Annotated in this window: 112 protein-coding genes and 1 pseudogene (1 of these 113 running past the window's edge); 96 read left to right on the plus strand and 17 right to left on the minus strand. The window is 42.5% G+C overall.

What is annotated here, in order from left to right; genetic code table 11:
- The first annotated feature begins 70 nt into the window (after positions 1 to 70).
- The 5 genes from ACYVD3_RS03045 to ACYVD3_RS03065 all read left to right on the plus strand — a co-directional run bounded on the left by ACYVD3_RS03045 (position 71) and on the right by ACYVD3_RS03065 (position 3,594).
- The gene (locus tag ACYVD3_RS03045; RefSeq protein WP_460641039.1) at positions 71 to 460 is read left to right on the plus strand and encodes a helix-turn-helix domain-containing protein; all 390 of its coding nucleotides are present in this window, start codon (positions 71 to 73) and stop codon (positions 458 to 460) included.
- 7 nt (positions 461 to 467) lie between these two features.
- Positions 468 to 1,262 carry an ImmA/IrrE family metallo-endopeptidase gene (locus tag ACYVD3_RS03050; protein ID WP_460641040.1) on the plus strand — a complete coding sequence of 265 codons (795 nt, stop codon included), beginning with the start codon at positions 468 to 470 and terminating at the stop codon, positions 1,260 to 1,262.
- A gap of 111 nt (positions 1,263 to 1,373) precedes the next feature.
- Entirely contained in the window at positions 1,374 to 1,553 is a 180-nt protein-coding gene (locus ACYVD3_RS03055) for a hypothetical protein (protein WP_460641041.1), read from the plus strand.
- A gap of 180 nt (positions 1,554 to 1,733) precedes the next feature.
- A complete protein-coding gene (locus ACYVD3_RS03060; protein ID WP_460641042.1) occupies positions 1,734 to 2,753 on the plus strand; it encodes a PDDEXK nuclease domain-containing protein in 1,020 nt (339 codons plus the stop codon).
- Between the two features lie 139 nt (positions 2,754 to 2,892).
- The gene (locus ACYVD3_RS03065; protein ID WP_460641043.1) at positions 2,893 to 3,594 is read left to right on the plus strand and encodes a phage tail tape measure protein; all 702 of its coding nucleotides are present in this window, start codon (positions 2,893 to 2,895) and stop codon (positions 3,592 to 3,594) included.
- On the opposite strand, the gene tnpA is transcribed toward ACYVD3_RS03065, so the two are convergent.
- Positions 3,566 to 3,853, minus strand: a complete 288-nt coding sequence (gene tnpA, locus ACYVD3_RS03070; RefSeq protein ID WP_460641044.1) for an IS66 family insertion sequence element accessory protein TnpA — start codon at positions 3,851 to 3,853, stop codon at positions 3,566 to 3,568. The two genes, ACYVD3_RS03065 and tnpA, sit on opposite strands and share 29 nt — an antisense overlap.
- Before the next feature lie 365 nt (positions 3,854 to 4,218).
- On the opposite strand from tnpA, the gene ACYVD3_RS03075 reads away from it, so the two are divergent.
- From ACYVD3_RS03075 to ACYVD3_RS03140, 14 genes are all read left to right on the plus strand, one after another.
- Entirely contained in the window at positions 4,219 to 5,448 is a 1,230-nt protein-coding gene (locus ACYVD3_RS03075; protein ID WP_460641045.1) for an efflux RND transporter periplasmic adaptor subunit, read from the plus strand.
- Entirely contained in the window at positions 5,445 to 6,161 is a 717-nt protein-coding gene (locus ACYVD3_RS03080; RefSeq protein WP_460641046.1) for an ABC transporter ATP-binding protein, read from the plus strand. Before ACYVD3_RS03075 ends, ACYVD3_RS03080 begins: the two co-directional genes overlap by 4 nt.
- Positions 6,162 to 6,165: 4 nt before the next feature.
- A complete protein-coding gene (locus ACYVD3_RS03085) occupies positions 6,166 to 7,419 on the plus strand; it encodes an ABC transporter permease (RefSeq protein WP_460641047.1) in 1,254 nt (417 codons plus the stop codon).
- 154 nt (positions 7,420 to 7,573) lie between these two features.
- Entirely contained in the window at positions 7,574 to 8,245 is a 672-nt protein-coding gene (locus ACYVD3_RS03090) for a response regulator transcription factor (RefSeq protein ID WP_460641048.1), read from the plus strand.
- Positions 8,242 to 9,291: a HAMP domain-containing sensor histidine kinase gene (locus tag ACYVD3_RS03095; protein WP_460641049.1), complete on the plus strand. Its 1,050-nt coding sequence runs from the start codon at positions 8,242 to 8,244 to the stop codon at positions 9,289 to 9,291. Before ACYVD3_RS03090 ends, ACYVD3_RS03095 begins: the two co-directional genes overlap by 4 nt.
- A gap of 948 nt (positions 9,292 to 10,239) precedes the next feature.
- The gene (locus ACYVD3_RS03100) at positions 10,240 to 10,419 is read left to right on the plus strand and encodes a GNAT family N-acetyltransferase (protein WP_460641050.1); all 180 of its coding nucleotides are present in this window, start codon (positions 10,240 to 10,242) and stop codon (positions 10,417 to 10,419) included.
- Between the two features lie 828 nt (positions 10,420 to 11,247).
- The gene (locus ACYVD3_RS03105; protein ID WP_460641051.1) at positions 11,248 to 12,252 is read left to right on the plus strand and encodes a LacI family DNA-binding transcriptional regulator; all 1,005 of its coding nucleotides are present in this window, start codon (positions 11,248 to 11,250) and stop codon (positions 12,250 to 12,252) included.
- Positions 12,242 to 13,081 carry a carbohydrate ABC transporter permease gene (locus tag ACYVD3_RS03110; RefSeq protein WP_460641052.1) on the plus strand — a complete coding sequence of 280 codons (840 nt, stop codon included), beginning with the start codon at positions 12,242 to 12,244 and terminating at the stop codon, positions 13,079 to 13,081. The genes ACYVD3_RS03105 and ACYVD3_RS03110 overlap by 11 nt, the downstream gene beginning before the upstream one ends.
- A gap of 119 nt (positions 13,082 to 13,200) precedes the next feature.
- A complete protein-coding gene (locus ACYVD3_RS03115; RefSeq protein ID WP_460641053.1) occupies positions 13,201 to 14,526 on the plus strand; it encodes an ABC transporter substrate-binding protein in 1,326 nt (441 codons plus the stop codon).
- 65 nt (positions 14,527 to 14,591) lie between these two features.
- On the plus strand, positions 14,592 to 15,464 hold the full coding sequence (locus ACYVD3_RS03120) for a carbohydrate ABC transporter permease (protein WP_460641054.1): 873 nt from the start codon (positions 14,592 to 14,594) through the stop codon (positions 15,462 to 15,464).
- 22 nt (positions 15,465 to 15,486) lie between these two features.
- The gene (locus tag ACYVD3_RS03125) at positions 15,487 to 16,854 is read left to right on the plus strand and encodes a family 4 glycosyl hydrolase (RefSeq protein ID WP_460641055.1); all 1,368 of its coding nucleotides are present in this window, start codon (positions 15,487 to 15,489) and stop codon (positions 16,852 to 16,854) included.
- Position 16,855: 1 nt separating this feature from the next.
- The gene (locus tag ACYVD3_RS03130; protein WP_460641056.1) at positions 16,856 to 17,767 is read left to right on the plus strand and encodes a carbohydrate kinase family protein; all 912 of its coding nucleotides are present in this window, start codon (positions 16,856 to 16,858) and stop codon (positions 17,765 to 17,767) included.
- A 121-nt stretch (positions 17,768 to 17,888) separates the two neighbouring features.
- Positions 17,889 to 18,080, plus strand: a complete 192-nt coding sequence (locus ACYVD3_RS03135; protein WP_460641372.1) for a group II intron maturase-specific domain-containing protein — start codon at positions 17,889 to 17,891, stop codon at positions 18,078 to 18,080.
- Positions 18,081 to 18,093: 13 nt separating this feature from the next.
- Positions 18,094 to 18,567 (plus strand): metallophosphoesterase family protein, encoded by a 474-nt coding sequence (locus ACYVD3_RS03140; RefSeq protein ID WP_460641057.1) that lies wholly within the window; start codon positions 18,094 to 18,096, stop codon positions 18,565 to 18,567.
- Between the two features lie 87 nt (positions 18,568 to 18,654).
- Here ACYVD3_RS03140 and ACYVD3_RS03145 read toward each other — a convergent pair whose 3' ends face one another.
- Positions 18,655 to 19,356: a FadR/GntR family transcriptional regulator gene (locus ACYVD3_RS03145; RefSeq protein WP_460641058.1), complete on the minus strand. Its 702-nt coding sequence runs from the start codon at positions 19,354 to 19,356 to the stop codon at positions 18,655 to 18,657.
- Between the two features lie 316 nt (positions 19,357 to 19,672).
- On the opposite strand from ACYVD3_RS03145, the gene hypB reads away from it, so the two are divergent.
- From hypB to ACYVD3_RS03185, 8 genes are all read left to right on the plus strand, one after another.
- Positions 19,673 to 20,341: a hydrogenase nickel incorporation protein HypB gene (gene hypB, locus ACYVD3_RS03150; RefSeq protein ID WP_460641059.1), complete on the plus strand. Its 669-nt coding sequence runs from the start codon at positions 19,673 to 19,675 to the stop codon at positions 20,339 to 20,341.
- 70 nt (positions 20,342 to 20,411) lie between these two features.
- A complete protein-coding gene (locus ACYVD3_RS03155) occupies positions 20,412 to 23,102 on the plus strand; it encodes an FAD-dependent oxidoreductase (protein ID WP_460641060.1) in 2,691 nt (896 codons plus the stop codon).
- Positions 23,103 to 23,122: 20 nt separating this feature from the next.
- Positions 23,123 to 23,464 (plus strand): hydrogenase maturation nickel metallochaperone HypA, encoded by a 342-nt coding sequence (locus tag ACYVD3_RS03160; RefSeq protein ID WP_460641061.1) that lies wholly within the window; start codon positions 23,123 to 23,125, stop codon positions 23,462 to 23,464.
- A gap of 132 nt (positions 23,465 to 23,596) precedes the next feature.
- Positions 23,597 to 24,649: a DUF5692 family protein gene (locus ACYVD3_RS03165; protein ID WP_460641062.1), complete on the plus strand. Its 1,053-nt coding sequence runs from the start codon at positions 23,597 to 23,599 to the stop codon at positions 24,647 to 24,649.
- A gap of 718 nt (positions 24,650 to 25,367) precedes the next feature.
- On the plus strand, positions 25,368 to 26,243 hold the full coding sequence (locus ACYVD3_RS03170) for a MerR family transcriptional regulator (protein WP_460641063.1): 876 nt from the start codon (positions 25,368 to 25,370) through the stop codon (positions 26,241 to 26,243).
- Between the two features lie 342 nt (positions 26,244 to 26,585).
- Entirely contained in the window at positions 26,586 to 27,032 is a 447-nt protein-coding gene (locus ACYVD3_RS03175; RefSeq protein WP_312442954.1) for a hypothetical protein, read from the plus strand.
- Positions 27,033 to 27,541: 509 nt separating this feature from the next.
- Positions 27,542 to 28,564 (plus strand): carbohydrate kinase family protein, encoded by a 1,023-nt coding sequence (locus tag ACYVD3_RS03180; RefSeq protein WP_460641064.1) that lies wholly within the window; start codon positions 27,542 to 27,544, stop codon positions 28,562 to 28,564.
- On the plus strand, positions 28,497 to 29,189 hold the full coding sequence (locus ACYVD3_RS03185; RefSeq protein ID WP_313152582.1) for a phosphoribosylanthranilate isomerase: 693 nt from the start codon (positions 28,497 to 28,499) through the stop codon (positions 29,187 to 29,189). The genes ACYVD3_RS03180 and ACYVD3_RS03185 overlap by 68 nt, the downstream gene beginning before the upstream one ends.
- A gap of 378 nt (positions 29,190 to 29,567) precedes the next feature.
- Here the strand turns inward: ACYVD3_RS03185 and ACYVD3_RS03190 are convergent, their stop codons facing one another.
- A complete protein-coding gene (locus ACYVD3_RS03190) occupies positions 29,568 to 30,671 on the minus strand; it encodes a PfkB family carbohydrate kinase (protein ID WP_460641065.1) in 1,104 nt (367 codons plus the stop codon).
- A 361-nt stretch (positions 30,672 to 31,032) separates the two neighbouring features.
- Between ACYVD3_RS03190 and ACYVD3_RS03195 the strand changes: the two genes are divergently transcribed.
- The 15 genes from ACYVD3_RS03195 (at position 31,033) to ACYVD3_RS03265 (ending at position 46,953) form a co-directional block, all read left to right on the plus strand.
- On the plus strand, positions 31,033 to 31,473 hold the full coding sequence (locus ACYVD3_RS03195) for a MarR family winged helix-turn-helix transcriptional regulator (RefSeq protein WP_460641066.1): 441 nt from the start codon (positions 31,033 to 31,035) through the stop codon (positions 31,471 to 31,473).
- A 213-nt stretch (positions 31,474 to 31,686) separates the two neighbouring features.
- Positions 31,687 to 32,721 (plus strand): epoxyqueuosine reductase, encoded by a 1,035-nt coding sequence (locus ACYVD3_RS03200; protein WP_460641067.1) that lies wholly within the window; start codon positions 31,687 to 31,689, stop codon positions 32,719 to 32,721.
- 434 nt (positions 32,722 to 33,155) lie between these two features.
- Entirely contained in the window at positions 33,156 to 33,905 is a 750-nt protein-coding gene (locus tag ACYVD3_RS03205; protein WP_460641068.1) for an FAD-dependent oxidoreductase, read from the plus strand.
- Positions 33,906 to 34,331: 426 nt separating this feature from the next.
- Entirely contained in the window at positions 34,332 to 35,330 is a 999-nt protein-coding gene (locus ACYVD3_RS03210) for an ROK family protein (protein WP_460641069.1), read from the plus strand.
- A 133-nt stretch (positions 35,331 to 35,463) separates the two neighbouring features.
- The gene (locus tag ACYVD3_RS03215) at positions 35,464 to 36,360 is read left to right on the plus strand and encodes a PHP domain-containing protein (RefSeq protein WP_460641070.1); all 897 of its coding nucleotides are present in this window, start codon (positions 35,464 to 35,466) and stop codon (positions 36,358 to 36,360) included.
- Between the two features lie 426 nt (positions 36,361 to 36,786).
- Entirely contained in the window at positions 36,787 to 37,557 is a 771-nt protein-coding gene (locus ACYVD3_RS03220; protein WP_460641071.1) for a flavodoxin family protein, read from the plus strand.
- 45 nt (positions 37,558 to 37,602) lie between these two features.
- The gene (locus ACYVD3_RS03225; protein WP_460641072.1) at positions 37,603 to 38,196 is read left to right on the plus strand and encodes a TetR/AcrR family transcriptional regulator; all 594 of its coding nucleotides are present in this window, start codon (positions 37,603 to 37,605) and stop codon (positions 38,194 to 38,196) included.
- A 369-nt stretch (positions 38,197 to 38,565) separates the two neighbouring features.
- Positions 38,566 to 38,880, plus strand: coding sequence for a hypothetical protein (locus ACYVD3_RS03230; RefSeq protein WP_460641073.1), 315 nt, complete (start codon positions 38,566 to 38,568; stop codon positions 38,878 to 38,880).
- A 184-nt stretch (positions 38,881 to 39,064) separates the two neighbouring features.
- Positions 39,065 to 40,258, plus strand: a complete 1,194-nt coding sequence (locus tag ACYVD3_RS03235) for an ROK family protein (RefSeq protein ID WP_460641074.1) — start codon at positions 39,065 to 39,067, stop codon at positions 40,256 to 40,258.
- 231 nt (positions 40,259 to 40,489) lie between these two features.
- Positions 40,490 to 41,143 carry a fructose-6-phosphate aldolase gene (gene fsa, locus ACYVD3_RS03240; RefSeq protein ID WP_460641075.1) on the plus strand — a complete coding sequence of 218 codons (654 nt, stop codon included), beginning with the start codon at positions 40,490 to 40,492 and terminating at the stop codon, positions 41,141 to 41,143.
- Between the two features lie 16 nt (positions 41,144 to 41,159).
- A complete protein-coding gene (locus tag ACYVD3_RS03245) occupies positions 41,160 to 41,999 on the plus strand; it encodes a transketolase (RefSeq protein ID WP_460641076.1) in 840 nt (279 codons plus the stop codon).
- On the plus strand, positions 41,987 to 42,949 hold the full coding sequence (locus ACYVD3_RS03250; protein WP_460641077.1) for a transketolase family protein: 963 nt from the start codon (positions 41,987 to 41,989) through the stop codon (positions 42,947 to 42,949). The genes ACYVD3_RS03245 and ACYVD3_RS03250 overlap by 13 nt, the downstream gene beginning before the upstream one ends.
- A 343-nt stretch (positions 42,950 to 43,292) precedes the next feature.
- Positions 43,293 to 45,575 carry a YARHG domain-containing protein gene (locus ACYVD3_RS03255; protein WP_460641078.1) on the plus strand — a complete coding sequence of 761 codons (2,283 nt, stop codon included), beginning with the start codon at positions 43,293 to 43,295 and terminating at the stop codon, positions 45,573 to 45,575.
- A gap of 308 nt (positions 45,576 to 45,883) precedes the next feature.
- Complete coding sequence (locus tag ACYVD3_RS03260) at positions 45,884 to 46,684, plus strand: EcsC family protein (protein WP_460641079.1); 801 nt, start codon at positions 45,884 to 45,886, stop codon at positions 46,682 to 46,684.
- A 113-nt stretch (positions 46,685 to 46,797) separates the two neighbouring features.
- On the plus strand, positions 46,798 to 46,953 hold the full coding sequence (locus tag ACYVD3_RS03265) for a hypothetical protein (protein WP_460641080.1): 156 nt from the start codon (positions 46,798 to 46,800) through the stop codon (positions 46,951 to 46,953).
- A 12-nt stretch (positions 46,954 to 46,965) separates the two neighbouring features.
- Here the strand turns inward: ACYVD3_RS03265 and ACYVD3_RS03270 are convergent, their stop codons facing one another.
- Together ACYVD3_RS03270 and ACYVD3_RS03275 are read right to left on the minus strand one after the other, a co-directional pair.
- Positions 46,966 to 47,268 (minus strand): IS3 family transposase, encoded by a 303-nt coding sequence (locus tag ACYVD3_RS03270; RefSeq protein WP_460641081.1) that lies wholly within the window; start codon positions 47,266 to 47,268, stop codon positions 46,966 to 46,968.
- A gap of 22 nt (positions 47,269 to 47,290) precedes the next feature.
- A pseudogene (locus tag ACYVD3_RS03275) lies at positions 47,291 to 47,335 on the minus strand (hypothetical protein); the annotation flags it as partial.
- Between the two features lie 578 nt (positions 47,336 to 47,913).
- On the opposite strand from ACYVD3_RS03275, the gene ACYVD3_RS03280 reads away from it, so the two are divergent.
- From ACYVD3_RS03280 to ACYVD3_RS03305, 6 genes are read left to right on the plus strand one after another with little or no spacing between them, the layout of a single operon-like run.
- Positions 47,914 to 48,555 carry an ABC transporter permease gene (locus tag ACYVD3_RS03280; RefSeq protein WP_460641082.1) on the plus strand — a complete coding sequence of 214 codons (642 nt, stop codon included), beginning with the start codon at positions 47,914 to 47,916 and terminating at the stop codon, positions 48,553 to 48,555.
- Positions 48,556 to 48,567: 12 nt separating this feature from the next.
- Positions 48,568 to 49,482, plus strand: a complete 915-nt coding sequence (locus ACYVD3_RS03285) for a glycine betaine ABC transporter substrate-binding protein (protein WP_460641083.1) — start codon at positions 48,568 to 48,570, stop codon at positions 49,480 to 49,482.
- Positions 49,483 to 49,499: 17 nt separating this feature from the next.
- Positions 49,500 to 50,402: an ATP-binding protein gene (locus tag ACYVD3_RS03290; RefSeq protein ID WP_460641084.1), complete on the plus strand. Its 903-nt coding sequence runs from the start codon at positions 49,500 to 49,502 to the stop codon at positions 50,400 to 50,402.
- Positions 50,403 to 50,406: 4 nt separating this feature from the next.
- The gene (locus ACYVD3_RS03295; protein WP_460641085.1) at positions 50,407 to 51,177 is read left to right on the plus strand and encodes an ABC transporter ATP-binding protein; all 771 of its coding nucleotides are present in this window, start codon (positions 50,407 to 50,409) and stop codon (positions 51,175 to 51,177) included.
- Positions 51,177 to 51,815 (plus strand): ABC transporter permease, encoded by a 639-nt coding sequence (locus tag ACYVD3_RS03300; protein WP_460641086.1) that lies wholly within the window; start codon positions 51,177 to 51,179, stop codon positions 51,813 to 51,815. The genes ACYVD3_RS03295 and ACYVD3_RS03300 overlap by 1 nt, the downstream gene beginning before the upstream one ends.
- Positions 51,805 to 53,103 carry an O-acetylhomoserine aminocarboxypropyltransferase/cysteine synthase family protein gene (locus ACYVD3_RS03305; protein WP_460641087.1) on the plus strand — a complete coding sequence of 433 codons (1,299 nt, stop codon included), beginning with the start codon at positions 51,805 to 51,807 and terminating at the stop codon, positions 53,101 to 53,103. The genes ACYVD3_RS03300 and ACYVD3_RS03305 overlap by 11 nt, the downstream gene beginning before the upstream one ends.
- A gap of 231 nt (positions 53,104 to 53,334) precedes the next feature.
- On the opposite strand, the gene ACYVD3_RS03310 is transcribed toward ACYVD3_RS03305, so the two are convergent.
- The 5 genes from ACYVD3_RS03310 to ACYVD3_RS03330 all read right to left on the minus strand — a co-directional run bounded on the left by ACYVD3_RS03310 (position 53,335) and on the right by ACYVD3_RS03330 (position 56,515).
- Positions 53,335 to 53,919, minus strand: coding sequence for a GrpB family protein (locus ACYVD3_RS03310; protein WP_460641088.1), 585 nt, complete (start codon positions 53,917 to 53,919; stop codon positions 53,335 to 53,337).
- Positions 53,920 to 53,929: 10 nt separating this feature from the next.
- The gene (locus ACYVD3_RS03315) at positions 53,930 to 54,805 is read right to left on the minus strand and encodes a hypothetical protein (protein WP_460641089.1); all 876 of its coding nucleotides are present in this window, start codon (positions 54,803 to 54,805) and stop codon (positions 53,930 to 53,932) included.
- Between the two features lie 18 nt (positions 54,806 to 54,823).
- Positions 54,824 to 55,219 carry a nuclear transport factor 2 family protein gene (locus ACYVD3_RS03320; protein ID WP_460641090.1) on the minus strand — a complete coding sequence of 132 codons (396 nt, stop codon included), beginning with the start codon at positions 55,217 to 55,219 and terminating at the stop codon, positions 54,824 to 54,826.
- A gap of 47 nt (positions 55,220 to 55,266) precedes the next feature.
- On the minus strand, positions 55,267 to 55,470 hold the full coding sequence (locus ACYVD3_RS03325; RefSeq protein ID WP_460641091.1) for a hypothetical protein: 204 nt from the start codon (positions 55,468 to 55,470) through the stop codon (positions 55,267 to 55,269).
- Positions 55,471 to 55,642: 172 nt separating this feature from the next.
- Complete coding sequence (locus tag ACYVD3_RS03330) at positions 55,643 to 56,515, minus strand: helix-turn-helix transcriptional regulator (protein WP_460641373.1); 873 nt, start codon at positions 56,513 to 56,515, stop codon at positions 55,643 to 55,645.
- 147 nt (positions 56,516 to 56,662) lie between these two features.
- On the opposite strand from ACYVD3_RS03330, the gene ACYVD3_RS03335 reads away from it, so the two are divergent.
- The 11 genes from ACYVD3_RS03335 (at position 56,663) to ACYVD3_RS03385 (ending at position 71,337) form a co-directional block, all read left to right on the plus strand.
- A complete protein-coding gene (locus tag ACYVD3_RS03335) occupies positions 56,663 to 58,456 on the plus strand; it encodes an L-fucose isomerase (RefSeq protein WP_460641092.1) in 1,794 nt (597 codons plus the stop codon).
- Positions 58,457 to 58,468: 12 nt separating this feature from the next.
- Positions 58,469 to 59,941 carry a rhamnulokinase gene (locus ACYVD3_RS03340; protein ID WP_460641093.1) on the plus strand — a complete coding sequence of 491 codons (1,473 nt, stop codon included), beginning with the start codon at positions 58,469 to 58,471 and terminating at the stop codon, positions 59,939 to 59,941.
- Between the two features lie 28 nt (positions 59,942 to 59,969).
- Entirely contained in the window at positions 59,970 to 60,653 is a 684-nt protein-coding gene (locus ACYVD3_RS03345) for a class II aldolase/adducin family protein (RefSeq protein ID WP_460641094.1), read from the plus strand.
- A gap of 18 nt (positions 60,654 to 60,671) precedes the next feature.
- Positions 60,672 to 61,112: an RbsD/FucU family protein gene (locus ACYVD3_RS03350; RefSeq protein ID WP_460641095.1), complete on the plus strand. Its 441-nt coding sequence runs from the start codon at positions 60,672 to 60,674 to the stop codon at positions 61,110 to 61,112.
- 101 nt (positions 61,113 to 61,213) lie between these two features.
- The gene (locus ACYVD3_RS03355) at positions 61,214 to 62,785 is read left to right on the plus strand and encodes a response regulator (protein WP_460641096.1); all 1,572 of its coding nucleotides are present in this window, start codon (positions 61,214 to 61,216) and stop codon (positions 62,783 to 62,785) included.
- Positions 62,786 to 64,582 (plus strand): cache domain-containing sensor histidine kinase, encoded by a 1,797-nt coding sequence (locus ACYVD3_RS03360; RefSeq protein WP_460641097.1) that lies wholly within the window; start codon positions 62,786 to 62,788, stop codon positions 64,580 to 64,582.
- Positions 64,560 to 65,576, plus strand: coding sequence for a substrate-binding domain-containing protein (locus tag ACYVD3_RS03365; RefSeq protein WP_460641098.1), 1,017 nt, complete (start codon positions 64,560 to 64,562; stop codon positions 65,574 to 65,576). The genes ACYVD3_RS03360 and ACYVD3_RS03365 overlap by 23 nt, the downstream gene beginning before the upstream one ends.
- A gap of 154 nt (positions 65,577 to 65,730) precedes the next feature.
- Positions 65,731 to 67,224, plus strand: a complete 1,494-nt coding sequence (locus ACYVD3_RS03370) for a sugar ABC transporter ATP-binding protein (protein ID WP_460641099.1) — start codon at positions 65,731 to 65,733, stop codon at positions 67,222 to 67,224.
- Between the two features lie 18 nt (positions 67,225 to 67,242).
- Entirely contained in the window at positions 67,243 to 68,259 is a 1,017-nt protein-coding gene (locus ACYVD3_RS03375) for an ABC transporter permease (protein ID WP_460641100.1), read from the plus strand.
- A gap of 76 nt (positions 68,260 to 68,335) precedes the next feature.
- Positions 68,336 to 69,493 (plus strand): substrate-binding domain-containing protein, encoded by a 1,158-nt coding sequence (locus tag ACYVD3_RS03380; protein WP_460641101.1) that lies wholly within the window; start codon positions 68,336 to 68,338, stop codon positions 69,491 to 69,493.
- Between the two features lie 413 nt (positions 69,494 to 69,906).
- Positions 69,907 to 71,337 carry a basic amino acid/polyamine antiporter gene (locus tag ACYVD3_RS03385; RefSeq protein WP_460641102.1) on the plus strand — a complete coding sequence of 477 codons (1,431 nt, stop codon included), beginning with the start codon at positions 69,907 to 69,909 and terminating at the stop codon, positions 71,335 to 71,337.
- 45 nt (positions 71,338 to 71,382) lie between these two features.
- On the opposite strand, the gene ACYVD3_RS03390 is transcribed toward ACYVD3_RS03385, so the two are convergent.
- Entirely contained in the window at positions 71,383 to 72,261 is an 879-nt protein-coding gene (locus tag ACYVD3_RS03390; protein WP_460641103.1) for a helix-turn-helix domain-containing protein, read from the minus strand.
- Positions 72,262 to 72,473: 212 nt separating this feature from the next.
- Between ACYVD3_RS03390 and ACYVD3_RS03395 the strand changes: the two genes are divergently transcribed.
- The 26 genes from ACYVD3_RS03395 (at position 72,474) to ACYVD3_RS03520 (ending at position 98,951) form a co-directional block, all read left to right on the plus strand.
- Positions 72,474 to 73,646: a pyridoxal phosphate-dependent aminotransferase gene (locus ACYVD3_RS03395; protein ID WP_460641104.1), complete on the plus strand. Its 1,173-nt coding sequence runs from the start codon at positions 72,474 to 72,476 to the stop codon at positions 73,644 to 73,646.
- A gap of 26 nt (positions 73,647 to 73,672) precedes the next feature.
- The gene (gene buk, locus ACYVD3_RS03400) at positions 73,673 to 74,734 is read left to right on the plus strand and encodes a butyrate kinase (RefSeq protein ID WP_460641105.1); all 1,062 of its coding nucleotides are present in this window, start codon (positions 73,673 to 73,675) and stop codon (positions 74,732 to 74,734) included.
- An 11-nt stretch (positions 74,735 to 74,745) separates the two neighbouring features.
- Complete coding sequence (locus ACYVD3_RS03405) at positions 74,746 to 75,639, plus strand: phosphate acyltransferase (protein WP_460641106.1); 894 nt, start codon at positions 74,746 to 74,748, stop codon at positions 75,637 to 75,639.
- A 9-nt stretch (positions 75,640 to 75,648) separates the two neighbouring features.
- Positions 75,649 to 76,506 carry an alpha/beta hydrolase gene (locus tag ACYVD3_RS03410; protein ID WP_460641107.1) on the plus strand — a complete coding sequence of 286 codons (858 nt, stop codon included), beginning with the start codon at positions 75,649 to 75,651 and terminating at the stop codon, positions 76,504 to 76,506.
- Positions 76,507 to 76,537: 31 nt separating this feature from the next.
- Entirely contained in the window at positions 76,538 to 77,767 is a 1,230-nt protein-coding gene (locus tag ACYVD3_RS03415) for a hypothetical protein (protein WP_460641108.1), read from the plus strand.
- Positions 77,768 to 77,958: 191 nt separating this feature from the next.
- On the plus strand, positions 77,959 to 78,174 hold the full coding sequence (locus ACYVD3_RS03420) for a transposase (protein ID WP_460641374.1): 216 nt from the start codon (positions 77,959 to 77,961) through the stop codon (positions 78,172 to 78,174).
- Between the two features lie 141 nt (positions 78,175 to 78,315).
- Positions 78,316 to 78,927 carry a hypothetical protein gene (locus tag ACYVD3_RS03425; RefSeq protein WP_460641109.1) on the plus strand — a complete coding sequence of 204 codons (612 nt, stop codon included), beginning with the start codon at positions 78,316 to 78,318 and terminating at the stop codon, positions 78,925 to 78,927.
- A 9-nt stretch (positions 78,928 to 78,936) separates the two neighbouring features.
- Entirely contained in the window at positions 78,937 to 79,695 is a 759-nt protein-coding gene (locus ACYVD3_RS03430) for an ABC transporter permease (protein ID WP_460641110.1), read from the plus strand.
- Positions 79,679 to 80,386 (plus strand): ABC transporter ATP-binding protein, encoded by a 708-nt coding sequence (locus ACYVD3_RS03435; RefSeq protein WP_460641111.1) that lies wholly within the window; start codon positions 79,679 to 79,681, stop codon positions 80,384 to 80,386. Before ACYVD3_RS03430 ends, ACYVD3_RS03435 begins: the two co-directional genes overlap by 17 nt.
- A gap of 14 nt (positions 80,387 to 80,400) precedes the next feature.
- Positions 80,401 to 81,447 carry an ABC transporter substrate-binding protein gene (locus tag ACYVD3_RS03440; protein WP_460641112.1) on the plus strand — a complete coding sequence of 349 codons (1,047 nt, stop codon included), beginning with the start codon at positions 80,401 to 80,403 and terminating at the stop codon, positions 81,445 to 81,447.
- Between the two features lie 447 nt (positions 81,448 to 81,894).
- Positions 81,895 to 82,914, plus strand: coding sequence for a LacI family DNA-binding transcriptional regulator (locus ACYVD3_RS03445; RefSeq protein WP_460641113.1), 1,020 nt, complete (start codon positions 81,895 to 81,897; stop codon positions 82,912 to 82,914).
- A 70-nt stretch (positions 82,915 to 82,984) separates the two neighbouring features.
- A complete protein-coding gene (locus tag ACYVD3_RS03450; RefSeq protein WP_460641114.1) occupies positions 82,985 to 83,896 on the plus strand; it encodes a carbohydrate kinase family protein in 912 nt (303 codons plus the stop codon).
- Positions 83,893 to 85,257: a family 4 glycosyl hydrolase gene (locus ACYVD3_RS03455; RefSeq protein WP_460641115.1), complete on the plus strand. Its 1,365-nt coding sequence runs from the start codon at positions 83,893 to 83,895 to the stop codon at positions 85,255 to 85,257. Before ACYVD3_RS03450 ends, ACYVD3_RS03455 begins: the two co-directional genes overlap by 4 nt.
- A gap of 17 nt (positions 85,258 to 85,274) precedes the next feature.
- Complete coding sequence (locus tag ACYVD3_RS03460; RefSeq protein WP_460641116.1) at positions 85,275 to 86,339, plus strand: ABC transporter substrate-binding protein; 1,065 nt, start codon at positions 85,275 to 85,277, stop codon at positions 86,337 to 86,339.
- 21 nt (positions 86,340 to 86,360) lie between these two features.
- Complete coding sequence (locus ACYVD3_RS03465) at positions 86,361 to 88,055, plus strand: ABC transporter permease (RefSeq protein WP_460641117.1); 1,695 nt, start codon at positions 86,361 to 86,363, stop codon at positions 88,053 to 88,055.
- 7 nt (positions 88,056 to 88,062) lie between these two features.
- Positions 88,063 to 89,112, plus strand: a complete 1,050-nt coding sequence (locus tag ACYVD3_RS03470; protein WP_460641118.1) for an ABC transporter ATP-binding protein — start codon at positions 88,063 to 88,065, stop codon at positions 89,110 to 89,112.
- A 68-nt stretch (positions 89,113 to 89,180) separates the two neighbouring features.
- Complete coding sequence (locus ACYVD3_RS03475) at positions 89,181 to 90,071, plus strand: sugar phosphate isomerase/epimerase family protein (protein WP_460641119.1); 891 nt, start codon at positions 89,181 to 89,183, stop codon at positions 90,069 to 90,071.
- A 330-nt stretch (positions 90,072 to 90,401) separates the two neighbouring features.
- Positions 90,402 to 91,496 carry a DUF871 domain-containing protein gene (locus ACYVD3_RS03480; protein WP_460641120.1) on the plus strand — a complete coding sequence of 365 codons (1,095 nt, stop codon included), beginning with the start codon at positions 90,402 to 90,404 and terminating at the stop codon, positions 91,494 to 91,496.
- Between the two features lie 47 nt (positions 91,497 to 91,543).
- Positions 91,544 to 93,463, plus strand: a complete 1,920-nt coding sequence (locus ACYVD3_RS03485; RefSeq protein WP_460641121.1) for a BglG family transcription antiterminator — start codon at positions 91,544 to 91,546, stop codon at positions 93,461 to 93,463.
- Positions 93,464 to 93,613: 150 nt separating this feature from the next.
- Positions 93,614 to 93,952 (plus strand): PTS lactose/cellobiose transporter subunit IIA, encoded by a 339-nt coding sequence (locus tag ACYVD3_RS03490; protein WP_460641122.1) that lies wholly within the window; start codon positions 93,614 to 93,616, stop codon positions 93,950 to 93,952.
- Between the two features lie 39 nt (positions 93,953 to 93,991).
- Positions 93,992 to 94,312, plus strand: coding sequence for a PTS sugar transporter subunit IIB (locus ACYVD3_RS03495; protein WP_460641123.1), 321 nt, complete (start codon positions 93,992 to 93,994; stop codon positions 94,310 to 94,312).
- 65 nt (positions 94,313 to 94,377) lie between these two features.
- On the plus strand, positions 94,378 to 95,709 hold the full coding sequence (gene celB / locus ACYVD3_RS03500) for a PTS cellobiose transporter subunit IIC (protein ID WP_460641124.1): 1,332 nt from the start codon (positions 94,378 to 94,380) through the stop codon (positions 95,707 to 95,709).
- A 15-nt stretch (positions 95,710 to 95,724) separates the two neighbouring features.
- A complete protein-coding gene (locus ACYVD3_RS03505; protein WP_460641125.1) occupies positions 95,725 to 96,249 on the plus strand; it encodes a GrdB-related putative oxidoreductase in 525 nt (174 codons plus the stop codon).
- Between the two features lie 15 nt (positions 96,250 to 96,264).
- Positions 96,265 to 97,233, plus strand: a complete 969-nt coding sequence (locus ACYVD3_RS03510) for a N(4)-(beta-N-acetylglucosaminyl)-L-asparaginase (protein ID WP_460641126.1) — start codon at positions 96,265 to 96,267, stop codon at positions 97,231 to 97,233.
- Between the two features lie 3 nt (positions 97,234 to 97,236).
- The gene (locus tag ACYVD3_RS03515; protein ID WP_460641127.1) at positions 97,237 to 98,394 is read left to right on the plus strand and encodes a Sapep family Mn(2+)-dependent dipeptidase; all 1,158 of its coding nucleotides are present in this window, start codon (positions 97,237 to 97,239) and stop codon (positions 98,392 to 98,394) included.
- Between the two features lie 335 nt (positions 98,395 to 98,729).
- Positions 98,730 to 98,951, plus strand: coding sequence for a sulfurtransferase TusA family protein (locus ACYVD3_RS03520; RefSeq protein ID WP_460641128.1), 222 nt, complete (start codon positions 98,730 to 98,732; stop codon positions 98,949 to 98,951).
- Here the strand turns inward: ACYVD3_RS03520 and ACYVD3_RS03525 are convergent.
- A complete protein-coding gene (locus ACYVD3_RS03525; protein ID WP_460641129.1) occupies positions 98,941 to 99,840 on the minus strand; it encodes a LysR family transcriptional regulator in 900 nt (299 codons plus the stop codon). The two genes, ACYVD3_RS03520 and ACYVD3_RS03525, sit on opposite strands and share 11 nt — an antisense overlap.
- Positions 99,841 to 100,090: 250 nt before the next feature.
- Here ACYVD3_RS03525 and ACYVD3_RS03530 point away from each other — a divergent pair, with 250 nt between their 5' ends.
- The 6 genes from ACYVD3_RS03530 (at position 100,091) to ACYVD3_RS03555 (ending at position 107,947) form a co-directional block, all read left to right on the plus strand.
- Positions 100,091 to 100,777, plus strand: coding sequence for a YeeE/YedE thiosulfate transporter family protein (locus tag ACYVD3_RS03530; RefSeq protein ID WP_460641130.1), 687 nt, complete (start codon positions 100,091 to 100,093; stop codon positions 100,775 to 100,777).
- A 26-nt stretch (positions 100,778 to 100,803) separates the two neighbouring features.
- On the plus strand, positions 100,804 to 101,031 hold the full coding sequence (locus ACYVD3_RS03535) for a sulfurtransferase TusA family protein (protein WP_025232355.1): 228 nt from the start codon (positions 100,804 to 100,806) through the stop codon (positions 101,029 to 101,031).
- Positions 101,032 to 101,060: 29 nt separating this feature from the next.
- Positions 101,061 to 101,537 (plus strand): YeeE/YedE thiosulfate transporter family protein, encoded by a 477-nt coding sequence (locus ACYVD3_RS03540; RefSeq protein WP_460641131.1) that lies wholly within the window; start codon positions 101,061 to 101,063, stop codon positions 101,535 to 101,537.
- Positions 101,538 to 101,656: 119 nt separating this feature from the next.
- Complete coding sequence (locus ACYVD3_RS03545; protein ID WP_460641132.1) at positions 101,657 to 102,877, plus strand: FAD-dependent oxidoreductase; 1,221 nt, start codon at positions 101,657 to 101,659, stop codon at positions 102,875 to 102,877.
- 722 nt (positions 102,878 to 103,599) lie between these two features.
- Positions 103,600 to 105,396, plus strand: a complete 1,797-nt coding sequence (locus ACYVD3_RS03550) for a methyl-accepting chemotaxis protein (RefSeq protein ID WP_460641133.1) — start codon at positions 103,600 to 103,602, stop codon at positions 105,394 to 105,396.
- Positions 105,397 to 105,763: 367 nt separating this feature from the next.
- On the plus strand, positions 105,764 to 107,947 hold the full coding sequence (locus tag ACYVD3_RS03555) for an EAL domain-containing protein (RefSeq protein WP_460641134.1): 2,184 nt from the start codon (positions 105,764 to 105,766) through the stop codon (positions 107,945 to 107,947).
- 173 nt (positions 107,948 to 108,120) lie between these two features.
- Here ACYVD3_RS03555 and ACYVD3_RS03560 read toward each other — a convergent pair whose 3' ends face one another.
- From ACYVD3_RS03560 to ACYVD3_RS03575, 4 genes are all read right to left on the minus strand, one after another.
- Entirely contained in the window at positions 108,121 to 108,576 is a 456-nt protein-coding gene (locus tag ACYVD3_RS03560) for a VOC family protein (protein ID WP_460641135.1), read from the minus strand.
- Positions 108,577 to 108,612: 36 nt separating this feature from the next.
- Positions 108,613 to 109,389 (minus strand): helix-turn-helix domain-containing protein, encoded by a 777-nt coding sequence (locus ACYVD3_RS03565; protein ID WP_460641136.1) that lies wholly within the window; start codon positions 109,387 to 109,389, stop codon positions 108,613 to 108,615.
- An 826-nt stretch (positions 109,390 to 110,215) separates the two neighbouring features.
- Positions 110,216 to 110,647: a hypothetical protein gene (locus tag ACYVD3_RS03570; protein WP_460641137.1), complete on the minus strand. Its 432-nt coding sequence runs from the start codon at positions 110,645 to 110,647 to the stop codon at positions 110,216 to 110,218.
- A gap of 31 nt (positions 110,648 to 110,678) precedes the next feature.
- Positions 110,679 to 111,317 (minus strand): hypothetical protein, encoded by a 639-nt coding sequence (locus tag ACYVD3_RS03575; RefSeq protein WP_460641138.1) that lies wholly within the window; start codon positions 111,315 to 111,317, stop codon positions 110,679 to 110,681.
- A gap of 510 nt (positions 111,318 to 111,827) precedes the next feature.
- Here ACYVD3_RS03575 and ACYVD3_RS03580 point away from each other — a divergent pair.
- The 5 genes from ACYVD3_RS03580 to ACYVD3_RS03600 all read left to right on the plus strand — a co-directional run bounded on the left by ACYVD3_RS03580 (position 111,828) and on the right by ACYVD3_RS03600 (position 115,083).
- On the plus strand, positions 111,828 to 112,217 hold the full coding sequence (locus ACYVD3_RS03580; RefSeq protein ID WP_460641139.1) for a DUF2089 family protein: 390 nt from the start codon (positions 111,828 to 111,830) through the stop codon (positions 112,215 to 112,217).
- Positions 112,218 to 112,236: 19 nt separating this feature from the next.
- Positions 112,237 to 112,680, plus strand: coding sequence for an SHOCT-like domain-containing protein (locus tag ACYVD3_RS03585; protein WP_460641140.1), 444 nt, complete (start codon positions 112,237 to 112,239; stop codon positions 112,678 to 112,680).
- Positions 112,670 to 112,984: a hypothetical protein gene (locus tag ACYVD3_RS03590; RefSeq protein ID WP_460641141.1), complete on the plus strand. Its 315-nt coding sequence runs from the start codon at positions 112,670 to 112,672 to the stop codon at positions 112,982 to 112,984. The genes ACYVD3_RS03585 and ACYVD3_RS03590 overlap by 11 nt, the downstream gene beginning before the upstream one ends.
- A 30-nt stretch (positions 112,985 to 113,014) precedes the next feature.
- Complete coding sequence (locus ACYVD3_RS03595) at positions 113,015 to 113,353, plus strand: phage holin family protein (protein WP_460641142.1); 339 nt, start codon at positions 113,015 to 113,017, stop codon at positions 113,351 to 113,353.
- A gap of 275 nt (positions 113,354 to 113,628) precedes the next feature.
- A complete protein-coding gene (locus tag ACYVD3_RS03600) occupies positions 113,629 to 115,083 on the plus strand; it encodes an NADP-dependent glyceraldehyde-3-phosphate dehydrogenase (protein WP_460641143.1) in 1,455 nt (484 codons plus the stop codon).
- A gap of 90 nt (positions 115,084 to 115,173) precedes the next feature.
- On the opposite strand, the gene ACYVD3_RS03605 is transcribed toward ACYVD3_RS03600, so the two are convergent.
- A protein-coding gene (locus ACYVD3_RS03605) for a helix-turn-helix domain-containing protein (RefSeq protein ID WP_460641144.1) crosses the window boundary here: on the minus strand, positions 115,174 to 115,343 show its 3' end. The gene runs 796 nt beyond the window's last position; the window shows 170 of its 966 coding nt (coding positions 797-966); its start codon lies off the right edge, out of view; it ends in the stop codon at positions 115,174 to 115,176.

Below are 115,343 nucleotides of genomic sequence, written 5' to 3' on the forward strand. Positions count from 1 at the left end.
AAGTTGACGAATAAATGTTTGGATTCATGATAATGCTTACCATATAAAATTATTTATAGGGAGAAATGTCATGAATACAGACCATAGATTAAAATTTGGAAAATATGTAGAGACGCTCCGAAAGAGCAAAGGAAAATCTCTGCGGGAAACAGCAAAAGCCATAAAAGTATCTCCACAATATTATAGTGAGGTAGAAAAAGGAAGAAGCAGTACCTTTACTGCGGAAAGGCTGAAATCATTAGCTTGTTTTTTACTTTTGGACGATAATGAAACCCATAACCTTTATGACATGGCAGCAGAGTCACGGTCGTCAGGTGATATTGCAACACCGCAGGACTGTGCCGATTATATGCTTTGCAATAGCTATGTAATAGAAGCATTGCGGTTATCAATGGAAACCGGAGCCGGAGAAAAAGAGTGGCAAGTCCTGCTGGATGAATTAAAAGCAAGGAAAGGGTGAAATGGTCATGTATCAGCCTAAGTTAAGAAAAAGAAGAAATGGGGTTCCCATCATGAGCAATGCCGAAATTGACAGCCATGCGGAACAGTTTTTGAAAGACTATAACCCTACTGTATTAAAGAATCCCCAGCCAGTGAACATTGAAGCATTTGCTGAAATATATCTGGATTTAACTGTGGACTACACTTACCTTTCCCATTGCGGACTAATTTTAGGCAGGATGGTATTTCAGGATACCGAAAGAGTTCCTGTTTATCTTCCGAAAGAAAAGTGTGCAGATTATCTGTATGTGGAACGAGGGACTATGATGATTGATAATACTGTATTGGAAAATTGGAAGGAGTACCGGCTCCGGTCTACAATTGGTCATGAATGCGGACATTGGATATTTCATTCCGATTACTATACACATGCCAGCCGTCATAACGGTCAAGATATAAAATCACTACCAGGTATCACAGGCTGTAAAAAAACAGATATTGAAGGAGCCATGGAGCCATCCGGCCGGCGGCAACTGATTTCTGATATAGATTGGCTGGAGCATCAGGCAAAATATTTCAGTGCTGCGATATTAATGCCCAAGACACCATTTATTGATGTTGCCTCAGATTTGTTAGGTAGTGGCCAACTTAACAGAACTGATTTAGCAAATGTACTTGCTGAGACATTTCAGGTATCATCCGTATCCGCTAACATCCGTCTATCGCAGTTGGGTTTTAACAGATGCATTGAGGGTGAGGAAATTATTACTAAAGAGAAATATATAACATATACTAGTGGATTTCAGGCACTCTGTGAGTGATAGAGTGCCAATCTTAAAGGAAGTGTGTCAGATACATAGTTGACAATCAAACATCTTATTTTTTTATGCTTTGTGTCAACTAACCAATTGACAGGAAGGAGTTATTCCAACATGAAACAAAAAATTAATTGTCCCCTATGCCGGAAACGGGCATTCGATATCTGTTCATCAGCCAAAGGGGATATCTGGGTGGAACTGAAATGCCCCCATTGCAGGAATATTATACAGGTCCGTTACCGGAACTGTACTGTCCCGAAAGTGAAAAACAAAGAAGAATTTGTAACTGAATAATAGAAATCTACCGAGCAAAGGGTCCATATGCTGAGAGCAGGAATGATGAGTGTAAATATGCTGTATTGGCTTCACAAGAGGATATGAACAGATTCTGAAATACGTTGATAAAGTGCTCTTTTTTTGCTATACTTGCAACAAGTAACAAGAGGTTAAGCTTGGTTGGTTATGGAGGGTAATGTGGCAAAAAAAATTGAAATCGTAATGAGTGATTACTTCAATGTTCTTGAAAAAGTCAAGGAAAGAATTGTTGAAGCACAATATAAAGTGATGACTACTGCAAATGTAGAAAGAAATATTTTATATTGGAGAATTGGTAAAGTGATTGTTGAATATAGTCAGTGGGGAGTCAGGTTTGTTGAGAATCTCTCGAAAGACTTGATGATGGAGTATCCTAATGCGGAAGGATACTCTGTCCGCAATCTGAATTATATGAAGCAGTTTGCACTTCGAATTCCATCAGAGGAAATTTTGCACCAGGTGGGTGCAAAAATTAGTTGGAAAGCGATTAAGCGGCTGATTGATAAAACTGATAATTTAGAGGAACATTTGTGGTATACCAAACAATGCATTGAACATGGTTGGTCGAGTACGGTATTAGTTCATCAAATTGAAAGCAGCTTATATAAAAGACAGGCATTGGCAGATAAGGCAACCAATTTTAAAGAACGGCTAATGGAACCATTGGGTGAGCAGGCCGAGGAAATCATCAAAGACCCTTATATATTTGATTTTATTCCGGCGGCAAAGAAATTGAAGGAAACAGAATTGGAAAATGCTTTGGTTCAGCAAATTACGAAGCTCCTATTGGAGTTTGGTTCTGGATTTGCCTTTATGGGACAACAATACCCAATCACAGTTGGGAGTAAAGATTTTTTTATTGACCTTTTATTTTATAATGTGAAACTTCATTGCTATTTTGTTGTAGAGTTAAAGACAGTCGAATTTGAGCCGGAATTCGCAGGAAAGCTATCATTTTATTTATCAGCAATTGATGGTGAATTGAGAGCGGAACACGATAATCCAACGATTGGATTGCTTCTTTGCAAGGGAAAAGATAAATTGGTTGCAGAATATGCACTGAAGGATGTAAATAAACCCATGGGTATCAGTGAGTATAAACTCTCCAATAAAATTTCGGATGAGTTAAAAGAAAGTCTGCCAGCAATCGAAGATATTGAAAGCAGAATTAACAAATAGAATTTTGCACCCACCGGGAGCAAAATTACAAAATAAAAAATAAGTTTGGCATCTGTCTTTAATGATAGATGCCTTTTGCATATATTTGGGCCTTTTCAGGCTCTTTTTTTATGTCCCAAATTGAGGAGGGGTATCGTATATGGCCAACCGCATACAGGGGATTACGGTGGAGATCGGCGGAGATACCACCAAACTTACAACGGCATTAAGAAGTGTCAACACTGAAATCCGTAACACCCAGTCACAATTAAAGGATGTAGAAAAACTCCTGAAATTGGATCCTCACAATACCGAACTGATGGCACAGAAGCAGAGACTTTTGAAGGATGCTATCGGAGAAACAAAAGATAAACTGGAAGCGTTAAAAACGGCTCAACAACAGGTACAGCAGCAATTTGAGCGTGGTGAGATTACCAGAGACCAGTATGATGCCCTGCAAAGGGAAATCATTGAGACAGAACAGAATCTAAGGGATTTAGAAAGACAGGCTGCACAGTCAGCAGTCGCATTGCAGAAAATCGGAGCAACCGGAGAGAAGCTGCAATCTGTGGGAGCCTCCATTAAATCCGTGGGTAAAAAATTCCTTCCGGTCACGGCAACGGTGACTGCGCTTGGAACATCGGCAGTGAAATCAGCAATCGATTTTGAATCTGCATTTGCCGGTGTGACTAAAACGGTTAATGGTACAGAGCAGCAATTGGAAAGTATCAGACAGGGGATTCTTAGGCTGTCCCAATCGACGGCCTCATCAGCAAATGATATTGCAGCCGTTGCAGAAGCAGCAGGACAGCTTGGGGTTAAGACAGAAGATATCATGCAGTTTCCAGACGGATTGCAATAGAATCCGTTTGTTTTTTAGGAAGAACTACTTTTGTTTCTTGTAGTTCGTTGTAGTGAATTGGTACAATTTCTGTTTTCTCTACAACTTTAGGAACAGAGGCAGGAATCATAGAGGCTTTCTTCCTCAGCCGCTTTATATTGTAATAAAAAGAGCTGGTAGGTATACCATTCTGGTTGCACCAGGCGTAATCAGATAAGCCGCTGACGCGGCACTGCTGTATGCAGTCCATCCAGTATTCATCTTTTTGAGCTTTTGTCATATTTTAAGATCCTCCAAGAAAATATGGAGTAAAATGATACAAAAGTTTGAAGTAAAATAGCAGTGAAATGCTACAACCTTTGTTGTCCAAGAACAGAACTTAGAGTGAATTACTCCAACTGTCCTAATTTTACAGCAAAAAAATCAATTAGCACGACGGTAGATTATGTTGCGCTTACTCCTTGTTGATGTGCTTAGAATGAATCAAGTTCGTCGGGAAACTCCGCTTGCAGCCATGTACACACATTTACATAACCAGTTATCGCTTTAACATTACTTTAACAGTCGTTTAATAGTTGCCATATATTTGCACATTATAATGGGTTCCATAAGATAGTAGAAAAATTAAAAAATGGAGTGAGTAGAATGAACAAGAAAAAGGTACATATCATTGCAGGAATTGCAAGCGTTGTTGTGATAGTGGCCATTGTGGCCATATTCTTTTTGTCAAGGGGAGATAAAGCTGTTACCATGGATTACACGGAGCTTTATAAAACCGATTTAATCAATAGTATTAGTGCTAAAGGCATTGTGGAAAGCCAAGAAAAAAGAAAGGTATATTCCACTGCAACTGCAATAATAAAAACTGTTTATATAAAGGTTGGCGACAAAGTATCTGCAGGGGATCTTCTATGTCAGCTTGACACAGAAGATCTGGGACTGAGCCTCGAACAGCAAAAAGTAGAATTTACCGCCGCACAGCAAAGTGGAATCAAAGGGCAGCAGGACAACCAAAGCAATATCAACAGTGCTAAACTGGATTTGGACACAAAGTCTACGGACTATAACAATACCAAGGTCCTGTATGAAGCCGGGGATATGTCCAAAAGTGAACTGGATCAGGCGAAAACGGCTTATATGCAAGTTCAGAATAAATACCAGGATGCACTGAGAGCATTGGAGGAGGCGAAAACAGCTGCTGGCAAAGAGTTGGAGCAAAAAGCCATTGATATTCAAAAGCTGGAGAAGCAGATTGAGGATGCTTCCATCATAGCCCCCATCTCTGGCACCATAACAGCCGTCTACGCTGTGGAAGGGGCATCAGGTTCTGGATTGTTGTTTGTCATTGAAGATACGGATCAATTGGAAATTTCCACACAATTCAGAGAATACGATATTGGGAGAGTGGCTCCTGGGATTAATGTTGACATCAAAACAGATTATACGGGAGATAGTGAGTATAGAGGCATCATTGCAGAAATCAATCCCACCGCTGTGAAAAACACAAGTGGCGATACTCTCGTCTCTTCGGATGTGGAATTTTTCGCTAAAGTGGCAGTCACGAGCGAAACCTCAGATCTGAGAATCGGTGCAAACGCTGATTTGAGCGTAATTACGGATAAAAAAGAGAATGTATATTGCGTGTCGTACGATGCTCTCACAACTGCGGAAAATGGGGAGACTGTAATTTATGCGGCCCAGGAGAAAGATGGTAAATATCTGGCTCATGCAATAACCGTAAGCACAGGAATGGAAACGGACTTTTATGTTGAAATTACAGGTGATGAGTTAGTGGATGGTATGAAGATACTGAAAGAAGCCTCCGTCATACAAAATGGCATGACAATCAAATTGGGACAGGAGGAACAGATATGAACAGCAGTCAATACGTTATTGAAATGAAAGGCATTGAGAAAAGCTTTTACATTGGTACGCCAAACGAGCTTCGGATATTGAACGGTATTAATATCACCGTAGGCAAAGGAGAATTTGTATCGATCGTTGGGCAATCCGGTTCCGGAAAATCCACTTTAATGAACATAATAGGAGCGCTTGACCGACCTACGGTTGGAACATATTATCTGGATAATGAAGATACGAGTACTATGACCAATAATATCCTTTCCGATATTCGTAACGCAAAAATAGGGTTTGTATTTCAGACATTTAATCTCATTCCAAGAAGCTCGGCGCTTCGGAACGTCGAATTACCCATGTTGTACGCCGGCTTCCCTGCTTTAGAAAGAACCAGGCGGGCCAAGGAGCTTTTAGAACTCGTAGGAATGGGTGAACGTTTATATCATCAGCCAAACGAACTCTCTGGCGGACAGAAACAAAGAGTGGCAATTGCCAGAGCCATGGCAAACGACCCAGCCATTATTCTGGCTGATGAACCAACCGGCGCACTGGACTCTCAAACAGGCCGTACTGTAATGGACTTGTTTCATAAACTCCACAAGCTGGAAGGCAAAACGATTGTTTTGATTACCCACAACGATGAGCTTGCAGAAGAAACAGACAGGGTGCTGACCATCATTGACGGAAAAATTGTGGCCGAAAGAATCCCAAGTAAGTCGAAGGGAGCGTGATTTTATGTATTTAAAGGAAAATATACAACTGGCTCTTGAAGGACTTAAAGCTAATAAAATGCGAGCGCTCCTTACCATGTTGGGCATAATCATCGGCATAAGCTCGGTTATCGCAATTATGACGGTGGGTGATGCTCTGACAGCGTTTGTTTCAGACTCCATGCAGGGGATGGGAGCAAACAACATAACTGTGCGGCTTCAAAACAAGGATTCCGACTCAAGCAATACAACCTTTTCTGAATCTGATTTAATCAGCGATGAAATGCTGGAAAAATACACAAAGATCTATGCAAATCAAGTTCAGGCCATCAGCTTATCCAAGCCTGGAGGTTCTGGAAAAGCACAGAAAGGCCGGAAGTATGCCAATGTTTCTTTGCAGGGTGTCAATGACGGATACAGCCAGGCCAACAACCTGGAAATGATATCCGGGCGTTTTATCAGAGAATCGGATGTTAAATCCAACCGATATACAGCTGTGGTTTCAGATAAGCTAGTAGGAAATATGCTTGATAAAGGTTCAAATCCGATTGGCAAAGAAATCAGAGTATCTTTCGGTAATAATTTTCAGGTCTTTACAATTATAGGCGTTTACAAATATGAAGAATCCGCTTTCATGGCTATGGGAGGCGATGTATCTGAGCAAGACATCAGGACCAACTTGTATATCCCGCTTTCCACCTGCTCGGTGCTAACTGCATCCGGCCAGGGCTATCAAAGCCTGACCGTTATGGCTAAAACAGGCGTTGATACGGAAAAAATGTCAAAACAAACGGAGGATTTCTTCAATATTTACTATGCGAATAACCCTTTTTATGAAGTCAGCGCCAGAAGCATGGAAAGTGTAATGTCATCCGCTACCTCCATTATGAACGTCCTTTCTTTGGCGGTAGCGGTCATAGCCGCTATTTCCCTGGTTGTTGGCGGTGTTGGCGTAATGAATATCATGCTGGTATCCGTAACGGAAAGAACTAGGGAGATCGGAACCAGGAAAGCATTGGGAGCCAGAAGCTCTGCCATACGGATACAATTTATTGTGGAGGCCATTATTATCTGCTGTTTAGGGGGCTTTCTCGGAATTGCTATCGGATTGGGTCTGGGTTATTTAGGTTCCGTTATTCTTGGATTCCCCACATTTCCTTCTCCTTTGATTATCATTGTAGCTTTTATGTTTTCGGCATTGATTGGCGTGTTTTTTGGATATTATCCCGCTAACAAAGCATCTTCGCTTGATCCTATTGAGGCATTGCGCTATGAGTAAATAAAACATCAATACTCGAATTATTGATAAAGCAGGGCCAACGTAGTATAATACCATCGTCTACAAAAATTGCTGTGGACTTTAACACAACTTTAACAATGGTGACTTATAATAAAAACACTATGCCTTAATGGTCGAATCAGGAGTTGATACTATGATAAATATACTGGTTGTTGAAGATGATTTAAAACTGAATCAAATAGTCTGTTCGTATTTGAACAAAAACAATTACCATACCGTTGGCTGTAAAAATCCTACTGAAGCCTATGATCTGCTTTACACTTCAAGGTTTGATATGATTATCTCCGACATAATGATGCCGGGAATTGACGGGTTTGAATTTGCCCAAACAATACGCGATCAAAATAGGATAATTCCTATATTGTTTATGACTTCGCTGGATGATATCTCTTCAAAGCAAAAAGGGTTTCGTATAGGAATTGACGATTATATGGTTAAGCCAATTGATATGGATGAGATTGTCTTGCGTGTTGGTGCGATTTTGCGCCGGGCGAATATCGCCAATGAGAGAAAGGTAACAGTAGGAAGCCTTGTTATGAACGAAGATGAGATGTCTGCAACATTGAGTGGTGAAGAAATACCTCTGTCCGTCAGGGAGTTTAATATTCTCTACAAGATGCTGTCATATCCGAAAAAGACCTTTACCCGCAGCCAGCTCATTGATGAGTTTTGGGGACTGGAAAGTGAATCCGGGTTACGGACAGTAGATGTCTACATTACAAAACTGCGTGAAAAATTTTCCGGTTGCAAGGATTTTGAAATCGTGACCCTCCGTGGTTTTGGATACAAGGTGGTGATCAAATGAAGAAGGAAGACAAACGTATCAATGTCGGATTCTTCTCAGCAAAGCAGTTTTTTCTTCTTCTTTTTATTGTAATGAGCATAAACGCAAGCTATAATACTGTCTATTCCATGCACAGAAGTAATATTGAAGATGCCGCTATTGGTTATATGCTGCTTGGAAACGTGCTGTTTTCAACCGTTATTGTTGCTGCATTGCTCAGTTTTGCAAGAAGATCTATGTATGGCAGACCGATGCGGAAGATAGCCGAAGCAGCAAGGCAGGTAGCTGGCGGCGATTTTACTATCAGGTTGCGGCCGTTTCGGAAAGATGGGAAAAAGGATGAGATTGAAGTTCTTGTGGAAGATTTCAATACGATGACGGAGGAACTTGCCACGATTGAAACCCTAAAAACGGATTTTATTGCCAATGTGTCCCACGAAATTAAATCGCCTCTGTCCGTGATTCAAAGCTATGCCACAGCTATGCAGGATGATTCCCTATCACCGGAGGAACGGCACGATTACAGTAAGACCATTGTCGAGGCGTCAAAGAGGTTGTCAGATTTAATCACCAATATCCTGAAGCTGAATAAATTAGAAAACCAGGAGATCTTTCCTGCGTCTGAACCGTATTCGCTTGATGAACAGCTTCGTGAATGCGCTTTATCATATGAAGAACTTTGGAGTAAGAAAAATATTACGCTGATAGGTGATGATATTAACGAGGTTACGGTGTGTTATGATAGATCCCTGCTTGAGCTTGTCTGGAATAATCTGATCTCCAATGCCATTAAATTCACCAACGAAGGCGGGCAAATCGCCATTTCACTTAAGGACGAGGATGGTTTCGCGGTGGTGATAATCAGCGATACCGGCTGCGGTATGGACGAGGAAACAGCGGCTCATGTCTTTGATAAGTTCTATCAGGGGGACCGTTCGCACTCCACCGAAGGAAATGGATTGGGATTGGCGCTTGCAAAAAAGGTAGTGGATATTTTCGGAGGCAGTATATCTGTAAAAAGCAAACCAAACGAAGGAACATGCTTTACTGTTAAGGTAGCGGTATAATCATACGGGCGACATGGGAAACAGGGATCCATTGGCATACCGCAGAGTGGGCGATTGAAAAAAGCTCAACGCCCTTGTCATCAACCAGATGGAGCCGCTGACCGAGGATCACAGGGGAGTTTCACTAGAGAAACAGCAGGCAGCGACGCGGTGACTGAGATTCTGCATCAGATTTTTGATGGCAGGGCTATTTCACTGGTATGAGAAAACGGCTATCCCTTATGTTGCTTATAAACCGATGTTTTGGCTCGTGCCAGAGGATTTGACCTTACAATATCCGGTGCCCCACGATTTTATTGAATTCAGGCATTTTAACGGCATGAGTGAGGCAAAAGGGTATTACATCATCGGAGGCTACTACGACGCTGTAGCACAACATGATATCCGAGGGTATTAAAGAATATAGTAAGGCAATAGACTGCCGATTACTTCTATATGTGTTGAAATGTAGTATTCCAAGCTATTGTCAGACATCCCGTCCGTGGATATTGGTGTTACAATGGACTGCAATGTGCAGTGTCCATTTCTGCCTTGCAAGCATAATGCTATTGTATATATGCTTAGATTTTCTGCAAACAAGTATAATTAGATAGTTGGTGTTTATCGTCTGAAAGCAAAAAGGCCGAAGGACAGGTCATTGGCACTGTATATTTTAATAATAAATATACAGTAATATATTTTTCTTTCTTGTTTAGATATAATTATAGAAACAGAAATTTGTAGGAAGGATAAGAATGTTAATTAGAATCGCAGATATAAATGATATACAACAGTTAAGAGTCTTATATGAGGAATTAGAACAAGATAGTGTTAAGTATCAACCTGAAGATTTTGTTATTGGATAGAGAGATGATACTTTTTTAACTAATATATTTGATAAGGAAAAGCAAGACATAATAGTAGCTGATGATGACGGTAAAATAGTAGGTTTTTCACATGTTCTGATTTATGAAACTTGAGCGGAAGTCTGTTAGTTGCCTAAAACTTCAATTATTAGTTTATATTCAGGATTTAGATGTTGCCATTAATGAACGCAATAGAGGTATTGGAACACTTCTCATGAATGCAAGTAAAAGATATGGAAAAAAAAGAGGCGTTGATTTTATAAGAACTCAGGTATTTCCATAGAATATTGACGGAATAAGATTTTATGAAAGAAATGGATTTTGTGAAATAATGAAGACGATAGAATGTCAATTTTAATATGAGAGGTTAACCTTTTATCAAAATCAGTATTGTCGTTGTAACCGGAAATACTGATTTTAAATAATATTAAGAAACCAACTGATAAACTGGAGAATCGGAGTGCAAAAATGCACTTTTGTTCTCCGGTTTTTTGTTTTATGAAAAGGGGGAAATTATGGTGATGAATGATAAAAAACAAGAAATTGACCTCTTATGATTCAAATACCCTCGTTCAGAGGAATTAGGCATGACAGTTCTAAAAGAAAGCGATAGTAAAGGGAAGTAATTGTGCAAGTAAGCGGAACATAAAAACCAATCAGGTAAATTTGATCAAGGAGGCAGAGATACTCATTCAACAGCACAGAAAAAACAATGATGTGCTCTTTCATGAAATGATCTTGTAGAGATCTGATGCTGATTCAGATATTTTTCCCGTTTTGTATTTGGAGGATTATTATGAGCTCTGTCAAAAAGGTATAGATGAGCAGAGTGAATATATTGGAACAATCCGCTCTCTCAGCCTCCCTAGCTTCATTAATAATAAAGTGTATGCCGTTGTGGCCCCTCTTTTGAATATTTTATATCAAAAAATCTATGAAACAAATGAAACAATCATGAAACAGATGTAAAACTTATAACTATATTGACAAAGATATTTTATTACATTATGATAAAATTATTAATTATGATATAAATTTTAGATTAAAGATGAAAAATATAGTAATTATATACAATTATTGTTTCTGAAACAAATTGAAAGAGGTGAAAGTATTGCCATTTACAATTAGAGATATTGCAAAAGTTGCATGTGTTTCTCCGGCTACTGTTTCAAGATATTTTTCCGGCAGTGGTGTTGTGAGTAAAGATGCGGCCAGAAAGATTGAAAATGCTTCGAAAGAGTTAGGGTATACACCAAGATTTAAGAAGTGCAAAAATAATGGCGTTATAGCAGTTTTGATTCCTAATTTACAACTGGGATTTTATGGAGAAGTGTTAAAGGAATTGATAGAAGAGATTCCAAAATATAATTACAGAATTGTATTTATACCAACCATACCGGACAGTGAACATTATAAGATATTCTTTAAGGAAATGAACATTGTAGGCGTGATATATTTTGATGAATTCATTGACCGGGATATTATTAACTACATCTCTTCCAAGAAAATTAAAACTGTGATGTTTGCCGGAGGATCTTTTGATAGCAGGTCAGAAATGGTGCATATCAATGATATTGCAGCCGCTTATGAAGGAACTAAATATTTAATTAGTCTGGGGCATGAAAAGATAATAATTCTATCAGACTTTTTGAAAAATATCGGATCTTCTTTTCAGCGGTTTACTGGTTGTAAACGTGCACTTGATGAGATAGGAGTTAATTTAAATGAAAATGAAATGTTAGGATGCGGTACTGTTACTTATGAAACTGGTTATCGGTTAACAAAACAATTCTTAGACAAGAAAACAGACTTTACAGCTATTTTTGCTTTTAGTGATGAGATGGCAATGGGAGGAATATCTGCTTTGCATGATTTTGGGCTTAAGGTACCGGAAGATGTATCGGTTTTGGGATTTGATGATATTGCCCTGGCAAGCAGATTCATACCAAGGCTAACCACGATACATCAGCCAATCAAAGAATTTGTTACGAGAACCTTAGAGGCCTTTCAGGATTTAGACAGTGCAAACGATAAAGTAGAGATTACATTGCCATATAAGATTGTAAAGCGTGACACCTGCGCTGTGAATAAGGGAGTAAATATATATGAAAAATAAAAGAATAGGGACATTAGTATCTGATATATTAAGACAGATTTACCTGATATTCTTTGTGTTTATCTCTATTGGACCATTATTATGGATCATAATGTCTTCATTTAAGACGAACAAAGAAATTTTATCATCTGCATTCGCATTACCTTCAAATTTTAGTTTGGCAGGTTATGAAGCAGCACTTAAACTGGCTCCTATCTTTAAGTTTTATAATAACAGTTTATTGATTTCCATGGCCAGTACAATTCTAAATATTCTTGTAGTATCAATGGCAGCCTATATTTTGGCAAGATGCCGGTTTAAAGGGAAAACATTTTTAACATTATTACTTTCCTCCTCGTTATTAATACCTACTTCCTCTTTATTAATGCCAATCTATATTATTATGACAAAGATTGGTCTGTATGATACGAAAACAGGACTGATCATTGTATACGCAGCATTGGGGCTTCCCTCCTCGCTGTTTATTATAAAGAGTTATTTTCAGAGCATACCGGTAGAATTGGAAGAAGCAGCTTATTTAGACGGAGCGGGTTTTGCGAAAACTTATTTTTTAATTGTATTTCCAATTGCTAAATCGGGGTTGGCAACTGCAGCAATACTCCAATTCTTAACTTCATGGAATGAATTCATGTTCGCATTAATTTTAACAAAAAGTACATTGGCAAGAACATTACCATTAGCACTCAATTATTTTACGTCTCAGTTTTCATTTAATTATACGGCAATGTTTGCAGCGTTAGCCATGGTGATCATTCCAAGTATATTAATTTATACTCTGCTGCAGGAACAAGTTACAGATAGTATGGTAGCCGGTTCAATTAAAGGTTAGGCTGAAAAAACACTTTAATTTAGTGATATCGCTGCTTATAAAAGTAAAATCATAAAAGTTAATGGTGCTTTGGCACGAGGGTGTCTCAAATATAATGTATTAATGAAAGGGGATTTATTATGAAAAAAGGTTTTAGGAAAGTAGTAGGGGTACTATTAGCAGGGGTTATGGCTATAGGCATGTTGTCAGGGTGTGGGGCAAAAAACAAAGAAACCGGAAACAAATCTGATACCGGCAATACACAAGTATCGGATGGCGGTAATGAATCTGGTAAGATAATTGAAATTAATTTTCCTACCTCCTGGGTTGGAGTCAGTACAAGTACAGAATGGTTTAATGATCGTTTAAGCGCATTTAATGAACAATATTCGGATAAATATAAGGTTGTAGTAGAAGAGATTGCCGGTGATCAGGCTTATGTGGATAAATTAAAAGTTTTATACTCCTCCAAATCCTTACCGGATGCAATCAGTGCAGGAGGTTACAACCTAATCGATTCTATGAAAGATCAGTTGGTTGACTTGACGCCTTTTGTGGACGATCAATGGAAAAAATCGATCAGTGAAGTATGCTGGGATGTAAATTCAAGAGACGGAAAAATCTATGGTATTCCGTATTCCAGACAGGTGATTGGATATTTCTATAACAAAGATCTTTTTGAAAAAGCAGGAATCAAAGAACCGGCAAAAACCTGGGATGAATTCTTTGAGCAGTGTGACAAATTATTGGCAGCAGGTATTACGCCAGTATCAATGGATACTGCAGATTCAGGCTGGCTGACGTCATTATTGCTGGGTGCTATGATTGCTTCTGATGACGAAGGCGAAACGTTTATGAATACGTCACTTCCTAAAAATTATAATACCCAGGAATTTATAAATGCAGCCGGAATGATTCAAAAATTGTTTCAGAAATATACGACTCAGGATGCAATTGGCGGAAAATATGAGAATGGTGCAAGTAATTTCTTTATGGAACAGACAGCAATTATAGCAAATGGACCTTGGATGGTTAGTGATTTTTATGATACTTCCATGGTAGAAGAAGGTTTTGCGGACAAGATTGGAACAGCAATGTTCCCGGGAAATGTTATGTATAACAGTGGAAAGATTGGTTTTAATATTGCATCTAAATCAGAAGAACAATTAAAAGCTACTCTTGAATTTGTTAAATTTATGACCTCTGCGGACAGCCAGCAAAAAATGTTGAAAATGACAGGAGAAATTCCGGCTGATGTTAATGTAACTTCCGATAACATTTATCCACTTATAAATGATGTTGTAGAAAATAGTAACCAGGCAGCCAGAAATATTAACGATTTTCAAAGTTTATGGTATGCCAACGTGGTTGATGAGATAAGCATTCAATATCCGCTGCTTGCCCAAGGACAAATAACTCCGGAAGAATTTGCAGCCGCTTTAACCAAAACAGCAGAGAAAAATTAATTGACAATATCAACTCTTTCCTCTGCCTTTACCGGCAGGGGAAAGAAGAATAGAGGTGACGGAAATTGCGAGTTAAAAAAAGAATGATGGTATGTTTCTTATTACCTTGTATCCTGCTGTTTGTTTTAATTTATCTAATACCAATGGGAATTGTATTTGTAACCTCATTCTTTGAGTGGAAATCAGGTGGAGTTTTTCATTTTGTTGGTCTTCATAACTATATTGAGGCCTTTGTAAATGATACAAGAATGCATCAGGCATTAAAAAATACTGGAATATGGGCTTTGCTCCAATCAATGATCCACGTAGGAATAGGTACCATTACTGCATTAATACTATCCCGTAAAAGAAAAGGCTGGAAGATCCTTAGAACTATATTCATGATACCCAATGTTATATCAGCAGCAGCCTTAGGCGTTATCTTTTTAAATGTATTTAACCCCAAATATGGACTGCTTAATTCCATAATCAGTACTTTAACCGGTAATGAGTTTTCTAAAAACTGGTATTTTGATCAGAACTCAGCTTTTCTTACCGTGACCTGGAGCTGGTTGTTATATGCAGGTCTGGTTATGATACTTGTTCTGGCAGGTGTCATGTCTGTTCCTGATGAAGTAATGGAGGCGGCGAGAATAGATGGGGCCTCCGGTTTACAAATTGATTTTAAAATAAGGCTGCCACTGGTACGGACAATTCTTGGAACTTGTGTCATTATATCAGCAACCAGTATGTTAAGAGAATTTGAATTAATTTATCTGACTACCAACGGCGGACCTGGCGATACTACCCTTAACCTGCCTTTATATCTATATAAAACCTCTTTGACAGACAATAATTATGGATATGCCAATATGATGGGGGTTTTATTGATTATCTTAGGAATCTTTGCTGTTTTTGCAATTAATAAATTGTTCCGTATGAATGAGTCTGATTATTAATAAAAAGGATAGGAGAATAGGGATGAAGGTTACAGTAATAGGTGGTGGAGGAGTTCGCTCAATGTTTCTTGCAAAGAGCTTGTCCCAAAATGCGAAAAGATTAGGAATCACGGATCTTGTATTCATGGATAATAATGAAAAAAAGTTAAATATTTATGGAAAAATGGCAAGAGAAGTTGCAAAAAGAATTGATCCTTCTCTTATATTTGCTCTCACAACTGATCCTGTTGAAGCAGTCACAGATGCCGACTATGTCATTACTACCATACGTGTTGGAGAAGATGACATGAGAGTTAAAGATGAAAGAATAGCCCTTTCCTATGATTTGTTAGGGCAGGAGACAACAGGTGCTGCAGGCTTCTCATTTGCAATGCGTTCCGTTCCTGCTTTAGTAAAATACTGTGAGCTAATAAAGGAACATGCAAAAAAAGAAGTAAAAGTATTTAATTTTACTAATCCTGCGGGAGTAGTCTCCCAGACTTTAAGAGATATGGGATTTGATTTTACTTATGGAATCTGTGATGCACCCAGCGGTTTGCTGCATTCCTTTGCTAAACTGTACGGTGTCAGTCAGGATGAAATAACAGGAGAATGTTATGGACTTAATCATCTTTCCTTCTTTAAGAGCATTCAGTTAAATGGCAAAGAGATTATGGCAGATTTGCTGGCAGATGACCGTGTTTATGAGTCTACTGATATGCGGTTTTTTGATAAAGAATTAGCGTTGCATTTGGGTTGTATTTTAAATGAATATTTATATTACTTTTATTATCGTGAGGAAGCCATATCCAATATTCTTGCAGCAAAAGTAACCAGAGGTGAAGTGATTAGAGACATTAATCTGCATATGACAGAGGAATTATCTAAGATGGATATAGAAGGTGACTTTGATCATTGTTTAAAAGTATATGAACAATGGTATGACAAAAGAGAGAGCGCTTATATGGCTAATGAAACGGGGATAAAAAGCCATAAACCTCCTTTTAAGTTTGATATTAATGAGAAAGATAGCGGTGGCTATGCTGGAGTCGCTTTAAAATATATTGAAGCAGAATTATCTGGAGAGCCAAAAGATATGATTCTTTGCGTTCCCAACAATGGGGCTATTGAAGGGTTAAAGGATACGGATGTGGTTGAAATCAGTTGCACCATTACCAGAGATGGTTATATTCCTCACAAGATTGAAGAACCGGGTGAACTTCAAATGGAGCTGATAAGAAGAGTAAAGGCTTATGAAAGACTGGCTTCTTCAGCCATTGGAAACCGGGATAAAAAGGAAGCAGTGGATTGTCTCATGCTGCATCCGCTGGTGAATTCTTATTCCCTGGCTAAGGCCTTAATGGAACAATACCTAAGTATCAATGCAGAATATATTAAGGGGTGGAAGTAGGATGGAGTACGTATCAGGAGTGGGAATGATTAATGTGGATATCCTTTATTCAGGAATTGAGAGAATTCCCAATGAAGGGGAAGAAATATATTCCAAGGAATTTGATGTTCAGTTAGGTGGGGGAATTCCGGCAACTATGATTAACCTGGCGCGCCTTGGAATTCCTACTGAGCTATGTACTTTCTTAGGAGATGATATGTTTTCCAATTATGCAAAAGCCCAGTTAGAACACTATAATACATCGTATCACAATATTTACAATGGAAACGGTATGCCCCTGGCCATAACCTCTATAGTCACAACACAAAGGGATCGTACCTTTATTTCTTACCGTAATCACTTCACACTTAATGAAGAAGATCAGGATAAGATATACAATAAACTAAAAGGTGCAAAAATAGCAGATATGCAGATAGGGTTTCTAGAAGTTTATAAGCGGTTAAAAGAGGATGGAACAATACTGGTTTTTGATGTGGGCTGGGAAGACGGAATGTCTTTAGAAAAATATTCAGAGTATCTTAAACTTGCAGATTATTTTACGCCAAATCAAAAAGAAGCGTTAGAGATTACGGGAACAAAGAATTTGCAGGATGCTGCGGATAAACTGAAAAAATATTTTGATCAGGTTATTATAAAGCTTGATAAGAACGGTTGTATGCTTGTAGAAGGTGATACTACACATATCATTCCGCCCTTAGAGAATATTAAAGCAGTAGATGCTACAGGAGCAGGAGATGCATTTTTAAGCGGTTTTATTTATGGTTTATATCATGACCATAACATTAAAGATGCCATATTGTTTGGTAACATTACCGGCGGATTATGTGTAGAAGGGATTGGGTGTTTAACACGTTATGTAAATGAGAAGGAATTATTGGAGATAGCAGAAAAACATAGTAAAAAAATCAGGTGAAGCAAATCATTAGAAAAACGGATTAAAATAACTGGATAGGAAGGTGGCCCTTGTAATTAGGAAACATGAATCATCTATTACAGGGAGGTCTCCTACAAATGAAGGATAATAGTCCTATATGATGCCGAGCTCTAAATCCTTGGGCAAGGTGAAGGATACAATTAGGGAAGTGACTTGCAGAACGTCAGCATATGAAAGCCAGGATAGTAAAATACAACGCTTAAATCCGTTTATTAGGGGATGGCGCAATTACTTCGGGCATGGAAACGGTATACTGCGCCATTGCTTGACCTGCCCAAGAGTAGATTTTTAAGAAAGAGGAACTCATGAAACAGATTGCAATCTTATCCGATACTCATGGTCTGCTGCGAGAGCGCGTTATGGCTGAACTTGCTGAAGCTGATTGCTCCATTCATGCTGGTGATATCAACACACCACACATTATCGAGTCCATACGACAGCTTGGAGAGACCTATGTGGTACGTGGCAACAATGATAAAGAATGGGCAGAAGCCCTGCCTAAAAGTATTACCGTTACAATTGAAGGTGTGAGATTCTTCATCGTTCATAACAAGAAAGATGTCCCCAAATACTTAACAAATGTGGACGTGGTGGTCTATGGTCACTCCCACAAATATTCTGCTGAAATTATTAAGGGGGTACTGTTTCTCAATCCCGGTAGCTGCGGTAAACGGCGTTTTGATTTGGAAATCACAATGTGCCGTATGACTGTGGATGCAGGGCACTACCAGTACGAAAAAGTGGTGATTCCCTATGATATCTCAAAAGGGCGATTATAATACTTTTACTCTAGAGAGTAATGCCATTTTCACACGATAGAGAGTTTTTGTATCATTCTGCACCGAACCCTTTTGTTTTATCATCACTTAATATATCTGATGCCCACCTTCCAAGGCCTCATCCAGTTGTTTATCAGTACATCTTCTTGCCGCCTCTGCATCACGATCTTTGATGCATTTATATAAACAAAGTACGCTGTCGTACAGTGCCTCTTTCCCGTAACGCATACAAAAACGCTTCCAAAGCTGTGTTACAACAGGTTTAAAAGATATGTAAATTAAAGGTATAATACTGTTTCCGCTGATAACGGAAAGTTTGTGATGAAAAGAAAAGGTGGCTGAGACCGTTTCCTCAATCGATTTTGCATCTGCAACTTCCTCTAATAATCCTTCCAATCCAAGAATATCCTCATTCGAGGAATTCTTTATAATCGAATCCGTTGCAAGATGTTCCAATGCCCGGCGTACTTCAAGTATTGAGTAAATTTCTGCTTGTCCAAGGGTATCTCCGTGATATTCCATAATGGCATTTAAGGTATTGATATTTCCGTTCTTGCCGTAATCTGCTACAAACACCCCCTGCCTTGGATGCACTTCTAAAAAACCCTGTTTTTCAAGTTCTGCAAACCCACTGTTAACCACTGCACGGCTAACCTGCATCTGCCTGGCAATCTCCCTTTCAGCAGGTAATTTGCTTCCAACCGGGATATGCCCTGATAAAATCATGTCACGAATCTGACAAATAAACATTTCTTTTAAGCTCAAAGCGCTAAGTTTCTGAAATTCCATGTTTTCTCCCCCTTGTTCTGGCTCTGGTCATACCAGAAATCAACACTATTTTATCATACATTCTTACAAAAATTCAACAAATAAATATGTAATAATGACGATTATTTTTTACATTATTGCTAGTTTTCATAGAATATTTTATAATAATATTGTTAAAAAATAAACCAGGCAATTCATCTGGCTGAACCAGAACACTTATGGAAAATATTCCTGCATCTTGAAGGTTGAAAGACCTTCGAAGAAAAGGAGAATGCCAAAAAGTGATTTTAAGGCAACAGATGACAGAAAAGAGAATGGAAAGAAAGGAGCGTGACACATGGAAGATTTTAAAGTTCTTGAGATAAAAACAAGTGTCTTTGCTGACAACAACATACAAGCTGGAAAGCTTCGTGAAGAATTAAAGGATAAGAAGGTCTTTCTTCTTAATCTGATGTCCAGTCCCGGTGCCGGTAAGACCACTACCCTGACCCGTACGATTCATGCCCTAAAGAACGACTTTACTATTGGTGTTATGGAAGCGGATATTGATTCTGACGTGGATGCCCGTACCATTCAGCAAACTGGTGCAAAGGCTATCCAGCTTCATACCGGCGGTATGTGCCATCTGGATGCGGAAATGACCCGCCAGGGATTAGAGGGTCTTGATACAGACGGTCTTGACCTTGTAATATTAGAAAATGTGGGCAACCTGGTCTGTCCTGCAGAATTTGACACCGGCGCAGTAAAAAATGCTATGATTCTCTCCGTACCGGAAGGAGACGACAAGCCTCTTAAATATCCGCTGATGTTCTCTATTTGCGATGTGGTACTGATCAACAAGATGGATGTAATGCCGTATTTTAATTTTGATATGGAAAAATGCAAAGCGAATATTCGTCTTCGTAATCCCAACGCTATTATCATTCCCATCAGTGCTCTAAAAGATGAAGGTATAAAGGAATGGACCGACTGGTTAAGCAATGCAGTAAAATCTTGGTGTGAATAACAAACGTATAACTGTCATAAAAAGGTATTCATAAACTTCAAATGCGCAAACAAGCGCGGGAAAGGAAATTATGAGTGAGTTAAGACCTAAAATTGTAAGACTGGCAAAAATGGTAGGCGGTATTGCCGGAGCCATGAACAAAATCGATGAAAATTCTCCCGAATACTATTCTCTAAACTGTGTTGTAACAGATGACATGGCTGATATTGCTATGATAATCGGGCTGCGTAAACCCCGTACCTTCGAGTATGTCGCTAAGCGTTCCGGAAAGAGTGCAGAAGAGACAAAGGCCATCTTAGAGCAGCTAACCTACACAGGTGTCGCCAAAGTATGGAAGGATAAGGAGGATCATAAAGAACGGTTTTTTGTGAATATATTTGCCCCCGGTATGTTAGAAATGATGGTAAATAACCGGGAACAGCTTAACGAACATCCTGAAATCGGTAAAGCCTTTGAAGAATATACCAGACTGCGTCTTGCGCCTATGGCAGCAAAATTCCCTCAAGGCATGGCAATGATGCGTGTCATTCCTGTGGAAGAGGCCATCGAGGATATCCCAGGTACAAAACCCTGGGAACGCCTTTCCTATTACCTGGATAAATATGATACGTTTACGGTATCTGACTGCTCCTGCCGCCAGTCACGGCGTGTACTGGATGAGGGCTGCGGTCATTTGGAAAAAGACATCTGTATCCAGATGGGCGAAGGTGCCGAATATTATATAAGAACAGGCAGAGGCCGCCAGATTTCACGGGAAGAAGCAAAAGAAATTATTAAATTTGCAGAGAATAACGGCCTGATGCATGAAATGCCCCATACCGACGGACTTGGTGAATCAGCGGCAATCTGCAACTGCTGTGGCTGCTCCTGCTTTTCCTTGCGTCTTGCGACACTTTTTAATACTCCAGATTCCATACGTTCCAACTTCACTGCCAAGGTAAAAAAGGAAAACTGTGTAGCCTGCGGACAGTGTGTGGAAAATTGTCCTGTTAATGCTTTAAAACTTGGCCAAAAACTCTGTTCCAAAACACCTGTTGCCATAAAGGCAGAACCTACCGCACGTGACCATGTCTGGAAAGAAAGCAACTGGAATGTGGATTACCGGGAGAACCGTAAAGATGTTACTGAAGAAGGCACATCTCCTTGTAAAACTGCCTGCCCTGCTCATATTTCCGTACAAGGTTACATAAAGCTTGCTGCTTCCGGCCGCTACCATGAAGCATTGGAGCTGATAAAGAAAGAAAATCCTTTCCCTGCTGTCTGCGGACGGATCTGTCCTCATGGCTGTGAAAGCGAATGTACCCGCGGAGATATTGATGAACCGGTTTCCATCGACGAAATCAAAAAGTTTATTGCGGATAAAGAGCTGGATGGTTCGATCCGCTATATCCCGCCCATGCGTTATCACCTTGGAAATAAAATCGCAGTAGTAGGCTCCGGTCCTTCCGGTCTTTCCTGTGCATATTACCTGGCAATTGATGGTTATCAGGTGACAGTATTTGAAAAGGAAGAAAAACTTGGTGGTATGCTAACCCTTGGTATTCCCTCCTTCCGCCTGGAAAAAGAGGTTCTTAATGCTGAAATTGACGTTCTGGGTGAAATGGGGGTTACCTTTAAAACCGGAATGGAAGTCGGAAAAGATATTACTCTTAATGAACTTCGGAAAGAAGGTTATGAAGCCTTTTATCTGGCAATCGGCGCACAGGGCGGCAGAAGCCTTGGCATTGAAGGGGAAGAAGCTGAGGGTGTGATCTCCGGCGTTGATTTCCTTCGCAATGTAAACCTTGGAAGAAAGGCAGAGCTTTCCGGTAATGTAGTTGTGATCGGCGGCGGAAATGTTGCAATTGACGTAGCCCGTACAGGGGTAAGACAGGGCGCTGCTGCTGTTAATCTTTATTGCCTGGAAAGTCTCAGTGAAATGCCGGCATTACCGGATGAGATTGCAGAGGCTGAGGAAGATAAAGTTTCCTTTCATAATGGGTGGGGTCCTAAGCGAATCCTGACAGAAGATGGAAAGGTGACCGGTGTGGAATTTAAGCGCTGCATCAGCGTATTCGATGCAGACCAACGTTTCGCTCCAAAGTATGATGAAAATGATACCATCACTGTGGAAGCTGATACCGTACTGCTTTCCATTGGCCAGACCATTGAGTGGGGCGGACTTCTCTCAGAAAGCAAGGTTGAGCTTGGACGCGGGGGTACTGCCAAAGCTGACAGTCTGACCTTACAGACTTCGGAACCGGACGTTTTTGTCGGCGGTGACTGTTTTACCGGACCTCAATTTGCTATCCATGCCATTGCAGCCGGAAAAGAAGGGGCAATCTCGATTCACCGTTATGTACAGCCGGGACAGTCTCTTGTATTTGGCCGTGACCGCCGGGAATACCATGCTTTTGATAAGAACAACGTTGCTTTCGATGTACAGGATTTTGATAGGACTCCCCGCCAGAAACCAGGCCATTCTCCTGAGAAAAAAGGCAGCTTCTATGATGAACGGCTGACCTTCACTGAGGAACAGTTAAAGAAAGAGACGGAACGCTGTCTTGGCTGCGGTGCGGTAGAAATCGACAGTTATATGTGTATTGGCTGCGGCATGTGTACGACCAAATGTAAATTTGATGCAATTCAACTGGAGCGCACTTATAACACGGTGCCCAATACCTATGAAAAACTTCCTGTCAAGATTGCCGCCAACGCAATTGTACGTACCGGAAAGATTGCTGCAACCACCCTCAAAGAAAGCGTTGGCAGAAGAAGCTGACGGGAAAAGGAGAGGGAACCATGCATGAGCTTGGTGTATTAAACTCTATGGTCCACACCATTGAGCGCATCGTAAAGGAGCAGAATGTAACAAAGGTCCACAAGCTTGTCATCGAAGTTGGCGAGCTTTCCGGTATCGTGCCCAGATACTTAGAGCAAAGCTGGCCCGCTGCCTCCTATAAGACTTTTATGGAAAAAACAGAGCTGGAGCTTATCGTCATTCCCGGTATTGTTAAATGTAAAGGCTGCGGCAGGGTATTTAATGCCGTTTACAGTGATTTAAATTGTCCTGACTGCGGCAATATGGATATGGAAATCCTGGAGGGCGATGACATGATAATAAAGGAGATCGTGTGTAACTAAAGGATTCTAACGATGAATTGGCGGAGGCTGTGGAAGAAGAAATCGTCATTTAAAAGAAAAGGTAAATGCCAGAACGTTCTCATGAATTTAATATTAAAGAAATAGAAGCGTATTAAACAAGGAGGAATGGGTATGTTTGTGTTTTCAGAAAGTGTTCCGACAATATTGGTTTTACTGGTATGGCTTGGGGTGTTTTTATCGCTGTTTGCTGCAAATGAATTGAGCCGTCGTTTTAAATGGGTGGGGTTTGGCTGCTTTGTTGTGCTTCCGGTTGTTTTAACAGTTTTATGGGTGACGACGTTAAAGGATACTTCTTATATGGACTGGTTTCATCTGGCAAAGGTTTACTCTTCTACGGCGGGGTGTATTGGTTTTTGGTGTATCCGCCATATGAAAAAGCTGCAGCATAATAAAATTGCGTTGTGTTTCCCGCCGTTAATACTGGCTATCAATATCCTGGAAGCCTGTTTCCGGGATTTTGAAGTAAGCCAGTATGTGACACCGGTTATGGAGTATATGAACAATCAGGTTCAGTACTATATCGGCGGTTCATGGAATGTCATGAACGGGATTGCAGGTCTTTTAAATATTGTGACCATTACAGGCTGGTTTGGAATCTGTATTCGAAAGAAGACCAGTAAGGATAAAAGCCAGGATATGCTTTGGCCTGATATGATGTGGTTCTGGATTATCGCCTATGATTTATGGAATTTTGCTTATACCTATAACTGCCTGCCGACTCATGCATGGTATTGCGGATTAGCACTTTTACTGGCCCCCACAATTTGTGCATTTACAGTGGGTAAGGGGGCATGGCTGCAGCATCGTGCCCAGACGCTGGCACTGTGGTGTATGTTTGCCCAGACGTTTCCGGTATTTCAGGATGCCAGCAGTTTTCTGGTGCATTCCCGATCCAGTAAGGCTATTGCAGAAGCAGCGATACGGGAAGGAATGCTTTCCCCTGACGGATATACGGTATTGACCGGAACAGGAATCCAACCGGTGGCAGGTGTATCACCGGATACTACTTTTTTATTTGTTATGAGTTTGCTGGCTCTTCTTGCAAATATAGGAGTATTTGTCTATATGATTCACAGAATACATAAGACAAAGAGAAATCCATATACCGGAGAATTATATACGGATCATAAGAAGTATCAGGAAATTAAGGCTTTGGCGGAGTAAATTTAACCTCATCAAGCAGGGGCGCGGATTGCGAATATCCGATTGACTGTATAAATGGACTGTTGTGAAATCTGATATGCTCTCTTCTAGGTTGACAAGTGAAATAATAAAAGCTTGTCACTTAGGAGGGAGCATATTTTTGTGCATGTAGATAATTACACTCACTAAGGCAGGTGCTTTACATATTATAAGATAATTGATATGTTACTACATTACCACTAAATGAAAGGAGTTGTCTTATACATGTTTCCTAATCTCCAAGAAATCCATCAATTCCTCTATTACGATGGCAGGTTTATGCCTTATGATTTTCAATCTTCTTTTATCAGTGAGGAAAAGCCGCTCGGATGCTCCAATTGATTTGCCAGTAGAAAGCAACTATGGTTTTGATTCCATGGTCAGAAACTTCAAGTGAAAAGGATTTAAAAATTTTTCTGCTATAAAAATAGAGGCTGTGTTTTTCGGAATTGAAAAACGCAGCCTTTTTATTGCCTTAAATTCGCAAAAATAGAATTATCTATACTACATAATTATGGAAGTACCGTAAGTATGACATTGAAAATCGTTCCAGGTGCTGTGAACAGAGGACTGTGGGAAAGTAACGCCACCGCTTTTTCGCGGCCAATTTAATGTATAAAATTTCTTTTTCAAAAGTATTGACCATGACACCATGTCATAGTGTATTATAAAACCATACGGACAGGAGGTACATATAGAGATGAGAACAATTAAACAGGTTTCGGATTTAACGGGTATCAGTGTTCGTATGCTGCACTATTACGATAAGATTGGCCTGCTAAAGCCTAGCTCAGTAACAGAAGCGGGCTATAGGTTATACGGCGATAATTCACTTGAAACGTTGCAACAAATACTTTTTTTCAAAGAATTGGACATTCCATTAAAAAATATGAAAGAAATTTTAGAAAGTTCACAGTACGATAAAGTACAGATGCTCCATAAGCAAAAAGAGTTGCTTTCGCTGAAACGAGATAGGCTGAATGAGCTAATCGCACTTATTGAGAAAAAATTGAAAGGCGGCAGCGCAATGAGTTTTAAAGAATTTGATATGAGTGAATATTTTAATGTACTGGAAACATTTAAGCAGGAACATGAGAATGAAGTTGTCAAGTATTATGGCAGTATAGAGGAATTCGGCAAGATTATTGAAACAATGAAATCAAAAGAGCTTGAAGGAGCCAAAATGGCAATTAAGCAGTTTGGCAGTATCGAAAAATACACCGAAGCTATAAAAAACAACCTCAATAATCTGCCGCTGATTATGGAGGGGTTTCAGATAATCAAAGAGAATGCAGATGTTTATATGGCTCAAACGGATCAATTAATGGAACGCTTAACATCTGATTTAAGTAAAAATCATTCTTCGCCAGATATTCAGGAGATCGTAAAAGAAATGGATGATATGGTCAAGGGGCATAGTAAAATTGTCAAGATGGACATGGGAGAAAACTACTGGGGTATGATGGCAGACCTCTATTTAACAAAGTGCACGAAAGTACATGATAAAAAGTATGGTAAGGGCGCGACAAAATTTATAGGGGAAGCTCTCAAGTTCTATAGTGAGAACACTAAATAGAGCAGTCTAATTAAATATCAGGGATAGTTATTATAGATATGAAGAATTAAAAGTAGATCGCATATATTTGTGCGGTACGGAAGTGTTCCTGTAGATCCTAAGAATGACCTTCCGGTTTCAGCCAGGGGGTAATAGGATTTAACGAGTTGAATATAAGTGATTCCAAATACAGACGATATTTTCCACGAACTGATTAGATTGTCTGAGTTTGTGAAAGAGAGACTATTCAGAAAATGGCAATGCACTTAGTAACTACGATAAGCGGGCTTGCTAAATATTTATTTGGGCCTTATTATGTTTTATATCGCAAGCAAAAATTTTGTTTTAGATCGGAGCCAGTATATGAATATTTATAATAATCAAAACTATTTTACCAATAAGCAGTTGCTTAAGATATTAAACAGTCTGGGAGCAGAGTATGAAATTAATAAATTATATATTATTGAAACTAGACACGATTTACTAAAGTATGGAGTGATCCGAATTAATCCATTTGGTTGGATAGAAATTATACGCGGAAAAATTGAAGGCAATTATTTGCCAACTAGTAAAACAGTTATAGTGTATGTATTTGCTCATGATGAATATAACGATTTTCATAGTTCCCAGTTGTATTCTATTCATGCATTATTACATGAATTGCGACACGCTTATCATAATAATAAAAATATTAAAGGAAGCGAAGAAGATTGCGATGAATTTGCAACCAGATATCTTGACGAGAATAGTAATTTCTTTTCAAGAGTAATGAAATGGGAAGACGAATGGGAAGTAGAAGAAGAGGATTAATGTTTCAAGCAAAATCGTAGTGAAACAGTGTGGAGAGACGAAGTGAGGATATCAGTTTACGTTTGAAGATTTCTTCGACCTCCTCTTCCTTCATGCCAATAAGTGATTCTAAGTATTCAAGGCTTTATCTAAACCAATAATTTCTTAAGGCACTTTTGAAAGCTGAAAGTAGTATTTTCTGACTATCTAAGATAGTTCCATCTACATCTAATAAAATAGTATTATACATCAATTTTCCTCCTTAAATAATATATACTTCGGGGATATCATAACCTTAAGTATAATTCGATTAAAGATTAGATGGTAAACTAATGTTTAAAAAATCGGTAGTAATAAAAAGTCATATTTCCCAAATTAGCTATAATAAATAGGAACTTTATTAAAAGAGTATGATAATTGAAAGATAAATAACTCAATAAAAAAATAAACAAAAGTTTAAATTATAAATATTTGTTGTAACGAAAGAAGGCTTGACATATAATACACCTATAAAGTACAGGAGGTGAAAAATGGAAACCAAGAAATATATAGTAGTTATCGGGGGGATGAATTTAGACTTGGCCGGATTATCTGGAGATGTTTATAGACCAAGGGATTCCAATATTGGTGAAATTGAAATGACAGTTGGCGGAGTCGGACAGAACATAGCACAGAATTTAACCAGACTTAATGTACCCACATACCTGATTACAGTATATGGAAATGACCATTTTGGTAATATTCTTACTCAAGAATGCGGAAAAAATAGTATTTATTTGGATTATGCAGAGTGTATTATTGGAAAAAAAAGTTCAACATATCTTTATGTGGCAGATAACAAAGGAGACATGGTAGCTGCGGTCAATGATATGAGTATTACAGAAAATATGACTCCAAAATTCCTGCAGGAAAGAATTGACTTTATTAATGGAGCAACATTGTGTGTAATTGATGGAAATGTATCGGCAAAATCAATAAGATGGTTGGCAGATCATTGTACAGTTCCGATTTTTGCGGATCCGGTATCAACTGCCAAGGCGTCAAGATTTCAAGATATCTTGGAAAAGATAGATACATTTAAACCAAATGAACTGGAAGCAGAACTTCTGACAGGTATTAAGATTACAGACGAAGAAACAGCAAATAGAGCAGCAGGTTTATTAAATAAAATGGGAGTGAAAAATGTTTTTATTTCTCTTGGTGCAAAAGGAATTCTATGTTCCGGTAATGGAGAAACTATTTTAGTTCCTATTTTTCCATCTAATATTACAAGTGTAAATGGTGCAGGTGATTGCAGCATGGCCACAATTGTATGGGCCAGATTCTTCTATAAGGAAAGTGTTTCCTTACGTAGAGTTGGAGAATTGGCACAGGCGGCAGCAAGTTTAACTGTTGAAGTAGCTGAATCTGTATCTACAAAACTCAGTGTAGAAGCTGTGCTCAAGAGAGCAAACACATTTAAAAATCAGAAAGAAGGAGAAAATTATGATAAAACAAATTTATTCTTTAGTAAACTACAACGAGAGTGTGGCAACAATGGATGCGGGTGCTGACCATATTGGTTTAGTACCGATGCAAAGTGGTGGGGTTCCGGCTCATAGAGTCCCGTTTGATGTAGTAGATAAAATTTTTAATGAAGCTAAAAAACGTGGCGTAAAATGTGTTGCAATTATGTTACAGAAAGACCCAGATGAAATGATCTTTATTACAAAGCGTGTAAAGCCGGATATCCTTCATGTAGCAGGAATGGAATATACTGCAGATGCGGCATTCGCAGAGAGGCTACATAAAGAGTGTCCTGGAGTTAAGCTGATGCAGGCGGTACTGGTAGATGGGCCGAAAGCGATTGAAAAGGCAAAAGAATATGCAAAGTTCTGTGATTTTATTTTGACGGATTCCGGACTTGCAGCAGATACTGGAATCGGAGCAAGTGGATTAACACATGATTGGAATATTGATGCAGAAATCGTAAAAGCTGTAGACATCCCAGTAATTATTGCGGGAGGACTTGGCCCGGATAATGTAGAAGCGTGTATTAAGCAGGTAAAACCATATGGTGTAGATTCATTAACAAAGACGAGTTACAAATACAATGATGGTATTATGGAAAAAGATATTCCCAAAGTAGTGGAATTCTGTAAAAGAGCTGATAAGGCAGCCGCCGAACTGACTGTATAGTTGGCTTTGGAGGTGGAAGTGCCATTGACACTTCTGGAGGAATAAATGTAGTCCGGACTTTAGAAGGAAGTATAACTAAACTTCATGAATCGTTGTAAAGGCAAGAGAATTGACCTTTACAGCGATTCATGGAGATTGTAAAATCATGTAGTGATCGATATCATAAATATCCTTTTGACGTTTCTTTACGACTTACGGTTCAAAAGTAGATTTTCGATCCTAAGACCCCAAGCAGGTCTTTAGGACATTGAATGTCCTGGGCCGAATCAATATCATACTTGTCCAGCAGTTGTTAAATGATGCTTCTTTTTCCTTCGGTCATATTCTCTTACCATAATAAAGCCTTGGTGACCAGTCCACTTTTTATGATATAATGCTTTAAAAAGTTATACCTTGTTGAAAATACTGCTGTTTTTTTTCAAATAAAGCATCATTTGATAAATAGGGATTAACTGATTCTTTTTCTTCCATAGTCATGCAAGCAGCAGTATATGCATATTTCAATGTATCTTCTAATTTGATATTCTTTTGCAGTCCCCATACAAGAGCACCAGTAAGAGTGGAACCTGCTCCAACAGGATTGACAATTATATGCTGCCCGGTGTTAAAGATATATTTTGTATTTGAACTTTTGTAAAATAATCCTTTACGCATTGAAAATACAATAATATTTTCCAACCCCTGATTTAATAACGTATCAGCGGCAGCATCTAGATTTGTATAAGGTTTTTTTAGTTCGGAAACCATTTGAGCTAATTCATTTTGAGAAGTAATGAGAAACTTAATTTTATCAAGATTATGGATAAAACGATGATTTTTATTCATGGATACGGTTTTTACAATCAATGGGACAGTTACCTTCTTACAGATGTAATCAATAGTTTCTTTTGGAAGATTTGTGTCAATGATGCAATATTCGGAATGATTAATTCGTTCTAAATTTTTTTCAATAAATGCAGGTGTCATCTGTTGATAAATATCCATGTCATCAATTCCCATGATTCTACTTCCATCAGAATCATCTATATATAGAAAGGAGGATGTTGCGATACCAGTAATCCTTTCACAGTACTGAATATCCATATTATGTTCGATTGAATCCTCCACAAACTTATCTCCATTTATGTCATCTCCAAAAACAGAAATGAAATAATTTGGTACATCAAGTTTAGTCAGTGTTAATGAAATGTTTCTTCCGGCACCGCCCAGCAGATTATAAATTTTGCCCGGATTTGAGTTGTCACGAATGAGACGGCTCTTGGAAACTCCCATAATATCAATATTGATCCCACCTACAACAGTCACAAAGCGAGGTTCACTTAATACATACCCCTTTCCTTTAATATAGCCCTTCTTTATTAAATTGTGGATATGTGCGGCAGCACCTGAACGTGTGATACAGAGTGCATAGGCAAGCTCATTTTGAGAAATCATAGGATTCTGTTTAATTATTTTTAGAATTTCAAGTTCACGTTCTGTCATAATTGACTCCAATCTGAAAAGGATATTGTGTTGATATGTTATTTAATAGAATAAATTCAAGTCTATATTACTAAACATTATAAGGAAAGGAAAAGGAAAAAGTCAATGATAAAGAAATGAGTTTACTGAGGATGATTTTTATAAAAATGGTGATATTAAAAGTTAATACCGTCCATATCCTGCAAACCCAAATCCAAAATCATCATATCCGGCTGTTTTGCAACTTCCTCAAAATATTGGGGATAGTAGCATGATTTGACTGTCTGAATCTATTTGCAACATTGACATTGTAGCAACAATGTTATAATATTAGAGTGTACATACACGATGTGTGCCACATATTCTAGATGACGAGGATAATATGGATAAAATAATTACAGCACAAAAAAGCGATATTATCTGTAATTGCTTAAAATTACGTAGAGCTTCTCAGGCAATTACAAAAGTTTATGATAAATATCTCGAGTCCAGCGGAATCAAAATAAGCCAATACCTCATATTAAAAACAATATCCCGTACGCAGCCGGTAAATGTTAGTGACCTTGCTGCTAATGTTAGATTAGATAGGACTACACTGGTTCGGAGCCTAAAGCCTCTTGAACAAAGGGAGTTGATCTCGGATATTGCAAAAGAAGGTACTCGAAATCGACAGCTTGTATTATCAGAATACGGAAAGGAAACTTTGGCTAAAGCTACCGCTCTATGGATGGAAGCACAAGATTACATTGAGCAGTATCTTGGAAAAGAAGATTTGTCTGAATTAAATCTACTGCTTCGTAAAATTGAGGAACTTGAATCGTAAGTTTTTTACGCATATAGTGTATATACACTATATGTATTGCTGATTCAATTACTGACTTGGATTAGGGCGCAATTACGTCGGTTCATAACGATATTAAGCAATGTTCCCTGTAATTTGCTGAACCGTAGGATAGACGGTGTGGTTCGATCCATTCAAACTAAATACAAATAAGCTCACATTGAAAGAGCCAAAGGAAAGTGAGAAAAATCAATTTTGAATAGTACAGAGAAGATGATTCAAAACAAAGCCTATGAGTTAGGTTATGAAAAGTGTGGTATCATTCCCGTTCAGGCAATGGAGGGTTATGGGGAGAAAGTTGAGGAACGCATTCAGAAAGCGCCAGCGTCTGAACAATTCTATCGAAAAAAACACGGATGGCTTGCCGATCTTAAGGAAGAATATCCGTGGGCCAAATCTATCATTGTAGTAGTATCAAGGTATGGGAAATATAGAATACCTGAATCAATAAAGAATCATATTGGAAAACATTATTTGACTGACACACGCATTGATGTCAATACAAAAGAATATCAGAGCAAATTGGATATGGATCAATATTTACAGGAACTCGGTATTAGAATTGATTCAGATTCAAAATTTGGATTGGTTGGCCTGCGATGGGCAGCTATGCAGGCAGGATTGGGTATTGTCCGGCGAAACAATTTTTTTTATACGGAGTCTGGTTCATGGGTGTACCTCGGAGCGTGGTTAACAGACAGGGAAATGAATTTACGTGAAACAACAAATTTGCCACCATGCCCGAAGAACTGTAACCGCTGTATTGCAGCATGTCCTACCCACTCACTTTCTGAGCCTTACACAATGCTGCCAAATTCATGCGTTTCCTTTTTGACAACATTTGGAGGGCGTGACCTGGTACAAGATCCCCTTTCCAGAAATTTTAAAAGCTTTATTTACGGCTGTGATATTTGTCAGGATGTATGCCCTATGAACAGGGGAAAATGGCAGGAGTACGAGGAATTTCCCGGACTGTCCGAGCTGGCTCCTTCACTTACACTGGAAAACATTTTAAATATGGACGAAAGCTTTTACAAAGAAAAGATACAGCCAAAGTTTTTTTATTTAACGCCAGAAGATAGCTGGAAATGGAAAGTGAATGTACTATGCTTTATGCGCAATAACTATCAGGAAAAATATAAACCAGCTATTCTTGCTGCCTGTAAAAACGAAAATAGCAAAGTCAGAAAAATGGCTCAATCTGTCTGTGATGAGATGGGATTAAGTTAAAATAATTTGAATTTGTTTCAAAAAGTGGCCAGAAATTAACTTCTTGTTAGTTTCTGGCTCACTTTAAAAGTATATTTTGTTCTTGTATCAACATGGCTATAGATAAACCGTAAGTGACAGATTGCAAATGTTATTCTGTGAGATCATATAGCATTCAAATCAGATTTAAGTATGTGGTAGCTTGTCCGGTTCTTCCAGAATGCTCATGAGGATAATGCTGCCCTCAAAAAGGTGTTTTTCTCGCTTGTGCTGCATAAAAAGCGGTCAGAGCTCTTTGATGGTCGTGTTAGATGGATAAAGGTGCTGTCAGTTTGTCCAGGACGAATAACAGATCCTTTTCTGCCTGTTTCATCAGATCGTAGGAATAATCGTTGAGACACCAGTCGATAATCACACCCCGATTGATTCGGATCAGAAAGGATGTGAGCGCAGGAATGGAAGCGGCAAGAGTACTGGCTGAAAGGGGACACCGCGTTACTCTATGTGAAAAGAGCGGCAGCCTTGGAGGAAATTTGATTCCGGGAAGTGTTCCTCATTTCAAACGCTATGACAGAGCCCTGGTCAAGTGGTATCAGAGACAGCTTGAGCTTCTGAATGTGGAAGTCGAGATGAACTGTGAGATCACTGCGGATAATATCTCCAATTACAAGCCGGATGAAATCATTACGGCAACCGGTTCGAAGCCGATTCAGAGCAAGTTTGGATCGGAGACTTTTGTGACTACCGCAGATGATATCCTTCTTGGAAAAGCAGAGGCAGGAAAAAATGTCGTAGTGATCGGCGGTGGACTGGTTGGATGCGAAACTGCTCTATGGCTTGCACAGAACGGTTCCAAGGTTACAGTCATCGAAATGCTGAAAGACATTTTGGGCGGTCACGGCGCACTACCGCATATGAATCATGATATGCTTGTGGATCTGCTGGCATTCCAGAAGGTGGATATCTATACAAGCAGCACTGTAAAGAGTATTGAGGGGGGCAAGGTGACAGCGGAAACTCCGGAAGGAGAATGTTCATTCCCGGCGGATACGGTTATTTCAGCCATCGGCTACCGCGAGAATCATGCATTGTATAATGAACTTAAAGATATGGATATACCTGTCCACAATATTGGAGATTCTCAGAAGGTACATAATATCATGTATTCCATCTGGAATTCATACGAGCTTGCCAGAGAGCTGTAACTCTTAAAATATTTGCAGAAAATTAATGAAGTAAAAGTGTCGCAATGCGAGAGTACGTGACTGATGTTTTTTCGGTTAACATGCACTTAATGTGCTTTGCGGCACTTTTTGTTGAAAAAAGAAGTGGCATTTATATCTTGACAACAGGAGGCCAGGGCCTTGGTGAAAATCAAGGACAAAAAATGAAGGTACATTTTCAATTATGAGGATGTACCTTTATTTATAGTTTCCCTTACATATCTGCTTTGATAGAGCTAAACATTTCTACGAGAAATTTGGTTATAAGCTTCTGTTTAATGCAGAACAGACAAGCGGTTTTATAAAAAAGTGTATGAATAGCATTTCTATGTAATCACCTTGACAGATAGCTGCATGTCTGATATAGTAAAGACGCTTTATAAAGTGTGTTTAATAAAGGAGAGCAGTATGGCTGTAGGGAATGTCAATTTAATGAAACAAATCAATTTAGACACGGTTAGAAGGGTGATAAAAGAAAATAAAAAAGCAACAAAACCGCAGTTGGCAAATTTGACGGGATTAAGCGTGGTAACAATTAATTCACTTGTTGAAGTGCTTTTGGGAAATGGAGAGATTCTTGTTGATGACCTAGAAGTGTCCAGTGGTGGCAGGCCAGCAGCTATCTATTCCTTTAATGAGGAATACAGTATGGCGTTAGTCATTTATACAAATGAGTATGAAATGAAGGATTTAACCCATGTTTCGGTTGTCAATCTATACGGGGAAGTGATTGAAGGTAACGAGATTGTCTTAGATGAAATATCAGAACATAGTTTCGATTTGACAATCGAGAAGATGCTGAAAAAATATCCTAATATTAAATTGATAGGCATTGGTATGCCAGGACAAGAAATCAGAGGAAAGATGGAGCTCAGTGATTATATTTCTCTTGAAGGGAAATCCCTTGTAGAACATTTGAGAAATCAATTTCAAATACCTGTAATCTTTGAAAATGACGTTAACGCAGCGGTATTGGGATATTGTACTTCTAATCAATGCGACGATAAAAGCGTTGTTGGCATTTATATACCAGAGAAATATCCTTTAGGTGCAGGTATTTTTATCAACGGTGATATGTACAAAGGAAAAGATGGCTTTGTAGGTGAAGCTAAATTTCTTCCAGATGGATTTGATTGGAAGAATCCAGCATATGTTTTGGAAAATATTTCAGTGGCACTTAAGAAATTAATCATCACGTTCACCTGTCTTTTAAATCCAGATATCCTCGTCATTTACAGAGAAAATTTTACCGAAGTAGCGATTGATCTCATTATTGAGGATTGTAAAAAAACGATCAAGTCAGAAGTGATGCCTGACATTATTGTATTAAGTGACTTTGGCCAAGATTTTGCAGAGGGTATTAAACAAATCTCATTAAAACCATTGGAACCAAAATGGCAACGATAAGAAAAGAGATGCCATGGCGGCATTATCTATATTGTATTTATCAGGGCAGATCCCATATTCATTATGGAGTTACTCATAGTGATGTGTGTGAGCAGTAAGAAAATTAATAAAATCGTAGCAAGGAGGGATTGAAATGGTTAATCAGTTGGATTTACATATGCATTCAAATATTAGTAACGATGGTGAGTACACGCCCTCACAACTCATGCAGTTATGTAAACAACATGGTTTAAAGACAGTTGCATTAGCTGACCATAATTCCGTACGAGGGATAGCAAAGGCTCAGAAATCGGCAAATGAATTAGGTATTGAATTTATTTGTGCTATTGAGCTTGATTGTCAATTTGAAGGAGTTAATCTGCATCTTTTAGGATATGGGATTGATCCAACATTATCTGAATTTGAAAAAAATGAAATGGATATCTTAAAGAAAGAACAAGATGCTTCTTCAAAACTTATAAACCTAGTACTTGATTTAGGAATTTATTTTGATATAGAGAAAGTTTTAGATTTTGCCATAGAAGGTGTAGTGACGGGTGAAATGATTGCTGAAGCCGCTCTTGAGGATAAAAGAAATCAAAACAATCCCCTTCTGGAACCATATAGAAATAACGGGAAGCGTAGTGATAATCCTTATGTAAATTTTTATTGGGATTTTTGCTCCCAAGGGAAGCCAGCTTATGTACCTGTTCAATTTATTGGACTGAACGAAGCCATACAATTGATTAGAAAAGCAAGAGGCCTAGCTGTTCTTGCTCATCCAGGGATTAATATCGGGCAGAATCAGAAGATTCTGGAAGGCATTGTTGCTTGTGGTGTTGATGGGATGGAAGTATACAGCAGTTATCATGATGAAAACATGGTTGCTTTTTATAATGAGCAGGCGGAAAAATTTCATTTACTGAAAACGATGGGTAGCGATTTTCATGGGAAAACAAAGCCAGCCATCAAACTGGGCAGTATGAGCTGCCTTGAAGAAATGGATATTTATCATCAATTCAAGAAGAAACTTTATGAAGTGGCGCCATGAAATTAATTAGGATGTAAATTTTTAAATTTACATGCGAGCTTGTTCAGGAGTATTAAAATTTGCTTCTTGAATAAGCTCTCTTTTTATGTTCTGTAGAAAGACTCCATGATAGCAAAGTCATAAAGGTTACCTTTCCTTTATGACTTTGGACTACCCCATGTCTTGAACGTTATCTAGTCAGGCCTCCGATGGTTATATAGCGATAAATAATATGCGGCAAAGCAGAAGCCTGTGATTTCCGGATATGCCTTATCCGGCTCGACTCATTCGGTGAGGTTATTATATTATTCTGCATTGAGTGATGTTTTGTTCCTCATGGACAAATTTAATAAGAAATGAAGCTTGACGGTTAAACGAACAGGCGCTAAAATATGAATGAATAATAATTTATTCATTCATATTTTGATGATTAGGAGGAGGTCTCAAATGAAAAGGGTTACCGCGTTTATTGGAAGTGCACGGAAGCAAGCAACTTATGAAGCAGTCCGTGAATTTGAGAGAAATTTGAATTCGTACACGGAAATCGAATTTGAGTATGTTTTCTTAAAGGATCATCAGCTTGAGTTTTGCAGGGGCTGCAAGCTATGTTTCGATAAAGGAGAAGAACTTTGCCCCTTACGGGACGACCGGGACTTACTGCTTGATAAGATAAACCATTCCGACGGTGTTATATTTGCCACTCCTAATTATTCCTTTCATATTTCAGCTCCTATGAAGAATCTATTGGACCGGCTGGCCTTTATTTTTCATCGGCCATGTTTTTTCGGCAAGGCTTTCACCTCCATTGTTACGCAGGGTATTTTCGGAGGAAATTCTATTGTGAGGTACCTTGGCAATATGGGAGAAAATTTCGGATATAGTGTTGCGAAAGGCTGTGTATTAAAGACTCTGGAGCCGATCACAAAAGCCGCACAGGTAAAGAACTCGCGTGAAATCAAAAAGGCCGCTGCAAGATTTTACCGAATACTTATGCGCCCGGCTCCTCCAGACCCTTCTTTTTTCAGATTGATGACGTTCCGTATGTCCCGGACAATGATGAAAGAAATGCTCAGCGATGAATATTGTGACTATCGGCATTTCAAAGCAAAGGGCTGGTTTGAATCGGATTATTATTACGATGTCTCCTTAAACCCAATCAAAAAGCTGGCTGGCCGGATTTTTGATTTTATGGGGCGCCGGATGTCGAGGCAGAGTTAGCGATTCAGCCTTGTTTGATAAACAGAACATACGGGAGGGGTATATATGAAAGATACGAAAACAGATTTATTTAATTGCGGAAAGGAACTGTTCAGCCGGAAAGGCTTTAAGGATACCAATGTATCCGATATCACAAAATTTGTGGGAATAGGGACAGGTACGTTTTATAATTACTATTCCTCAAAAGAGGAACTGTTCATGGCCATATACATGGAAGAAAACGAAAAGCTAAAGAAAAAGATACTGAAATCTATTGATTTGGATCAGGACCCGCGGAGTTTAGTCAAAGAACTGATGTTATTGAATTTAAAAGGCATGAAGTCAAATCCTATTCTTAAAGAGTGGTATAACAAGGACGTGTTCGGCAAAATAGAGCAACATTTCCGTGAAGATAAAGGGATGGAACGTCTTGACTTCATGGTTAACGATTTTTCGGAGATCATAAAAAAATGGCAGGCAGACGGGAAAATGAGGAATGATATTGACAGCGGGATGATCATGGCCATTTTCACGGCAATCGTTACCATCGAGACCCATAAAGAGGAAATTGGGCTTCAGTATTTTCCGCAGATTTTGGATTATCTCACGGAGTTTACGATGAATGGCTTAGCCGGCGGCGAAACAAAAAGCGGTGATTAATAAATCGCAACCCAATACGGATTTACTAAGACATGTTTATGTTCTCCTTTAAATCTAAGGAGAAGGTTGCCTTGCTCATGGACCATGGAAGTGTTCATAGTGAACCATGATGGTGAACCTCTCACTCTAAGAAATTTCAATGATAGAAGAACAAGTTTAAGTTTCAAGTAGAAATCTAGATGCCGGGAAAGAAATCGTTCGTAAGACCACTGTCAATACACATGCATTACTTTTATCACTGTCAGGTATTGATGTGAATCGTAAAGAAGTGAAATGAATCGATATGAATCGAAATGATGGACAATAAATCAAAATGGTGCTATAGTTCAATCCAAAGCCATGAATATGACTGTCATCGGAATTACCAATATGGCATATTCCAAAAAGAATACTTCCCGCCACAGCAGCGGAAAAAGGCTTTTTGAGCTGTGTGACATCTGCATTGACAATGGGGGAGAGTTTGGGGACGGCTGTGTTGAAATCAAAGGAATCCACGAAAAGGCAGGAGCTACCTCCACTGTAATCGGAGCCTCCATTGTCAATGGCATTTCCGTCAGAGCCGCTGAAATTCTGGCTGAAGGAGGAATTCAGCCGCCTGTCCTTCACAGTGCAAATGCGGATGGGGGAGATGAGATCAACAAGAGGATTTTTGAAGAATACAAAGGATGCATTCACTATTTATAAAGGGAGTGATTTCAGATAGGGTGAACTGCTGCGGGATGATTCGTTTATGCCTGCAGCAGTTTTTTATTGGGAAAATGTAAAGGAAAAACGACATATTTGACGTATGTTAAAAAAGCATGATATAATATGAAAAGCTGACAGAAACTATATCTGATGCATATTATAGAGCGGCGAGGATGACGGAATGAATCAGAACCGGGGAATTAACCAGGATGTGACGCAGGAGATGAATCGGTCTCTCCTTTTGAAAAGTTTAAGAAGAGAAGGTGTATGCTCCAGAGCACATCTGGCGGCACTTACAGGGCTCAAACAAGCGACTGTGACCAATATCATGAAGGATTTTCTAAACTGGGGAATCGTAAAGGAGGTTGGTTTCTTAAATGGCAGCAAAGGGCGCCGGTCCATTGGAGTGTCCATCAATCCTGACGGTTACCGGGTCATCGGCGTGCGGCTTGCGAGAAAGCATTACAGTGTGGGGTTGTTTGATCTGAAAGGTAAGCAGATTGTGAAAGAGCGCGTGGATTTTGAGCCGGAAAAGCAGCCCGGTGCGGAAGAAATCTTAAATCAGATTGCGGGGCGGATGCGCCTGTTGATTCAGCAGTATGGAAAGGACTCTGTACTGGCCGCGGGGCTTGCAGTGCCAGGACCATTTATAGCGAAGAAAAGCCGTATTGCGTTGATAACGGGTGCGGATATATGGAAAGATATTGAGTTGAAAGCGTTTTTTGACAGGGAGATGGATATCCCGGTGTTCCTGGAACACAACGCCAATGCCGGAGCCTATGCCCATATGTGGGATTTGAAGGAGGCTTATCATGATGACATTCTGGTTTACATTGCCGCCGGTCAGGGGATTGGCGCAGGAATCGTGATGAATGGCAGAATCTACGAAGGGGCGCTGGGGACGGCAGGTGAGATTGGGCATATGACCATAGACAGAAACGGGAAACCATGTGCTTGCGGAAACAGAGGTTGTCTGGAACGCTACGCTTCCTCCCTGGAACTTGTAAAAGCAGTGTATGGGGAGCGTGCCGGCATGGAAGGCTGTAATTTTGAGGATTTGGAGCAGCGAATCAGAAACGGTGATACAACCGATACAGAGCATTACCGCAGGGCCTGTGAGAGCCTTGGCGTCGGAATCATAAACATTATCAATGTGATTAACCCGGACCGGATTATTATCGGTGATGATATGGCACGCCCGAATCCGGAATTAATGGAGCGGACTGTGCGGGAGACGGTGCAAAAGGGAATCTTGCCGGATGTCTGGGAGGAGCTTACGCTTTCCATCAGTGCGTACCAGGGGGACCCAATCCTGGCCGGGGCGGCGATCGTGGCGATCGACAGAGTCTTTGACAGCCCGGGACAGTTTATATAGAACTGAATATTGAAATTATGCTGAAGCAGCATTAAGGTCATGGAACGTTTACGCGAAAGATGACTTTGGTGCTGTTTTTTTGTTTGCCGATTCAGAAGGAAAAGATATAAAAAAGCAAATAACCTATTGACATTTTTACAAAAAATGTTATTGTTTAATAGGAAGTATTAATTAAATGAATTAATACATAAAATGAAAATATGATTAAGATGAATGAAAGGGGAAAGAAAAATGAAATTTTTTATTGACACAGCGAAGGTAGAGGATATTAAAAAGGCAAATGACATGGGAATTATCTGTGGGGTAACGACGAATCCGTCATTGATTGCAAAAGAAGGCAGAGACTTTGTGGAAGTGATCCGGGAGATTACTTCCATTGTAGACGGACCAATTAGCGGGGAAGTGAAAGCTACGACGACAGATGCCGACGGAATGATTAAAGAGGGGCGTGAAATTGCGGCAATCCATCCCAACATGGTTGTTAAAATTCCCATGACAGTGGAAGGTTTAAAAGCGGTGAAGGTTTTGACTGCTGAGGGAATCAAAACCAATGTGACTCTGATTTTCAGTGCAAACCAGGCGCTGCTTGCAGCACGGGCGGGTGCAACTTATGTATCACCGTTTCTGGGGCGTCTCGATGATATCTCCCAACCAGGAATGGACTTAATCAGGACGATTGCAGATATATTCAGTATCTCAGGGATTGAAACGGAGATCATTGCCGCCAGTGTGAGGAACCCGATTCATGTGATTGACTGTGCCCTTGCAGGGACGGATATTGCCACGGTTCCATACGGTGTATTGGAGCAGATGACGAAACATCCGCTGACTGAGCAGGGGATTGAAAAATTCCAGGCAGATTATCGTGCTGTCTTTGGAGAGTAAGCTGGGAGGAGAGAAGATGGGGAATTATCTGGAATTGGAAAAAGCGGCAAATGAAATCCGCAAAGGGATTGTGACCGCAGTACATAGTGCAAAATCCGGTCATCCCGGCGGCTCGCTGTCAGCGGCAGATTTATTCACATGGCTCTATTTCAGGGAGATGAATATTGACCCGGAACATCCGGCAAAAGAAGACAGGGACCGGTTTGTACTGTCCAAAGGCCATGTGGCGCCGGGATATTATTCAACCTTGGCGAACCGGGGATTTTTTCCGGTGGAGGATTTGAAGACCCTGCGTCATACCGGCTCCTATTTACAGGGGCATCCGGACAGAAAGCATATTCCGGGGGTGGATATGTCCAGCGGATCTTTGGGACAGGGAATCTCGGCAGCGGTGGGGATGGCGCTTTCTGCAAAGATCAGCAAAGAACCATACCGGGTGTATACACTCCTTGGCGACGGGGAGATAGAAGAGGGGCAGGTCTGGGAGGCGGCAATGTTTGCCGGTCACAGAAAGCTGGATAATCTGGTGGTTATCGTGGATAATAATGGGCTTCAGATTGATGGTTCCATTGATGAGGTCTGCTCTCCATATCCCATTGACAAAAAGTTTGAGGCGTTTAATTTCCATGTCATCAATATTGACGGACATGATTTTGCACAGATAGAGCGTGGGTTTGAGGAAGCAAGGCAGACGAAAGGGAGGCCCACAGCCATCGTTGCCAAAACAATAAAGGGCAAGGGTGTTTCTTTCATGGAAGGCTCTGTGGCATGGCATGGGACGGCGCCTGATGACGGGCAGTATGAAATTGCCATGGCAGATTTGGAGAAAGCAGGTGAAGCGCTATGCCGGAGATAAAGGAAATGACTGCAAAGAAGATTGCCACCAGGGAAAGCTATGGCAATGCACTGGTGGAACTGGGGCAGGTAAATGATAAAATCATCGTATTGGATGCAGACTTAGCGGCGGCGACAAAGACCGGAATCTTTAAAAAGGCATTTCCGGAGCGCCATGTGGACTGCGGGATCGCAGAATGCAATATGATGGGAATTGCCGCCGGTCTTGCTGCTACTGGCAAGATACCCTTTGCAAGTACCTTTGCCATGTTTGCGGCTGGCAGGGCGTTTGAACAGGTCAGGAATTCCATCGGTTATCCCCACTTAAATGTGAAAATTGGGGCCACCCATGCAGGGATCTCTGTGGGCGAGGATGGGGCCACCCATCAGTGCAATGAGGATATTGCCTTGATGAGGACGATTCCAGGGATGGTTGTGCTCTGCCCGTCGGATGACATAGAGGCAAAGGCAGCGGTAAAGGCAGCGGCGGAATATGATGGACCGGTTTATATGAGATTTGGACGTCTGGCGGTTCCTGTAATCAACGATAGGCCGGATTATACCTTTGAAATGGGAAAGGGAATTGTGCTGCGTGAGGGAACGGATGTGACCTTGATTGCCACCGGGCTTGAAGTGCCGGAAACCCTTGCTGCAGCAAAACGGCTGGAATCCCATGGGATTTCGGCGAGAGTCATCAATATCCATACCATCAAGCCGCTGGATGTGGAGCTTGTCTGCCGGGCAGCCAGAGAGACCGGGAAGATTGTCACGGTTGAAGAGCATTCGGTTGTGGGCGGACTTGGAAGCGCAGTCTGTGATGCCGTGTGCAGCGAATACCCGGTGCCGGTGATGAAAATAGGAATCCAGGATGTGTTCGGTGAGTCTGGACCGGCAAAGGAATTATTGCAGAAATATCAGTTGGATGAGATGGGAATATACCGGCAGGTGCTGGAATTTGTCAGAAGAGTTTAATAATAAAAGCGGAAGAGAAACCGGATGGTTTTTCTTCCGCTTTACTGTGCTTTTAAAATCCACTTACCCGTGTTATTGAGATGCGGCTCATAAAGGGATATCATCCCTTCATTTGTTCCAAAGGAAGAACCAAATCCGTGAATGTTGTTCTGAATTGACTTAGCAACTTCACTAAGACGGAGGTCTTGACTAGGAGCAAATAAAGTATTTTAAAGTCTGATTTATAAATGAACTAAGGGCAGGTAGTAATTCGTTTTGAGAATATTTATGGTTTCGTTATGCTTTTGATTCATTTTTATGCTATCATTAAATTGATTCAATATGTTTTTGGGGGAGTGGAAGAATGAATAAAAAAGGCTGGGTAAAATTAAGCAAAATGAGGCTTTTGTATTATGGGCTGGGCATCTTGGCAGGCTGCGTGGTACTGTGGATCTCTCTGAGTGAAGGAAAGCGGCTGCATTATTTGGATATGGAAATTATGCCATCAGGGCAGAGCTTTATAATTAATGTTGAGGCAAATGGCGAGGCTGTAGATATTTTTGCTTCGGAAAAAGGCGTTCATGTGACTGTCGGATATACAGGAATATCGGAAGAGCAGCAGACGAGGCTGACAATAGTGGGAAATATCAGGGAAAAAACATCAGATAGCACACCAATCCATCTTTTGCTTCTTGGACTTGATAATACGGAAACGTGGCAATGGGATATATTAAGTTCTGTGGGGCTGTCATCGATTCACTGCAGGAAAGGAGAGATGGCAAATGTCCGGGCGTATCTATACCCGTATGTCGTTCTCACATTTTGGATAATGGGGTTTTTTCTGCTTCTTAAGAATAATCGAAAAAATAGAAACCATGCAAAAGAAAGACTGCTGGAATTTATGGCTGATGCGGAGAATCAGGCAGCATTTGAAGCCGGGAAGCGGTGGTTTTTGGTTCATGACAGGAGACGGTACTGGAACCGATGCCTGATATTAATCTTTGTCTATGGATTAGGACTTTACATTCTTCAGAGATATTTATATAATTGGGTTCTTTTGAATTCATCAGACAACATAGGGTCTGTTTTAATTATAACTCTGGTGATTGTCAGCTTAGGAGTTATTTTAGAAGCTTATTGGGCAATAAAGTATATGGAGGTACTTACAAAAGAGAACCGGCCCCTTACTGCTGCTGCGGCTTTTTTGATGGAGGCAGCATATGGTTCTTATTGGTATCAATCTCACTATAAAAAACAAGTACATAATGCTGCCGTTGGACTTGCCAGGAGCGGAAGATATGTGCAGGCGTTAAAACTGGCAGATTATGGCTGGAAAGGCGATCAGGAAAAGAAACTGATGCAACTGGCTCACAGTAATTTGCGCCAGGTATGTTTTCTGGGGCTGGGAAGGAAAAAAGAGGCAGAAGCAGAATTTGCATACCAGAAGCAGCTTGTAAAGAATCATCCCATATTAAAAAAGATGGGAGAGGCAGCGATTCTGTTAACCGAAATCAGGAAGGCTTATATAGATCAGAAGTTTGGACATGTAGAAGCCTATGTGAATGTATATTGTGAACGTTATCCAGATGCATATCATTGCATTTCGGTTATGCCCATTCAGATGAACGTTTATGAACAAGCAGGTGAAATTGAGAAGGCAAAAAATATCTGCGGTTATCTGCTTTCGTACAGCCCTGAAAATATAGCCGTCAGGGAGGCAATGAGATATGGAGCCTGTACCTATGTGGAATCTCCGGATTTTCTTAAAGATAAGACCGGGCTTGTGTGCCGGATTGTTATGACCGGAGTGCTTGGCATTTACACCGTGCTGTTTGGAAGCGTTATGTTAGTGGGAACACATCATTTGCGAGTAAGTGAAACGAGAGCATATGAAACGAGAGCATATGAAAAGACTGAAGCCAGAAAACTCATACCGCAACCAGATGATACAGAGGAGGCAGAAGATGAGTCAATGGAAACAGTGGTGTCTGAAACGGAGGGGGAGCCGGATTTTCAGGCTTCTGCTTCCCAGGCGCCAGGCTTTGAAATGGCTTTGCCGGAAGCGTGGAATGGCCTGGCAGTTAGAAAAGAGTTTGAGGGAGGGGGCAGCTACCATCAGAAAAAATCCTATGATTTGATGGGGGATGGAGATTTATTCTCTATTCAGGTGTATTCGGACTGCAGCTATGTTAATCTGCCGGATTATAAAGTATGGGGATATGACGGTCCCTATGTATACGTAATGTCGGAGCCTACAGATGTGACGTTTTATATGGAAGACAATGCCATAAGAGAGGAATACAATAAAATGCAAAGTGAAATCAGTCAAATCCGGGATGGGTTCCGGATTCAGTCTGATACGGCAAAATATGACGGATATGAATTTGTATTTCCTAACAGCAGCGATAGCCTGTTGCAGGCGCCTGATTTATGGAATCTTTCAGCCCGCCAGTTGCGGATTGCAAGAAACGAGATTTATGCAAGACATGGCAGGCAATTTGCCGATGAAGAATTGCGGAAATATTTTAATCAATGCAGTTGGTACGAAGGAATCATTGCTCCAAAAGATTTTGAAGAAAATGTACTGAACGAAACAGAGCGGTTCAATATCCGTTTGATTCAGGAACAGCAGCAAAAAATGGAGTGAAAATTTGGAAAAAGTATCCCGTACAAAATAATAAAAGAAGAATGAGCTGGACTTGTAATTATAAGAAGAATTCGTATTATATGATTGTATCGAAGGTTGTACATGATTTTATGACTTGTTCATGAGGCAAATGCAGCGTAGATAAAGGCAAAGAGTATTTACGCCGGTCGGCTGAGGAAAGCAGTTATGTGATTGATCAATTATTGGTTTTGGCTGCAAAATGTATCATTATATGGTATATTGAAATAATAATGTTATTTCAAAGTAATCGAAATCTAAGGACTCACTGAAAGGGGAGGCTGACATATATGAGACGGCAATTCGACAAACAAGTGAAACAGATAAAAAGAGAAGAATATAAATTACTTAATAAAAAGGAAAATCCATTATTAAAAGCTTCCATAGAGCCTGTTGCTGATAAAATTCAAAGTTATATTCCCGGCAAAGTGAAAACCGCCCTGGAGACGGCATTCTATAAAGGTTTCCGGCTGGTATTTGAAAAAGGAAATCTTTATATAGAGAAAACTTATGATAAAGATAAGATACAGTTGGAATATGATTTAAATAATTATGCCATTGGCAAAAGGGCTGAAAGAAAATATTTGAAGCGTTTAGACCGGCATTCCAAACAGTCCCAGATGATTAATTCTTCCATTTCAGTAATAGAAGGAGGAGTTTTGGGAGCATTAGGAATCGGCTTGCCCGATATTCCGCTTTTTTTATCTTTGGTCATGAAATCTGTTTATGAAATTGCTTTAAGCTATGGATATCATTATGAAACAGAGGAAGAAAAAGCATATATCCTGCTTTTGATCTGTACGGCCATGACGAAACGGGAGCAGCAGAAAGAATTCTATCAAAAACTTGAGAAATTAGGCGAAAGCATCGATTATAAGATTATTCCGGAAATTAATTTGGAAGAGCATATAAAAACCACAGCAGGAATACTATCGGAGTCGTTATTAACCGCAAAATTCATACAGGGGATCCCATTGGTAGGAGCGGTGGGTGGCTTTGTAAATTATAGCATCATCCGTAAAATCAGCAAATTTGCCGGTGTGAAGTATAAAAAGAGATATTACATGAATAAAAAAGAACATGAATCTTAATCAATTTAAAATCAAAGGTTTTGTATTCGCCATACCTCTTCTATTGTGTATTTTCTTATGTGAAATTTTTGACGGAAATGGGTTGCCGTGATAAGTTGAAAGCGATCCTCTAAATGGAAAACCCCTCAGATTTGACACAGGCACAGAACCTCTTGGAACAGCTTGATCTTTTCGTTTTTATTCCAGGAATCGCTACCCCGGAGGAATATGGCAGGCACATGATCAAGGAATCCGGTGTGCTGCCGTTAAGCAGGACACTGAATCATTAAAACTTTTTGGGGTCAGATCATAGTGGATTGACCCTCTTTTGTTTTGCAGATACGCAAGATTTGTTTGTCATTCACATCAATATCGTAATTTACATCCAACTCATCCCCGATTCTGCGATACCCTATATCGGGATGGTCTTTATGGATCTGCGGTATTTTTTCTGTAATACGTTTATTCTCAAGTTCGCGGCGGCTTTTGGGCTGCTTCAACCATCTGTAAGTCTCATTTTTCACGTTTAAGCTATGAAATCCTGTCAAGAAACTCTTTTTCCGGAGTGCGGCTCGGTTGCATTCCTGGTCGACGTCCTCGTCCATCTTCCAGACCTGCTGATCCCATCTTATCATATTTTTTGACCCAATTTCTTATTTGCTGATAGAAAATGTTATATTAAGTGCCATGGCACCGTAATTATTATCATTGGGCAAACAGTCCTGTACAATAGAAAGCCGTTCTTCTGGTGTTGTTTGTCTTGCTTTTCTCATGTGACTTCTGACTCCACTTCCGAATTTTAAGTCTTCAGGAGAATTATATCTCTTTATCCATTCCTTGAGTTGGTATTTATTTCGAATTTTGAAGTTGCCGGTGTATTAGAGAACTTAGGAAATGCACTGCACTTTGACCTCCGGGGCTGCCAACCCTGAAAAAACAAAGCCTCTGCAAGCCGGATAGACGTACAGGTGGTGAAGACTTTCTCCCGCATGGGACAGATTTCAGCAAGAAGTTGGCATTTTACCGGAGCTTTATCAAAAGCGTGTTGCGGTATTTTCTCCTCTGAAGAAGGAAATCCGGTTTTCACAGAAAACGGGACCGAAGTCGCCGTTGTATTACAAGAAATATACGTTATTATTAATCTTCGTTTTGATAAAATTTTATTGACAAAGAGGCATGCATAGAATATAATAAACAAAACATATAAAACATACGGAAATACTATGTATTAAAAAGGGGGGAGCAATTCATTGCAACTTAATCTAACATATTTTTCCCAGCATTTCTCTGACTACATCCTATTGGTAAAAGAGCATATCTTAATTAGCCTCAGTACCGTTATTCTTGCGATGCTCATCGCCATTCCTCTTGGAATTTTGTGCACCCCGTTCGATTTCCTTTACAAGGGAGTCAAGGGGCTTTTCGGAACACTGCGCATTATACCAAGCCTGGCTATTCTGGTGCTGTTCATACCTATAGTAGGAACCGGAATGAAGCTTGCCGTCCTGGCATTGACAATTTTAGCGATCCCTCCCATCCTGATCAATACGGCTCTGGCCTTTCGCACACTGCCTGAAGCTGTGCTGGAAACAGCCCTGGGAATGGGTATGGGAGCATGGAGGACCTTTTTTATAGTAAAAATACCACTGGCTTTTCCGCTTATTTTTGCAGGAATTAAAACCGCTGTTGTCGAAGTAATCGCAAGCGCAACCCTTGCTGCTTATATTGGTGCGGGGGGACTGGGAAGCCTGATTTTTACAGGGCTGGGACTGATGAGGACGGACCTGCTGCTGATCGGCGGTGTTTCTGTAGGAATCCTTTCGCTGCTTTCGGGATATCTTCTTAACCGATTGGATCATAGGATCACAAAATATAAAAGGGTAAATGACTAGGAGGAAACAATCATGAAACATTGGATTTTGAAAAAGGTATCTTTATTTTTAATTTTGACATTCGTCATCTCTATGGCTGCAGGCTGTTCGTCCCAGAAATCCGGTGATGCCGGTTCGACTGATCAACAGACGATCAGAATAGGAACAAAGAATTTTACGGAAAATTTAATTTTAGGCGAGATTTATGCACTGGCTTTGGAAGACAAAGGCTTTAAAGTGGAACGGGTATTCGATATTGCAAGTTCTGTCGTGCATACATCTTTGGTAAATGGTGATGTTGATCTCTACCCTGAGTATACGGGGACCGGCTTGTTAGCCGTGTTAAAGCTTCCTCTGGAAACCGATCCTCAAAAAGTATATGACATTGTAAAAGAAGAGTATGGGAAAAAGTTTAATGTAGTTTGGTTGGATTATGCCCAAGCGAATGACGGCCAGGGGTTGGTGATCACCACGGAAGCTTCGGAGAAATATGGGATCAAAACCATTTCGGATCTTCAGAAGAATGCTGCCAAGTTGAGATTCGCTTCTCAGGGGGAATTTGATGTAAGGGAAGACGGCATTCCTGCGCTGGAGGCCACATATGGGAAATTTGACTGGGTTTCCTCCAAGGTGTACGATAACGCGCTGAAGTATGAAGTTCTGGCAGCAGGAGAAGCCGATGTGGCTCCGGCAGCAACAACAGAAGGAAATCTCATCGATCCTAAGTTCACCCTGCTGGAGGATGACAAAGCGGTCTGGCCGCCTTACAACATCGCTCCTGTAGTCAGAAAAGAGGTTCTGGATGCAAATCCTGGTATAGCGGAAATCCTCAATGACATCAATGCTAAAATTGATACCAAGACCATTACAGAACTGAATGCCCAGGTGGATGTGAATAAGAAGGAATATGAAGAAGTAGGAAAGGAATTTTATGATTCCATTAAATAATGGCGGAGGCAGAAGATATGAAGAACCTTGTATTTATAAAGAAATTTCAAATTCCCAAAGCTGCATATTCCAATTTAGATAAAATATTTACACCAGAGGAGATAGAATTTGTAAGCCGGATGGAGCTGGAGGTTTTTTCAGAAGAAGATGTAAGAGCCATGGGCTTTCCCGATCCTAAGGTTTTTTTGGAAAACAGTTATAAAAGAGGTATTGTGTCTCTGGTGGATGAAGAAAAAGGAACATTTCGGATATCGGACTTTTATAACAGACTTGATATCTTTTCCATATCGGAAACGGAAGTCTATCAAAGCTTTTCCAAAGAAGACAGAGAGGCTCTGGACCAGTGGTATTTCCAGGCCTACTACAGCGGATTGGATCCGGACCCGGACCGTCCTCCTACGGCGGATGAAATAATGCCATTGGACGAGGTGCTTGATTTCATCGATAAACAGGAGCGGCCGGTTTACCTCAATTACTGCGATTGCAGAAGCTTGCGGGGAGACTGTGGTTTACCCACAAAGACCTGTATTACCTATAAAAACGGCTTAAACTCCTTCGCTCACCGGGGTCTGTCAGAACAGATTGATAAGGAGAAGGCAAAGGAAATCGTAAGAAAGGCCGATCAGGCAGGGCTGATGCATACGGTAAATCCCAACGGGATCTGCAATTGCTGCGGAGACTGCTGTTACCTGTTTCGAGGCCAGAAGAAAAGAAACAGCCTGGGAATCTGGCCCAAGACCTCCTATATTATTAATTTCGACAGTTCAAAGTGCATCCAATGCGGTAAGTGCGTCAAACGCTGCAGCTTTGAAGTGTTTTATAAAGAAGGGGAAATCCGGAATGACGGGTCAAAATGTGTTGGCTGCGGGGTCTGCGTCCAAGGATGCCCTGGAAAGGCATTGTCGCTGAAAGGAAGATAAGAGTATGGCTATTGCTGTTGAATTTATAAATGTCAATAAACGGTTTCCCAGAGCAAACTACAATGCTTTGGAAAACGTGAGTCTGAGCATTGAGGAAGGAGAGCTTATTACAATACTGGGAACCTCGGGCTGCGGAAAAACCACGCTGTTAAAAATGATGAACCGCATATTTGAGCCCGACAGCGGTGAAATCAGACTGTTTGGCAGCAGTATCAAAGAAATGGACCCTGTCAAGCTAAGAAGAGGGATCGGCTATGTCATTCAGCAGATCGGACTGTTTCCCCACATGACCATTTATAATAATATCGCCACTGTTCCCAAGATTCTCGGATGGGAAAAAAAGCGGATCGACGACAGGATTGAAGAGCTTTTTAGTCTGGTGAATCTGGATGCGAAGGAGTTTAAATCCCGCTATCCCGCACAGCTTTCCGGCGGACAGCAGCAGAGGGTGGGGCTGGCAAGAGCGCTGGCGGGAGATCCGGCGGTAATGCTCTTTGATGAACCCTTTGGTGCCATTGATGCAATCAATCGGGAAAATCTTCAAGATGAACTTCTAAAAATCCATGAGAAATCGAAAAAGACTTTTCTTTTTGTAACCCATGATATCAATGAAGCCTTTAAACTGGGCACACGGGTACTGATCATGGATAGAGGAAAGGTGAAGCAATTCGATTCCCCCGGAGAGATCACAGCTCATCCTGCGGATGAATTTGTTGAGGCTCTGATAAGAACCGCCGGAAAAAACTATATTCTCCAGGATAGGGGAGGGATTTGATGATAGACTACTTGAGCACATATCAGGGAAAATTACTGACTGCTTTGGTACAGCACTTGCAGATTGTAGGAATCACACTGCTTGTTTCCGTCCTGTTAGCCTTTGCCATCACCCTGCTGAGCATTTGGTCGGAAAGGCTGGTAAATGGGGCAATTCAGATTTTCAGTGTCATTTATTCCATTCCCAGCCTTGCGCTCTTTGCAATGCTCATCCCGATTATGGGAATCGGCAGAAATACGGCGATCTTCGTTCTGGTGCTTTACAATCAGTTTCTTTTGCTGAGAAATATCATGGCAGGACTAAAGGGTGTGGATGAGGCGGTTCTGGAGGCAGCTCTGGGGATGGGAATGAACCAGTGGCAGATTTTATACAAGGTGAAGCTGCCCCTTGCATTGCCTGTAATTATGGCTGGAATTCATCTGGCGATCATCTCTACCATCGGTATTGCAACCATTGCCGCCACCATCAATGCCGGCGGTCTGGGTACCATACTGTTTGACGGGCTTCGTACAATGAATACTTATAAAATCCTTTGGGGCACAATCTTTTGCGCCGGCATTGCATGGGTGGCAGATGTATTGCTTCAGATGATTGAATCAATATTATATAAAAAGGTGGGATTTAAGCATGAGCTATGAAGCATACAAAGACAGTTCGCTGGGTTTTACGACCAGGCAGCTCCATGCGGGATATAACCCGGGAGAGCATTACCGTTCCAAAGCGGTACCGATTTATCATACCGCAGCCTTTGAACTGGGTGATTTTGACCGGTGCACCAGGCTTTTCGACTATTCGGAGGAGGGGCATTCCTATGTGAGATTTTCCAATCCCACAAATGATGTACTTGAAAAAAGGATTGCTTCACTAGAAGGCGGAAGCGTAGCCCTTTCCTTAAGTTCAGGCATGGCAGCCATTTCCAATACATTTTTGAATCTTGCAACAGCCGGGGATGAGATTGCGGCGGTTCAGACTTTATACGGCGGGAGCACTACCCTGCTGAATAAAATCCTGCCCGAATACGGGATCAAGGGCCGGTTCATAGAGGATGAAAATGATATTGAATCCTATAAACGGGCAATCAATGAGAAAACAAAAGCCATTTATATTGAAAGCCTTGGAAATCCCGGAATGAACATCGTAGATATTGAGGCCATCGCAAAGCTTGCCCATGAAAACGGCATTCCCCTGGTCATTGACAATACCTTTGCAACTCCTTATCTCATCAAGGCTTTCGACTACGGGGCCGACATTTTATGTTATTCCGCTACCAAATATCTGGCGGGTCATGGCACCATTATCGTGGGTCTTGTGGTGGAAAAGGGAGGTTTTGATTGGCATAACGGGAAATTCCCTCAGTTTGATTCTTTTTATGAAGAGTACAAGGACACAATCGGAGAGGAAGAACTGAGAAAAAACATCTTTACCAAGAGGCTCCGTATCCGGTACCTGACAGACTTCGGATCCCATCTCAGCCCGACCAATGCCTTTTATCTCCTGCAGGGTATGGAAACCCTGTCCCTCCGCATGGAACGCCACGTGGAAAATGCCATGAAGGTGGCACAATTCCTGGAAACCCATCCCCAGATCCTGCAGGTATCCTATCCGGGATTGGAGAGCAGCCCTTACTATAACCTGGCAAAAAAATATTTTCCCAAAGGTCCCGGCGCAATACTGTCCATCCGCCTAAAAGGAGGTCTGGAGGCAGTCAAGAAGGTATTGGAGCGGGTTCGCATCTTCGATTATATGGTAAACGTGGGAGATGCAAAGTCTTTGATCGTACATTCCGCAACCTCCACACATTTTGGCCAGTCAAAAGAGGAAAGGGAAAAAGCAGGAGTTTATGATGATACACTTCGTTTGTCCGTGGGTATTGAAGATGCGGAGGATCTTATCGCAGATTTGAAGCAGGCATTGGATTCGTTATAGGGGAATTCAGAAAAAATGGCAGGAATATATATGAAACCCTCGTCTATCATCCGAACATCGGGCCAATTAGCCCCGTTGTGACCACACCATAGAAAATAGCAGAACAGACGGCAATCCTTAAGGCTGAAATGAACGGCTGCACCGACCTTTGACAATCGCCGCCTGTTCCGCTTGGCAGCAATCAAGGCAGACAATCCCTTTCTGTGATTATCTGCCTTAAACTTATTTGTGCTATAAATTACTTGGCAAATATAGTTCTGCCAATTCTTCACGTGCTTTTTGAGTAAAGTTCATAATAAAATCCGATTTTGCATCTGTATATGCATCACGATTATATTTAAATTGCTTTTTCAATTGTAGCTTTAATTTTTCATATTGCCGGGCTACATTTGGATACTTTTTCAAATAATCCCTAAAATATAATTCCCCCCAATCTCCTGACGGCTTTATATGAAGATGAAAAACTTTTGCTGCAAAGCCGTTTGGGGTATATCCTTTATTTAAGTCAAGAGTGTTTTCCAAAGTATTCCTTGCCATTACAATCCAACCCTCACTTTGGAGTATACTGGCTATGATGTCTATATCGTAATCGTTAGGCAATTCCAACAAAATATCAATAATCGGCTTTGCGATTAGACCATTAACTGATGTGCTTCCAATATGATTGACACGGCAAACTTTGTAGTCATTTAGAATGCCAACAAGGTTCCTTTTCTCATCTTCATACCATACTGCATAATCTGAATTATGCTCTTTGAGAACGATAGGAAATAACTCCCATAGTTCTTCAAGGCTCATATCTTTTAGCTCTTTCATTATCTCACTCCTATCTCCCTACTGACAAACTGGAATTGAATATATAGCCAATCCATTCTGACGCTTTCCTTTTCGTATCAAACGCTTTATACCCTTTGTGGCTGTAAATATAATCAATCTTCCAATTGCCTTTGTCGTAAGCCTTGTGGTCTATCAAATCCTTTAACCCATTGGTTCGGGTGTCGGCCCAAAGATTTGCCCTGCCTACAATATACACTAAATCAGTAAGAGAAAGCATGTATGCCTGTGGAAACATGATGTCTGTAATGTGTGCGCTGATAGGAGCGTAATTTGACAACCGCTGATACATATTGTGCCGGAGCATATATTCAGTGCCTTTTTCAATCAGGGTTTCTACTGTCTTATCAGAGTGATTTGTAAATTCGGCATATGTAATCAATGCCCGCACTGTTTTCCCAATTCCAATGTAACAAGGAGTTGCATTCATACAGCCGCCATGTTTACAAATCCCATCATACTTCCATGAGGTTGATTGGTTACGTTCAAACACTTGATACTGTTTAATCCAATTCAGAGCATTTTGTGCTTCCTGTGAAGCAGCCTTTCCTAATCGGGTATATGCTTCCAATAGCATTGCATTATAGCATGGAACAATATAATTCACACTGCCAGTATAAGAGAATCCCTCTGATAAAGACAAATAATTAGAAATAAAAGAGATTACATTTTTTGTATATGGCAACCATTCAGCATACGGAATTTCAGATAGGCATATTAGGCGAAAAAGATTGAAAAAGGCATTTTCTTCATAGTCACTTGTAAGCTTTTGTGCTACTTTCGACTGCTCTATTAATAATCCAATTTCCTTGTTCGTAAGCGGCTCATTATCATCAAATTTTATTCTTAATTGAAGTGCTGTATCCATCACGATTCACCGCTTTCTTTATCCCTTTTTACCATTTATAATGTCAAAAGGGATTTTACTGTCGCAAATCACCTGCCAATGTAGAATTTTATCATTCTTGACAACCGCTTTCCATGCGGCTGGAAGCTTCCAAAAATTCTTGTCATCCGGTGTTTTTATTCCCTGATAAGTAGCGCTTGCATATCCTACAATAGCCACGGTTTCATCATCAACAAATATATCTGTCGCTTCGATAAGGTAGTCTGGAAACCATTCAAAATAACCTATCCACCCCTTTTTCATAGTGTCTTTTCCGTGAACCTTGGAATCGTAAGTATCTATAAAAATATAATCATCAGCCATAAGCGCATATATTTTCTCAATGTTATGTTCATTGATAGCCTTAACATAAGCTAAAACAGTATCTTTAACCATTCTAATCGCCGCTTTCTATTGTTCTACTATTACATAAACCAATAATGTCATTTCCGTTTCTTCCTGCCCTTGCCTTTAGGAATATTCAAGTGTTTGGATTTTCCAAATACCTGTATCATTACCTCAAATTCAACATCGGTCAGCTTGGTATAGTCAATCTCCAACCTCCGGCAATACAGGGCAACCTGTTTCTTCTGTGCGCTCCCCTCAATGCTGAAAACAAACTCTAAATCCTGCTTTAGCTCCCGCACAAAATTAATTTCCGGTGCGCTGGTGCTGTCCTGTCTATGAGCCTCCTTTGTGCCCTTGATGATACCCTCTGACTTTCTAAAAAACAGACAATGATTACCACGCCATTCTCTGTTTCTACCTTATCATGGATATAATAAGGTAAAGTCAGTTGGCAGTAAAAGAATGAGTTCGTTATCTTTTAAATCCGCCCCCCAATTTCCCTTTTCCATACTGCTTAGGCGTGATTCCCTTATAACGTTTAAACGTTTTAATAAAATAACTGATGTCATTAAAACCGCAGGAATAGGCAGTCTCCGTAACGGATATTTCCGTTGTACTGAGTTTGTGGCAGGCCTGTTCAATTCTGTAATAATTCAAATAGTCCATAGGGGTGTAGTGGATGACGGAATGAAAATACTGGCAGAAGTATTTAGGAGTCATTCCGGCAATCCGCGACAAATCTCCCAGGGAAACGGGAGAGGCATAGGCGGAGTCAATATATTCCAGAACTGGCTTTAGCTGAGCCATTTTTCGGGAGCCGGCGCCCGGATCACCGGAAGCCTCTGTATATAGGTGGTTGAGGAATATTATACCAAAAAACTGAAAAAGAGCTCCCAGAATTATCAGCTCGCTGCCGGGAGCCTGATCCTTCATGGAATGAAAAAGCGGTTCTGCTGCCAGGGGTATAATGGAATCCTTAACCGTAAAATGATTTTGAATTACAATTTTATGAAGTGTGATATTACGGATGTACTGCCTGCAGACGTCTGTATGCATTAAAAGGCTTTGAATATCGAAAACAATACATTCATACTGGCAGTTTTCAGGAGTTCCTCCGTGTATGACTCCTTCATGAATCAGAATCAGATCTCCTGCCTCAGCAGAAATCTCTTCGTCATCCACCTTCATCAGAAAACGGCCCTTCAGTATCCGGATAAGTTCCATCTCCTTATGCCAGTGAAATGGCATGTTGTACCGGGCATGGTTTTCGTCCACATGATAAAATTCAATAGGAAAATCCATGGTCCCATGTTGCTTTTGTTCATTGTAGTTAAAATAGTGCAGGGCTCTTCCTCCATTCTTCGGCAATAACAATTGAAAAATGTGAATATTATTATACTTTTTGCTATTATATCACAAGAAATAAATTAACGGCAATAGTATAATAAAATTATCAAAAAACTATCAAAAAACTGTATAGGAGGAATCAATATGGCGGCAAGCAGATTAATTGGAGAATATCCGGTAATCGGTATCCGGCCTACCATTGACGGAAGGCGGGGGTACTTAAAGGTCCGGGAGTCCTTAGAGGAACAGACTATGAATATGGCGAGAGCGGCGGCCAGGCTGTTTGAGGGGAACATTCGCTATAGTAACGGTGAGCCGGTAAAGGTAGTGATTGCAGATACGACCATCGGAAGAGTGGCGGAGAGTGCGGCTTGTGGGGACCAGTTTAAAAAGGCAGGGGTGGACATCACTCTTACCGTAACTCCCTGTTGGTGCTATGGTGCGGAAACCATGGATATGGATCCCGGAACTATAAAAGGCATATGGGGCTTTAACGGCACAGAGCGCCCGGGAGCCGTGTACTTAGCTTCCGTGCTTGCCACCCACGCCCAGAAGGGGCTGCCGGCTTTTGGCATTTACGGCCAGGATGTTCAGGAGGCAGATGATACAGAGATTCCCGGGGATGTAAAGGAAAAGCTTCTGCGCTTTGGCAGGGCTTCGGTAGCGGCCGCCACCATGCGGGGAAAATCCTATTTACAGATCGGTTCCATTTGCATGGGAATCGGCGGTTCCATCATTGATCCTGATTTTATAGAAGAATATCTGGGAATGAGAGTAGAATCTGTGGATGAGGTGGAACTGATCCGCAGGATTACAGAAGGCATTTACGACCAGGAGGAATATGGGAAGGCTCTTGCCTGGACCAGAGAAAAATGTGCCGAAGGCTTTGACAAAAATCCTCCTGAGGTTCAGAAAACCAGAGAAGAAAAGGAGGCAGACTGGGAGTTTACGGTAAAGATGATGCTGATCATCAAGGATTTGATGAACGGCAATCCCAATCTTCCAAAAGGACGGGAAGAAGAAATGGCAGGGCACAATGCCATTGCGGCCGGATTCCAGGGCCAGAGGCAGTGGACAGATTTTTACCCCAATTGTGACTATCCGGAAGCTCTTTTAAATACCAGCTTTGACTGGAACGGAGCCAGAGAACCCTACATACTGGCAACAGAAAATGATGTGCTAAACGGAATTGGAATGCTGTTTATGAAGCTTCTGACTAACAGAGCCCAGATTTTTGCAGATGTGAGAACCTATTGGAGCCCAAAGGCTGTAAAACATGCGGCAGACTATGAGCTTGAAGGGGCTGCAAAGGAGGCGGGAGGTTTTCTTCATCTTATCAATTCCGGGGCACAGTGTTTGGATGCCTGCGGAAAGGCAAAGGATGAAGCCGGGAATCCGGTTATGAAGCCCTGGTATGAGGTGACAGAGGAGGACCAGGAGGCTATTCTGGGGGCAACTACATGGAATGCGGCAGATTTCGGCTATTTTCGGGGAGGCGGTTTTTCATCCAGGTATTTGACTGATGTCCAAATGCCCTGCACCATGATCCGGCTGAATCTGGTAAAAGGGCTGGGGCCTGTGATCCAGATTGCGGAAGGCTGGACCGTAAACCTTCCTTCAGAGGTTTCCCATATCCTTTGGAAGAGGACCGATTATACCTGGCCCTGTATCTGGTTTGCGCCCAGGACCACAGGAGAAGGGGCTTTTAAGACGGCTTATGATGTGATGAACAACTGGGGAGCCAACCATGGAGCCATCAGCTATGGCCATATAGGTGCGGATATAATTACCATGTGCTCCATGCTCCGCATACCGGTAAGCATGCATAATGTGCCGGAAGAAAAGATATTCCGTCCTGCAGCATGGAATGCCTTTGGCATGGATAAAGAAGGACAGGATTTCCGGGCATGCGCCGCATTTGGCCCTTTGTATGGGTAAGGCGGTGAGGCTATGGCCATAAAAAAGGTGCTGGCAGCAGATTTAGGTGCTTCCGGAGGAAGGGTCATGATGGGGATTTATGACGGAACCAGAATCAGGCTGAAAGAGCTTCACCGGTTTTCCAATGATCCGGTATTCTTAAACGGAACCATGTACTGGGATTTTCTGCGCCAGTTTCATGAGATCAAGCAGGGACTTATAAAGGCAAAGGCTTACGGGCAGATTGACAGTCTGGCCGTGGACACCTGGGGAGTGGATTTCGGTCTGGTGGATGGAAAAGGCTGTCTTTTGGAAAATCCGGTTCACTACAGGGATAAACGGACAAAAGGAATGTTGGAAAAAGCTTTTGAAAAAATAGATCCGGACCGGTTCTATCAGATTACGGGAAGCCAGTTTATGGAGATTAACTCCGTGTTCCAGATTCTGGCCTTAAAGGAACAGAGACCGGAACTTTTAGACCGGGCAGAGAAGCTTCTGCTGATGCCTGATCTGTTCAATTACTTTTTGTCAGGGGTTATGGCCTGGGAGTATTCCATTGCTTCCACCACCCAGCTTCTGGAGGCAAAGGGGCGAACCTGGTCAGAGGAAATTCTGTTGGGCCTGGACATTCCCCGCCGCCTTCTGGGACCTGTGGTTCCCTGCGGAACCGTTCTTGGAAGCCTGAAGACGGAAATTTGTGAGGAGCTTGGAATGGACCCTGTGACTGTCATTGCAGCAGCGGGTCATGATACCCAGAGCGCTCTGGCGGCTGTTCCGGCAGAGGAGGAGTTTGTCTTTATAAGCTGCGGAACCTGGGCTTTGTTTGGAACTGAGCTTTCAGAGCCCCTGATCACGCCCTTGTCCCGGCATTATAACATAACCAATGAAGGGGGAGTTGGGGGCCGTGCCTCCTTTTTAAAGAATATCATAGGCCTCTGGCTCATTCAGGAAAGCAGGAGACAGTGGATCCGGGAAGGACGGGAGTATGACTTCGACCGGCTGGAGAGGATGGCGGCAGAGGCAAAGGGCTTTCAGGCCTTCATCGACCCGGATGATCCTGTCTTTATTCCGGCGGGCAACATTCCTGAACGGATACAGGAGTACTGCCGGAAAACAGGACAGAAGGAGCTTAAGGGAGAAGGGGAGGTCGTCCGCTGCATTGACGAGAGCCTGGCCTTCAAATACCGGGCTGCCTTTGAGGAAATCAGCCGGTGTACGGGAAAGGAATATAAGGTCATCCATATGGTGGGGGGAGGCACCCAAAGCGGTCTTTTATGCCAGATGACTGCCAATGCCTGCGGCTGCCGGGTACTGGCCGGCCCCACGGAGGCTACGGTCCTTGGAAACATGGCAGTCCAGTTGATGGCTTTAGGAGAGCTTACCTCTCTTTCTAAGGCCAGGGAGGTCATAAAAAATTCCGTGGAGGTCAAGGTATATGAACCTCAGGACATGGGAGCCTGGGACCAGGCATATGAAACATTTAAAAAGATGTCTGAAAAGAAATAGGCCCGATTGCGGCAGACAGGAGCAGAATATGGAATTAAGCTATATACAACTGAGAGAACAGATTTGTGATATCTGCTATAAGATGTGGCAGTTAGGCTGGGTAGCGGCCAATGACGGCAATGTGTCCGTCAAGCTGGAGGATGGCACTTTTTTAGCCACGCCTACAGGGATGAGCAAGAGCTTTATTACCCCGGAACGGCTGGTACATATTAATGAAAAAGGAGAGGTGCTGGAAGGTCTTCCAGGATACCGCCCCTCTTCGGAGATTAAAATGCATCTCCGCTGCTATGAGGAGCGGAAGGATGTGGGAGCGGTTCTTCACGCCCATCCGCCTGTGGCTACAGGCTATGCGGTGGCGGGTATTTCCCTTGATGAGTATTCCATGATAGAAACCGTCATTGCCCTTGGCTCCATTCCGGTGACACCTTATGGAACGCCATCCACCTATGAGGTGCCTGAGGCAATCGCTCCCTATTTGAAAGACCATGACGCCGTACTTTTAAAAAATCATGGAGCTCTGACCGTAGGGACTGATGTAATAACTGCCTATTACCGGATGGAGACTCTGGAGCTGTTTGCAAAGATCAGCTTAAATGCCCGGCTGCTGGGAGGGGCTGAGGAGATATCCAGAAAGGATATTGACCGCCTGATCTCCATGCGGGAGGGCTACGGAGTGACCGGCAGGCATCCGGGATATAAAAAGTATCAGTAAAAAAGGAGGGAAAAGCCTATGCTCAAAGGAATTCCTCAGATTTTATCTCCGGAGCTGTTAAAGGTTCTGTGTGAAATGGGGCACAGCGACAGGCTGGTAATTGCCGACGGTAATTTCCCATCAGAAACCATTGGAAAGGGAAAACGGGTAATCCGCATGGATGGTCATGGGACGCCGGAAATCTTAGAGGCAGTTTTAAAGGTATTTCCTCTGGATACCTATACAGAGCATCCGGTAAATCTTATGGAGGTTATGCCTGGAGATCCTGTAGAAACGCCGATCTGGAGTATTTACGAAACAATTGTGACAACATATGACACCCGGGGGAAAGAGGCCATGGGCCAGATCGAGCGGTTTGCCTTTTATGAAGAGGCAAAAAGCGCTTATGCGGTCATTGCAACAGGAGAAAAGGCGCTTTATGCCAATATGATCCTTCAGAAGGGCGTGGTAACAGAATAACAAAAACAAAGGCTTAAGGGGATTCGTCTGCTTAAGTCTTTGTTTTTCTGGGCAAGGGAAGCTTTGTGTATTATAATGAGAGTCAGAAATGGGGAAGGTTTATGTATCGTGTGATTCTTGTTGATGATGAATTTTTAGTCCGGGAGGCAGTAAAAGAAACCATGGACTGGAGCAGTAAGGGATTTGAACTGAAGGGGTGCTTTCAGCAAGGGGAGGAAGCCATAAACTATATCCGCGACAATCCGGTAGAGGTGGTTTTGACGGATATTTGTATGCCATATATGGATGGCCTTGAGTTAAGCCGCCTGATTTCCAGGGAATACCCGCATATCTGCGTGGTCATATTAAGCGGATATGATAATTTTGAATATGCCAAACAGGCCTTAAAATACCGTGTAAGAGAGTATATTCTGAAGCCTTTTTCTCTGGAAGAGCTGGGACAGGCCCTTGACGGCATCCGGGAAAAGCTGGATCAGGAAAGGCTGGAAAGAAGAAAACTGCGGAAGAATCGAGAGGTTTTAAAGTCAAAGCTTCTCATGAGCCTTATCTGCGGGAATAAGTCTGCTGCTGAACTGGAGCCGGAGCTTAAATCCTATGGCATTGCCCTTAGCGATCCCAGGTGCATGATTGCTGTGGGCGATGTGGAAATCAGGGGAGAGGATAAGGAGTCAGCAGAGCTTCTGTGCTTTGCTGTTTATAATATTGCAGCAGAGATTATTGGAAGATCAGGTATGGGGTATGTGATTCAGAAACTGGACCACCAGCTTGTTTTTCTGCTGTTGGGGAACTTTCATACATGGGGGAGAGGAAAGACAGAAAAACTGTTTCAAGAAATCTCAGATAGCGTTAAAAATTGCATGAGAATCAGGCTTACCATAGGAATCGGAAGTCCTGTAGACAGTACGGCGCAGCTTTACCTGTCCTATGAGGAGGCGGAGGATATGCTGGAATACCGCTACAGCCAGGAGGCGGGAGCCATTCTGTACAGGGAAAGAGCAGAGAAAGCGGCTGCTTTCGAAGCGTGGGAAACGCTGCAGGATGAATTACTTAACGCGGTCAGGGAAGGAGAAAAAAAGAAAGCCGGAGAGGCTCTTTTCAGACTCTGCCTGGGGATACAGGAATCCTTTTTAAAAAAGGACCGTGCCAAAAGCATCATCATTCATACCCTCTCTGAGGCTAAGTCCATGCTGGAGGTAATGGGCATGGAGGGCTTTGAGGTGTATGAGCAGGTAAATGAATATATCTCGCAGATAGACGGTAAAAAGTCTCTGGAGGAAGAACGGGCAGCTTTGGAGGAAATTTTCGGAAGACTTGTAGATGTTGTGGCAGAGGTAAAGGATAGAAAGGGGAATGAGCGGGCGGTACTGGCTGTGGATTATATCAGAAACCACTATGGTGAAAGCTCTTTGAATCTTCAGTCCATATGCAGCTACATGGCCATGAGCCCCAGCCGTTTCAGTGCCATGTTCCGGGAATGCATCGGAAAAAGCTTTGTAGAGGTTTTAAGTGATACCCGCATGGAAAAGGCCAGAAAACTTTTGGAAACCACCAGCTTAAAAACCTATGAGATAGCGGAAAGGACTGGGTTCGGAGATCCCCATTATTTCAGTCTTGCCTTTAAAAAGGCAACTGGAAAGACGCCTACAGAATATGCAAAGGAAAAGAGGAAATAAATGAGGTTCCGTTTTCAATTTAAAAGCATCCGCTCCGGTATGCTGATCTGCTTCCTGCCCATCATCCTTTCTGCCCTGCTTCTGATCTACGGCTTTTCCTTCCGGTATACGGAAAAAAATGTTCTGAACAATTCCGTAAATGGCACCATGCAGCTCATTGAGCAGGTGAACCATAACATAGATTCCTATCTTGTTTATATGGAGAATATTTCCTATTTGATGTCAGGCGATAAGGACCTGCTGCGGTATCTGTTTTCAGAAAAGGATCAGAACTCCAGGGCAGAGTTAAGAAGCAGCGTGCTGGAACGGTTCCGGCTGGTCAGGGAAACACGGGATGATATTTACAATATCGGCGCTGTGGCCGGTCCGGACAATATCCTGATCAATGACGGAACCCAGACCCTGAATCCTTATGCGGATATTCTCCGGGAGGCATGGTACCGGGAGGCCTTGGAGGCCAGAAAAGGGATGACGGTTCTTTCCTCCTCCCGGGTGCAGAACATCATTATGGACGAATACCCCTGGGTAGTGACCCTAAGCAGCCCCTTAAGGTATCCGGGCAGAAGGGAAAATCAGGGAGTTTTCTTTATTGATTTAAATTACAAAGCCATTGAGGAGCAATGCGAACGCATTGATCTGGGAGCAAGAGGATATGTATTTATTCTGGACAAAAAGGGAAACATTCTCTACCACCCCAAGCAGCAGTTGATCTACAGCGGCTTAAAGGAGGAACAGATCAAAGAGGTGCTTGACTGCAGGGAGGAATATTTCTTAAGCGGCAAGGGCGTACAACAGAAGCTTTATACCATAAGTGAATCCCAAAAGTCCGGCTGGACGGTAGTGGGAGTGGCCTATACTTCAGATCTTTTAAAGAACCGTTCCCAGACCCGGCTGATTTATACCCTGGTTACCCTGCTGCTGTTTCTGGTTCTGACTGCAGCCGTGACAATTCTTTCCCGCAGAATAACAAGGCCCATGATTTTGCTGCAGGATACCATGAAAAGGGTGGAAAGAGGAACCTTTGAACTGGTGGATCTAACCCGGATTCCTGACCATGAAATCAGAACTCTGGGAAAAGCCTTTAACATGATGGCAGAGGAGATCCAGAAGCTGATGGCGGAAAACATCCGGGAACAGGAGGAAAAACGCAGGAATGAAATGAAGGCTCTGCTGTCTCAGATCAATCCCCATTTTCTCTACAACACCCTGGATTCCATTGTTTGGATGGCTGAAGCCGGAAAGAACCGGGAGGTGGTCCATATGACCATGGCCTTAGCCAGGCTTTTAAGGCGGTCCATCAGCAGCGATCAGGAGTTTTTTACCATTAGGCAGGAAATCGATTATGTAAAGAACTACCTGGATATTCAGCAGATGCGCTATAAGGACAAGCTGGACTATGAAATGGTCATTGATGAATCCATATTGGAAAAGCCGGTGATTAAGCTGGTTTTACAGCCTCTGGCTGAGAATGCCATTTATCACGGCATTAAATATAAAGACGGCAGGGGGCTTATCCGGATTGAGGCCTATCCGGAGGGCGGGGATATGATTCTGAAGGTAACGGATAACGGAAAAGGGATGACCGAAGAACAGATAAAATCCATTTTTCAAAAGCATAAGGTGAACTATGAGAAAAACGGAGTGGGAGTGTATAATGTGCAGACCCGGCTGAAGCTGTATTATGGCAGGGAATATGGACTCTGTTATGAAAGCAGACCTGGCGGGGGAGTGGCGGCTATTGTCCGTATTCCAGACTGGGAGGGAGGCGGTGAAAATGAAAAAGAGGGCAGTGATTAAGCTGGGAGCATATCTGCTTCTGATGGGAGCAGTCCTTGGAATCTGCTATGAGCTTTATGAAACAACCGGAGAGAAGGCCGGGCCAAAGATCATTCTGATTCCCAAAAAGATTGACGAGAGCAACGAATTCTGGTCCTCCGTCATAGCAGGAGCCCAGGTTGCGTCTAAGGAGTATAACGTAGAATTAAGCCTGATGGCTCCGGAAACGGAAACCGATGTGGAAGGGCAGAACCGGCTGATTCTGGAGGCAGCCGCCAAAAGGCCGGATGCGATTTTAGTCAGTCCCTGTTCCTATGAGGGAACGGCTTCCAGCATCAGACAGGCAGTAAATCAGGGAGTTAAGGTTGTTCTCATTGATTCCAATATCAATGAAAGTTTGTCCATTCCTCTGGTGGCCACGGACAATGTGGAGATTGGAAGAAGGCTGGGGGAGTATATGAAAAAACTTCTTCCAAAGAACCCCAGAATCGGTCTGGTAGGGCATGTAAAAGGCAGCTCCACTGCCATAGACCGGGAGAAGGGAATACGGGATGGCCTGGGAAAAGAGGCTGAAGCCATTGAAGAGGTGGTATTTTGTGATTCCATCTATCAGGAAGCATATGATGTAACCCTGCAGCTTTTAAAAAGGCACCCTGAAATCAATGTTATAGCAGGGTTCAATGAGTATTCCTCCCTGGGCGCCGCCAGCGCAGTACGGGATTTAGGGCTGAAAGACAAGGTCAAAACCTTTGGAATTGATAACTCCGTATCTCAGATTCAGCTTCTGGAATCCGGCGTATATCAGGCCCTGGCCATTCAAAACCCGTTTAACATGGGATATCTGGGGATTGAAGAGGCAGTTAAGCGCATAGAAGGAGGAAAAACCGATCTGTTTTTAAATTCCGGTTCCAAGCTGGTGACCGTTGAGGATATCTATACCGAAGAAAATGAAAAGCTGCTGTTTCCGTTTTTGGGAAGCAGGGCAACGAAAAAAGAAGAAATTAACAGCCAATAGAATAAAGAAAGAAAAGAACCTTTCAAAAAGGGTTAAAAGACTTGAAAAAGTAATATTTTAACCTATTTTGGGAGGTTTTTCAATTCTTTTAAAAACCTCATCCTGATATACTGATGCCAGATTCAAAGAGACGGAGAGGAAGGGAGGGAGATCAGTGGGAGAGGTTATTTTGACCATGAAGGATATTGATAAATCCTTTGCAGGGGTTTATGCCCTGAAAAAGTCCGGTCTGGAGCTGAAGCGGGGAGAGGTTCATGCGCTTATGGGAGAGAACGGCGCAGGAAAATCCACGTTAATGAAAATATTGACCGGTATTTACTCCAGAGACGGAGGCATCATTGTCTTTGAAGGGCAGGAGATTCAGTTTAAAAACCCCAGGGAGGCCCAGGACGCAGGAATCGTGATCGTTCATCAGGAATTAAATATGATGAATCATCTGACCATTGCCCAGAACATTTTTATGGGAAAAGAGAGGATGAGCGGAAAGCTGGTAGATGACAAACGGATGGAAGCGGATGCAGCGGAGCTTTTCCGTATGCTGAATATAGAAATAGATCCAAAGGAAACTATGGGGCGTCTGACGGTAGGGCGGCAGCAGATGTGTGAAATAGCAAAGGCTATTTCCACAGAGGCCAAGGTGATCGTATTCGATGAACCGACGGCGGCCCTGACAGAGTCTGAAATCAATGAGCTGTTTAAAATCATCCGGGGCCTGCGTGACAAGGGAATTGGAATTATTTACATATCCCACCGGATGGATGAGATCAATCTGATCACGGACCGGGTTACGGTCATGCGCGACGGCGAATATGTGGGGACCCTGATTACGGAGGACTGCACAAAGGATGATATTATTCGCATGATGGTGGGACGGACCGTTTATGAGGAGCCCAAGAAAAAAAGCAGCGTGCCAGAGGATGCTCCTGTGGTCCTTAAGGTGGAGAACTTAAATGCAGGAAGAGCCGTAAAGGATCTAAGCTTTGAACTTCATAAGGGAGAGATTCTGGGCTTTTCCGGGCTTATGGGAGCAGGGCGAACGGAGGCGGCCAGAGCTATTTTCGGAGCGGATAAAAAGGATGGCGGGGAGATATTCGTCAATGGGGAAAAGGCGGATATCCGCTCTCCTGAGGATGCGGTAAAGGCCGGAATCGGGTATTTATCTGAAGACCGGAAACGGTACGGCGTTATTGTGGAAAAGACGGTGGCGGTAAACACCACCATGTCTTCTATAAAGCAGTTTACCAAAGGACTCTTTCTTGACAGCAAGGCGGAGGTAAGGACAGCAGAGAAATATGTGGAGGCCTTAAAAACCAAGACTCCTTCCGTACACCAGCAGGTGAGAAATTTATCCGGAGGCAACCAGCAGAAGGTGGTCATTGCCAAATGGCTTACCAGAGACTGTGAAATTCTGATCTTTGACGAACCGACCAGAGGGATCGATGTGGGAGCGAAAAGTGAAATCTACACGCTGATGAACGAACTGGTCAAACAGGGAAAATCAATTATCATGATTTCCTCAGAGCTGAACGAGGTTCTTCGGATGAGCGACCGCATTCTGGTAATGTGCGAGGGGCGTAAGACAGGAGAAATAAGCATTGAGGAGGCGACCCAGGAAAAGATCATGCACGCTGCCACCATAAGAAATTAACCAGGAGGAGTTATGAAAATGGAAAACAAAGACAATCAGGTAAAAAAAGAGCCGGGGAGCCTGTTTCAGGCAATCGGCACTCAAAAATTAGTCGCAATTATCGCATTAGTAGTGTTATTCCTGTTTTTCTGGTTTTTTGGGGAAAATTTTGCAAAATACAGCACCGTTATCAGTATCCTGGATTCTTCTTATTACATCGGATTCATGGCAATCGGCGTAACCTTTGTCATCATTACCGGAGGCATTGATTTATCCATAGGAACCTCCTGTATCTGCTGTTCCCTTATTACTGGAACCCTGTTTACAAAGGCCGGACTGCCTATGCCGGTGTGCGTGGTTCTGGCTGTTCTGCTGGGAGGATTTTTCGGGCTGGCCAACGGAATTATGGTATCGGTTATGAAGCTCCCGGCCTTTATCGCCACATTGGGAACCATGATGATTACCAGGGGCTTAGGCTCTATTGTTACCAATACAGCTACCGTAACCTTCCCCCAGGCAGCGGCTCCCGGAGGAGCCTTTAGAAGCCTTTTTAAGCTGAAGGCGCCGGGGCTTCCCCAGGCAGGAATTCCAACAGGCTTTATTTTGCTTATTATTCTGGCTGTGGCCATGGCTGTTCTGCTGAATAAAACACGTCCGGGCCGCTACATTCTGGCTTTGGGAAGCAATAAAGAGGCCACCCGGCTGTCCGGTGTGGATGTGATGAAATATGAAACTCTGGCCTTTGTCATCAGCGGATTATTTGCCGGTCTGGCAGGAGTATCTTATGCAGCCGTATATTCCACTCTGATGCCCGGCACAGGAAACGGCTTCGAACTGGATGCCATTGCAGGAGTTGTTATCGGCGGAACCAGCTTAGCGGGAGGCGTAGGCTCCATTGCAGGAACCTTGATCGGCGTATTTATTATGGCTGTTTTAAAAACCGGACTTCCCTTTATAGGGGTACAGCCTCATTACCAGCTTTTAATTACCGGATTTGTCCTTGTGACTGCAGTCTTTGCGGATGTGCTGAACCGGAGAAAGCAGGGAAAGGCTTAAAAGGTTCCATGTATTATTAATTAATCTTCCGCTTAAGCGGGAAATTATAAAAAATTATTGACAGGGAGGTTTTCAAATGAAACAAAAACGATTACTTGGTGCATTCCTATGGGCTGCAATGACTTCTGCAACCCTGATTGGCTGTTCCGGAGAGACAAAGGCTCCGGCACCTGCTTCCACGGAAAAGGTTTCCACAGAGGCTCCGGCCATAAAGGAAGAGGCGGCCGCCACGGAAATTCCGAAGGCAGCAGAGGGCGGAGCCATTGACTACAGCAGTATTTCCGTGGAAATTGTGGCAAAGGGATTTCAGCATGATTTTTGGAAGGCTGTTAAGATGGGGGCAGAGGAGGCGGCAAAGGATTTAGGCTTAAAATCCACTAATTTTGTAGGGCCGGCCAATGAAAGCGCCGTAGCTGAGCAGATTGAGCAGTTAAACAATGCGGTTAATAAGCAGCCCAGCGCCATCTGTCTGGCAGCCCTTGACACCCAGGCTTCCCTTGATACCATTTCCAATGCTCAGGCAGCAGGTATTCCTATCGTAGGCTTTGACTCCGGTGTTCCGGATGCACCAAAAGGCTCCATTGCAGCAAATGCGGCAACAGATAATTATGCGGCAGGAGGGCTGGCGGCTGAAAAGATGTACGATATCATTAAGGAAAAGGTAACAGATCCCGCTCAGGCAGTGAGAATCGGTGTGGTTTCCCAGGATGCCACATCCCAGTCCATTGGAGAGAGAACCGGAGGCTTTATTGACAAAATGCGAACCCTGATCGGAGAAAGCAACTGCGCAGTGGAAGGACATGACAAGTACAATGTAAAGGCTGACGGAGCAAAGGTAATTATTGACGTGGGAATTCCGGCAACTGTAGATGATGCGGCCTGCGTAACAGTGGCAAATACCTTGTTAAATAAGAGCGATCTGATTGCTATTTATGCTTCCAATGAGTTTACGGCAAAGAATCTGGTAACTGCCAATGAAAGCCTTCAGAAGCTGGGACCGGACAAAGTGATCGGCGTTGGCTTTGATTCCGGCTCCATTCAGCTTGACGCCGTAAAGGCCGGGGTTCTGGCAGGCTCTATTACCCAGAATCCGGTACAAATCGGTTATCAGGCGGTTACTCTGGCAGCAAAGGCGGCAACCGGGCAGCCGGTTGAGGATATAGACACAGGCTGTCTATGGTATGATGCCTCGAATATGGACTCAGCAGAGGTAGCACCCTGTCTGTATAAATAAAACAGAATTTAATAACAAACCAGCCGTTTCCGGTTCCTCCTTTTGGGAATACCGGAAACGGCTTTCGGCCTGTTCCCGGCATCTCAACGAACCTTGTTGTGCCTCGGCAAGGCGTTTAGGACCTCCTTTTACAGGGTATCCTGCAATGATTCTCCGGGGATTACTGCTGGCAAAGGGCCGAAACATTAGTTCTTGATCAGATTAACTTTAAAATAGTTGCATAACATTATAAAATGACTTTACAATATTGAGAAAGTGTGGTATTTTGTATCTAAGAAATCTTTTCATAGGATTTAACGTCAGCCGGCTTACGGCATAGGAAAAAGCCTTTATTACATAACTGCTCATATTAATTATAGTTTTCTAAAGGGGGTTTAGGATAACTATATAAGTTTGAGAGGAGAGTTATCGTTTTGAACGAAAAGAAAGCTTCTAGAAAGCTGGGCCTTATTGGATTAATAGCAGTATCCATGGGAACTACAATTGGCAGCGGTGTTTTTAGTCTGGCCGGGGATATGGCCGCAAACCGGGCACATACGGGGGCAGTGATATTCGGATGGTTTGTATGCGGCCTGGGTATGATTGGACTTATTATGAGTCTGTTTGGCTTAAACCGCTCCAAATCCAATATTGTAGGAGGAATTTCTTCTTATGCCCAGGCAGGTTGGGGAGATTTTGTTGGTTTCAGTACCACCTATGGTTATTGGATCAGCGTTGTTTTATGTAATGTTTCTTATGCAACCTTTTTATTTGCAGCCATTGGGAATTTCTTTCCCGTTTTTGGAAACGGCGGAAATTTGATTTCTATTGTGTGTGCATCTCTGTTTTTTTGGCTTTTATGCCTGCTTGTCTGCTCTGGCGTTAAGAATGCTTCATTTATCAATGTCATTGTAACCATTGCAAAGATCGTACCGATTATGTGTTTTGTTATTTCAGTAATACTGCTTTCAAAATTTAATCCGGATATTTTCATGGAAAACTTCTGGGGAGATGGCAGTTTCCCGTTTTTGCATCAGGTACGGGCAACATCCACAGTTACAGTATGGGCATTTATTGGCATTGAAGCTTCCGTTGCTCTTTCAGAAAAAGCCGAGAAAATGGAAGACGTTGGAAAGGCTGTTGTCATTGCCTTTATTGGAGTACTAAGTCTCTATATTATTATATCAGTTCTCAGCATGGGTGTTTTAAGCCATGAGGAGCTGGCTGCTTTGCCTAATCCGTCTATGGGCGGTATTATGAAAGAAATTGTAGGCGGGTGGGGAGCCGGTCTTATTAGCATTGGCGTTATAATCTCTTTGATGGGAGCGGCGCTTGGGGTTACAATTGTGTCAGCCCATATTCCAAATACAGCCGCAAAGAGGGGAGAATTTCTCCGTATTTTTGCAAAAGAAAACCGGTTTGGTTCTCCCTCCAATGCTGCGGTAATTTCAGCGGGAATTGTTCAGCTCTTTTTAATTATTACATATTTCAGCTCGTCGACTTACCAGTTTTTTTATGGTATTTCAGCAAGCATGATCATGATTCCTTACTTTTTAAGCTGCTTGTATTATCTCACCGTTGTCATAAAGAAAGAGGGGAATTTAGCTGCCATGTCTCCTTTTCAGTTGAATATGCAGCGTTTGATTGCTTTTGTGGGTACGGTCTATGGCGTATGGCTTATTTATTCCGCAGGCTTATCAAGGCTGTTAACCACTACGCTGTTGCTGCTGCCTGCAACTTTGCTGTATTTTAAGCATCAGAAGGATAACGGAAAACCGGTTTTCCAGCACAGGTATGATTATGTCCTGATGTCAGTGTATGTAGTAGGGGCAATATACTCTGTAGCCATGCTGTTTACGAAATAAAAAAGAACGCGGTAAAATGGTCTTAAAGCCATTTTGCCGCGTTTTTTAAAACGCATTAATTGGGGAATGAACCCATAACAGTATGCATATTTTATTTGAATGATTGTACCATAAATGGGGGGTTTGAGAAGGAAAGTTAAGGCTGTCCCCTTCCTTCAGAATATATGTTTCACTGGTATTTAATGTTACGGTTATTTCCCCTTCCGTTACTATAATAAACTCTTCGCCTCTGTGGGCATGTAAGCGTTTTTGTCCTGAATTAGGCAGCACGGTAAAGAGTGCAGGGCGCATAACCGTTTTTTTTCGTTTGATTAATGACTCAATATAAACGCCGGATAAACCAATATCAATGGGGTCGCGTTCCGCCTTTTTGGTGATATACTGGTCTCCGGTTTCGTTGTCACCATAGAAGTAAATGATGCTCTCTCCGTAATAATCCGAAAGTCTGTTCAAAATATCAAGAGATATATTTGCGTTCATATTTTCTATGCGGCTTAAATAGGAGGCAGATATGCCGGTATCTTTACTGACCTGATCCAAAGTAAGATTGCGTTCTTCACGAATTTGTTTCCATTTTTCGCTGATGAGTTTTTTGGAATAGCCTTTGCCGGCATTTTCAGAAGCCGGATTATCAAGTGCCGAAGGTAAGCCGGAGTAGGCCATGGAAATATCCCGGGACATCGCTTTTTTGATTGCCTGATTATTTAGACGCTGATCAAGAGAATATTCTTTGATCTTTTTTAATTGCTCAATATCGTTCAGATGAAAGACCCGGTAATTGTTCGCATCTCTTTTAGCAACAAACAATTCATTTTTCTCCCAGTTTCTGATGGTTGCAGGACTGACACCCACTATGGCTGCAACCTCTTTTATATTAAATCTTATTTCATCGTTCATGTCAGATTGATTCCTTTTCTTTTCCATTCATATAGTATTCTATCGCTAACATGGATCATATTCAAGAATAATTTATTATAAAACAAAATTCTGCACAGAATCAATCCCTGTTATTTATATAAATACGACAAAAATTTCATAACATTGTAAAAGTGTTTGACAAAGATAAGAAATAAAACTATACTGTGGTTATCCGAACCCCCTTTAAAATAAAAAAAAATGAATAGGAGTCAGATAACATGCTAAAAGAGAAAACAAGAAAACAGTTTCAAAATTTACAGCTTTCACCCATGCTGAAAATGTTTAATGCAACACAGAAATACACGAATTTAATCAATCTTGGTGTAGGGGAGCCGGATCTTGACTCGCCAAAGGAAGTTCTGGAAGTAGCAAGGCAATCCATTCAGGACGGATACACCCACTATCCCCCTATGACCGGGTATATGGATCTTCGGCAGGAAATCTGTAATTATTGGGAAACCCATCATGGCTTAAAACGTCAGCCCCAGGAAGTGATTGTGACAGCAGGGGCCATTCAAGCGCTTTATCTTATTTTAAGTACCTTTATTGATCCGGGAGATGAAGTGATTGTCAGTGATCCCTGTTTCCCCTCTTACATAAATCAAGTGAAGTTTTTAGGCGGCAGGCTGACAGCGGTTCCGGTGGAAGAAAAGGATGGCTTTAATCTGACGGCTGATCAGATTGAAGCTTGTATTACTCCAAAAACAAAAGTGCTGATACTCAATTCTCCTGGCAACCCCACCGGAGCCGTTTTAAGCCGTGAAGAAATGCTGAAAATAGCGGCTGTGGTTGAAAAACACGATATTTACGTCATTTCAGATGAGATTTATGAAGCCCTTATTTATGGAGAAGAACATGTATCATTTGCAACCATGCCCGGAATGATGGAACGAACGTTTACAGTTGCCGGTTTTTCTAAAACTTATGCAATGACCGGATGGCGGCTGGGATATATTATGTGCGACTCCAGATTTATTCCTGCATTATCTGTTTTATCTACGGATACTGTCATGGGCGTCAATGCTGTCACCCAGCGGGCAGGTTATGTAGCTTTAAAAGACTGCCGTTATTTTGTGGATAAAATGAATGCCTTATACAGCCGCCGCATTGCATACACTTCGGAACTGATCAACAAGACTCCGGGACTTTCCTGTATCCGTCCCAAAGGAAGCTTTTACATCATGGCCAATATTAGCCAGACAGGTATGTCGTCCGTTGATTTTTCAATGAAAATGCTGGAAGAAGCCCGTGTCGTGGTCATGCCGGGTGTTTCTTTCGGTGAAAATGGCGACAGCTTTGTGAGAATTTCATGCAACGGCTCTGAAGATGTATTAAATGAAGCCTTTGACAGAATGAAACAAGCTATGAACGGTCAGCCGTTTAAAGGCTGAAAACAGTTGGTAAAGAAGGGAAGGAAATGAAATTACTGATTATTAACATCGGCGCATCTTCTACAAAACTGGCAATCTATGAGGGAGAAAATGAAATCATTACAGAAACAATCCGGCATTCCAGTCAGGAGCTGGCTGGTTTTAAAAATCTTTGGGAACAGCTTGATTTCAGACGCAGTACGGTGAGGGCTTTTCTGGAAAAACACAATATTAATATTTCGGAATTATCTGCCATTGTGTCCAGAGGTCCGGTTGTAAAGCCCCTTGAATCCGGTACATATCAAATCAACCGGGATATGCTTGATGATGCAAAAAGCGGCAAATACGGGATTCATCCATGTGGTCTGGGCTGCCAGATTGCATGGGAGCTTTCAGAAGAAACAGGTGTCCCCTGTTTTACCGTTGATCCGCCTTGCGTAGATGAAATGATTGATGTTGCCAGAATAACCGGTTTGCCACAAATTAAGCGTGAGAGCTTTTTCCAGGCATTAAACCATAAAGCAAAAGGACATGAACTTGCAAAAAGGCTGAATACTGAATATGAAAAATTAAATCTTGTCATAGCCCATCTTGGCAGCGGAATTTCCGTTGCCAGCCATTGCCGGGGAAAGGTTATTGATGTTACCAATGGCCTGGCAGGCGACAGCCCATTTGGACTAGACAGGGTGGGAACATTGCCGGCAGAAGCCTGGGCAGCATTTTGTATCAGCAACCGGCTGACAATGGATGACCTGAAACAAATCATCAATGGCGGAGGCGGGATACAGGCTCATCTTCATACAAATAATGCATTTGAGGTTGATGAGATGATTGACAAAGGAGATGATCACGCCGAAATGATTTTCCAGGCAATGGCCTTTCAGGTGGGCAAGGGAATCGGAGGGGCAGCAGCGGCTTTGGGAGCCAGGCCGGATGGTATTATCATTACAGGCGGACTTGCCAATTCCAAACGGTTTATGGGTTATCTGGCACCAATGATTGACTGGATCGGTCCCTTATATATAAGCCCTGACGATAATGAAATTAAGTCCCTTGCCCAGGGAGCCCTCAGGGCGCTATACAATCCTTTGCTGGTCAGACAGTATTAATGGGAGGAATTATGAAAAGCATTTCAGATATAAGAGCATTTGTAAAAATCAATAATCCTGTCACAATTGCCATTGCAGGAGTTACGCGGGAAGAAATGGAAATCGCGGCTGAAGCTGTGAAAGAAAAGATTGCCCATTTTATATTCATCGGGGACCAGCAGGAGATTGACAGGCTGAAAGCGGAGATGCCGGCCGAAGTATCTGATATTCCGGTCTATCACGTGGATCATGCCCATGATGCTCCGCAAAAAGCCATGGACTTAATCAATGCCGGCACTGCGGATATCCCTATGAAGGGGCAGGTGCATACAGGAACGTTTGTAAAAGCAGTGCTAAACAAAGCCAATGGTTATTTTTCAGGAGGAAGGCTGAGCCAGATCACCATGTTTGACGGGTATGACAAAGGACTGCAATTTCTGACGGATTGTGCCATCAATGTGGATCTCACACTGGAGGTCAAAATTGACATCATAAAGAATGCAGTAAAAACAGCAAAAATGTTTATTCCAGGTATTCCGAAAGTTGCTTTGCTTGGTGCCGTTGAAACCGTAAATGCGAAAATGCAGGATACGGCAGAGAGTGCTGTTATTACCCAGATGAACCGCAGGGGGCAGATACCGGATTGTATTGTGGATGGCCCATTAAGCCTGGATAATGCCATTTCAAAAAAGTTTGCAGATATGAAGGGAATTGACAGTCCGGTAGCAGGAGAAGCCGATATTTTGGTGGCCACATCACTGAACGAGGCAAACTCCTTAAGCAAAGGCATTATCCATTATGCAAACAAAGAAGCCTGCTCCATTATTGCAGGCACTGCCAAGCCTGTTATTATGACTTCCAGGACGGATTTGCATCAAAATAAATTGAATACGATTGCGGTTGCATGTTTTATGTTCAACCAATAGGAGCGGAAAATGAGCGGATATGTGAAACTGAAAAATATAGTTTATTCAACAACCGTATTTGAGCATCACACTGCGGATGTTTATTTACCGGAAGCAGGTGAGGACCACCCTTTTGTAATTCTTGTGCACGGAGGAGCATTTCAGGCAGGTTCAAAAGAAATGTACCAGGCCTGGGGACCTTATCTGGCATATAACGGCATTGCTTCCATGGCTGTCAATTATACCCTTGCAACGCCTGATAAAGCTTCCTATCCCCTTGTTATAGAGGATATGGAAGCGGCGATTCAGTTTGCTGTAAAAAATGCATCTGAGTGGAAGATAAATCCCTTAAACATAGGCTTTATGGGCGATTCTGCAGGAGCTTATCTCGGTACCCTGGCGGCATTTGGAAATGGGCGTTCCAGTGCAAAAATCAAATTCGTTATTTGTGCTTACGGCGTAATGGATATTCTTCGCTGGGCAGATGATACAAATGCCAGCAGAAGCGACTTTGTTATTAATAAATTATTTGGAAAGGACACCTACACAGGCAAAAAGCTTTATGAAAGCGCCTCACCTGTACATATCATTGATGAAGCTGTCAGAAATCCTTTATTTGATACTTCCTTTTTTATGATATGGGGAGAGAGTGATGACGTTGTAAAACCAGAGCATCAAACACTGGCGTTTATTCAAAAGCTGGAACAGTTCAAAATACCTCATCAAAAGTATTCCGTACCGGAATTAGGCCATTTCTGGTTCACTAAAAATGATGAGGAACCGGATGAGCAGTTGATTCCTGTTCTGCAGGATCATATTGCTCCAAAGGTTATTGAGTTTATAAAAACAACTGTTAACAAAAACAGAAAAAATGACCCAAATGCATAACAGGCAAAAAAAGAAAGAGAGGAAAACCACAATGGGATTCAGAGAAGAAGGCAAATGGTGGGTAGCTCCTGCCAACTATAATGAAGAGGCAGTGAAAGGGTTAAATTTCCCTGCCAAAATTGAAATCCTGGATACAACACTCCGTGACGGCGAACAGCAGGCAGGAATTATCTTTACAAAAGAAGATAAAATTGAGCTGGCTAAAAAAATTGACGCATTGGGTGTACACAGAATGGAACTTGGAACTCCTGCCGCCTCAAAAGAGGACGAGGAGGCGATACGTGCAATTACCAAGCTGGGCCTTAGAGCCAAAACATACGCTTTTGTAAGAAATGTTATTTCTGATATTGAGCTGGCAAAAGATTGCGGCGTAGACGGAGTATTAGCAGAAGTGCCGGGAAGCAATCACCTGATTAAAGGCGGAATGGGCTGGACCGTGGAAAAGGCAATAGCGGCTGCGGCCAAAGCCACAGCAAGAGCTCATGAACTTGGCCTGCTTGTTACATTTTTCCCTGCTGACAGTTCAAGGGCAGATTTGGATTTCCTCCTGAATACACTCCAGGGTATTTTGGATGCAGGCGGACACATGGATTCCATTGCACTTGTAGATACGTTCGGTGCATTTTCTCCTGAAGGCGCTGCTTATACGGTTAAGAAATTAAAACAAAAATTCGGAAAGCCTGTTGAGGCCCATTTCCATGAGGATTTTGGCTTAAGTGTTGCAACTACCATTGCCGCGCTGGCAGCAGGAGCAGATGTGGCACATGTCACTGTTAACGGAATCGGAGAACGGGCAGGGAATTGTCCCATTGAATCTCTTGTTATGTCCTTAAGAGCACTTTACGGCATTGACTGCGGAATCCAGTGCGATCAATTGCTTGAAGTTTCAAGAGCAGTATCGGAACGGTCAAACTTTGCCATTCCGTCAACCAAAGCCATTGTAGGCACCCGTTTATTTGGCTGGGAAACCGGAATGCCCACTGGCTTATGGAAAAATGCACGGACAATTGATCCGTTGATTATGCTTCCCTATCACTGGCAGTTTACCGGTCAGGCGGAGCCGCATATTTATATGGGCAAAAAAAGCGGTAATGCCAATATTGACATCTGGTGTGAAGATTATGGCTTTGAAATCGATGATGAAAATAAGAAATCCCTTTTAGAAAAAGTCAAGACTTTATCCATTTCACTGAAAAGAGATATTACAAAGCCGGAATTTGAAACGTTGCTGCTGGAATGTGGCGGCAGAAAAACAGAATAAAGAAATAATTTGTTAATTATTCAGAATAGAGGGAAAAAGGCACATCTTCCGGTGAACCGCCTCTGCCAGGCATATATGAAAAAATAATTAAAAATCTGGATATGAAATAATAAAGCAGATACATAGTTAAGGAAATATTATAAAAGGCGGTCTGCTTTATGGCAAGAAGGAGTTTTGATTAAGCATTTAAAATTACTGCAATAAAGCTGGTTCTTGAAGATGGCAAGTCTGTTACAGAAGTTTCAAAAGAACGTTCCATTCATGATAACTCTTTATACCTTTGCATAAGTGAATATGAAGAATACGGAGAAAGTGCGCTTCCAGGACATGGAAACGCACTTTCTCCGTATGAAATCAATAACTTACGCAAGAAAATCTTGAACTTCGTAAAGAGTTTGAACTATTAAAAAAATCCAGGCCTTCTTGAGGAAAAAAATTGCCAGTGCTTAAATAACAAAAAAGAGAAGAGAAAACACCGGCTTGACAAATTTATGAAACTCGTTTACAATACCGGTTAGGTAAAACTAACTAAAGAATAAGGAGGAGTTGTGCGCAAATTTATCTGGATAAACCCTGTGGTAACTGAAATGTATGGAAAAGAAACGCTGGAAAAACATCTGGCGGAAAAAGGTTATGAGCCGGTGTTTTGCCGGGAAGATCATATTGCTGCAGTTAAGGAAAAATACAGGTCCGCCTTAGACAAAGCCCATACCTGTGTAGCGGATGTCCGTTGTCCCATGGCTGCAGACTACATAAAAGAAGTATATTCTCCGGATTTTCTGGAATTTCCCCCTATTGAGCCAATTCTTTTACACTGTGCCAGGGAATTGCATGAAAGGCTTTCCTGCCAGGGAGTTCTGTGGATTATCACGCCCTGCAAGGCGCTTTCTGATATGGGAAACCGCATCGGACTGCCGGAGACGAGATTTTGTACATGGAAAGAATTTGCCCGGTCAGAAAATATCCAATTACGTGGAAAAGCACTGGCGGAAAGTCCCATTCCTCCTGGCTTTTTTCACGGTCATGAGGAGCAGGCGGTCGTGTTGGATAACAGAGAAAAAATCGACCTTTACTTTTCTCCAGCCCGCCGGAAGACAAAGAAAGGGATGGTGGAGCTTCTGTACTGTTCCGGGGGATGTCATCATGGAGATGGGGTATAAGGTGAGGCTATGAAAAAAATGTGGAAAGCGGCTCTGCCCCTTGCATTACTGTTTCTGCTGTGGCAGACAGCATCGGGTATGGGAATATGGAGCAAATATGTTCTGCCCAGCCCCGAAGGGGTTTTCCGGGCATTTGCGACTATGATTCAGAACGGTTCGCTGTTTCAGCATGTTACGGTCAGCCTGCTGCGGGTTCTCACCGGGTTTTTAATCGCTTTTGTGCTGGCGCTCCTCCTTGGAGTTCTGGCAGGGGTGTATCCGGCAACCACGCCGTATTATAAGCACATTGTGGAATTTATGCGCAATGTTCCGCCTTTGAGCCTGATTGCGCTGCTTATTCTCTGGTTTGGCATCGGGGAAACTTCCAAGATCATTATTATTGTCCTGGCCTCCTTTTTTCCAATGTTCTTAAATATCAAAAAGGGGCTGGCTGCCTGTGATGTCAAACTTTTGGAAGTGGGATTTTCCTTAGGATTTTCCAAAATGAAGGTCTTTTTTAAGATCATGTTTCCCAATGCACTTCCGGATATTCTTGTGGGTATGAGAGTGGGACTGGGGTATAGCTGGCGCGCGATCATAGGTGCAGAAATGATCGCAGCCTCCAGCGGGCTGGGCTATATGATTTTAGATGCACAGCAGATGTCCCGTTCTGATAAAGTGATTGTGGGGATATTTGTGATCGGTATTGTGGGCTATCTGTGTGACCGCCTGCTTTCCCTGGCGATCCGCAGCATATTGCATGGAGGTGTGGATGATAGCTGGAGTTAAAATTGAGAAGTTATGCAAAAGCTATCAGGTGGCAGAAAAGAGTCTGAAGGTTCTGGATAACCTGACTGCGGAATTTCAGGAAGAGAGCATAACGGTGATTTTAGGAAGAAGCGGCTGCGGCAAGACTACGCTTCTTCGGATTCTGGGCGGATTGGAGCCCTATGACAGCGGAACCCTGGATATCCCGGACCATGGCAAGATCGGTATGGTTTTTCAGGAACCCCGCCTGATGCCCTGGCTTACGGTCTGGAAAAATATAGGATTCGGGCTGCCGAAGGGACGCATATCTGAACCGGATATTCAGGCATTGATCCATATGGTAGGGCTGCAGGGCTTTGAAAAGGCCCGTCCCATGCAGTTGTCCGGAGGCATGCAGCAAAGAGCAGCCCTGGCCCGTGCCCTGGCCTATAATCCGGAATTGATCCTGATGGACGAGCCTTTTGCCGCGTTGGATTATTTTACCAGAACCGTCATGCAGGAGGAATTGATACGTATTTATTCCCTGCAGAAAAAATGTATTGTTTTCGTAACCCACAGCATTGATGAGGCTCTTTTGATTGGGCAGAAAATTCTTGTTCTTAAGCAGGGGAGTGTGGAACAGGAGATATCTTTATCAGGTTACGCCTATCCAAGAGACATTCTTTCTTCAGACCTTATTGAAATCAAAAAAAATATTATAACAACATTATGACAAAGGAGCAGTATATGAAACTAAAACGTATCTTATCTGTATTTATGTCCGCCTTAATCGGCGTCTCTGCATTGACGGCCTGTGCCGGTTCCTCTAATACACAGCCGGCAGGAACGGAAGCGCCTGCAAACTCTGCAGAAACTACGGCAACGGAACCGGAAACGGCAGAGGAAACAGAGCCTCAATTCACCGTAGACAAGATTGGTATCACCTATGTAAAATCTCCTCTGAATGTGCCGTCTATTGTGGAAAAGGAAAAAGGGATTTTCAATGAAGCCTTTTCCAAATACGGACTTAAAGTGGAATACTCCAATTTAACAACTGGTCCGGAGCAGACACAGGCGCTGGCTTCTGGTGACATTCAGTTTTTGTATGCAGTTGGAGCCACCTCGGTTATTTTATCTGCTGCCAATGACGCGGATATAAAGATCATCAGCACCTATAGCCGCTCTCCGGAAGCTTTTCGGCTGTTCACCGGAAAAGACAGTACCATACAGACCGCTCAGGATTTAAAGGGAAAAAAGATTGCAGGACCCAAGGGAACCATCCTGCATGAGCTTCTGGCTGCATATCTGGCGTCAGCGGGAATGTCAGAGAGTGATGTAGAGTTTGTTTCCATGGGAATTCCCGATGCCCAGGCAGCCCTTGCCGGGGGAACCGTAGATTGTGCTCTTTTGGCAGGTCCGGTGGCTTATAATATGGAAAAGGACGGTTACCGCATAGTGACAAGCGGTAAGGGGCTTATTGATGCCATTATCGTAGTTGCGACCAGTAACGAATTCTATGAAAAAAATCCGCTTTTGGTAAAAACATTTCTCGAAGCCCAGGATAATATCCAGGATTACATGAACAATAATCCGGAGGAAATCTTAAACATTACGGCAAAAGAAACTGAGCTCAGCATTGACGCTGTCAAGGAAATGTTTCCCATGTACAATTTCAACTCGGAAATTGCGGATGATGATATTGCATCGATGAAGAAAACCGAACAGTTTATGAGAGAAAACGGGATGATCGAAAGGGATGTAAATATTGATGACCTGATTCTCCAGGTGAAATAATTTTAGAAGCAGAGAATTCAAAGGGCACGTCTATCCATAAGGGAAAGGCGTGCCATATCCAAAAGGCTGCCGGAAACGGCTTTCTGCCTTTTCCCGGTTTTCTTCTTTCTTGAGTTTAGAAAAACTGTAATTAAAAATAGTCAAATCTTTGGACTTGTGTCAATAACGCAGACCCCAAAAGTTTGACTTTTGCTTTTGAGTATCAGGCAGGAGCTGACTCCCCAATAGCCGCAACGGGAGCTTTATTAATTTCCTCTGCTAAGGAGTGATTTTTTATATAAAATTAAAGAATTTATAATATTGACAAAAAAACATAGGAATGCTATGATTCAATTGTGCTAATTTACTTAGTACTTTTTTAAAAACACGTATGTAAAGGTTTACACAAAAAAAGCACAAAGAATCTCCCCTGGCTTTCATTCGGGGAAAAGGCAGAGGTATAGATCAATGAGTATTGGTATCAAAGAAGTTGCAAAAGAGGCGGGAGTATCCATTGCAACCGTTTCAAGAGCGTTAAACAATGAGGGGTATGTAAGTGAAAGTGCCTATAAGAAAGTGGTGGAGGCTGCCAAACGGTTAAACTATGAGCCTAATTACCTGGCCCAAAGTTTGCTCAAGCAAAAAACCAACATCATCGGCGTTGTGGTTTCTGATATTGGAACCAGCTTTTTTTCGAAAATATTAAAAAGCATTGAAAACTGTGCTTCCGAAAAAGACTATAGTATTATGATTTGCAATATTGAAGAGGATTTAGAAAAAGAGAAAAAATATTTAAGCGTATTTAAACGCATGTGCGTAGATGGCATTATACTGACCCATGAACAGGCGGACGAGGAATTGATGGGCCAATTGGCTGCCATGTCCGATATTCCCATGATTGCCTGTAGCTGCCATATCAATGGAATTCCATGTGCCAGTGTTAATATTGATGATTATAAGGCAGCCTATGATGCCGTTTCTTATCTGCACAGGCTGGGTCATAGAAAAATAGCTTATTTCGGTGCAGAACTGCGGGATTTTACGGTGGGCCTTCAGCGCTATGAAGGGGTAAGGGACTCACTGGCTGACAAAGGCTGTCCGATAAAAGAGCAATATGTCCTGCTTTCCGGCTTAAAGATAGACCATGGCTATAAGATGATGAAAAATCTGATTAAAACCTGTAAGGATGATTTGCCTACCGCCATTTTTGCGGGAAGCGATGATGTGGCAGTAGGCATCATGAACTGTGCATTTGATTTCGGATACCGGGTTCCGGAGGATTTTTCTATACTGGGTTTTGATAACAGTGAAATTTCTGCCAGCATGCGCCCTGCCATCTCTACGGTTCATCAGCCCATAGAAGAAATCGGATATTTTTCGGTGAACACCCTTATTGACTTAATCGAGAAGGAAGAAGGGCAATATTCAAACCTGATACTTCCTCATAAGATCATTGAAAGGGATAGCTGCATAAAAATTTTTCCATGACAGGAGAAATTTTTGCCTTATGTGTAAAGCTTTACACATAGAAAAATATTGTTACAGGAGCGAAAAAACCATGAAAGAAATAGATGTTCTCATAGCAGGTACGCCTAATATTGACCTGATTGTACCGCCGTATGACGCGCTGCCGGGCCCGGGAGAGGAAATACGGGTGGACAATATGTATGTGCACTGCGGCGGCGGCGTAGCCATCACGTCCATCGGACTCAGCAAGCTTGGAATGAAGACCGTGATCTATGGTGCGGTACATAATGATTTGTTCGGTGAATTCATCTTACAGGAAATGCAAAAATACGGGGTAAAAATCGAGACCAGGCTCTCTGAAAAAAGCACCGGCATTTCAATCGCACTGGATGTAGACAAAGACAGACGGTTTATCACATATGACGGCTGTGTAAATGAGGTTACGCCAAAGGATATTCCTAAGGAGCTGCTGGAAAAAACACGGCATACCCATTTAACCAATTACAGGGGCCCCATAGACTTAGAAGAATATCTGCAATTTATTGAAGATGCCCATAGAGCCGGAGCTACGGTTTCCATGGATGTAGGCTGGGATGATACAGGGTGCTGGGATGAATGTTTATTTGAAATAACAAAGAAACTGGACGTTTTCTTTATTAATGATAAGGAATTAATGGAATACACCCGTGGGGATGGATTAGATGGTGGGGTTGAAAAACTGGCTGGTTTCTGCTCACATGCCGCCATAAAAATGGGGGCCCGGGGATCCCGGCTGCTGATGGGCAAAGAGGTGATCCATGGGAAAGCTTACAGCGTGGTCTCTCTTGATACCACCGGTGCCGGCGATTCATTTAATGCAGGGTATTTATATGGATTCTTAAACGGTTTATCTCCTGAAGAATGCTTAAAAGCGGCCAACTTTTGCGGCGCTTCCTCGGTACAGGGATACGGCGGATATGAAAAAGTTCCAAATCTAAAACAATTAAAGGAGGAATTAAAATGAAATTAGTAATTCTGGGCGGAGCAGGTGTAAGGACTGTGTTTTTTACCAATGGCGTAGCCCAAAAAGCGGATATTATGGGCATCACTGAGCTGGTTCTTTTTGATACGGACGAAAAAAAGCTGGCTGTTATGGGAGCGCTATCCAAGTATGCAGCGCAGAAAGCAAATCCGGCCTTAAAGGTAAGCACCTCTGTGGATATACGGGAAGCTGTTTCCGGAGCAGATTTTGTAGTAACCACCATCCGGGTGGGATATGACGAAGGCCGTGTGATTGATGAAGATATTGCCGTAAAACATGGTGTGCTGGGGCAGGAAACTACCGGAATCGGCGGATTTTCCATGGCTCTCAGAACCATTCCGGTGATGAAGGAGTACTGCAGAATTATAAAGGAGCTGGCACCAAAGGCATGGATATTTAACTTTACCAACCCATCCGGTCTGGTGACCCAGGCCCTTCGTGATGCCGGTTATGACCGGGTACTGGGAATCTGTGACGCGCCCAGCAGCACAAAGATCAATATGGCGGAGGCACTGGGGATCCCAGCCGGCGAATTGAAGGTACAGTTTGCAGGTCTGAACCATCTGTCCTTTGTAACAAGTGTTTTACATAACGGGAAAGAATTATTGCCGGAGCTGTTAAAAGATGATGAATTTTTAAGGAAAGTAAAAGAGTTTTCCATGTTTGAACCGGATGTGATCCGCACCATGGGACATCTGCCCAATGAATATCTGTACTATTTCTTTTACCGGAACAAGTCAAACCAAAACGTTCAAAGCAGCCAAAAAGCCCGGGGACGGGCTGTAATGGAAAACAACATTGAGATGTTTAAAGCGCTTTCACAGATGAACCCGGAGACACAGATAGAGGAAATGCTGCAAACCTATTTACGGTTTATGTACAACAGGGAGTCTACCTACATGGTAAATGAAACCAAACAGGCATTGGCTCACAAGCCTTTTGACGGGCAGATACCCAATGCGGAAGGTTATGCGGGGGTTATGATGAATTATCTTTTGACCATGGCTACCGGAGAAGAGAGGGAAATGGTTTTATCCATTCCGGATTCAGTGGGGCACTTTGGGCTGAAAGCCGCAGATGTTATGGAAATCACCTGCAGGATTACAAAAGACGGGATCGTGGTGGAGGAAAGAGGGGAACTTTCTCCGGCAGCCCAGGCGATCATTCAGAGTGTAAAGGCATATGAGAATCTGACCGTGGAAGCAATTAACACAAAGTCAGTTCAAACGGCCCAGGCCGCTTTGATGGCACATCCTTTAATCGGCGATTATCCACTGGCAAAAGAACTGGTGGAAGATATATTAAGCGCACACAAAACTTATTTAGGAGAATGGAATTATTAAAAAAGGAGGATTTTATCATGAAAAGAATTTGGGGTTATGCAATGGCAGTTGTAATGGGGATCTCAGCTTTAACCGGATGCAGTTCCGGCCAGTCGTCAGCCACCACGGCAGCAGATGCTGCAACCGCTGAAACAACTGCAGCGGACACAACAAAAGCAGCGGAACCGGCAGCAGGCGGTCCAACCGGCAAGGTTGTCATTTACACCGGCAGCGGCCCGGAGATTACCGAACCGATTTATGGGCTGTGGAAGGAAAAGTATCCCGGCATTGAAATTGAGGAAGTAAAGAGCGGAACCGGCGAACTGCTTGCCAGAATCAGTGCGGAAAAAGATAATCCTGGCGGAGATGTGCTTTGGGGCGGTGATACATTTTTGTATCTGTCCAATCCGGATCTGTTTGAAGCCTATGAGTCCAAAGAAGATGCGTCTATGATTACCCAGGACCCGGATCACAAATGGCATTCTTACGTAATTATGCCTCAGACTATTTTGGTAAATACAAGGCTTATAAAATCAGAGGCCGACTATCCAAAAACTTTAAAGGAATTAACAGATCCAAAGTGGAAAAAGGATAAGATCGCCTTGGCAGACCCCTCCAAGTCAGGAACCGGTTTGTCTCTTGTAAAGGGCATGGCCTCTTTATATGATTGGGATTATATGCAGCAACTGCTTCTAAACACGGAAGTGTACCCAAGCTCGGATGCTATGTTTGCTGCTGTAAAGGATGCCACAAATCCGGTAGGATTTATCAATGAGGACTTAGGCTACAAATGGGAAATGAGCGGTGAGCCTGTTAAGAACATTTATCCGGAAGATGGGGTTACATATAACGTGGAAGCGACCGGTATCATCAAGGGTGCCAAAAACATGGATAATGCCAAGCTGTTTCTGGACTTTATTTTAAGCAGGGATGTACATAAAGTTTTACAGGATGTTGTAAAAAGACGTTCTGCCCGTACGGACATGGCTCCGCCGGAAGGCTTAAGTGATTTAAGCTCTTACAAGCTCATTGAATCGAAGTTTAATTCCAAGGATGAAGTGCTGGATAACTTTTCAAAGGCACTGGATGCTGCCAGAAAATAAAAAGTAAGAGGTGACAGGTGTATGAAACGTTTGAAAGACCCTTGGATATACATTACGTCCCTTTTTGTTATCCTCAGCATCGTTGCAATTATTATTCCCATGTTTTGGATCTTTGCTTCCGCTGTGATGCCAAAAGAAGGCGGTATATCCCTCATAAACTTTGTTAAATTCTTTACCGAGCGAACTACGAAAAGCGCCTTTAAAAACAGTTTGATGCTGACTGGGATCATCACCCCTGTCACCGCTCTGATTGGCGTTCCTATCGCGTACTTTATGGCGCGGTATAAAATGAAGAATAAAAACCTGATCATTACATTGATTACCATGGCTTCCTGTGCCCCTCCTTTTTTGGGGGCACAGGCCTGGGTGATTTTACTGAAGCGATTTGGATTTTTTAACTGGCTGATTCAATTGGTAACAGGGATTGACGTACCTTTCAGCTTAAAGGGCATTCCCGGAATTGTATGGGTAAATATCTGGCCCCTTTCCGCCCTGGTGTTTCTTACCTGCTATGAAGCTTTTATCGCTCAGGACCCTGCTCATAAGGAAGCTTCTTTAAGCCTGGGGGGCAACAAAATCAACACCCTGTTTAAAATTGAATTGCCTCTGGCTCTTCCGGGTATTCTGACAGGGCTGCTGATGGCGGGCCTTGGCGCCTTCTCCGACTTTGGGGCGCCTTATATGCTGGGTGGTGAGTTTCCGGTTATGCCGGTTGTCATTTACAATGAATTTGTAAGCGAGATGGGGGGAAACTTGTCCAAAGCAGCAACGGCAGGTATTATTATGCTGTTTATTGCCGGCGCATTTCTGGCATTGCAGCGGATCATACTGGCTGGAAAGGCGTATTCCTCTATTTCGGCGAAACGATATGTGGAAAAAACACCGGGCAGGCTCCTTGGTGCTGCAATTACCTTTGTTGTATTTCTTTATGTTATTATTTCATTTATGCCCCACATTACGCTGCTGGTGTATTCCCTGTTCCGGTTTAAAAACGGAAAGCCGATTATTGACTTTGGGGCAAATGGGCTGCCGGTCATCCGGTTTACACTGGAAAACTATTATAACCTGTTTACTCATTACTACCGCCCGATTCTAATGACCTTCTTCATGTGCGGTCTGGCCACTGTTTTAAATATTGTGGTGGGTGTTGGCATTGCATTTATCATTGTACGCAAACGGTATAAACTGTTTTCTCCTTTTTTGAATTTTTCCGTCATTATCCCCTATGTAGTGCCGGGGATGACCATGGCCATCGGCTACATTGTTGTGTTCAATAAACCGCCCATTGTTTTAACAGGCACATGGATGATTCTGGTATTGTCCTATTTTATCCGGAAGCTGCAGTTTTCCATTAAAAACGCAGAAGCTGCCCTGTATCAGGTACATCCCTCTCTGGAGGAAGCGGCGTTAATGGTAGGGGCGAAGCCCGGCAGGGTGTTCATGGATGTTACCCTTAAGCTCATGATGGGCGGGGTTTTAAGCGGCAGTGCCCTGGCATTTACACAGATCATGACCGAGTTCAGTACCAATATCATGCTGTACCGTCCGCCGTGGGAAAACATGGTTGTGGTTATCTTTCAAAAGGCTATGTCGGCCAACACCGATTTTGGAATTGCATCCTCCATGGCTGTACTGCTGATGATTTTCGTATTTGTGCCCATGTATCTTTTAAGCAGGATGGGGCGGGAACATGTTAAGTTCCAGGAGAAAGGCTAAGGAGTGAATGATGAATGAAAACTTATCGCTGAAACCGGCATCAATAAAAGTTGATCATGTTGCAAAAAAGTTTGGTGAAGTAGAAGTATTAAAGGGAATTGATATTAATATTCAACCAGGGGAATTTTTTACATTATTAGGGTCCTCCGGCTGCGGAAAAACAACCCTGCTGCGCTTGATTGCCGGTTTTGAGGAGTTAACCGGCGGACATATTTCTTTCGATGGAAAGGATATTTCCTCTTTAAATCCGTGGGAACGGAATGTGGGCTTTGTGTTCCAGAACTATGCGCTTTGGCCTCATATGTCCATTTATGAAAATATTGCCTACGGACTGCGGATGAGAAAGCTTCCGCAAAATGTCATTGACGAGCGTGTGAGATGGGCTCTGTCGGTGGGGGGCCTGGAAGGAATGGAAAAACGGCATCCCGGTCAGCTTTCAGGCGGGCAGCAGCAGCGTGTGGCAATTGTCCGGGCATTGGTCATACAGCCCCAGGCCCTTCTGCTGGATGAACCGCTTTCCAATCTGGACGTAAAGCTGCGCATTAAAATGCGTAAGGACATAAAGGATTTACAGCGCCAGGTAGGCATCACGGTTGTATATGTGACCCATGACCAGGAAGAAGCGCTGGAAATTTCGGACAGGATTGCAGTGTTTGAAAAGGGCGTTGTACAGCAGATCGGAAGGCCCCAGGAGATTTATAAAAACCCGGCGAATCCTTTTGTAGCACAGTTTGTGGGCACCAGCAATTTTATAGAGGGAAAGATATCAAATGGTGTTTTTATCACTCATTCAGGAACCCCCATACCCCTTAGCACCGATATTCATGAAGCGGAACGTGTGAAGCTTTGTTTCCGTCCGGAGCATGCCCTTCTTGGCGGCTCACAAATAGAAGGGGCCTTCCCGGTTACTGTGAAAAGCGGGGCATACCGGGGAAACTGCGTAAACTGTGTGGTAGAGGTGGAGCCAGGTCTGGAATTGACCATTATTTCAGATGAGGAATTTGAAGTCGGTGAAAAGCTGTGGTTAAGCATAAAAAAGTATTCTTATTTTAAATAACGTGAATTTTCCCTTGAAACCTTTAAAGTTTGTTTGAGGTTTATCTATTTTATATAGGAGATGAGAAGGTGAATGAGCTGATTGGTATTGGCCTGAATGCCGACTGGATTGACGGCGATGACAGTAAACTGCGGCGTTGTCTGGATCTGGTCCGGGAATCAGGCGGGAATTGCTGTGAACTGATTATGCATTCTATGGATGTACTCTTAAACGGCAGACTTTTAGAGCCGCGGGTTTGGGCTGTGAAACAAATTTTGATGGATTATGATTTTACCTACTCCATTCATATGCCTTACAGCTTTTATCCTCAGGCCATGGGAGAGGTGGAACGTTTGGAGTTTTTTAAGTCATGCATTGACTTTGCAAAACAAATTAATGCCCCCAATATAACCGTCCATGCCAGTCCTATAGCAGTGGAGGATGAAGACGGTCTTTTAAAGGATATTGCTTATTATAAAGAAATCGCGCAGTATGCCGCAGGTGTGCGGATTGGCATAGAAAATCCGTATTATTCGGGAGATACTGAAAAATTCCGGACCATGCTGGGGGTAAATCCGGAAGATTTAGCAGCACATATTAAGAAAATAGGCTGTAATAATTGTGGAATTACCTTAGATTTCGGCCATGCTTATCTGTCGGCCATAAACTATAACCGGGATTATGTGTCGGATATCCGCAAGATGGCTCCATTGGCAGTGCACCTTCATGTGCATGATAATTTTGGAAAGCACGGTGAGATGAAAAACTATATGGATAACTTTTCAAAGGGAATAGGCGATTTGCATCTGCCGCCTGCCTGGGGGGACATACCCTGGGGATCGGTGCTGCCCCTTTTTGATGGGTTTAAAGGGATTTATATTTTGGAGACGGAATTCCGGCTTTATCATTATTTTCATGGGGGTGTAAAATTTTTATACGATGGTGTAAAAAATAGAAATTTATCTGTCAATAACTTTTAAAATATCACATTTTATTATCGTAATTCACTTGAAAAAATGTCATCTTTGTAAAGAGGTTATAACCCTTTACAAAGATGACTATTGTTTTTTAAAAAAGATTATATATAATAATTTTAGCGATTGTTCATAATCTTCCATGTGCCAGTTTTCTCTCTGCTCTTTGCTGCAGTACCCAAGAGGGGCTGGCTTTAGTGAAGAAACAAGACTATTTCCTAACAATTAGGAAACACATTTACCCCCAAATTCTCACTTGACGGACTATAGTTAATGTCAAAGAACCAGCCGGTACATAAGTATTGGCCGGTAACATATAAGAGAGGGGTTATTCATATGGCAAGATTAGGCATTTCCGTTTATCCGGAACATTCCACCGAAGAAAAGGACATGGAATATATTAAAAAGGCAGGGGAATTAGGGTATAAAAGAATCTTTACCTGCCTGTTAAGTGTTGAGGAGAAGAGCAGGGAAGAGGTAATCGGCCGTTTCCGGAGACTGGCGGATGCCGCCCACGCCTGGGGTATGGAGATCATACCGGATGTGAGCCCTGCCGTATTCTCCCGGCTGGGAATCTCCTACGGGGATTTATCCATATTTCAGGAAATGCATGTGGATGGCATCCGTCTGGACGAAGGCTTTGACGGCATGAAAGAAAGTCTTATGACTTACAATCCCCAGGGGCTTAAAGTGGAGCTCAATGCCAGCACCAAGCTGGTATATGTGGAAAATATCATGGACCACCATCCGGATCGCGACAAGCTGATTACCTGCCACAATTTTTATCCGCAGAGGTATACGGGATTGAGCCTGAAGCATTTTAATACCTGTAATGATAAGATGAAATCACTGGGGCTTAAGGTGGCGGCCTTTGTGTCCAGCAACGCGCCCGGAGCATACGGCCCATGGCCTGTGAATGAGGGACTGTGCACTCTGGAGCATCACCGCGGCCTTCCCCTTGATTTTCAGGTGCGTCATCTGTTTGCCGCCGGCGTGGTAGATGACGTGCTCATCGCCAATGCCTATGCCACTGATGAGGAACTTAAGACTTGTGCAGCCCTCAGTTCCAGCCTCCTGACCTTTGGTATCCGGCTGGAGAAAGAACTGACCCAGACCGAGGGCCAGATCCTGGAATATGAGACTCACCATGTGGTAAGAGGTGATATGAGTGAGTATATGATCCGTTCCTCAGGCCCCAGAGTCACATTTGCGGATCACTCCATCCCTGCTGCCAATACCAGGGACTTAAAGCGCGGCGATGTGGTCATCTTAAATGACGGTTATCCAAAATATAAGGGCGAACTGCAGATCGTTACCAAAGACATGCCAAATGACGGCCGCAAGAATGTTATGGGGTATCTTCCTGAGTATGAGCACGTTCTGCTGGATTACGCAAAACCATGGACGGTGTTCGCATTCCGCATCCTCTGAATAGGGGCTCTTTCAGAAAATAACAGCAAGAAAAGGAGTATTTAGACATGCAGAACAATAGACAGGAGAAGCTGCTTGCCATATTATCTGAGCGGGGAGACTGGATAACCAGCCGGCGCCTTGCTGGTCTTTTGCAGGTGTCGGACCGGACCATACGCTCTGATGTGGAGTCCATTAACAAACACATGATCCCGCCTCCCATAGAGTCTAATGTACGGCAGGGCTACCGCATTTGTGAAATGGCCAGACTATCGTCTCTGCCATGGAAAGAATCCCGGGAAGCGGGTATTCCCCAGACTCCCGCTGCCCGCTGTGCATACATTATACAGAAGCTGTTATTCGAAGTAAAAGAACTGAACCTCACCCTGCTCCAGAGCCAGATCTATGTCAGCGGAGCTTCCATTGACAATGACTTAAAACGAATACGGAAGATGCTGGAACCCTATTCCGGCTTAAAGCTGGTCCGCAATAAGGAATGCATTTCTTTAAAGGGAGATGAGGCCGGAAAACGGCGGTTTTACAAGGACCTGCTGATGGCTGAAGTACAGGAGAATTTTCTCAACTTAAACCTGCTGGCCAATTTATACAAAAGCTTCGACTTAATTGAGGTAAAGGACATATTCGTGGATGTGCTGAAGGAATACGATTATTCCATTCATGAATCCATGTTTCCCATGCTTATGCTGCACGCCGGTACCAGCATTGAGAGGATGAACTGTGCCAACTACATCAGTATGGAAGAGGAGGTGCAGGAATTGGAGGATACCATTGAGTACCAGATTTCACAGGATTTCTTTGACCGCATTTCCAAACGCCTGCACATAAAGATCCACGACAGTGAAGTGGGGATGTTCGCCCTGGTGGTCATGGGCAGAAAGGCCTCTAACTATACCGGTGATTTCGTGAATTTCGGCGGCAAGTGGCTGAGTACCAGGAAGCTGGTAGGCGAGGCACTGGAGCAGATATATGCTTTGTTTGGGCTGGATTTCCGGCAGGATGGGGACCTGATCGCCGGCCTTAAGATGCATATTCACGGACTGGTTGAGCGTGTCAGAAACCAGGTCCGGATGGAGGAGGTGTTTGTGGAAGAGATCAAGCGCAAATACCCTCTGGTCTTTGAGATGGGCATCTACGTGGTGGAATTTCTGGAAGAAAGGCTTATGACTCCCATATCTGATGCAGAGAGCTGCTATATCGCCCTCCATCTGGGAGCTGCCAGTGAGCGCATGAACGCAGAAAGGAAGTACCGTGCCGTAATGATTCTGCCTCACAACCAGTCCTTCTCTGACATGTGCGTGAAGAAAATTTCCGATATGTTTCGTGAGAGGATGGAAGTGGTGAAGGTCTTTGGCTATTTTGAAGAGGAGGCAGTGTCTTCCCTGGATCCGGACCTGCTGCTCAGCACCTTTCCCTTAGAACACGGGCTGGCGGTGGAGACAGTTTCCATTAACTTATTTGTGGATTCCGAGACAGAGTCCAGGATTCTCCAGGCCATTAACCGGCTGGATAAAAAAGGATTCCGGCTGGAATTTTCCTCCCATATCGGCAGCCTGATCCGCCGGGAGCATTACCACACAGAAGTGAACTGCACCAGCCCGGAGGAAATCATCCGTATGCTGTGTTTAAGTCTGGTACAGGCAGGGGTTGTGGAACCGGAATTTACAGATGTGGTATTAAAGAGGGAACAGATGTCACCAACCTCCTTTGTGAATACATTTGCTATTCCCCATGCCTTTGGAGCCTTTGCCAGGAATTCCACCATTGCGGTGGCCCAGCTTAAGAATCCTGTGAAATGGGGCGCCTTTGAGGTGCGGCTGGTGATGCTGTTTGCTATTAATAAAGGGGAGGCCAGGATGATTAAAATCTTTTTTGACTGGATATCCAACATAGTGAACCAGCCTGAGGAGCTGGCAAAATTAGCGGCTCCCTGTGGATATGAGGAATTTATCGACCGGATCATGGAGTGAATTTCCTAAGAGCTAGGAAATGCCTTTAAGGAAAAAAAGTGAATAACTGTCTTATAATTATAATTAAGTAAGGCAGCATAAGCAAAGATGCAGCGAACAGAACGGTTTTGCTGCATTTTGCTTTCATCAATACATACAGGAGGCAGCAATATGTTAGAGGGATTAGAGATGATTTGCTTTAAAATCATATCCAATGTAGGCGGCGCACGGTCCAGCTACATTGAGGCAATCCAGAAAGCAAAGCATGGGGATTTCAGCGGCGCAGGGGAATGTATAAAAGCCGGTCAGGAACTGTTTATGGCAGGACATGAGGCCCACTTTGAACTGATCCAGAAAGAGGCCCGGGGTGAGCCGGTGGGCGGTTCCCTGATCCTGATCCATGCGGAAGACCAGCTTATGAGCGCGGAAGGATTCAAAATCATCGCAGAGGAGATGATCGCCACCTACAAGAGGATCACAGAGCTGGAGGAGAAGGTGGGGAGTAAATGATGGAAATAAAAAAATGCAAATAGCAAGGAGGATTTTACAATGAAACGAGTGTATTTATTCTGCAGCGCAGGAATGTCAACCAGCATGCTGGCAAGCAAAATGCAGAACGTAGCCAACCAGCATAACCTTCCCATTGAGGTGGAAGCGTTCCCGGACGGCAAGATCGGCCAGATCATTGATGAGAAGCATCCGGATGTGATTCTATTAGGACCTCAGGTCAAATACCGCTACGGTGAGATTGTGGAAAAGTACGGAAACACAGGCATCCCGATTCAGGTCATTGACCAGACCGATTACGGTATGATGAACGGTGAGAAGGTCCTTAAATCTGCGATCAAGCTTATAAAAGCTTCCAAATAACAGCAGCTATTAAAAAGCAGAACTTTCATCATAGCAAAAACAAATAAAAACGGGGGAATAACAATATGTTAAGTAAATTAGAGTCAGTACTCATGCCTTTGGCAGAGCGAATCGGAAAGAACAAGTATCTTATTGCAATTCGTGACGGCTTCCTGCTGTCCATGCCGCTGTTAATCGTGGGTTCCTTTTTCCTGCTCATTGCCAATTTCCCGATTCCCGGGTGGACTAATTTCTGGGCAAGGTTCTTTGGGGAGAACTGGGATGCCTATTTCGCCAAGCCAACCGATGCCACGTTCTCAATCATGGCAATGCTGGCAGTCGTTGGAATCGGCTATTCCTTTTCCGAACAGATGAAGGTAGATAAGCTGTTCGGCGCTGCCGTATCACTGGTATGCTGGTTCTTAATCATGCCTTATAAGATCATGGTAAATGATACTGCTGTATCAGGTATTCCCCTAGGCTGGGTGGGTTCCAAGGGAATCTTCGTAGGAATTATTGTGGCGTTCCTGTCTGTACACATCTATGCGTGGGTCAATAAAAAAGGGTGGATCATCAAGATGCCTGACGGTGTTCCTCCTACAGTGGCAAAGTCTTTCTCTGCCCTGATTCCTGCCGGAATTTCCGTGCTGGTGTTCTTCATCATAAACATTATTTTTGCCATGACCCCATATGATAACGCATTCAACTTTGTGTTCACCATCTTGCAGACTCCTCTCCTTAAGCTGGGCAACACCCTTCCGGCTATGGTAATTGCTTATATCTTCCTCCATCTCTTCTGGTTCTTCGGAGTAAACGGCGGTTCCGTAGTGGGTGCGGTATTCAATCCCATCCTTCAGACCTTGTCTGCAGAGAATCTGGCTGCATTACAGGCAGGCCAGCCGCTGCCCAATATTATATCCCAGCAGTTCCAGGATCTGTTTGCCACGTTTGGCGGTTGCGGTTCCACCTTGTCTCTGCTGATTGCAATGCTGTTTTTCTGCCGTTCCAAGCGTATCAAAGAGTTAGGGAAACTGGCATTTATCCCTGGCTTGTTCGGAATCAATGAACCTATTGTGTTTGGCCTTCCCATCTTACTGAACCCAATGATTCTCATTCCTTTCATGCTGGTGCCCACCATCAACATTGTGATTTCCTACTTCTGCATGAGCATCGGCCTGGTTCCTTTATGCTCTGGTGTGGCAATCCCGTGGACCATGCCTGTGATCCTCTCCGGGTTCCTGGCAACCGGCTGGCAGGGGGCCGTGCTTCAGTTGATTCTTCTTGTTCTGGGCGTATTCATCTATATGCCGTTCATCAAGATAATGGATAAACAGTACATGGAAGACGAGACCAGGAAAACTGAGAAAACCGATGATGACGATATTGATCTTAACGATCTTTCTTTTGATGATCTATAAAATGAGGTGTATGGTATGAAGCTTATTATGATATATGACCAGATTCAGTCAGGACTTGGAACCAAGGACGACACCATGGTTCCCCTAACAGGGAAAAAAGAGCCCATCGGACCGGCAGTCATGATGGAGCCTTTCTTAAAACAGGTGGACGGACACATTATGGCCTGTCTGTGCTGCGGCAATGGCACATACCTTGCCGACCCGGAGGAGGTCAGCCGCAAGCTTTGTGCCATGGTGAACAAGCTGCAGCCGGATGTGGTAATGTGCGGGCCGGCCTTTAACTATGGGGATTACGCGCAGATGTGCGCCAAAGTGGCCTGCGATATTAACGCAACCACCAAGGCAAAGGCATTTGCAGCCATGTCTGTGGAGAATGCAGATACCATTGCGGCTTATAAAGATAACGTATCGATTGTGGAGACTCCGAAAAAGGGAGGTCTGGGCCTTAATGACGCCTTAAGAAATATGTGTGCTATGGCCAGGGCCCTGGCCGACGGTGCAGACACTTCGGAGCTGATTCATGAATTCTGTTTTAGATAAAAGGAGGCCTTTGCCATGTGGGGTATGATAGCAACCTGGCGTATGGCCGTAGAAGGGATTACCAAGGGAGCTGAGCTGCTAAAAGAATGCGGCGACGCAGGAGATGCCATCGAGTTGGCCATCCGTCAGGTGGAGGACTTCCCTTATTATAAATCCGTGGGCTACGGCGGACTGCCTAATGAGGAAATGGAAGTGGAAATGGACGCCGCCTATATGGATGGCAACACACTGGATATAGGAGCTGTGGCTGCTATCAGGGACTTTGCCAATCCGGTGTCCATTGCCAGACGCTTAAGCCAGGAGAAAGTCAATAGCATGCTGGTAGCTGAGGGGGCTGAGAAATTCGCCCACAAGGAAGGCTTTGAGCGCAAGAATATGTTGACAGACAGAGCCAGGGCACATTACAGGAAGCGGGTTAAGGAGATGGCGGCCAGGGCAGCAGCTAAGGAGCTTAAGCCTTATTCCGGCCATGACACCGTGGGTATGGCCTGCCTGGATGGGAATGGCAAGATGACGGCAGCCACCTCTACCAGCGGCCTGTTCATGAAGAAAAAGGGCCGGGTAGGCGATTCTCCTATATCCGGTTCCGGCTTCTATGCCGACAGCAGGAAAGGAGCCGCCAGCGCCACCGGCCTGGGAGAGGATCTGATGAAAGGCTGCATTTCTTATGAGATCGTCCGGCTTATGGGAGAGGGAATGGATCCTCAGGAAGCCTGTGAGACAGCGGTGAACCGGCTGGATATGGAACTTCGGTTACGTCGGGGCGAGGCCGGTGACATATCCCTTATTGCCATGAATCCTAAGGGAGAGTGGGGTGTCGCCACAAATATAGAGGGTTTTTCTTTCGCAGTGGTCACGGAGGAACTGGAACCCACGGTTTACCTGGTAACCCGTGGGGAGGACGGCCGCTGCACTTATGAGAAAGCCTCTGAGGAATGGATGGAACATTATATGAAGACGCGTATGGCGCCCATAGAGGAATAAGATATGGGAGATAGAACCATAGAAAACGATTTAGATAAGAAGATTCTGGACTGCGTGGACCGGTTAAAGGACCGGTTCATCAGCAGTGTCCAGGAGCTGGTACGCATTGACAGTGTGGAAAGGGAGGCCTGTGATGGGGCTCCCTTTGGTCCTGGTGTGAAGCGTGCATTGGAATGCGCCCTGGATATCAGCCGGCAACTGGGATTTGACACCGTAAACCTGGATGATTATATTGGATATGCCCAGTATGGCAGGGGAGAAGACTATGTCTGCGCCATCGGTCATGTGGACGTGGTCCCGGTGGGAGAAGGCTGGAAGCAGCCGCCTTTCAGCGGCTATATGGAGAACGGAGTCATCTACAGCAGGGGAGTGCTGGACAATAAAGGACCAGTCATGGCATGCCTCTATGGCCTGGCCGCTATTAAGGAGGCCGGGCTTACTCTTAAGAATCCGGTGCGCATCATCTTCGGATGTGACGAAGAATCCGGATTTGAGGATCTGAAATACTATCTCTCAAAGGAGAGACCACCCCTCTATGGTTTCACACCGGACTGCAAGTACCCGGTGGTGTACAGCGAGCGGGGCAGGGCTATGGTGCGGATTACAGGCAGTATGGAGCAGTTGGGGACATTTTTCGATTTTATAAACAAATATTTTATGGGAGCCAGGAATACAGGCGACCGGCTGGGGATTGATTTTTGCCATGAGGAATATGGTATGATGGAGATGCGGGGATATAAGCTGAACGTGGTTCAGGAAAGTCTCTGGGGCCGGAGACAGGCGGCCTTTGATGTCACCTTAAGCTATCCGGGAGGCATCACCATAGATGAAATCATGAAGCGCATCTGCGGTAAGGCCGAAGCAGAGGGGCTTAAGGCCGGACTCATACAGAATTTTGATCCGGTAGTATTCCCAAAGGATACTCCCATGGTTAAGGCCATGCAGGAGAGCTATGAACTGGTCACAGGGCAGGATGGTACCCCTGTAACCACCACAGGCGGCACTTATGCCAAGGCCATGCCGGGAATTGTCCCCTTTGGTCCAAGCTTCCCGGGCCAGAAAGGCATCAGCCACAATCCCAATGAGTGGATGACCGTGGAGGACTTAATGACCAACGCAAAGATCTACGGACTGGCCCTGTACCGTCTGGGGCAATTATAACAGGAGCAGGATGATGCTGGAGATTTGCTGGGGCAGCGCCTTATGAGACCTGTTATGACGTGGTATCTGCTGACTTAGCCAGGCAGCGTCTGGACGGCATAGGAGAGCATGGGAGATAAGCAATAGTTACATAATACAAGAACATGGAAAAAAGCTGTTGCAAAATAGATGAAAATCTATATAGCGGCAGCTTTTTTGCTGTAAGTCACATTGGAAATTTACTATTGATAGCCAGCATCTTTTCAGATAAAATGAGTGTATATCAAATCATGCTTTCTGTTCAGAAATAAGAACAGCAGCTTGCAAAAGCATAGGAATGTGCAGAAGGAGTGCTTATGGTTAAAATTGATTGTCTGGGTGATATGTGTCCGGTACCTGTTTTAAGATTAAAAAATGTCATTGATTCCATAAAAAACGGTGAAGAATATATGGTGGTTACGGACCATAGCTGTACGATTTCTAATATTGAAGCTTTTTGTAAGGCAAATAATTTAAATTATGATACGGATGAAGTCATTAACGGTGTATGGGAAATCACCGTTAATGCTAACAAATAGTCTCTTTCAGGATTATTTCAATATATTTAATGAGCTTTGAGGATTCATCATTGAGTGGAACACTGGCTGCATTTTTTATGGAATAATATTCATTATCAAATTCCAGGCATGGGCATTCAATAATGCGAAGCTGCTTATTATAAATCTCCTTCTTGATTGCCATATAGGGAAGAAAAGCAAGTCCGAAGCCGTTAATAGCGGACAGTTTAATGGATTCCGTGGATTCAAGAGTATAAGGAATATGAAGCTGATTGATGCGGATCCCGTTTTTGTTCAGCATTTTATCCAGTACCTGTCTTGTTTTTTGGGCTTTTACCAGCATCAGCAGAGGATAATCATAAAGATCCTGACAGTCTAACTGGGAAGGAACCTTCATTTTTTCCCCTGCAACCAGAAAAACATGGTCGGTAAATACTTTTTTGGCTGATAGGTTTTTATCCTTGGGCCTGCCTATGATAATTCCCATATCAGCAAAGCCTTTTGATATTTTTTCCTCTATGATTCTGCTGGACATCATTTCCATATTAAGTGTATATTCCGGATACTTGTTTTTCACATGGTAAAACGAGCATGGCAGGGCATAAGAATATACGCAGGGAGAGGCAAGGATATGTATGGCTTTATTTTGATTCTGTGCATTTGTTATATCAACCAGCATTCTGTCATAGGACGATAATATCTCAAGAGCACGGTTGTAAACAATCATACCAATGTTAGTCGGAATCACACCCTGATAGTTCCGCTCAAAAAGCCTTGCGCTGAATTCCAGTTCCATGACTCGAAGCTGCTGGCTTAATGCGGACTGGCTGATGTTCATCTGTTCGGCAGTTTTTGAGATGCTGCCGGATTCCACTATTTTTATAAACATTTTCAGGTTATGAATGTTCATGTTAACCCGCCTTTCTGAATTTAACGCTGAATTAATTGATTAAACTGTTAAAATCTTAACAGTTATTTTTTTGCTCTTTCATTATAACAAATATGTTTCGGTGTGGCTAGTGTGATAAAATAATAGGTTATAAGTAAATCTTATGACATATCAGATTCTTGATTAACTGAATTTTGGTAAGTGTGGTATAATTTGAATTGTGATTTCGTTATAATATTAACAAATACTATTTTAAGAAAGGGGGATTTACGTGTCAGAGGTTAACACAAGCATAGGTGGGGAAAGAGTGCGCAAACCAAGGAAACCCAAAAAGAGCCAGATTCCATATGCAATATTGGTTACAATCCTGATCATTGCCTTTGGATTTTATTTGGCAGGAGGGAACAGTAAGCTGCCTGTTTATTGGGGATTCGGTATTGCATTTGGGTATATCCTGCAGCGTTCTCGTTTCTGTTTTACGGCAGCATTCCGTGACCCTTGTATCACAGGGAGCACATCTGTAACAAGAGCCGTATTGGTGGCAGTGGCAGTTGGCAGTGTGGGTTTTTGGGCAATCAAGTATTCCAGTGCCATGGCAAATGCGGAATCCAATCTCAGCATGTCCGGCGTAGCGCCCATCGGTTTGCCCTTGATGATCGGTGCGGTTTTGTTTGGCATCGGGATGGTCATTGCCGGAGGCTGTGCATCCGGAACCTTGATGCGCGTTGGAGAGGGCTTTACCATGCAAATGCTGTCTTTGGTATTTTTCATAGCAGGCTCTTTCTGGGGTGCACACGATATGAACTTTTGGAGCAAATTCAATGAAAACGCTCCGAAAATCTTTTTGCCGAATGTATTTGGCTGGTTCGGTGCAATCGTTGTACAGGGATTGATCATTGTGCTGTTATACATAGCAGCCGTCAAATGGCAGGAAAAGAAAATGGGAAGTGCAGAATAAAATTTTAATTAAAAGGAGATATAAAAATGGCTGAATTTACATTAGATTGTCTGGGAGAGGCTTGTCCGGTCCCCCTTATGAAAACTGAGAAGAAAATCAATGAGTTATCGGTAGGAGACGTTTTAGCTGTATCCATCGATCATAGCTGTGCAATGAAAAATATTCCTGAGTGGGCAAGAAAACAGGGACATAACGTGGAAATTGAAGAAGTGGATGATGGAGAATGGGAAATTGTCATTGAAAAGACGAAGTAGATAACTTCTGTGAAAGCAGGTGAATAAATTTGAAACAATTTTTTATTAAGCTTGGCGATCATCCGATTTACAAAAAACTGTTAAAAGAACCCTTAACATACGTGGCCGGTGCGGTTTTGCTCGCAGTTTTTCAAATCGCCCATTTTACAGCCCTGGGCAGCGGCTGGGTATACTATGCTTCTGAAAAAATGCAGAAGGAACTAAATACCAGCTTTCTGGCAGACGGTGGTTCCATCCGCAATTTGGGCATTGTACTGGGAGCCTTTGCGGCAACGTTATTTGCATCACAGTTTAAGATCAAGAAGATCAAGTCTTTGCGGCAGGTAGTGGCGGCAATTCTTGGCGGTTTGTTAATGGGCTATGGGGCAAGGCTTGCAAATGGCTGTAATATAGGAGCGTTATTTACTGCAATTTCAGCTTTTTCCTTATCCGGATGGGTATTCGGTGCATTTTTGCTGGTAGGCGCTTTTCTGGGAAGCAAATTATTAGCCAAATATTTTATGTGATTTGTAATCAAGGGGCAATCATATTTGATTGCCCCCAAAATATATGAACCTGGCCATGGGAAAAGAGAAAAAACGGCTGTGGAGGCTGAAGAAGAGTATTCAGAAAGGAACAGGTTATAATGACTAAAAAAACAGAATCATATGATGTGGTAATTATAGGGGGCGGAGCTGCCGGCTTAACTGCAGGAATATATTGCGGCAGAGCCAGGCTTAAAACATTGATCATAGAAAAAACCCTGGTAGGCGGGCTTGCTACATATACCAATGAGATAGAAAACTATCCCGGTTTTCCGGATGGGGCTACCGGGCTTGGACTGATGGAATTATTTCATAAACAGGCTAAAAAATTCGGTGTGGAGTTTAAATTAACTGATGTAAAATCCGTATCCCTGGAAGGGGATATAAAGCAGGTAGAAACCTTCCGTACCATTTATCAGGCAAAGACCGTGATTATCGGAAGCGGCGGAAAGCCCCGTCTGACCGGTGCAAAAAACGAGGAACTATATCTTTATGATAAAGGCATTTCCTTCTGTGCGACCTGTGATGCAGCGGCAAATACCGGGAAGACCGTTATGGTGATCGGAAGCGGAGATGCAGCCATTGAAGAAGGGATATTTTTAACCAAATTTGCAGACAAGGTTTTGGTATCTGTTATGCATGAGAATGGCAAAATGGACTGCAACGAGATTGCAAAGGCACAGGCTCTTTCAAATCCCAAGATGGAATTTATCTGGAATACGGTTGCAGACAGCTTTGAAGGAGATGAAAGGCTGCACACGGTTGTGTTAAGGAATTTAAAAACAGAGGAAAAAATCCCCGTTCCTGTGGACAGTTGTTTCCTGTTTATCGGTTATCTGCCAAATACAGAATTATTCCGTGATATTCTGGATATGAATAGGGGAGGTTATCTCATAACAAATGAACGGATGGAAACAAACATCCCCGGAGTATTTGCAGTAGGAGATGTACGTGACAAATACTTAAAGCAGGTTGCAACAGCGGTGGGAGATGGGGCTATTGCTGGTTACAATGCAGAAAAATATGTATCAGAAAGTGAAATGTTTGAAACTCAAATCATGAATGAAGGAAATCCTTCCCTGGTGTATATTTATAATGCAATTGATTCCCAGGCAAGAGAGCTTTTGCCGGTTTTCAAAGAGTTTGAACAGGACCATTGTGACATCCGGGTATCCTGTATTGATATTTATAAATCAGATGGCATTGCAAAACGCCTTGATGTTGAAAACGCTCCCTGTGTGGTCTGGATCAAAGGAAATCAGATCATGGAGAAGTATTATGGTGAAATGACTCCGGAGCGAATAAACAGCATTTGCAAATAGAAAAGATGCAAAAATCAAACATTCAAAATTCCTGTGGATCAATTTTCGGCATATCAAGACGATCCCTTTTCCAACGGTTAACAGAAACGTGTACAGATAATAAGATAAAACCACAGAACACTCTGTGGTTTTATCTTATTATCTGTAACAAATGAGAATGGACATTTGATCACAATTTATTGCAGTTTTATGATGCTAAAGCCGATTGTTTAAATGTGCAATTACAATTAATAGTGATATTTTTTATTTTTACGAAAAATTCATAGATTTTGTGTAACAGAAATTTCGACAATATTTACTACGTCAGAAGCTTAATTGAATACATCAATCCCCTTGTCAACTGGAAAAAATTGTATATTCTTGACTATAATAAGGTGTTTACTTTATCATATTCAGCAATTGTTTTAAAAGTCAATTAAGAAAGGCATGAAAGGAATAAAAATCAACCAAGGAGGAATTGATTATAAAAAATGAGTACAAAACTTTAAGGTTTCAAGCAGCAGGGCAATTGGGGTAAGGGAAATAATCAGGAGTTTGAGACAGTGGGGAAGAAATTGGGATTGAAAGGTTGGAAGCCTGTTAACAGTCTGGCCTGTAATATGGCTTATGGTAAAACCGGGTAAATTATTTCGTTATTTAAGTAAGTTATCAAACAAATTGTACAAGTAATACTGCATTATAAATAATTATAATAATCTTATAAAAAACGAGGTAGAGTTGCAATGAGGAATCTTAAAATACATCTTAAACTAATTACTAGTTTTTCTATTCTGATACTGTTCACCGTTATTGTAGCTATTACAGCAATATCAAGCATGAGAACTATGAATGCAGCAGGCGAAGCCTTATATTCGGAACAGTTGGTGGGGGTTGAAGTTGCTGGAGAGATCAGCAAAAACTTTTTTCAGCAAAAAATGTATGTACGCAATATTGTAATATATGAAGCGGAAGATGAAGTATTTAAGAATGCCATGTCCATGCTGGATCAGTTGGACACCGAGATACGTGAATTGTTTGATTCCTATCAAAAGACCATAAATAAACCGGAGGATCAGGTGAATTTTGATGAATTCAAATCCCTCTATATCAATAATTTTTCCAGTGCAAAACGTAAGACAATTGAATTTGGCATGGTGAATGATTTTGCCAGTGCCAAAAAGTCAATGGATGGAACCGCAGAAGACACGGACCGGATGACAAGTTTGCTCAACACAAGCAGGGACATGAATAGAAAGTTTGCATATGAAATGCTGCAGTCGAATACACGAATATTTCAACGTTCCAATATGTTGATCGTGGTTATCCTGCTCTTCTCAATGTTTGCAGGGGTTATCCTCACTGTTTACATAACAAAAATCATTGCCAGCCCAATGGGAAGACTGAAAAAGGTAATGGAGCAGATAGCAACAACCGGTGCATTGGAATTTGAAAAAGATTTACAGACGGAATTGGAACATGATATGCAGTTCAAAGATGAGGTTGGCGAAAGCATAACTGCTGCAGAAAAGCTGGTTGAGCACATCACACATGTATCAGAAGCCCTGAAAGCCATTGCGGAGAAAGATTTGAGCGGTGAAGTGAAATTGCTGTCCGAAGGGGATGTATTAGGTACGGCATTACTGACGATACAAGATAATCTTAATTACCTGTTTACAGAAATCAGCCTTGCTACGGATCAAGTAGCTACCGGCGCCGCACAGGTTGCCGATGCCGCTCAATCATTGGCACAGGGCGCTACAGAGCAAGCAGCAACCGTGCAGGAATTGAGCACCACTATAAAAGATGCTTCCGAAGAGATGAAAAACAGTGCTGTTATGGCCGGTGAGGCAAAAGCAATGGGAGATGAAATTCAGCAGAGGGCTGAATCCGGTTCTTCAAAAATGGAAGATATGATACTGTCCACACAGCAAGCAAATGATGCCAGCAAAGAAATTGCTTCTGTTATTAAGCTTATTGATGACATTGCATTTCAAACCAATATACTTGCGCTGAATGCAGCCGTAGAAGCTGCCCGTGCCGGTCAGCATGGAAAAGGGTTTGCGGTTGTAGCAAATGAGGTACGTAACCTTGCGGCTAAAAGCGCGGAGGCTGCAAAAGATACTGCAACGCTTATTGACACGACCATAGAAAAAGTGGCCCAGGGCTCTACAATGTCCAGTCAAACATCGGACGCCTTACAGAATATTGTGGAAGGCGTGATCCATAGCAGCGAGGTAATTACAGGTATTTCCCAATCGGCCAGTACTGTAGCAGATTCTATGACACAAATCAGCAATTCTATTGAGCAGGTATCTCAAGTTGTGCAAGCAAATAGTGCTGCCTCTGAAGAATGCGCTGCTGTAAGCGAGGAAATGAGTGGACAGGCAGCAGTTCTGAAATCGGTAATTGCTCAATTTAAACTGAAGGAAAACTCCCAAAGCAACAGGATTGGAGGCGTATCATATTCAATATCTCAGCAAAGCCCTATGAAGCATTCGCCAGAATACGCAGGATTTGCCATGGCAAATGATAAATACTAAAATGCGGCGCTCAATTTATATATAGATACCTGACTGCTGTTTGTTTGCCGGACTTACTCCCAGAAGGGGCTGTTGCAAAACTAACGTAAGTTAGTTTTGCAACAGCCCCTTTAACACTATTTCGTAATATTGCGGTGACCTACATGATGGAAGTTACCTCTCCTTCGCCGGAGCGGCAGAAGCTGATGGGTCCATTCGGCTGGCTGCGGCTCTGATTGTAAAACAGTCGATCTGCCGTTGGACGCGGATCAGAAAATGTATGTATAAAAGATGCAGGCAATACAAATAAAACTCCACGGTGCCAACCAAAGAAGCGTGCTTTTTTGCCGGAAGGTTTGCATCATCGTGAAAGAAGGGAAGAACGGATATGATAGAAAAGCTCGACATTATGTTTTCAAAATTAGTGAACAGGAAAACGCTGAGAATTCTTCGCAGGGGTTTGTTGTCCATGATGCCCCTGGTATTGGTGGGATCGGTTGTTTTTGCTCTGCTTACCTTACCCATTCCGTTTTATCACTGCTTTATGTCAGATATATTTGGGGAAGGATGGCGGGAAATCGGGTTGTCCATCCATAAGGCTACAATTCAGATCATGGCGTTTTTGGCGCTGATTACGGTCAGTCACGCCGCAGCCAAGGAAGAGACACTTGTAAAATCCGGCGAGGTGAACCCTGTCAGTATTATGATTACGGTTTTTGCCTCTTATATTGCGCTTTCGTACAGAAGTTTGATTATGCATACCGCGGGTTCCACCGAGTTGTTCAAAGCCCTTTTTGTATCCGTGGTTGCGTGCCATTTGTTTTGCTTTTTTTATAAGCGCTGCTGCCGTATCCTGCCCTTAAATGGCATTACCCATCTGGGAGGCTCTTTGACCCAGGCCTCCTTTCTGGCTGTTCTGCCAGCCTTTCTCACTGTGCTGGTTTTCAGTGGGGCAAGGGTGCTCCTGGATTCTGCCGGCATAAGCATATACCCTGGAATACTGCTGCAAAGGATAAATGAAACATGGCTGACGGGAAACAACTTTGTTTCCGCTGTGTTTATACTCCTTCTCACACACACCCTGTCCTTTTTTGGTGTGTGCGGCGAACCGCTGATCGTAGATGCCATATCAGGCACAACGCCGTTTTTTTCATCTGTTATGAGTCCGGATATTCTTACCAAGGAATTTTTTGATACGTATGTGTATTTGGGGGGCATTGGCGCAACACTGGGATTGTTGCTTGCGCTTTCGTTTGCCGGAGAAAGTAATCGGATTGTAAAGATTTCCATACCCCTGGGTGTTTTTAATATTAACGATACCATGCTTTACGGCTTCCCGGTTATCTTTAATTCCTATTATTTTATTCCGTTTCTTCTGTCACCTGTTTTTCTTGGTCTGAATGCATATCTTGCCATGGTTCTGGGATGGGTACCGCCCATCACCCAGGCCATAGAATGGACGACCCCGATTTTTTTGTCCGGGTTCCTTGCCTCAGGATCGCTTTCCGGGGTCGTACTGCAGGCTCTGAATCTGGTGATATCTATGTTGATTTACCTTCCTTTTGTCCGGCTGCAGGTGAAGCACCAACAACGTGACCGTCTGATCACATTCCAGGCTTTATCAAAGGAACTGCAGAATATTCAGGAGAAGAAGGAAAAGATCATTTCCCGCTATGATGATATGGGCTTACTCGCCCGCGCTCTTTTGGCAGAAATTCGGAGCGGGCTTCAGGGTCAAAAGAAAAACCTGTATCTGGAATACCAGCCAAAGGTGAATCACCTTGGTGAGGTTATGGGATGTGAAGCCCTGCTGCGATGGACGCATCCTGTTTACGGATACATATCGCCTCTTATTATATTAAGCATCTGTGATGAGGCTGGACTTACCAATCAATTGGGTATCTGGGTAATCCATCAGGCACTGCCAGCCTTGCGGTGTTGGCAAGAACAAGGATATGACGGATTATCTCTTTCCATCAATTTGAACCCGCAACAGTTGAGGGAGGATGGTACGCTGATTGAAACGGTGCAGAGACTTATTGCCCACTATGGCCTTAAGCCTGGCTGTGTGGAATTTGAACTTACAGAAAACGCTGCAGTTGATCCCAGCGACGCCACACGGGGCAGGCTAAAGCAAATCCGGGAGATGGGCGTGAATATCTCCATTGATGATTTCGGGATGGGCCATAGCTCATTATTGTATCTGTGCGATTTCCTTGCAAACATTGTGAAGATCGACGCTTCCCTGGTAAGCCGCATTGCCAGCGACAAAAGACGGCAGCAGATTGTAGAGACTATTCTTTCTCTCTGCAAACAGATGGAGGTGCAGGTTGTTGCGGAAGGCGTGGAAACAGAAGAGCAGGTCCATATGCTCCGCGAACTGGACTGTGATTATTATCAGGGTTTTTATTTCAGCAGGTCCTTGAGCTGTGATAAATTTATCGAATACGTGAATCAACACGGCATAGAAGGGGATAAAAAAATGGAGAGCACGGTTTCACGTTCGGATATCATCCGAAAATTCAACTGCGCCGCCTGCGGCTTTGCTGCATGTTATGAGCCGCATTCATAATATCCTGATGAAAAGCCTCCTTGATATAAGTGATATATCTTATTGTGGACTTAATTGCAAAGAATGTCCCTCACATTTACATTTCACTCCTTATTGGATGCAGCAAATAAGGCCGATACAACATCGGCCTTATTATTTTCTGATTTTTCTGTAGAACCTTTAAGACCAATTAATTACACAAGGTTTTTCACAAATTCAAGGGGGAACATGGTGCGTTTGGCAGTTTCTTCAACGCTAAGACCCTGGGCCAGAAACCGCTTTGCAACGCTTTCCATGCTCTCGGATACTTCCACAATATATTCATCGTAATCGTAGAACCGCATGACACGCTGACCCCACGGATATTCTTTGGCTTTATGGATAAACTCAATACCCTCTGTATTTGTGATTCTATCCTGCCAAGAGTCCAAATCTTCCACCTCAAAATAAAGCTGAAAGTTATTGGGGCGCGTTTTCATGGGCAGTTCCTGACCGACAAGCTCTGCATAGTTGAATTGCAGGGATAGTCCCCGTTCAAAGGACACATGTACTCCTAAATCCATCATCACCTTTTGTTCCATCACAATTTCATAAAAATGCTTTGCCTTTTCCATATTGGAAACGGAAATTAATGTACCTTGATATTGCATATATCATCACTCCTATTCTTTTTTCTTTATTTTAACTTAGAATTTTGCAATTTCACTGTAAAAATCGGACATGTTGTTTCGATATTCTTGGGGAGTGATGCCGCAGATTGTTTTGAAATCATGGATAAAGTGAGGCATGTCGTAGAAACCGGTTTGCAGGCAAACTTGCATTATGCTCAAACTGGGCCGCTGTAAAAGGCGGAGAGCCTTATTCACCCGCACAATGCGGCAAAAGGATTTGATGTTTAAACCCATGTACTTATCAAATATGCGGCCTAAATGTCTCTCGCTATAAAAGACGTTTTGGGAAATATCTTTCACAGAAACTAATCCGCTGCTGTTTGTAATCATCTGATTGGCAAGGCAAAACTCCGGCTGATAAAAAGCAGTTTTTAGATGAGCCAGAAATAACCTGTCCATTTCTGCAATAAAGCTTTCAATATCAGATGCTGTTTCCAACCGTTCTTCTACCAGTCTTTGAAGTCCGGGATTTATATTTTCAAAAGAAATCACGGAGTTAGTCAGCTCTTTTTGGGGCATTCCACTGAACGCGTAATATCCTGCCGGTTGAAACTCCACAATGAACAGTAAATCAAAGAGGTTGGCTTCCCTGCCCACACAAGCAGGCCTTGTGATCGGGCCAAACAAATTGCCGGAAATCCTGCTTTTGTCACAGGTAAATACCAGCGTTGCACTGCCGTGGGGAATAACGGCATATTGGTCAGACATCATCCCTTTACAAGGAAAAGTGATTGTGTAGTTAGAAATCCAGTTTCTTAGAGCTGGATGGGGCAACAGATACATAAAATCCACATCACCAATGAGTATCCGGTTGGTTTGACGGAAATCCTTTATTGATTTGTTTGTAATAATGCTACCACCTCCATTTATTTTGCCTTTTACACCTTAAGTCAATCCATCATATGAAACCCTTACTTTGTATTTGTATAATATCACAAAATATTCCAAATCGAAAGGCGTTTCTCATGCCAACCCAAATCTATAACATTACGTCATCGGCCGTCTTTTCCGCGCAGCTCATTACTACCCCATAAGCGGAATCAAATTCCCCACAGCAGGTGACGGTCAGCGCGAAAATGATTGAAGATATGATTCGGCACAGTACAAAAGAATAGTATATCGAGCAAAAGGGAGTCTCAGAGTAGAGGTTCTCAAAGTAGAGGCTCTCAAAGTGTCAAAAAACTAAGTGCATTATGAAAGCAGAGGCATTTTAAGGTTAAGGCAGTAACATCATTCTATTGAGTGGGAAATCTCTTTCCATGAAAAAAGAATTTATGGCAGTTACCAAACTGGATGACCTGCTTGATTGTCTTTTCTCCGGCGCCACAGTAAAAGATAGCAATAAAATAGGACTTAATCAGAAAAACTCGAATTGAGGGGTTTTACCGATTAAGTCCTATTTTTTATAGCTGTCTAAAATTACAAATATTCCGGCCACTATCGTATTCATTGGCTTTAAACAGGTAGGGCGCTAAAGTCCCTTTGACCCGCCAGCGCGCGGAAAAAGCAGACGAGGGCGGCGGGAAAATTGTGGCAGATCCGGAAAACGAGTACAAAGACCTGTGCTTCAACCTTGGCGGTGACTGGATCAACGCCGTAGGTGGCTCTGGTGGTAGAATCAATCGGCAAATGACTCCATGTAATATTCCGCTTCTTCTTTAGAAGATCCATTGGAGAGATAATAGCTAAACATGTATTTTTTTAAAGCTGGCAGATATTTTGAAACATCTGCTCCATTCCTTCGCATATTGCTAATATCAACGATTGACACACTAATATTTTTTCTTTGTGCCTGTGTTAAATCCTCATAATCAATGTTATTTTCATAGTAGGAGAGCATAACGTCCTTACTGATGTCCTTTCGGTAAGAATCACCTACAAAGAATAAAATGATGCCTCCAAAAAACATGAGCATAATCACGATACCCATTGTATTTGTAAATGGAAACCACCTGGATGTTACGAAATTACAAACAAACAATCCGACAAAGGCGCAAAGGCTCATTGCAGCCCCAATATAAATGATCAATTCTCCTGTATTTTGAACCATAATAAAACTCCTTTTTCATTAAGTATTATTTTTATAAGGAACTTTCAATAACTTCTGACACAAGCGGATTGCCAGTATCAAAACAAGTTTCAAGCATTCTGGCGTTAGGAAACTCTGTTTCCCAAATGCCAAAGACCACTTTGTCTTTTTGTTTCACCTCATATACGCGGTATACTTGCGCTTGATTAGCGTCCATAACTCCATTGTAATCGTACAACCTCGCTTCAATGGAATCCACCTTATCAAACCAAACAATCGTTTTTTTGATGATATTACCATGAACAAAAGCATTGCTATACACAATGACGTAGCTGGTTGTTTTTATAGCACACCAAACAAACCATATGCTTACGGTTGTAAGCATGATTATCTTCACATTCAAAGCACCTCTATAAAACAACGCTATGACAATGAATATACAGCACAAAAAAACAGGAAGAATAAAACGGCCGTTCTTACTTCTCTTTAATGTGAGTATTGGTGAGTTCAACTGCTTAACGACAGCGGAAGAATGACTAAAAAGAGCCTTAAACATTTGAAACTTGTTTTCAAACTCCCTTTGTAGTTCCATCTTACGTTGTCCCTGCACCTTACTCGAAAACAATATTGCTGATGTTACAAAAATAATTACGCCTATAAGAGATAACAACCCAAATAATTTATTGTCCAATTGATGTCCGCTCCTCTGATGTTTTTCCATCCATTTACTTTTATAAAGCAACCTACTAATATAAAGTTTTGACGCCACATACATAACCGCTGAACAGCGCCCCTAATAACACGAACCTATAGCAATTCCGAAAATTAACGCTGCTATCGTCAGCCAGAGCGCAAGCCGCCCTCTGGCCCTTTGCTGCCTTCGATACTGGCGATATTTTCTGAAATTGATACAGTTATGAGATTATATCATATGCACAAATAAAATTCCATAAAAATCCACGCTTTGAAGCTAGAAACTTCAAGGCGTTTTTTATATGAAATAAATCCCAATGAAAGGAATTGGCTTATAATTTCACCTCATTTTTCTGCAGAATCAATTTTATTAGAAAGTCGATTCACTATATTTGATTTTAATATTGATTATTTTAATATAATAATTAATATTATTGATTTATGTATTGACATATTTAATTTGTGGCTGTATATTATAATCAAATAACACATCAGGAAGGTGAAAACAATGAAATACAAAGCTCCAGGTAAATGTCCCGTATGCGGTGAAAAACTTTCCATAACCAAACTCGGCTGTCCCAAGTGCTCCACAGTTATTGAAGGAGATTTCCAGCCTTGTGAATTTTGCCGTCTTCCAGAAGAAGATCTGGAGTTTGTCAAGGTATTCATAAGATGCCGCGGTAATATCAAGGATGTTGAGAAAGAACTGGGGATATCTTATCCCACGGTCCGGGGTAAACTGGATTCGGTCATAAGAGGTCTTGGATATGAAGTGCCATCAAAAGAATTGATTAAGGAAAATGAAGATAAAACAGCGGCCAGGAATGAAATTCTCGACCAATTATCAAAGGGTGAAATTTCCCCGAAAGAAGCAACGGAACGGATTAAAAACTTATAATTAATAGGAGGGTCAGTCCATGAGTGAGCAACAAAAAATATTAGAAATGATAGAAAAAGGGCAGATTACCGCTGCCGAAGGTATGGAGCTTTTGGAAGCGCTGAATGTGACTAAGGAAGCAGAAGCCATTCAGAAGGTTGAAACCGTAACAACTGCAAGACGAAACTATAAGTTTCTTAAGGTAAAGGTTATGTCGGATAATAATTCCGTTAATGTTAACGTAAATATACCCATACGCCTGCTGACCACAATCGGTGAAATCGCTGATAAGATGACTGCTATGGTTCCTGCGGATGCCAGAAGGGAGATGGAGGCGAAAGGTATCGATATTTCCACCATTGATTTTGCAAAGATAATCGAGGATGTCATAAACGGTACTTTGGATGACCCGAATATCGTTGATGTGGAAGCCTGGGATGAAAGTAGTAAGGCAATGGTAAAGGTGAGAGTATATGTGGATTAAGGGTTACCGTATATTATGGATCAGGCTCCGGATTGAAAACAGAAGGTTCATAAATATTCCCTTTCCGATTCCATTGTATATCTTTCGGGAATTATTGGACTGTTTTCTGGACCTGCTGACTGCCGCATGTTTTTTTATACCGAAAGTGCCGGATCATAGTTCATCCTCCAGAATCACCATCTATTCAGTGAAAGTACTCGTTATCAAAGTCATGAAACTGCTGGATTCTTTAGCCGGGGATGAACCCTATGATCTTGTGGATGTTACAAATGACAAAGTCAAAGTATTAATTAAAATCAGGTAAACATATCTATTGGAGGTAAAAACGACGAAAATGTTCATAAAATATATATCTATAATATTAACGATATATCTGCTGTCATTTGTATCGCACACGGTTTATATTGGCAGTATTCCGGCACTTCTTATTATGGGATTGGTGCTGTTAGCGGTAAACCTTATATTAAAGCCGGTTCTGCTATTGATTACATTACCGGTCAACTTACTGACCTTAGGATTATTCAGCTTTATTGTGAATGCCTGGACGATCATGATTGCAGATCATTTTGTAACAAATATAAGCATGGGTGGCTTTCTTAATTCACTGCTTGCCGCTTTCCTCATCGTTATCTTTCATCATCTGTTCAAGGATATGAATAAGGTGTCAAATTAACAGGTTACAAATATTACATGTACTTAGCGATATTATAATCCCAGAAAATAAAATGAAGAGGATGGTATGGAAATAATTCCGGACTATCCTCTTAAATATTTCGACTTGGGCGGGCTGTGACTGGACATCAGACATTTACCGGTACCACTCCTTCCAATGCAGCACTGACACTGTGCTGGCAGATTATATTGCAACGGTAGTGACATTTGATTCTTATTTTTATGATATATTATAAGCAGGTGAAAATTTTGAAGGTATTGAAAGGAGAGAGTAATATGTCAGGATTATGCAATGAAAAGCTTATTTATGGAAACTTAATCAATGGAAGATGGATGGAATCAGCGTCGGGTAATGTCATTGCCATAACATCCCCTGTGGACGGTTCTTTTATGGGTGAGATACAGGCAATCAGCAAAGAAGAGGTCAATGAGGTTATCCGGTATTCCAAAGAAAGCCTTCCTTTGTGGACCGGTGTTCCAATCTATGAAAAGGCCCGGATATTATACAAAGCGGCAGAGCTTTTGGAGGAAAGGGCAGAAGAGATATCAGATATCCTGATGATGGAGATTGCAAAAGATAAGAAATCTTCCGTATCAGAAGTGAAGAGAACCGCAGATTTTCTTCGGTTTACTGCAGATGCAGGAAAAAGTCTGGAAGGAATAGCAGTAAGCGGAGAGAATTTTCCAGGTGGTTCCCGCAAAAAGATATCCTATGTAAAAAGAGTTCCTCTTGGCACAGTACTAGCCATATCACCTTTTAATTACCCCATTAATTTATCAGCTTCCAAAATAGCCCCGGCGCTGATCGGGGGCAATACGGTAATATTAAAACCGGCGACACAGGGAGCCATCAGCGCCCTTCACCTTGTAGAGGCATTACAGGATGCAGGACTGCCGGAAGGAGTGCTGCAGACCGTTACCGGGAAAGGCAGTGAGATCGGCGACTATATGGTAACACATGAAAGCATTGACTTTATTAATTTTACAGGCAGTACGGAGGTAGGCAGGCATTTATCCAAAATATCCTGTATGACCCCTCTGTTACTGGAACTTGGCGGCAAGGATGCGGCTCTTGTACTGGAAGATGCGGATCTGGAATTTGCGGCTAATAATATTGTAGAAGGTGCATTTTCTTATTCCGGACAGCGTTGTACGGCGGTGAAGCGTATTATTACCACTGATATAGTGGCGGACCGGTTAGTAGATATGCTGAAAACGGGAATTGAAAAATTATCTGTGGGAGATCCCAGAGACAGTGTAGTAGTCACCCCTTTAATCGATCAGAAAGCTGCTGATTTTGCCGAATTCCTGATTCAGGATGCCATTGCCAAAGGCGCAGAACTTATTATTGGAAATAAGAGAGAAGGAAATTTAGTCTATCCTACTTTGTTGGATAAAGTAACCGTGGATATGGAGATTGCATGGAAAGAACCGTTTTCACCAATTCTTCCTATTATTCGGGTGAAAAATATGGAGGAAGCGGTAGAGATCGCTAACCGTTCCGAATATGGCTTACAGTCTTCCGTATTTACCAAAGATATCAATAAGGCTTTTAGCATTGCTGAAAAATTAGAAGTAGGAACCGTACAGATTAATAACAAAACAGAAAGAGGCCCGGACCATTTTCCGTTTTTAGGAGTAAAAGCCTCGGGTATGGGTACCCAGGGAGTAAAGTACTCCATAGAAGCAATGACAAGACCAAAAGCAATCACCATTAATTTAACAGAATAAATGGAATGCAAACCCATCAAAAGGTGGGGTGTAAAACCGAGTAAAGCCCGCCCTCTTGCATGGGGCGGGCTTTTGCGGCTGCTGATCGTCTTAACTTGACGAAATTTTCCTGTATTCTCCGGGAAGCAGGCCAGTGCTTAACCGGAATAACCCGGCAAACCGTCCGGCATTGGAATACCCGACCGTCTGGGCAATTTGTCCGATGGTGAGATCCGTGGCGGAAAGCAAATGTTCCGCCTGGCTCATGCGCCGCTGCTGGA

The organism is Lacrimispora brassicae, assembly GCF_054772055.1.

Excerpts from the sequence above, each read along its gene's own strand:
- ACYVD3_RS03045 (WP_460641039.1), top strand. The coding sequence starts at position 71 with ATGAATACAGACCATAGATTAAAATTTGGAAAATATGTAGAGACGCTC.
- ACYVD3_RS03050 (WP_460641040.1), top strand. The coding sequence starts at position 468 with ATGTATCAGCCTAAGTTAAGAAAAAGAAGAAATGGGGTTCCCATCATG.
- ACYVD3_RS03055 (WP_460641041.1), top strand. The coding sequence starts at position 1,374 with ATGAAACAAAAAATTAATTGTCCCCTATGCCGGAAACGGGCATTCGAT.
- ACYVD3_RS03065 (WP_460641043.1), top strand. The coding sequence starts at position 2,893 with ATGGCCAACCGCATACAGGGGATTACGGTGGAGATCGGCGGAGATACC.
- tnpA (WP_460641044.1), bottom strand. The coding sequence starts at position 3,853 with ATGACAAAAGCTCAAAAAGATGAATACTGGATGGACTGCATACAGCAG.
- ACYVD3_RS03075 (WP_460641045.1), top strand. The coding sequence starts at position 4,219 with ATGAACAAGAAAAAGGTACATATCATTGCAGGAATTGCAAGCGTTGTT.
- ACYVD3_RS03080 (WP_460641046.1), top strand. The coding sequence starts at position 5,445 with ATGAACAGCAGTCAATACGTTATTGAAATGAAAGGCATTGAGAAAAGC.
- ACYVD3_RS03085 (WP_460641047.1), top strand. The coding sequence starts at position 6,166 with ATGTATTTAAAGGAAAATATACAACTGGCTCTTGAAGGACTTAAAGCT.
- ACYVD3_RS03090 (WP_460641048.1), top strand. The coding sequence starts at position 7,574 with ATGATAAATATACTGGTTGTTGAAGATGATTTAAAACTGAATCAAATA.
- ACYVD3_RS03095 (WP_460641049.1), top strand. The coding sequence starts at position 8,242 with ATGAAGAAGGAAGACAAACGTATCAATGTCGGATTCTTCTCAGCAAAG.
- ACYVD3_RS03100 (WP_460641050.1), top strand. The coding sequence starts at position 10,240 with ATGAAACTTGAGCGGAAGTCTGTTAGTTGCCTAAAACTTCAATTATTA.
- ACYVD3_RS03110 (WP_460641052.1), top strand. The coding sequence starts at position 12,242 with ATGAAAAATAAAAGAATAGGGACATTAGTATCTGATATATTAAGACAG.
- ACYVD3_RS03115 (WP_460641053.1), top strand. The coding sequence starts at position 13,201 with ATGAAAAAAGGTTTTAGGAAAGTAGTAGGGGTACTATTAGCAGGGGTT.
- ACYVD3_RS03125 (WP_460641055.1), top strand. The coding sequence starts at position 15,487 with ATGAAGGTTACAGTAATAGGTGGTGGAGGAGTTCGCTCAATGTTTCTT.
- ACYVD3_RS03130 (WP_460641056.1), top strand. The coding sequence starts at position 16,856 with ATGGAGTACGTATCAGGAGTGGGAATGATTAATGTGGATATCCTTTAT.
- ACYVD3_RS03135 (WP_460641372.1), top strand. The coding sequence starts at position 17,889 with ATGCCGAGCTCTAAATCCTTGGGCAAGGTGAAGGATACAATTAGGGAA.
- ACYVD3_RS03140 (WP_460641057.1), top strand. The coding sequence starts at position 18,094 with ATGAAACAGATTGCAATCTTATCCGATACTCATGGTCTGCTGCGAGAG.
- ACYVD3_RS03145 (WP_460641058.1), bottom strand. The coding sequence starts at position 19,356 with ATGGAATTTCAGAAACTTAGCGCTTTGAGCTTAAAAGAAATGTTTATT.
- hypB (WP_460641059.1), top strand. The coding sequence starts at position 19,673 with ATGGAAGATTTTAAAGTTCTTGAGATAAAAACAAGTGTCTTTGCTGAC.
- ACYVD3_RS03155 (WP_460641060.1), top strand. The coding sequence starts at position 20,412 with ATGAGTGAGTTAAGACCTAAAATTGTAAGACTGGCAAAAATGGTAGGC.
- ACYVD3_RS03160 (WP_460641061.1), top strand. The coding sequence starts at position 23,123 with ATGCATGAGCTTGGTGTATTAAACTCTATGGTCCACACCATTGAGCGC.
- ACYVD3_RS03165 (WP_460641062.1), top strand. The coding sequence starts at position 23,597 with ATGTTTGTGTTTTCAGAAAGTGTTCCGACAATATTGGTTTTACTGGTA.
- ACYVD3_RS03170 (WP_460641063.1), top strand. The coding sequence starts at position 25,368 with ATGAGAACAATTAAACAGGTTTCGGATTTAACGGGTATCAGTGTTCGT.
- ACYVD3_RS03175 (WP_312442954.1), top strand. The coding sequence starts at position 26,586 with ATGAATATTTATAATAATCAAAACTATTTTACCAATAAGCAGTTGCTT.
- ACYVD3_RS03180 (WP_460641064.1), top strand. The coding sequence starts at position 27,542 with ATGGAAACCAAGAAATATATAGTAGTTATCGGGGGGATGAATTTAGAC.
- ACYVD3_RS03185 (WP_313152582.1), top strand. The coding sequence starts at position 28,497 with ATGATAAAACAAATTTATTCTTTAGTAAACTACAACGAGAGTGTGGCA.
- ACYVD3_RS03190 (WP_460641065.1), bottom strand. The coding sequence starts at position 30,671 with ATGACAGAACGTGAACTTGAAATTCTAAAAATAATTAAACAGAATCCT.
- ACYVD3_RS03195 (WP_460641066.1), top strand. The coding sequence starts at position 31,033 with ATGGATAAAATAATTACAGCACAAAAAAGCGATATTATCTGTAATTGC.
- ACYVD3_RS03205 (WP_460641068.1), top strand. The coding sequence starts at position 33,156 with ATGGAAGCGGCAAGAGTACTGGCTGAAAGGGGACACCGCGTTACTCTA.
- ACYVD3_RS03210 (WP_460641069.1), top strand. The coding sequence starts at position 34,332 with ATGGCTGTAGGGAATGTCAATTTAATGAAACAAATCAATTTAGACACG.
- ACYVD3_RS03215 (WP_460641070.1), top strand. The coding sequence starts at position 35,464 with ATGGTTAATCAGTTGGATTTACATATGCATTCAAATATTAGTAACGAT.
- ACYVD3_RS03220 (WP_460641071.1), top strand. The coding sequence starts at position 36,787 with ATGAAAAGGGTTACCGCGTTTATTGGAAGTGCACGGAAGCAAGCAACT.
- ACYVD3_RS03225 (WP_460641072.1), top strand. The coding sequence starts at position 37,603 with ATGAAAGATACGAAAACAGATTTATTTAATTGCGGAAAGGAACTGTTC.
- ACYVD3_RS03230 (WP_460641073.1), top strand. The coding sequence starts at position 38,566 with ATGGCATATTCCAAAAAGAATACTTCCCGCCACAGCAGCGGAAAAAGG.
- ACYVD3_RS03235 (WP_460641074.1), top strand. The coding sequence starts at position 39,065 with ATGAATCAGAACCGGGGAATTAACCAGGATGTGACGCAGGAGATGAAT.
- fsa (WP_460641075.1), top strand. The coding sequence starts at position 40,490 with ATGAAATTTTTTATTGACACAGCGAAGGTAGAGGATATTAAAAAGGCA.
- ACYVD3_RS03245 (WP_460641076.1), top strand. The coding sequence starts at position 41,160 with ATGGGGAATTATCTGGAATTGGAAAAAGCGGCAAATGAAATCCGCAAA.
- ACYVD3_RS03250 (WP_460641077.1), top strand. The coding sequence starts at position 41,987 with ATGCCGGAGATAAAGGAAATGACTGCAAAGAAGATTGCCACCAGGGAA.
- ACYVD3_RS03255 (WP_460641078.1), top strand. The coding sequence starts at position 43,293 with ATGAATAAAAAAGGCTGGGTAAAATTAAGCAAAATGAGGCTTTTGTAT.
- ACYVD3_RS03260 (WP_460641079.1), top strand. The coding sequence starts at position 45,884 with ATGAGACGGCAATTCGACAAACAAGTGAAACAGATAAAAAGAGAAGAA.
- ACYVD3_RS03265 (WP_460641080.1), top strand. The coding sequence starts at position 46,798 with ATGGAAAACCCCTCAGATTTGACACAGGCACAGAACCTCTTGGAACAG.
- ACYVD3_RS03270 (WP_460641081.1), bottom strand. The coding sequence starts at position 47,268 with ATGGACGAGGACGTCGACCAGGAATGCAACCGAGCCGCACTCCGGAAA.
- ACYVD3_RS03285 (WP_460641083.1), top strand. The coding sequence starts at position 48,568 with ATGAAACATTGGATTTTGAAAAAGGTATCTTTATTTTTAATTTTGACA.
- ACYVD3_RS03290 (WP_460641084.1), top strand. The coding sequence starts at position 49,500 with ATGAAGAACCTTGTATTTATAAAGAAATTTCAAATTCCCAAAGCTGCA.
- ACYVD3_RS03295 (WP_460641085.1), top strand. The coding sequence starts at position 50,407 with ATGGCTATTGCTGTTGAATTTATAAATGTCAATAAACGGTTTCCCAGA.
- ACYVD3_RS03300 (WP_460641086.1), top strand. The coding sequence starts at position 51,177 with ATGATAGACTACTTGAGCACATATCAGGGAAAATTACTGACTGCTTTG.
- ACYVD3_RS03305 (WP_460641087.1), top strand. The coding sequence starts at position 51,805 with ATGAGCTATGAAGCATACAAAGACAGTTCGCTGGGTTTTACGACCAGG.
- ACYVD3_RS03310 (WP_460641088.1), bottom strand. The coding sequence starts at position 53,919 with ATGAAAGAGCTAAAAGATATGAGCCTTGAAGAACTATGGGAGTTATTT.
- ACYVD3_RS03315 (WP_460641089.1), bottom strand. The coding sequence starts at position 54,805 with ATGGATACAGCACTTCAATTAAGAATAAAATTTGATGATAATGAGCCG.
- ACYVD3_RS03320 (WP_460641090.1), bottom strand. The coding sequence starts at position 55,219 with ATGGTTAAAGATACTGTTTTAGCTTATGTTAAGGCTATCAATGAACAT.
- ACYVD3_RS03335 (WP_460641092.1), top strand. The coding sequence starts at position 56,663 with ATGGCGGCAAGCAGATTAATTGGAGAATATCCGGTAATCGGTATCCGG.
- ACYVD3_RS03340 (WP_460641093.1), top strand. The coding sequence starts at position 58,469 with ATGGCCATAAAAAAGGTGCTGGCAGCAGATTTAGGTGCTTCCGGAGGA.
- ACYVD3_RS03345 (WP_460641094.1), top strand. The coding sequence starts at position 59,970 with ATGGAATTAAGCTATATACAACTGAGAGAACAGATTTGTGATATCTGC.
- ACYVD3_RS03350 (WP_460641095.1), top strand. The coding sequence starts at position 60,672 with ATGCTCAAAGGAATTCCTCAGATTTTATCTCCGGAGCTGTTAAAGGTT.
- ACYVD3_RS03355 (WP_460641096.1), top strand. The coding sequence starts at position 61,214 with ATGTATCGTGTGATTCTTGTTGATGATGAATTTTTAGTCCGGGAGGCA.
- ACYVD3_RS03360 (WP_460641097.1), top strand. The coding sequence starts at position 62,786 with ATGAGGTTCCGTTTTCAATTTAAAAGCATCCGCTCCGGTATGCTGATC.
- ACYVD3_RS03365 (WP_460641098.1), top strand. The coding sequence starts at position 64,560 with ATGAAAAAGAGGGCAGTGATTAAGCTGGGAGCATATCTGCTTCTGATG.
- ACYVD3_RS03375 (WP_460641100.1), top strand. The coding sequence starts at position 67,243 with ATGGAAAACAAAGACAATCAGGTAAAAAAAGAGCCGGGGAGCCTGTTT.
- ACYVD3_RS03380 (WP_460641101.1), top strand. The coding sequence starts at position 68,336 with ATGAAACAAAAACGATTACTTGGTGCATTCCTATGGGCTGCAATGACT.
- ACYVD3_RS03390 (WP_460641103.1), bottom strand. The coding sequence starts at position 72,261 with ATGGAAAAGAAAAGGAATCAATCTGACATGAACGATGAAATAAGATTT.
- ACYVD3_RS03395 (WP_460641104.1), top strand. The coding sequence starts at position 72,474 with ATGCTAAAAGAGAAAACAAGAAAACAGTTTCAAAATTTACAGCTTTCA.
- buk (WP_460641105.1), top strand. The coding sequence starts at position 73,673 with ATGAAATTACTGATTATTAACATCGGCGCATCTTCTACAAAACTGGCA.
- ACYVD3_RS03405 (WP_460641106.1), top strand. The coding sequence starts at position 74,746 with ATGAAAAGCATTTCAGATATAAGAGCATTTGTAAAAATCAATAATCCT.
- ACYVD3_RS03410 (WP_460641107.1), top strand. The coding sequence starts at position 75,649 with ATGAGCGGATATGTGAAACTGAAAAATATAGTTTATTCAACAACCGTA.
- ACYVD3_RS03415 (WP_460641108.1), top strand. The coding sequence starts at position 76,538 with ATGGGATTCAGAGAAGAAGGCAAATGGTGGGTAGCTCCTGCCAACTAT.
- ACYVD3_RS03430 (WP_460641110.1), top strand. The coding sequence starts at position 78,937 with ATGAAAAAAATGTGGAAAGCGGCTCTGCCCCTTGCATTACTGTTTCTG.
- ACYVD3_RS03435 (WP_460641111.1), top strand. The coding sequence starts at position 79,679 with ATGATAGCTGGAGTTAAAATTGAGAAGTTATGCAAAAGCTATCAGGTG.
- ACYVD3_RS03440 (WP_460641112.1), top strand. The coding sequence starts at position 80,401 with ATGAAACTAAAACGTATCTTATCTGTATTTATGTCCGCCTTAATCGGC.
- ACYVD3_RS03445 (WP_460641113.1), top strand. The coding sequence starts at position 81,895 with ATGAGTATTGGTATCAAAGAAGTTGCAAAAGAGGCGGGAGTATCCATT.
- ACYVD3_RS03450 (WP_460641114.1), top strand. The coding sequence starts at position 82,985 with ATGAAAGAAATAGATGTTCTCATAGCAGGTACGCCTAATATTGACCTG.
- ACYVD3_RS03455 (WP_460641115.1), top strand. The coding sequence starts at position 83,893 with ATGAAATTAGTAATTCTGGGCGGAGCAGGTGTAAGGACTGTGTTTTTT.
- ACYVD3_RS03460 (WP_460641116.1), top strand. The coding sequence starts at position 85,275 with ATGAAAAGAATTTGGGGTTATGCAATGGCAGTTGTAATGGGGATCTCA.
- ACYVD3_RS03465 (WP_460641117.1), top strand. The coding sequence starts at position 86,361 with ATGAAACGTTTGAAAGACCCTTGGATATACATTACGTCCCTTTTTGTT.
- ACYVD3_RS03470 (WP_460641118.1), top strand. The coding sequence starts at position 88,063 with ATGATGAATGAAAACTTATCGCTGAAACCGGCATCAATAAAAGTTGAT.
- ACYVD3_RS03480 (WP_460641120.1), top strand. The coding sequence starts at position 90,402 with ATGGCAAGATTAGGCATTTCCGTTTATCCGGAACATTCCACCGAAGAA.
- ACYVD3_RS03485 (WP_460641121.1), top strand. The coding sequence starts at position 91,544 with ATGCAGAACAATAGACAGGAGAAGCTGCTTGCCATATTATCTGAGCGG.
- ACYVD3_RS03490 (WP_460641122.1), top strand. The coding sequence starts at position 93,614 with ATGTTAGAGGGATTAGAGATGATTTGCTTTAAAATCATATCCAATGTA.
- ACYVD3_RS03495 (WP_460641123.1), top strand. The coding sequence starts at position 93,992 with ATGAAACGAGTGTATTTATTCTGCAGCGCAGGAATGTCAACCAGCATG.
- celB (WP_460641124.1), top strand. The coding sequence starts at position 94,378 with ATGTTAAGTAAATTAGAGTCAGTACTCATGCCTTTGGCAGAGCGAATC.
- ACYVD3_RS03505 (WP_460641125.1), top strand. The coding sequence starts at position 95,725 with ATGAAGCTTATTATGATATATGACCAGATTCAGTCAGGACTTGGAACC.
- ACYVD3_RS03510 (WP_460641126.1), top strand. The coding sequence starts at position 96,265 with ATGTGGGGTATGATAGCAACCTGGCGTATGGCCGTAGAAGGGATTACC.
- ACYVD3_RS03515 (WP_460641127.1), top strand. The coding sequence starts at position 97,237 with ATGGGAGATAGAACCATAGAAAACGATTTAGATAAGAAGATTCTGGAC.
- ACYVD3_RS03520 (WP_460641128.1), top strand. The coding sequence starts at position 98,730 with ATGGTTAAAATTGATTGTCTGGGTGATATGTGTCCGGTACCTGTTTTA.
- ACYVD3_RS03525 (WP_460641129.1), bottom strand. The coding sequence starts at position 99,840 with ATGAACATTCATAACCTGAAAATGTTTATAAAAATAGTGGAATCCGGC.
- ACYVD3_RS03535 (WP_025232355.1), top strand. The coding sequence starts at position 100,804 with ATGGCTGAATTTACATTAGATTGTCTGGGAGAGGCTTGTCCGGTCCCC.
- ACYVD3_RS03545 (WP_460641132.1), top strand. The coding sequence starts at position 101,657 with ATGACTAAAAAAACAGAATCATATGATGTGGTAATTATAGGGGGCGGA.
- ACYVD3_RS03550 (WP_460641133.1), top strand. The coding sequence starts at position 103,600 with ATGAGGAATCTTAAAATACATCTTAAACTAATTACTAGTTTTTCTATT.
- ACYVD3_RS03555 (WP_460641134.1), top strand. The coding sequence starts at position 105,764 with ATGATAGAAAAGCTCGACATTATGTTTTCAAAATTAGTGAACAGGAAA.
- ACYVD3_RS03560 (WP_460641135.1), bottom strand. The coding sequence starts at position 108,576 with ATGCAATATCAAGGTACATTAATTTCCGTTTCCAATATGGAAAAGGCA.
- ACYVD3_RS03570 (WP_460641137.1), bottom strand. The coding sequence starts at position 110,647 with ATGGTTCAAAATACAGGAGAATTGATCATTTATATTGGGGCTGCAATG.
- ACYVD3_RS03580 (WP_460641139.1), top strand. The coding sequence starts at position 111,828 with ATGAAATACAAAGCTCCAGGTAAATGTCCCGTATGCGGTGAAAAACTT.
- ACYVD3_RS03585 (WP_460641140.1), top strand. The coding sequence starts at position 112,237 with ATGAGTGAGCAACAAAAAATATTAGAAATGATAGAAAAAGGGCAGATT.
- ACYVD3_RS03590 (WP_460641141.1), top strand. The coding sequence starts at position 112,670 with ATGTGGATTAAGGGTTACCGTATATTATGGATCAGGCTCCGGATTGAA.
- ACYVD3_RS03595 (WP_460641142.1), top strand. The coding sequence starts at position 113,015 with ATGTTCATAAAATATATATCTATAATATTAACGATATATCTGCTGTCA.
- ACYVD3_RS03600 (WP_460641143.1), top strand. The coding sequence starts at position 113,629 with ATGTCAGGATTATGCAATGAAAAGCTTATTTATGGAAACTTAATCAAT.